This is a genomic window from Alistipes muris (assembly GCF_943193205.1).
Taxonomy (GTDB): domain Bacteria; phylum Bacteroidota; class Bacteroidia; order Bacteroidales; family Rikenellaceae; genus Alistipes; species Alistipes muris.
On record NZ_CALPDD010000002.1, the window covers coordinates 57,529 to 172,350 of the forward strand.

The following is a 114,822-nucleotide window of genomic DNA, read 5'->3' on the forward strand; positions in this document are numbered from 1 at the left end:
GCCGGCAGCGACGAATCCGAGACCTGCGGATAAAATTTTCGTCCGAAAATTTGGAGTTCGCAAAAATTGAATTACCTTTGCAGTCCCAAGCCATTTTTAGGGGAGCTTAGCTCAGCTGGTTCAGAGCGTCTGCCTTACAAGCAGAGGGTCGGGGGTTCGAATCCCTCAGCTCCCACAGAGAAACGAAACATCAAGACAAAGCCACTCTTTCGAGTGGCTTTTGTTGTTATCGGCATGGACGCAATTAGTTGCAGAAGATGCCGATCCGACAAAAGAGCCCGTACGCAATCCGGCTTTGTCTTCGGGGGGGGGCTTCTTTTAGGCGCCACGGGGAAAACAAGCGCAGCGAGTTAATTCCCCGCGGGTTCCTACAACTTCAGCAGCATGTTCGGCGCAATGGCGTCGATTACTTTCTGCGACACCCCGCAATCCGCGGCAATCGCAGGCCAGCGGGAAGCGGCATCGCAGATTCCGTCTATGATTTGCGGCGCATTCTTGATGTTGTTCCGCGCCGCACATTCCAGCAAATCCCGGCGCGTAATATCGTCGAATTTCCCGTTGACCGACATCTGGTGCGTGCTCGTCCAAACACCGTCGGGATTGTAGGCATAGCCCATATCATACGCGGGCGACAGGCGCCACACACCGTCCTCGCCCATGAGAAACGATATGTTCTTCGTGTGGTCGTCCTGGTTGCGGACCACCACGTTGAAAACCATCCGGCGGAACATTTCCTGCGCATCCGAATAAGGCAGCCGCAGGACCCGCATGACGTTGAACGCCTGCTCGTAGGAATAGGCGCGGTGAATCCCGTAGTCGTAGTGCGCAATGCCGCACAAGGTCTGCATGTGCACCTTTTTCCCGCCGACCCGGTCGAAACGCTTAGTCAGAAAATGGGCCCGGCCGCTCTCCTCGATAAGCGAGCATTCCGACATCCCGATGCCGCACTCGCGGACCAGCCGGGAAAACGAATATTCGAGCCGGCCGTAGTTGCCTGTTTCCCGGAATCCGGCTTCTGCCGACACGCCGTCCAGCTTGATCAAGTAGTAGTCGAATCCCTCCGGAGCCTCGATCTGCCCCGAACGCACTTCGCCCGTCGTCTTGTTGTAGGCAATGATCGCCTTGGCCCGCTGCCCTCCGGCCGAAGTGCCGAGCCGCAGGATTTCCGCAATCGCCGCCCGCTTGTCGGCTTTCAGATTGGCCCCGAATTCCGCCTTTTCGGTCAGCGCGTCCCGCGCCACGTCGACCAGCGTGTCGAGTTCGATTTTCAGATTCGGGTCGTGAACCATATCCGCCGCCGGCTCGAATTCCAGCGCGCCCATGCACCGCTTGCCTAGGAAGCAGAGCGTCTCGACAGCGTTCCCGCTCGTCCGCCCCGTCAGCGCAAGCCATCGGTCGAACAGCGCACGGCCGTAGGTATCGGGCAGCGAATCCGCCAGCAGCCCGGGCAGCCCCTTGAAAGTCGGCCGGCTGAGTTCGCCGAACGAATAGACACGCCCCGGCCGCACGGGCATCATCAGCGGCGAGGGCTCCATCCCCCTGCCCGCGAAATCCCGGTCGTACTCGAACTGCGCCACCTCATGCCGGGTATCCCACCGGAACGTCCCCACATGGGTGCCGTACAGATTCACTCTCGCAACGTCTACCATTCCGATTCCTCTTTGTTCGTCTTCTCAAGGCGGCTCGTCGCGCGTTGCCGCGTCTTCTTGCGCGCCGAATTCACGAGTTCGTAATATTCGCCGGGGCTCAGTTCTTCCTCCTCGACCAGCGGCTGGAAAACATCCAGTTTCCCCAGCGTCCGCAGTAGCCGCAGCAGCGAATCGAACGACCCGATTTCGCCGCCCTCTATCTTTTTTACGGTCGAGAGCGACACTCCGGCCGATTCCGCCAGACTGCTCTGCGTAATGTTCTGCCGCAGTCGAAGATTTTTGATTTTGTTGCCGATACGCTGTAAAATCATCGTATCGGAAAGCGCATAGAGGTCGCCCATAACAGCCGCGAATTAAACCATTACACCGCAAATATAGCAATAAAATCCGAATTTACAACCATTAACACCGGAATCGCGAACCGCTTTCCCGCATGAACTATTCGGCTGCCTTGCCCCGCTCCCGCATGATGGCCTCGAAATTTTCGACCGCCCAATCGCACAAAGCCGACAGACAGGGATACAGCGATTCGGCCCTTTCGGTCAGCCGATACTCCACCCTCGGCGGCACCTCCGCATAAACCGTGCGCTTTACGTATCCGTCTTCTTCCAGCGTCCGCAGGGTGACCGTGAGCATCTTCTGCGAAATGTCCGGAATCCGGCGCTGAAGCTCCTTGAAACGCAGGGGAGCTTCCCCGCTGCAATGCAGCGTATGCAACACCAGCAACGACCACTTGTCGCAAAAACGCGACAGAATATTGCGGATAGGGCAGCCGGGATATAGGACGGCATCGGTATCGGTTCTTTTCATGGCTTTTTATTGTACGGTATACAAAAGTAAGCAAATAAATTTTCCACAGCAAACATTTTTTTTCGCATTGCCAACATCCTCGCACCCAGCTTTAGTTACCTGACAGTAACCGACTTACCACGAAGTGCCTACTTGACAAAGCCAAAAACCGACCCTAATTTTGCGGCGTACAACAAACACAAACAACCATGAAAAATCTCGCGCAACTCTTTGCCGGGCGCAACTGCACGGCAATCGACGCTGGCCGTTTCGACCGCTTGGGCGAATACGTCCTCGACCTCGGCCCCGAAATCCGAATCCCCGGCAAGGTTTTCTGCGGGCAGGCCCTGCATGCAACCGGAGCCGAACTTTCGTTCCAGTCGTTCGCTCCCGGGACGGAGACAGGATTCCTGCACTCCCACGAGACCCACGAGGAGCTCTATGTATTCCTCTCGGGCCACGGCGAATTCCAGGTCGACGGCTCCGTCTTCGCGGTCGGGCAGGGGTCTGTCGTGCGCGTGGCTCCCGAGGGCAGGCGCTCCGTGCGCAACAACGGCAGCGAACCGCTCGTCATGCTCTGCGTGCAGTATCGCGCCGGCACATTCACCGCCGCCGATGCCGCCGACGGCCATATCCTGCCCGGCCCGGTCGAGTGGTAACCACCCCTCCGCCAACACGAATGCCCGCTTTCACAGCGGGCATTTCTTATAAGGTATGTGCCGAAACGTTTACAGCCGCTTGACGGAAGCGCTGATGACGAACTGCGCCGGCAGCTCGATGGACGCATTGGCATCGGACTGGCCGTTGATTTTCCCCATCAGAATCTTGATGGCCAGCGTGCCCATGTTGTTGATGGGCTGGCTGACATGGGTAATCGCCGGGTCGAGCAGGTCGAAGTACGACGAATTGTCGAACGACACCAGCGAAATGTCCTCGGGCACGTGCAGCCCCGATTCCCGCACCGCCTTGATGGTTCCGAGCAGAATCGTGTTGCTCATGGCGAAAATCGCCGTCGGGCGCACGCCCGAACTGAGGGCGAGTTTGGTTTCGAGATAGCCGTTGTCCACCGAGAAGCTCGCGCCCCGCACCATCGCCCGGTCGGCAAGTCCCGCGTCCTGCAACACATCCAGGTAGCCTTTCACCCGGGCTTTCACGGGCGAGGATTGCAGGTTGCCGCGGATGCAAAGAATATCACGGTGGCCGCACGCGACCAGATAGCGCACCGCCTCGACGCTCCCTTGGTAGTTGTCGGTGCAAACATACGACAGCTCCGAATTATCGTAGTGACGGTCTATCAGCACCACGGGCGTCGCAGCGTTCACGCTCTCAAGCAGCGAGGGGTCGTTGCCGCACGGCACCACGATGATTCCGTCGACCTTGTGCGACAGCAGCGACCGGATGCCCGCCTGTTCGTCGGCTTCGCTTTCGACCGAATCGACGATGATGATGGTGTAGCCCAGGCGCTTGGCTTCGGCCGTCACGACCGACGCAATCATGGCGAAGTAGGGGTTGCCGATACACGGCACCACCAGTCCGATGGTGTGCGTGCGGTTGGTCCGCAGCCCCTTGGCCAGCAGGCTCGGCGTATAGCCGCAGCGTTTGGCTTCCGATTCGATCAGCGCAATGGTTTTGGCACTGATGCGGTAGTCGGCGGCCTGTCCGCTCAGCACCCGCGACACGGTCGACACCGAAAAGCCCGTCCGCTGCGAAAGACTGATGATCGTCTCCTTCTTCATACGCCCCTGATTTTTAGTATTCCACCACAAAATTAGCAATTTTTCCATCAAAAACCGCGGCTTTTCGTTGCACTTCTGAAAATTATGAATATATTTGCACAAACGTTTGTGCTAAACAGCAACCCAACCCAAACCCCAATACCAACCCAAAAACCTGCGCAAATGAACAAAATAGTCGTTTTAGGCAGTTCCAACACCGATCTCGTGGTCCGCACCGGCCGCATGCCGCTGCCCGGCGAAACCCTGCTCGGCGAGCAGTTTATGATGACGGCCGGAGGCAAGGGCGCCAATCAGGCCGTGGCGGTCGCCCGCCTGGGCGACGGCGTGACCTTCATCGCCAAAGTCGGCCGCGACATGTTCGGCGACAGCTCCGTGGCGGGCTACGAAAAGGAGGGCATCGACACCCGCACCGTCCTGCGCGACGACACCGCCCCCTCGGGCATCGCCGTGATTACGGTCGACGCCCAGGCCGAGAACAGCATCGTCGTCGTTCCGGGCGCCAACAACAACCTCTCGAAAGCCGACGTCGACGCGCTCCGCCGCGACATCGAATCGGCGCAGTTCCTCCTCATGCAGCTCGAAACGCCCGTCGAAGTGGTGGCGCACGCCGCCGCCATGGCCCGCAAGGCCGGGGTCAAGGTGATTCTCAACCCCGCACCCGCTGCCGAGCTGCCCGCCGAGCTGCTCGACGGACTATATATCATAACCCCCAACCGCACCGAAGGGCAGATGCTCACCGGCATCGAAATCAGCGATTGGGAGAGCGCCGAGCGGGCCGCGCAATCGTTGGTCGGCAAGGGGGTGCAGAACGTCGTCATCACCCTCGGTTCGCAGGGTGCGCTGGTCTGCGACGGCAAGAACTTCGAGCGCATCCCGGCCCGGAAAGTCAAGGCCGTCGACACCACCGCCGCAGGCGACACCTTCAACGGCGCCATGTGCGTGGCCCTCTCCGAGGGGGCGACCCTTTCCGACGCCGTGCGGTTCGCTTCGCGCGCTTCGGCCATCGCCGTCACCCGCCTGGGCGCTCAGGCGTCGATTCCCTACCGCAAAGAGCTGGACGGCAAGGAGTAACTTTTCGGCAGACCGGGTAAGCCGCATCCAATGCACCTTTCCGCCAAGCCGGATGCAGAGCCGAACTCGTCCAAGCCCTACCGAAACCGAAAAAGCAACATACCAACAAACTACATAAACCTACCAACCTCATGACGCACTTTTTACACCGAGTTCTCGCCGCAGGCATCGCGCTGCTGACCGCGCTGCCGCTGGCGGCACAAAACCGCACGGTGACGGGTACGGTCACCGACGCCCGCAGCGGCGAACCCCTCGTGGGTGTTACGGTCACCATCCAGGGCACCACGCTCGGCGCCACAACCGGGCTCGACGGCGTTTATACGCTGCAGTTCCCCGCCGATTTAGCGGGGGGGGGAATCCTGCACTTCAATTATTTAGGGTATAACCCCGTCCAGGAAACCATCGGCTCGCGCACGGCCGTCGACGTACAGTTGGCCGAGGAAGCGCGTTCGCTCGACGCCGTGGTGGTCATCGGCTACGGCACGGCCACCAAAAAGGAGCTGACCGGTTCGGTCGCCAGCCTCGGCAGCGACGACATGAACACCGGTTCGTTCACCTCCGCCGCAGGGCTCCTGCAAGGCAAGGTCGCCGGTCTCACGGTCACCAATCCCAGCGGCGGCGACCCGGCCGCTTCGTTCGAGATCATGCTGCGCGGCACCAACACCCTCGCCGCCGGGCAGGGTCCGCTGGTCATCATCGACGGCGTCGTAGGCGCCGACATCCGCAACATCAACTTCCAGGAGGTCGAGAACATCGACGTGCTCAAGGACGGTTCGGCCGCCGCCATCTACGGCACGCGGGGTACCAACGGCGTGGTCATCATCACGACCAAGCGCGCCAGCAAGGGTTCCACTTCGCTGGAATACGACGGACAAGTGAGCGTCCAGACCGTGCTGAACCGCGCCAAGCCCATGTCGGCCCGGGAGTTCGAGCACACCATCAACAACTACGCCCCCTCCAACGCCGGGTCGCTCTACGGCTACGACACCGACTGGTTCGACGAAATCACCCGCACCCCCATCAGCCACAAGCACAGCGTCGCTCTCTCGGGCGGTTCCGAGAAGTTCTCCCACCGCACCATTCTCAATGTCGAGCAGAACCAGGGCTTGCAGCGCCGCAACACGGCCAACAAGTACATGTTCAAGACCAACATCCGCCAGTCGGTGCTCGACGGATGGCTCGACCTCGACTACAACGCCTTCTACACCCGGCGCGACGCCCAGCCCGCCAATTACGACGCGTTCCGGCAGGCGTTCTTCCACAACCCCACCGAACCTGTCTACGACCCCGCCAACAAGGAGGCGGGCGGTTACAGCCGCATCGTCGGCATGGACTACTTCAACCCCGTGGCCATGGTCAACGAGCGGACCGAGAACAACACCTCCGACGACTTCGGCGCAAACGTTCGCGCTTCGCTCAACATCCGCCCCGTCAAGGGACTCAAGTGGGACAATTTCTTCGCCTACAACATGCAGCGCTACGAGTCGCGGAGCTATTCGACCCGTTACTACCCCTCGCTCATCGGCACCGACGGGCGCGCTTCGATCTACAATTCCTACAGCAACGACATCCAGTGGGAGAGCACCCTCAACTACATCCGCACGTTCGGCAAGCATAATTTGCAGGCGCTCCTCGGCTACACCTACCAGTGGGGCATGAACCAGTATGCCGAAATGGCCAACGAGGGCTTCGACAACGACCTCTTCGGCACCAACAACATCGGCGCGGGTTCGGCCCTCCAGCAGGGCACCGCCAGCATGGGATCGCACAAGGAGGCCAACAAGTACATCGCTTTCTTCGGACGCGTCATGTACAATTACGACGACCGCTACTTAGTGTCGGCTTCGCTCCGTCGCGACGGTTCCTCGCGCTTCGGCACCGACCACAAGTGGGGTTGGTTCCCCGCCGTGTCGGTCGGGTGGCGCCTGTCGAACGAATCGTTCCTGCGCGACGCCGAGTGGCTCGACGAGCTCAAAATCCGCGCAGGCTACGGCGTCACGGGCAACCAGGACTTCGACAACTACCGTTCGCTGCTTCTCATGCGCGCCAAGGGCTACTTCTACAACAACGGCAAGTGGCAGAGCACCTATTCGCCCAAGAGCAACGCCAACCCCGGACTGGGCTGGGAGAAAAAGGCCGAATGGAACGTCGGCATCGACTTTTCGTTCTTCAGGGGGCGTCTGTCGGGCGCCGTCGACTACTATTCGCGCCGCACGACCGACCTGCTCTACGAGTACGACGTGCCCGTCCCGCCCTACGACTACAACGTCTACTTCACCAACGTCGGCGAGGTCCGGAACCAGGGCGTCGAAGTCACCCTGTCGGGCATTCCCGTCGTCACCCGCAATTTCCGCTGGACCACCACGCTGACCCTGGCCCACAACACCAACAAGCTGGTGAAGTTCACCAACGAGGAGTTCAAGAACCAGGAGTACAAAATCGGCTGGCTCAACACCCCCGTAGGCGTCTACTGCCAGCGGCTCATCGAGGGGCAGAGCCTCGGCGCTTTCTACGGTCCGGTGTGGGAGGGCGTCGACCCCGAAACGGGCAAGGACCTGCTCAAGAATTCCATCGCCGGGTCGGTGGCCGAAAGCAAGTGGGAATACCTCGGTTCGGCCTATCCCGACGTCACGCTGGGCTGGAGCAACAATTTCACCTACCGCAACTGGGAGCTGGGCTTCACCCTGCGCGCTTCGGTCGGCGGCAAGGTCTTCAACAACATGCGGGCCGAGTTCGAGAACATCAACGGCATCGGTCTGCGCAACATCATGGCTTCGTGGCTCGACGACCCGACTTTCACCGGGCAGGTCACCTACTCGTCGAAATACCTCGAAGACGCTTCCTACCTCAAGCTCGACAACATTTCGCTCGGCTATTCCATCCCGTTCAAGCCCACGAGTAAAATCAAGCGGCTCAAGCTCTACTTCGCGGCGCAGAACCTCTTCTGCCTGACGGGCTATTCGGGCGTCGACCCCGAAGTCTCGCTCATGGGGCTCACCCCCGGCATCGAAAGCCCGCGCTATTACCCGCGCACCCGCGAATTCACTTTCGGCATGAACCTCAAATTCTGACGCAACGCCATGAAAACATCCATAAAAGCCCTATTCCTGTCGGCAGGTCTCCTCTTCGCGGCCTGCACCGACCTGAGCGAGGAGGTCTACTCCGACATCCAGAAAAAGGATTTCTTCACCTCCGAGGAGAGCCTGCGCATCTACGCCGCCCGGGCCTACAACATGTTGCAGGCCTACGGTTCGGAGCAGAGTCTCTGGACGCTCAACATCCAGGCGGGCGACGAGCTGGCCGCCCCCAAGAACTGCGTCAACGACTGGGTCGACCCGCGTTACGCCGAGTTGCAGCGGCACACCTACACCCCCTCCAACAAGCTCGTGCGCATGGGTTGGGACTATTGTTTCGACGGCATCGCCGCCTGCAACGACGTGCTCCACGAAATAGAGAACAATTCGCTCGAATTCGACGGCAAGGCCAAGATTCTGGCCGAGGTGCGTATCCTGCGCGACTATTTCTACATGTTGGCCATCGACGGCTGGGGCAACGTCCCCTTCTCGGTCGACGCGGCCGACAAGAACTATCCCGAGCAGAAAGACCGCAAGTTCGTCTTCAGCTTCATCGAGCGCGAAATCCTCGACAACATCGGCTTCCTCGAAGAGGTTCCCTCGCCAGCCAACTACGGCCACGTCACGCAGGGCATGGCCTACACGCTGCTGGCCAAAATGTACCTCAACGCCGAAAAGTGGGTCGGGGAGCCCATGTGGGACAAGGCCGAAAAGGCGTGCCTGGCCGTCATGAACCCGGGGCACTACCGCATCGAGGCCAATTACTCGGCCAACTTCGCCGTCAAGAACGAGGCGTCGCGCGAAAACATCTTCGTCATCCCTTACAGCACGGTCTACACCCAGTCGGACCACAACGATTTCGTCATCTTCATCCTCACGCTCAACCAGCAGCTGTGCAAGCTCTACAACATCCCCGCCGCCGGGTGGGACGGCTTCATCGCGCAGCCCGATTTCTTCGCGTCCTACGATGAAGCCGACACGCGCCGCGCCAAAACATGGCTCTACGGCGAGTTCAGCGGCGCCGACGGCACCTTCACCATCAGCCCCGAGGTTCCCGAGGAGGCCTACGCCAACGGCCGTTCGCTCCACATGGGCGCTCCCGTGGGCAAATGGGAGTACCAGACCGACGGGCTGCTCAAGAGCGACCAGACCAGCATGGACAACGATTTCGCCGTCTTCCGCTATGCCGACGTCGTGCTGATGTACGCCGAGGCCTGCCTGCGGCAGGGCAAGGCCGCCGAAGCGGTCGCCCACGCCGATTTGCAGGCTGTCCGCAACCGCGCCGGGCTCGCACCCTTCACCGCCGCCACCCTCACCGAGGAGAGCCTGCTGGCCGAGCGCGGCCACGAGCTCGCCGTCGAGGGCTGGCGCCGCCAGGACCTCATCCGCTTCGGCAAGTACAACGGCACCTGGTGGTGCAAGCCCTCCGCGTCGCCCGCCTACACCGAGCTCTACCCCATCCCGCGCGAGCGGCTCGGCGCCAACCCCAACCTCAGGCAGAATCCCGGTTACACCAAATAAACCCCACCCATGACCCAACTCAAATACATCGTCACCGCCCTGCTGCTCCTGCTCGCAGGCAGCACCGCAGCCCGCAGCCGTTCCATCTCCATGGAGGAGCTGCGCGACAAAATCGCAGGCGCCTGGATCGGCCAGATGGTCGGCAACATCTACGGCCTGCCTTTCGAGAACAAGTTCGTCGGCGAGCCCGGCAGCGAAGCCGACTTCCCCTACGGCTACTCGAAGAACCTGGCCAAGCTCGCCCAGTACGACGGCGCTTTCTCCGACGACGACACCGACATCGAGTATCTCTACCTCACCCTGATGGAGAAATACGGTCCGGAGCCCACCTACGCCCAGATGCGCGAGGGGTGGATGTACCACATCCGCGACCGCGTGTGGCTCGCCAACCGGGCCGCGCTGGGGCTCATGCACTACGGGTTCACGCCCCCGTTCACGGGCAGCGCGCAGTACAACCCCCACTGGTACCAGATCGACCCGCAGCTCATCAACGAAATATGGGCCTACACCGCCCCCGGCATGACGGCCTACGCCGCCGCCAAATCCGAATGGGCCGCCCGCATCACCAGCGACGGCTGGGCCACGTCGCCCACGGTCCACTACGGGGCCATGTACGCCGAAGCGTTCTTCTGCCGCGACGTCCGCAAGCTGGTCGAAACAGCGCTGAAGTACCTGCCCGCAGGCGACCGCTACGCCGCCACCGTGCGCGAGGTGCTCGCCCTCTACGACGCCCACCCCTCGTCGTGGCAGACGGCCCGCGCCGAGCTCGCCCGCAAATACTACCACGAGGAGGAGGCCATGACCAAAACCATCTGGAACGCCAATCTCAACGGTGCGATGGGCATCCTCGCCCTGCTCTACGGCGGCGGCGACCTCCAGCGCACCATGGACATCGGGTGCGCCGCAGGTTTCGACTGCGACAACCAGACGGCCACCATCGGCGGGCTCCTGGGCGTCATGTACGGCGCCAAGGCCATCCCCGACGCCCTTTCCAAGCCGCTCAAGGGGTGGACCAAGCCGTTCAACGACCGCTATATCAACATCACACGCTACGACATGCCCGACGCCTCCATCGACGACATGATCGACCGCACCGTGGCTCAGGCCGTTGCGCTGGCCTGCTCCAAGGGCGGACGCGTTGTCAAGACCGCCAAGGGCGAACGGCTCTCGGTCGACACCCGGGCCCGTTTCGTCGCGCCGCTCGAATTCTGCGTCGGTCCTCAGCCCCGCATCGAGGCCGGCACGCCGGTCGACCATTCGTTCGCATGCGTCACCAACGCCGGCTGCGACTGGCAGCTGGCCAAAGGCACCCTGCCCGAGGGGCTCGCTTTCAGCAACGGCCGGCTCTCCGGCACCGCCGCCCGTCCGGGCAAGTACCCCGTCACCCTCTCGCTCTCCAACGGCACGCAGCGCATCGAAAAGGAATTCACCCTCGTCGTGCGCGGCCGCAACATCGCCCCGCAGGCCGATTCGGTGCTGGCCAACGTGCGCAATGTCAACAAGGAGCATCTCTACAACTGCTGGATCACTTTCGGCCATCCCATGTACGCCGACCACGTCGGGGTCATCAACGACGGCGTACGTTACGGCGCCGGGTCGGTCTTCTACACGCTGGCGGCCGAGGCCTGCATCCCCAAGGTCGACTACTTGGGCTACGAGTTCGCCGCTCCGCGCAAAATCGGCATGGTCGCCCTCGACATGGGCTGCATGGAGGAGTTCGGCGGCTGGTTCTCGTCCATCGCCGTCCAGTACCGCGACGGGCAGGGCCATTGGCACGAGGTGAGCGGCTGCTCCGTCTCCCCCGGCCTGCCCGCATCGGACGAGGTCTTCATCCAGCCCCATTTCGTCGAATACCTCTTCGAGTTCGAGCCCGTCGAGACCACCGCCGTCCGCATCATCGCCGACACCAAGGTGCAGCCCCATTGGAACAAGGCCACCAAAAACACCTCGGCGTTCCTTTCCGTCACCGAACTGAGCGTCTATGAAGCCGAATAAAATGAAAATCTTCCGCCATACCCTGCTGCTCGCCCTCGCATGGGCCGCAGCCTGCACCCAGCGGCCCGCCGCCGAAGCCGAGCTCTCCACCGCCGCCCTGCGCGACAAAATCATGGGCGGCTGGGCCGGACAGACCATCGGCGTGGTCTACGGCGCCCCCACCGAGTTCAAGTTCACCGGAACGACCATCCAGGACTACCACCCCATCGCGTGGAACGACCACTTCGTGAAATACTGGTGGGACAAGAAGCCCGGTCTGTTCGACGACATCTACAACGACCTTACGTTCGTCGAATCGTTCCAGCAGCTGGGGCTCGACGCCACCCCCGAGCAGCTCGCCCGCCGCTTCGCCGACGCCGAGTACCACCTCGCCCACGCCAACCAGGCCGGGCGCTACAACATCCGCAACGGCCTGATGCCGCCCGCTTCGGGCCATTGGCTCAACAACCCCCACGCCGACGACCTCGATTTCCAGATCGAAGCCGACTTCATCGGGCTCATGGCTCCGGGTCTGCTGCCCGAGGCACTCGACATCGCTTCGCGCGTGGGCCACATCATGAACAGCGGCGACGGGTTCTACGGCGGCGCTTTCGTGGCCGGGCTCTACTCCGCGGCTTTCGTCTGCGACGACCCCGTGCGGATTCTCGACATGGCGCTGGAGCCTATCCCGGCCGAAAGCCAGTTCTACCGATGCGTCGACGAGGTGCGCCGCTGCTACCGCCGCAACCCCGACGACTGGGAGGCCTGCTGGTTCGAGCTCCACAAGAAGTGGAACCGCGACGTGGGCTGCCCCAAAGGGGTCTTCCTCAGCTTCAACATCGACGCCAAAATCAATGCGGCCTACGTGGCCGTCGGGCTGCTCTACGGCAAGGGCGACTTCGCCCGCTCCATCGAAATCGCCACCCGCTGCGGACAGGATTCCGACTGCAATCCCGCTACGGTGGGCGGCGTCCTGGGCGTCATGCTCGGCTACTCCGGCATCCCGGCCAAGTGGCTCGACCCGCTGAAGGAAATCGAGCAGCTCGACTTCGAGGGCACCGACGTTTCGCTCGCCAAGGCCTACGACATGAGCTGCGCCCACGCGCTGGAGATGATAGACCGCGCAGGCGGCAGCGTCACGGCCGACAAGGTGACCATCCCGCAGCGGCGGCCCGAGGTGCTGCCCCTCGAACAGAACTTCACCGACACCTACCCCACCTCGCGCAGCCGCATGGACTGCTTCCTGCGCGACCGGCTGACGTTCGATTTCGACGGCAACGGATTCATCATCTGGGGCAACCTGGTCTGCCTGCGCAGCGTCACCGAAGACTACGTGCACCGCGTGTCGATGCGCCACATCGGTTCGGAGGTCTTCGGCCTCGCCGAGTTGGACGACCCCTACGTGGCCGAGCTCGAAATATGGATCGACGGCCGGCTCGACCAGCGCGTGCGCATGCCCATGAAGAACACCGACCGGCGGCTCGAACCCGCCTGGCGCTACCTGCTGCCCGAGGGACACCACACCGTCGAACTGCGCTGGCTCAATCCGCAGCGGGACTATCTGATTCGCTTAAACGATTTAGCAACCTATTCGTCCATCGACCCGATGAAGAACTGACAACATGAAAAAGCTACTATTCACCGTACTTTGCGCCGCGGCGCTGGCAGGCTGCAACAGCCGCACGGCCATCCCCTACGGCGGGACCGTCACCCTGAGCGAAGAGGTGCTGCGCGACAAAATCAAGGGCGGCTGGGCCGGGCAGACCATCGGCTGCACCTTCGGCGGCCCCACCGAATTCAAGTACAAGGGCGGCATCATCCACGACGAGGTGCAGTTCGTGTGGTACGACGACTACGCCTGGGACACCTTCATGGAGGACCCGGGGCTTTACGACGACGTCTACATGGACCTCACGTTCGTCGAGGTGATGGCCCGCGACGGCATCGACGCTCCGGCCGAGAACTACGCGCTGGCTTTCGCCAATGCCGACTACAAGCTCTGGCACGCCAACCAGGCGGCGCGCTACAACATCCTCCACGGCATCATGCCCCCCGCCTCGGGCCACTGGAAGAACAATCCCCACGCCGACGACATCGACTTCCAGATCGAAGCCGACTTCATCGGAATGCTCACGCCGGGCATGCCCTCCAGCGGCACGGCCCTGTGCGACCGCATCGGCCACATCATGAACTGCGGCGACGGCTACTACGGCGGGGTCTACATCGGGGCCCTCTACTCGCTGGCGTTCGTCTGCGACGACATCGAAACGCTGGTCACCGAAGCGCTCCGCACCATCCCGGCCGAGAGCCGCTACCACCGCTGCATCGCCGACGTCATCGGCCTGTGGCGCACCTACCCCGACGACTGGCACCGCTGCTGGTTAGAGACCGAAAAACGCTACGGATTTGAAAAAGGGTGCCCCGAAGGCATTTTCAACGGATTCAACATCGACGCCGTCATCAACTCGGCCTATGTGGTCATCGGCCTGCTCTACGGCGAGGGCGATTTCTTCCGCACGATGGACATCGCCACACGCTGCGGGCAGGATTCGGACTGCAACCCCGCTTCGGCGGCGGGCATTCTGGGCGTCATGCAGGGCTACGAGGCGATTCCCGACAAGTGGAAACCCGCCATCGAGAAGTGCGAGAATATCGACTTCCCCTACACCTCCATTTCGCTCAGGCGCATCTACGACCTCAATCTTCAGCTGCTGACCGAGTTCGTCCTGCGCGACGGCGGTTCGGTCGCCGACGGGCAGTACACCATCCGGCTGCAGGAGCCGCAGACCGTGCCCTACGAAGAATCGTTCGAGGGCATCCGGCCCGTCGAGCGCCGCGTGCTCAAGCGTCAGTTCAACGATTCGCTGACGCTCCGTTTCACGGGCAACAGCGTGGTGGTCATGGGACAGATTACGCGCGTCAACCTCACCGACCAGCCCTATACGGCCCGCATCGAATGTTCCATCGACGGCCGGGTGGTCGAGACGACCGAAATGCCCTACGACTACATCAAGCGCAAGTACGACATCTTCTACACCTACTGCCTGCCCGAGAACGGGGAGCACGAGCTGACGCTGCGGGTGCTCAACCCCAGCCCGGACTACGTGGTGGAGGCCAAGGAAATGGTCGTCTATGAACAAGAACAAGCATAAACCCATGCGTATGAATCTGCTGGCCATCCTCGCCCTCGGCCTGGCCCTCGCGGGCGGCTGCGGCGAGAAGGAGCGCGCACTGCCCCCGGCGCCCGACAAGTTCGTCCGCTACGCCTGCGAAATCGGCGTGCGGAGCGAAATCCTCGGGCAGAACGTCCAGACAGCCGTGCTGCTGCCCCGGGACTACCTGTCCAACCCCGAGCGCCGCTACGGCGTGGTCTACCTGCTCCACGGGCTGGGCGACACGCACAAGTCGTGGAACGACCAATGGCTGCGCATCGAGAACACCGTGGCCCAATGCGAAGCCGCCGGGCTCGGCGACATGATCTACGTCATGCCCTCCGGCTTCCGCTCCTACTACGTGAACCGTCTCGACGGCAATTTCGACTACATGCAAATGTTCGCCGAGGAGCTGGTGCCCTATGTCGACAGGACCTACCGGACCCTCGCCGACCGCGGCCACCGCGCCGTGGTGGGCTATTCGATGGGCGGCTTCGGAGCGATGATTCTGCCCTCGTGCCACCCCGAATTGTTCTCGGTGTCGGTGCCGCTGAGCATGTCGTTCCGCACCGACGAGCAGTACATGTCCGAACCCGCTTCGGGCTGGGATTCGCAGTGGGGCGCCATCTTCGGCGGCAAGGGGCTGGCCGGAGAGGCGCGCCTGACCGACTACTACAAGGCCCACTGCCCGTTCTACATGTTCACCCGCGAAAACGCCGCACAATATGCCGATGTGGCCTATTACTTGGACTGCGGCGACGACGAGGAACAGCTTCTGGTCGCCAACGACCGGCTGCACGGCCAGCTGCGCGACATCGGCTTCGCCCACGAATACCGCGTCCGCAACGGCGCCCACACGGGCGACTACTGGCACGGGGCGATGCCCGAGGTGCTGCGCTTCATCGACTGCCGTTTCAACGGCCGTGCGTTCGAGGCCCCGGCGCGTAACACCTACACGCCCCACAAGGCGACCCGCCGCACGGCCGAACTGGCCGGGGTGCAGGCCGAGGTCTTCACTCCCTCGGACTACGATCCGCAGCGCAGCTACACGGCGCTCTATCTGCTGCACGACGGCACGCTGCCGCTCACGCCCGACGAGTGCTTAAACGTTTTAGCAACCACTCAGAACGCCAAGCCGTTCGTGCTGGTCGCAGCCGACGCATCGGCCGCCGGCTTCCCGCTGGAGGAGTTCATCGCCGCGGCCGAAGAAGCGTTCGCCCTCGGTGCGGACAGCGAACACCGCCTGTGCATCGCCGCGGGAGAAGCGGGACGGACGGCCTATGCCGCCACGGCTGCGAAGTCGCCGTTCAACGCGCTGTTCCTGCTCGATGCAGCCTCGGACCCCGAGACGGCCCCGTCGCCCGAAGTCTTCTACTTCATCGCGCTGACCGACGAGGGACGCAACTACGGCCCGGCGAACCGGCTCTATGAAACCTGCCACGCGCAGGGAATCGGCTTCGAGTACCGCGTCGCAGACGGCACCCCGGCCGATGCGGGAGCGGCGGAACGCTGCCTGGAAGCCATGCGCCCGACCCTCGGCGAGAAAATCCGAATCCAATAAAAAACCACCTAAAAAATCTATCGGCTATGTTTATCGTTGAAAGCTATTCCCTGGCCATCGTGTTCTGCTTCGTCACGATGCTGTGCTGGGGCTCGTGGGGCAACACCCAGAAGCTGGCCCAGAAAAGCTGGCGCTACGAACTCTTCTATTGGGACTATGTCATCGGCATGGTGCTGGCGGCCCTGCTGCTGGGTCTGACGATGGGCAGCACGGGCGACGCAGGACGCAGTTTCCTGGCCGACCTCGGGCAGGCGTCGGGCCGAAGCATCGGCTGGGTCGTGCTGGGCGGCGTGATATTCAACGCCTCGAACATCCTGCTCTCGGCATCAACCGCGCTGGCGGGCATGTCGGTAGCCTTCCCGCTGGGCGTAGGGCTGGCGCTGGTGCTGGGCGTCGTCATCAACTACGCAGGCCAGCCCTCGGGCAACCCGGTGCTGCTTTTTGCGGGCGTGGCGCTGGTCGTGGCGGCCATCATCTGCAACGGCATCGCCTCGGGCATGCACCAGCGCAACAGCGGTACGGCGGCCAAGACCAACACCCGCGGACTGCTGCTGGCGGCCGCGGCGGGTATCCTGATGTCGTTCTTCTTCCGCTGCGTGGTCAAGGGCATGGCCGTCGACAACTTCGCAGCCCCGACCCCGGGCATGATGACCCCCTATTCGGCCATCTTCGTCTTCTCGCTGGGCGTGCTGGCGAGCAACCTGCTCTTCAACACGCTGGTCATGCGCTATCCGTTTGCGGGCGAACGCGTCCGCTACGCGGAATATTTCGGCGGCACGGCCAAGACCCACGGCGTAGGCATGCTGGGCGGCGCCATCTGGTGCCTGGGTTCGCTGGCAAGCTACATCGCCTCGGGCCCGGCCGGAACGGCCGTCTCCTACGGACTGGGGCAGGGCGCCACGATGGTGGCGGCGTTCTGGGGCGTCTTCATCTGGCGCGAATTCCGGGGCGGCACGCGCCGTGTGAACCTGCTCATCGCGCTGATGTTCGTGCTGTTCCTGACGGGGCTGGGGCTGATTATCCTGGCCGGCAACTAACGACCACGACACTTCATTCACTAACCTAATAAAACAAAAAGCCATGAAAAAACTCTTTTCGGCATTCGCCGCCCTGCTGATGGGTGCGGCCGCCATGGTCTCGTGCAACGACAGCAACGATAACGGAGGGGGGGGGAACGGGCCCCAAGGACCTCAATACCGGGTTAAAACCTACTCGCTGGTAGGCGACGGCTGGGCCGACGTTTACCAATACACCTACGACAGCGAGGGCCGTGTGACCCACATCTACCGCGAAGAAGGCAAGGACTACACCCTTGTCTACGACGGCAGCAAAATCACGATGACCAACTCGGGCAACCGCTACGCCGAAATGGAACTCGGCGCGAACGGCTATGTGGCCAAGATGACCGACGAATGGGACGACGTCCGCGAATACGCCTACGACGCCAAGGGCCACATGACCCAAATCAAGAAGAACGGCGAGGTCGTGTCGGAAATCGCCTGGGAGCAGGAATGTCTCGTAACGTGGACCCGCACCCGCGACGGCGAACTCCAGACCAAGAACCACACCTACACGGGCACGCCCAACACCAACCGCATCTTCAACATCCACAGCGAAGCCTCCGACCCGAGCCGCTGGCTCTACGAGACAGGACTGTTCGGCAAACCGTCGGTCTACCTGTGCGAATCGAGCAAGTGGGCCCACTCCGACGTATCGGCCGTCTACACCTACGACACGGACGACAACGGCTGCGTAGTGAAAGAAAACAAGAACTACGGCGGCGAAATGGAGTACTTCGAGTACACGTGGGAGAAGATCGAGTAAAACGATTTAGCAACCCCCATGAAGCACCGGCCGCCCCTTGCAGGGCGGCCGGAATTTTTGCGGAGGGGCCTTTAGCAGGGTGGGTGGGCCCGGCTGCGGATTTTTTCGGCGGCGGCCTTTGGGGCGGAGCGGGATTTGCACTACCTTTGGGCCATGGAGACGCTGACGCAGATATTGGTCGACTGGGGCTACGGAGGACTTTTCGTGGCGGCGGCGATTGCAGGCAGCGTCGTGCCGTTCAGCTCGGAAGCGGTGCTGGCAGTGCTGCTGGGCATGGGCGCCGACCCACTGGGGTGCCTGGCTGCGGCATCGGCGGGCAACACGCTGGGCGGCATGACGTGCTACTGGATCGGCACGCTGGGCCGCACGGAATGGATTGCGAAGTTAGGAGTGAGCACCCGCCAACTGGCCCGGGCCCGGAAATTCATGGCGGGCCGCGGCGCCATGATGGGCTTCTTCGGCTTTCTGCCCGTCATAGGCGAAGCGATCGCCGTGATGCTGGGGCTCATGCGCGCGAACCCGTGGACAACGGGCGGCGCGATGCTGGCGGGCAAGACACTGCGCTATCTGGCCGTCGTACTCTCGTACAAAGGAATCGTCTTGCTTTTCTGACCCTATGGAAACCCGGATACTGAAAACCGACACCCCGCCGTGGGAACTGCTTCTGCTGGGCGACGAATCGCCCGAATCGGTGGCCGACTACATCGACCGCGGCGACTGCTACGTAGCCACGGCCGAGGGGCGGACCGTAGGAGTGTGCATGCTGATACGCACCCACCCGTTCACGGCCGAAATCGTCAACCTGGCGGTCGACCCGGCCTACCAACGCCGCGGCATCGGCACCGACCTGATATTCCATGCGCTGCGGGTGACGCGGGAAGCGGGCTGCCGCCGCATCGAAATCGCGACGGGCAGCGTCGAAAACGGCCCGCTGCGCCTCTACCGCTCGTTCGGATTCGAGCCCGTGGAAACCGAACGCGACTACTTCCCGAAATACTACCCGTCCCCCATCGTCGAAGCGGGCGAAGAATGCCGCGACCTGGTGCGCCTGCGGATGGAACTCTGAACCTATGGCCGCAGCGTGGAACCCGTGGCACGGATGCCGCAAGGCGAGCGAAGGCTGCCGCAACTGCTATGTCTACCGGCAGGATGCGCAACACGCCCTCGACAGCAGCGAAGCCCGCAAGACGGCGGCTTTCAACCTGCCGGTACGCCGCAGCCGCGACGGCCGCTTCAAAATCGCGGCGGGCGAACGGGTCTACACGTGCTTCACGTCGGACTTCCTGCTGGAAGAAGCCGACGCCTGGCGCCCCGAAGCGTGGACAATGATGCGCCTGCGCCATGACCTGCGGTTCATGTTCTTCACGAAACGAATCGAACGGCTGCGCGAAACGCTGCCGCCGGACTGGGGCGAGGGCTACGAAAACGTGACGGTCGGCTGCACGGTGGAGAACCAGGAGATGGCCGAACGACGGCTTCCCTGCTTTCTTGAAACACCGATCCGCCACCGGGTAATCGTTTGTGCACCCCTGCTGGGGCCGCTGGACCTCAAGCCGTGGCTGACGCCCGCCATCGAAGAAGTGTCGGTCGGCGGCGAATCGGGGCCCGAAGCACGAATCTGCGACTACGACTGGGTGCTTGCCGTCCGCCAGCAATGCGTCGAAGCGGAAATACCGTTCTGGTACCATCAGACGGGCGCACGGCTTCTGAAAGAGGGCCGTCTGTACCGCATCCGCCGCGAATACCAACACGCACAGGCCCGCAAGGCAGGGATAGACTACAAGATAACGGACAGAGAATAATGACGGTTGGCTCCGGAACACTCTGCCTTTCCGGATTCCCGACCCAGGGAATCCCGAACCCTCGGCATCCCCCCCCCAAAAAAACAAAAAGGCGAAAAGTGCCTGCGCACCTTTCGCCTATGACCTTTCAACGGGCCGGGGCTTAATCTTCGGCCGAAGCGAGCGGCGAGGGCACCGAATAAACCCGTGCGGCCAACTCCTTGTCGAGCATATACAAGCCGAACTTGTTGCCCTCGACGGCCTCGAACGACTGAATCATGCCGCGGGCGTTCTCCTCCTCCTCGATCTGCTCGTCGATGAACCAAACGAGCTTATTGGACGAAGCGAAATCGCGGTCCTCGGCAGCGATGGCCGCCAGGTTGTGAATCATGGCGGTGACCTTTTTCTCGTGCTCCAACGTGTCCTTGAACATGTCGAGGGGCGACGCCCACGAAGTACGCACCTCGGCGATAGGCGACAACTTAACCTCGGCGTCGCGAGAGAGGAGGTAGTTCATGAAGATACGGGCATGGTCCTGCTCCTCGCGGAACTGGATGTAGAACCAATTGGCGACCCCCTTGAAACCCTTGTTCTCGGCGTCGAGCGACATGGAGAGATAGAGGTAGGCCGACCACAGCTCGGCATTGATCTGCGCATTGAGCGCGTCGTGCAACTTCTTGCTTAACATAATGGTATGGTTTGGAATTGTCCGGAATATTATGTTCGGCAAAGATACGACAGAATACGCGATGTTGGCACGAAAAACCAATCATATTAACCGATGCGGCCATAAGAAACGCCTATAACGCCCTGCGCCCGCCATTCCGGGAGGGAAAGCGGGCGCGAGAAAAAACGGCGGACGGCTAATCGTCGATGTCGACCAGATTGAACTGCCGGTCGAACTTCAGATCGAGCCCGTTGCTGAGGCCGACCTCGAAACCGCGCCGGTCGCGGTCGATGCTCTCGATAAGGACGCCGGGAAACTGCTTCCCGACCTGCTCGCGGATGACCGGGGGCACGATGGCGGCGGGCACGACACCGCGCCGGGTCCCGACCTCCTTCCACTCGCCGTTGCTGGCGAACTCGACCGAAACGCCGTCGGCGAAGACGACCTTATAGTCGTTGTTGAACAAATCGTCGTCGACCTTGGCATACAACACGTCGGACCCGGCGAAATGGGTCCGGATAAACTTCCGGGCGGCGTCGGGCAGCTCCTCGACGGAAACGGGCCTGTCGGCGAAAGCCGCAGCGGAAACGAAACCGACGGAACACAAAGCGACCGCCGCAAGAACGAAATACTTTTTCATAGACTGCATTTTAGAAACAAAGGTCTGCGGGCAAATACCCGACCAAAGGCAAAAATAAAAACAATCCGGCTATTTCCAACCCTGCCGGACGACAAAAAAACGAACACCGCCCAAAAACCGACCGAAACGGATATTTTGCGGCGGATTCCCCGCGGCCTGCCGCGCACCGGGCGCAACGGGGCTGCTAAAACGTTTTAACACATCTGATCAAGTGCGGGAAATTTCCCGACGGGGAACGCGGACACAAAAAAAACGGGGTGCAAGGCTACGGCCCCGCACCCCGCTCCCTTCGGTCCGTTTATTACATTGGTTAGATGGCTAAGTCCGGCAATGCAATAAAAGACCCACAAGGGATATGTCTGAAAAACAGGTGCGGGAAGATCCGGGATGCAACGCAACAGAAAACCTTCGGGGCAATATCTCCCCGCACCCGATAATCGGCAACTCGGGCCCACACCTCGCAAAACAAAAAAAGGGCGCGGTGTCAGCCCCTAACAGCAGGTCTTGGGAACCATTGCACGGAAGCTGTCCTGCGCCCCAGTCAAGCCCTGCTTGCAAAAAGCAAGCAGGACACAACCGGGACTGACAACTATTATACCGTGCTAAACAACCTCCTTCGGAGGGTCCCAAGTTCACTGTTAGGTATAAAGAGTTGTTTACCCTTTATAAATGTCCGTCCGGTCTAAGCCGAACTATCCGACTGCCCGGAAAAACCGGGAAGACTACTGCTTGTCGGTCTTGACCTGGCAAGCCTTCGAGCCGTCGTAAGCCCACTTGACGTAGATAGCGCCCCACGTATACCCGCCGCCGAACGCGGAGAGGATGAGGTTGTCGCCGGGCCGGAGCTCCTTCTCGTAATCGTAGAGACAAGTAGGAATCGTAGCGGCGGTAGTATTGCCGTTGCGGTCGATATTGATCATGCACTTGTCGGCCGTGATGCCCATACGCCGTGCGGTGGCGTCGATGATGCGCAAATTGGCCTGGTGGGGCACGAGGTAACGGATGTCGTCGCCCGTGAGGTTATGCCGCTCCATCATCTCGACCGACACGTCGGCCATCTTGGAAACAGCGGCCTTGAAGACGGCCTGCCCGTCCCAGGTGATGGTATGCCAATTGTTGGCCACGGTCTCGGCCGAAGCGGGGAAACGCGAACCGCCCGCCTTCATGTAGAGCTGCAACTCGCCGGAACCGTCGGACCGCAGCATGGAGTCGATGACGCCCAACCCCTCGGTATTGGGCTCGAGCAACACGGCCGCGGCACCGTCGCCGAACAACGGACAAGTGGAACGGTCGGTATAGTCGATGATGGACGACATCTTGTCGGCGCCGACGACGATGACCTTCTTACCGCGCCCCGACTCGATGAACGAAGCACCCGTAGTGAGGGCGAAGAGGAAACCCGAACAAGCGGCCGAAACGTCGTAGGCGAAAGCATTCTTGCACCCGGCCTGGTCGGCGATGAGGTTGCCCGTCGAGGGGAAGAACATGTCGGGGGTGATGGTGGCGCAGATGACGGCGTCGATCTCCATGGGGTCGATGCCGGTCTTGTCGAGGAGGTTCATGACGGCGCGGGCCCCCATGTAAGAAGTACCGATACCCTCGCCCTTGAGGATATGACGCGTCTTGATACCCGTATGCGAAGTGATCCACTCGTCGTTGGTGTCGACCATCGTACTCAACTCGTCGTTGGTCAGAAGGTAATCCGGCAGATACTGCCCGACACCCGTAATCGCTGCTGTTATCTTTCCCATTTGTTGTTAGCTTGAATGATTAGTTGTTGAATGCACGCTGCAACTTGGCCGTCACCTCGGTGCGGATGCAGCGCTCGGTGGTCAGAATCATGTTCTTGATGGCCAAGGGCGACGAACACCCGTGCCCGATGACGACGGGCGCGTTGACGCCCAAAACAGGCGTACCGCCCACGTTCTCGTAATTCATGGCGTCCCAGAACGCGTTGCCGCCGCCGAGCGCCTTGTTGATACGATAGAGCCCCTCGGCCATCTTGAGGACCGTATTGCCGACGAAACCGTCGCAGACGATGACGTCGGCGACCTTGCCGGAGAAGATGTGCGACCCCTCGACGTTACCGACGAAATTGATGCGCTTCTCGTCGCGCAACAACTCGTGGGCGGCCTTGACCTGCGCGTTGCCCTTGGTCTCCTCCTCGCCGATATTGAGGACGGCGACGCGCGGCGACGCGATACCGAGGACCGACTCGGCGAAAATCGACCCGATGAGGCCGTACTGCGCGAGCACCTCGGGCTTGCAATCGACGTTCAGCCCCACGTCCAACAACAAGGCCGGACGTCCGGCAGCCGTAGGCACGAGGGACGAAATCGTAGGCCGGATGACCCCCTCGATGGGCTTGACGGCGTACATGGAACCGACCATCATGGCCCCGGTGGAACCGGCGCTGGCGAAACCGTGGACGGCCCCTTTGGCGAGGTAACCGAACCCGACGGCAATCGACGAATCGGCCTTGGCCTGGAAAGCCTTGGCGGGGTGGTCGCCCATCTCGATGACCTCGGTCGTGGGAACGATGTCGAACCGCTCGGCGGGGCAACCCTCCGCGGCGAGCACGGCCCGGATCTGCTCCTCGCTGCCGAAGAGGACGATACGGCTCTCGGCACCGACGGCCTCCAACGCCATGACAGCGCCCTTGACCGCGGCCTCGGGAGCGAAATCACCGCCCATGGCGTCTACACCTATCTTTAACATAAGTTGTACGATTAGGTTTTACATAATGGTCTGCCGCCCCGCGACAACGGGAACCGGCTCCGCACGCGACGGACCGCAACGACAGAAACCGAAAAAGAGCCGCCACCCCCGAAAACGGGACGCGCTCTTTCCGGAAATCCGCCCTATTCGGCAGCCTTCTTCTCGATGGCGAGCTTGCCGCGGTAGAAACCGCACTCGGGGCAAACCCGGTGGTAAAGCGTGGCAGCGCCGCAATTGGAACAAGTAACGACCGTGGGAACCGCCGCCTTGTAATTGGTTCTTCTCTTGTCACGCCGCGTCGACGAGACTTTGTGTTTAGGATGTGCCATGGTACAAAAAAATTATTTAGTTCAACATATTCTCTACTTACTGCCGGAGTGCTCCTCGCTCTCCAACTGCTCCCGGAGCGCCGCGAGCTTCTCCCAATCACCGCCCTTAGGCGCCTCCTGCCCGCTGCGGGCCTCTATCCGGGCGAACTCCTCGCCGGAGACGATGCGGAAACGCCGGAGCATCTCGGGGTCGCAGCCGCCCTCGGGATGGACCCGCTGGTAAGGCAACGACAAAACGATACTTTCGTAAATGTATTGTGCCAGATCGACCTCGTCCTCGCCGGGCGCCAACCACAAAACCTCGCCGTCGTACTCCTGCGGCTCGTTGGAAAAGCGGACCAACAAACGCCCCTCGAAATCGACGGGGATGCGGCAATCCTCCAAACAACGGTCGCAAGCGACGACCACGCCGCCGTGGATGGAAACGTCGAGGGAAAGCTGTGTCTCGGACTTGACGAGGGCCACGGAAACGCCGCACTCGCCGTCCTTGATGTCCACGCTGCCGAAAGCCCCGAAAAAAGCACCGCCGACCTTGAAAGAAAAGTCGTGGGAACCGTTTTTCAACCCTTTGTAAGCAATGGAATATCCTTTCGCTGCATCCATCTGAACACAAATAGTGCGCAAAGCTACGAAAAAATAAGACATCTGCAAAGAAAACGGCGCGATGTTTTCTATAATTAAAGGACACGAACGGCGCAGAACCCACTTGCTTTTACTCGCGGCTTGCGCTATCTTTACAGAACATAGGCTACGTCTCGGCCCGGCTAAGAGCCGGGTTTTATGAACCGAGACACCAACAAGAAACTTGCTTTTACTCGCGGCTTGCGCTATCTTTACAGAACATAGGCTACGTCTCGGCTGTCCGCAAATAAATTTGCGACAGCTCTCGACTTGCGCTATCTTTACAGAACATAGGCGGCGCCTCGGCAAAATGCAAACAAGTTTGCTTTTGCCCTCGTCTTGCCATATCTTTGCAATATGGCAACGACGACGAAAAAAGGATTTACCGTCAAAGTGACGAGCGACTACGCGGGCTGGTGGCGCTACAATGTAGCGCTGATGGCCGGATGCTTTGACGCGGAAGACCAACAGACGGAATTCGCGACGGCGGGCTCGCATGCAGCCGATGTAGGCGCGGAACTGAAAGAACCGCCTGCGGGAATCGCCCCGGGCCGCAAGATAACGCTTACGACGGCGCCGTGCGACCACTTGCTGCTCTACCTCTACATAATCCCGCACACGCTGCCGCCGACCAACGAAATCGACGAAACGCAGCCGTTCGACGTAGAACTGACTATCGCCTACGGGGGCCGGAGGGTGAGCAAAACCACCCGCCGAATCAACCAATGGTCGGGCGCGTCGGTCGAAATGCGGGTGGAGAAAGAAGACGCCCGCTAACCCGAAGCGGTCACAGAGCCCAATCAAGAATTTTAATTAAACGATCGCTGCCCCCTCAGCAAACAAAAAGTCCGGCACTCTTGCGAGCGCCGGACTTTTCCGTATGATCGGCAGACGACTACTTGTTGTTGTAAGCGGCCATCTTCTCGATGAGCATGAGGACCTTGTTGGAGTAACCCCACTCGTTGTCGTACCACGAAACGACCTTGACGAAAGTATCGGTCAGAGCGATACCGGCGGCCTTGTCGAAGATGGACGTACGAGCGTCGCCCAGGAAGTCGGACGAAACGACAGCCTCCTCGGTGTAACCCAGGATACCCTTCAACTCACCCTCCGAAGCAGCCTTCATAGCGGCGCAAATCTCGTCGTACTTGGCGGGCTTGGCGAGGTTGACGGTGAGGTCGACAACCGACACGTCGAGGGTCGGAACGCGCATCGACATACCGGTGAGCTTGCCGTTGAGCTCGGGAATCACCTTACCCACGGCCTTGGCAGCGCCGGTCGACGAGGGGATGATGTTGCCCGAAGCGGCACGGCCGCCGCGCCAATCCTTCATCGAAGGACCGTCGACGGTCTTCTGCGTAGCGGTGGTCGAGTGAACGGTGGTCATCAGACCGTCGGTGATGCCGAACTTGTCGTGGAGCACCTTGGCGATGGGAGCCAGGCAGTTGGTGGTGCAGGAAGCGTTCGACACGATCTTCTGACCGGCGTAGGTGTCGGTGTTGACGCCGCAAACGAACATCGGCGTATCGTCCTTCGAGGGAGCCGACATAACGACGTACTTGGCACCGGCGGCGATGTGGGCCTCGGCCTTCTCCTTGGTGAGGAACAGACCCGTCGACTCAACGACGTACTCGGCACCTACCTCGTTCCACTTGAGGTTGGCGGGGTCCTTCTCGGCAGTCACGCGGATAGCCTTGCCGTTGACGATGAGCTGGCTCTTCTCGACGTTGAAATCCACCGTACCGTCGAAACGGCCGTGCATGGTGTCGTACTTGAGCATGTAAGCCATGTAATCCACGGGCACGAGGTCGTTGATACCCACAACCTCGATGTTGCTGTTCGTGCAAGCGGCACGGAACACCAGACGGCCGATACGACCGAAGCCGTTGATACCGATTTTGATAGTTGCCATAAATCTACTTATTATTAGGTTGAAAATTTACCGTTATTTTTTTCACAGCGCAAAAGTATACACTTTATATATTATACGCAAGTAAAAAATAAGTTTTTTTAATAAAACATCCCTCAACGCTTTCGGGAAGTTTCCGGAGAGGGCGCCGGAAATTCCATACGCGGAACAGCCGCCTGCCGCTAATAACCGGGGAGCACCCGCCCGACAGATTCTTCGCTACCACTCAGAAAGACACAATCACTTTTCACCTTTCACCTCAACGTGCTGCCGCCTTGGCCCGCTTGGCCATGGCCGACGCGAAGACGAAAGCGTTCAACTCGGGGTTATCGGCATGGAGAATATCGTCCTTGGTACCCTCCCACCACTTGTGCCCCTCGTGGATATATACAATCTTCTCGCCGATTTCCATGACGGAATTCATGTCGTGGGTATTGATGATGGTGGTGATGTTGTACTCGCAGGTAATCTCGTGAATGAGGTTGTCGATGACGATGGAAGTCTGCGGGTCGAGCCCCGAATTGGGCTCGTCGCAAAAGAGGTACTTGGGATTGAGCACGATGGCCCGGGCGATGGCGACGCGCTTGATCATACCGCCCGAAAGCTCGGCGGGATAGAGGTGGTTGGCGTTTTCGAGCCGCACGCGCTGGAGACAGAAATTGACCCGTTCGAGCTTCTCGGCCTCGGACTGCTCGGTGAAAAGGTCGAGGGGCAGCTTGACATTCTCCTCGACGGACGAAGAATCGAGCAGGGCCCCGCCCTGGAAAATCATGCCGATGTCCTTGCGGATGGCCTTGCGCTCGCGGAACCCGAGCCCAGTGAAATTGATGTCGTCGTACCACACGTCGCCCGAATCGATCTCGTGGAGCCCGACCAGACTTTTGAGCAACACGGTTTTGCCCGAACCGCTCTTGCCGATGATAAGGTTGGTCTTGCCGGTATCGAACTCGACGGAGATGTCGTCGAGCACCGTGCGGCCGTCGAACGACTTGACGATATGTTGGGCGCGTATCATATCAGAAGAATCTGCGTGAGCATGAGGTTGAAAATCATGATGACCACCGAACCGACCACCACGGCACGCGTCGAAGCGGCGCCGACCTCCAGCGAATTGCCCTTGGCATAGTAACCGAAAAAGGCGGAAATGGAGGTAATCAGATAGGCGAAGACCGCCATTTTGATGAGCGAATAAGTGATCGAATAAGGCTTGAAATCCATCAGCAGCCCGTCGACGTAGTCGGCCGGAAGCATGATGTCCGTCAGATAGGAGATGGCCCAACCGCCCGTGATGCCGATGAGAATCGACAGAACGGTGAGGAACGGAAAGAAGAAGACCGCGGCGACGATTTTGGGCAGGATGAGATACGAAGCGGAATTGACGCCCATGATTTCGAGCGCGTCGATCTGCTCGGTGATGCGCATGGTGCCGATTTCGGAAGCGATGCTCGACCCGACCTTACCGGCCAGAATCAACGCCACGACCGTGGAGGAGAACTCCAGAATCATGGTTTCGCGCGTAGCGTAACCGACCAGCGACCGCGGGATGAAGGGCGATTCGAGGTTGATGCACATCTGAAGCGTGATGACCGCACCGATGAAGACCGAGATGATGGCCGTCAGACCGATGGAATCGACGCCCAAGGCCTCCATTTCGTAGACGATGCGCCTCCGGTAGATGGAAATCTTCTCCGGGCGGGAAAAAACCTTGCCCATCAACATGAAATAACGGCCTATGGTGGCGAAAAGTCGGAACATGGCTATTCTTCTTTGGTCTCCTCGAAATCGACGTAATCGCCCACGTCGCTGGCGACCCGCTTTTCGGGCGCACCGGAGGTCTTGCGGACCTGCACGTCGCCTTCGCGGCCGCGGCGCTGCCGCCGGGCGAACGGGTCGCCGGCCGCATAGGCGGAACCGTCGGCGCGGAACCCGCGGCCGAACTGCTTCTCCATGTCGCGCTGGACGCGCCAGATACGCCAGCGAAGCAACAGCGCCAGCAACCCGACGAGCAACACGAATCCGAAGAAGACATACACAATGAAAGCCGCGACACCCCGCAGCAAAGCCGGAGCGACGAGCGCCAGCACGATGACGCACAACACGAACAACGGATTGCGCTGGACGAACGCGGCGAGGGCGTCGAGTATGGCAGCGATGAATCTCATGACACTTCTGCGATTACAGCCTTGCAAAGGTAAGAAAATTATGCGTAATTCAATTTATTGTCTTAAATTTGACGCCGGAACGAACAAAACCAAGCCCGATATGCTGAACGCTCTGACCGCCATTTCGCCCGTCGACGGGCGCTACCGCAACAAAACGGAAAAACTGGCCGATTATTTTTCGGAACAGGCCCTGATCCGCTACCGCATCCGTGTGGAAGTGGAGTACTTCATTGCGCTGTGCGAGCTGCCCCTGCCGCAGCTGGCGGGCGTCGACCGCTCGCAGTTCGCAGCCCTGCGCTCGCTCTACCTCGATTTCACGGCGGCCGACGCCGAACGCGTCAAGGAAATCGAAGCGGTGACCAACCACGATGTCAAGGCCATCGAATACATCATCAAGGAGAAGATGGACACCCTCGGGCTGGCCGACTACAAAGAATTCGTCCACTTCGGGCTGACCTCGCAGGACATCAACAACACGTCGATTCCGCTGTCGCTCAAAGAAGCGCTCAACGCCGTATATTATCCGGCCGTCGAGGAGGTGCGCGACAAGCTCTCCGCCTTTGCCGACGAATGGCGCGCCGTGCCGATGCTGGCCCGCACGCACGGACAGCCCGCCTCGCCGACGACCTTAGGCAAGGAAATGATGGTCTATGTGGAGCGGCTCGAAAAACAGCTGGCCATGCTCCACGACATAGCCGTTCCGGCCAAGTTCGGCGGAGCGACGGGCAACTTCAACGCCCACCGCGCGGCCTATCCGGCCGTCGACTGGGTGGCTTTCGCCAACCGCTTCGCAAGCGAAACACTGGGGCTCGAACGCTCGCAGTACACCACGCAAATCGAACACTATGACAACCTGGCGGCGATTTTCGACAACCTCAAGCGCATCGACACCATCCTCATAGACCTGGCGCGCGACATGTGGATGTACATTTCGGAGGAGTACTTCAAACAACAAATCAAGGCGGGCGAAGTGGGTTCGAGCGCCATGCCGCACAAAGTGAATCCCATCGACTTCGAGAACGCCGAAGGCAACCTGGGCATCGCCAGCGCCATCTATGAACACCTGGCGGCCAAACTGCCCGTATCGCGGCTCCAACGCGACCTGACCGACTCGACCGTCCTGCGCAACATAGGGGTGCCGATGGCCCACTCGGTCATCGCGCTGCAATCGCTGCTGAAAGGACTGAACAAACTGATACTGAACCGCGAAGCGCTCGACCGCGACCTGGAACAGAACTGGGCCGTGGTGGCCGAGGGCATCCAGACCATCCTGCGCCGGGAGGGCTATCCCAAACCCTACGAAGCACTCAAGGCGCTGACCCGCACCAACAGCCACATCACGGCCGAAGCCATTGCGGCGTTCATCGAAACGCTCGGCGTGGCCGAAAGCGTCAAGGCCGAACTGCGCGCCCTGTCGCCGCAGACCTATACGGGAGTTTTTCAATGATTTACCGTCTTGCCACAACGACGTCGACCAACGACGAAGCCCGCGACGCGCGATACCGTCACGGCGACGTGGTATGGGCCGAACGGCAGACGGCGGGCCGGGGCCAGCGCGGCCACGTGTGGCATAGCCCCGAGGGCGAAAACCTGACGTTCTCGCTGCTCCTCGAACCGCAGTTCCTGCCCATAGGCGAACAATTCCTGCTCTCGGAAGCCGTGGCGCTGGCCCTGACCGACATGTTCGCGCACTACGGCATCGCGACCCGCATCAAGTGGACGAACGACATCTACGCCGGAAACCGCAAGATAGTGGGGATGCTGATCGAGCACAACTGCTCGGGCCCGACCCTGGCGCGGAGTATCGTGGGCATAGGAATCAACGTCAACCAGGCCGCATTCGACCCGGCGCTGCCCAACCCGGTGTCGATGGCGCAGCTGACCGGACGCACGTTCGACCGCGAAGAAGTCCTGCGAACGTTCCTCGAACGCTTCGCCCTCCGCTACAAACAACTCCGCCAAGGCGACCGGGAAACCCTGCAAACCGACTACCGCACCCGCATGTACCGGCTGGGCGAACGGCACGCCTACCGCCTGCCAGGGCAGGGCGAGACCGAGGGCATCATCGAAGGAGTACGCCCCACCGGGGAACTGCTCGTCCGCCACACCGACGGAACGCTCGGCGAATACCTGTTCGGAGAGATCGAATTCGTGTTAAAAAAATAACAGAAACCCTTGCTGTTATCAAAATAACACCTATATTTGCATAACGAATCCTTAAAAACAGAAAGAAAGATGAACGTACCTGCCAACCTGAAATACTCCAGCGACCACGAATGGTGCCGCATGGAAGGCGACACGGCCGTAGTGGGCATCACGGACTTCGCGCAAAGCCAACTGGGCGACATCGTATTCGTAGACGTACCGACCGCGGGCGAGACCCTGGCGGCGGGCGACGTATTCGGCTCGATAGAAGCGGTGAAGACGGTGAGCGACGCATTCTTGCCTGTGGGCGGCGAAATCGTGGAATTCAACCCTGCGGTGGACGCCGACCCGTCGGTTGTGAACAAAGACCCCTACGGCGAGGGCTGGCTGGTGAAGGTGAAGGTTTCGGACCCGGCCGACTACGAAGCGCTGCTGACGCCGGAGAAATACGCCGAACTGATCGGATAGGACGAAACGACAAGCGGCCGACCGGAACGTCCGGCCTTTCAGCCGCGAATGCGCAAACTTAAATAAACAGATATGTCTAAAGTTACCGTTGTAGGTGCGGGCGCCGTGGGCGCGACCTGCGCGAATGTGATGGCCTGCCGCGAAGTGGCGAGCGAAGTAGTGCTGATCGACATCAAGGAAGGCCTGTCGGAAGGCAAGATGCTGGACATGTACCAGACCTCGACGCTGATGGACTTCGACACGAAACTGGTCGGCGCGACCAACGACTACAAAAAGACCGCCAACTCGGACGTGGTGGTCATCACCTCGGGCATCCCCCGCAAACCGGGCATGACGCGCGAAGAACTCATCGGCACGAACGCCAACATCATGAAAGGCGTCGTCGAACAAATCGTGAAATACTCGCCGCGGGCCATCGTCATCGTGGTGGCCAACCCGATGGACACGCTGACCTACCTGGCGCTGAAGAGCTCGGGACTGCCCAAGAACCGCATCATCGGCATGGGCGGCGCGCTCGACTCGTCGCGCTTCAAATGCTACCTGGCCAAAGCCACGGGAGCCAACATCAACAACGTCGACGGCATGGTCATCGGCGGCCATGGCGACACGACGATGATTCCGCTGCTGTCGAAAGCGACGGTCAACGGAGTTCCCGTGACGCAATTCGCCTCGAAGAAGAAACTGCAGGAAGCCGTGCAGGCCACGATGGTGGGCGGCGCGACGCTGACCAAACTTATCGGCACCTCGGCGTGGTACGCTCCGGGCGCAGCGGCCGCGATGATGGTCGAAGCGATTCTGAACGACCAGAAGAAGATGATTCCCTGCTCGTGCTACTTGGAGGGCGAATACGGCCAGGACGACATCTGCATCGGCGTACCGGCCATCATCGGCCGCAAGGGCATCGAGAAAATCGTGAAAATCGACTTCACGAAAGAAGAAGCGGCGAAATTCGCCGAATCGGCCGCCGCGGTCCGCAAGACCAACGAGGTACTGCGCGAAATCAAGGCGCTGTAACGGCACGCCGACGCTCCATACGATTCGCCCCGGGGAAGTTCCCCGGGGCGAATGTTTTTTTGTTCGTTGACGCTCGGAATGCCCAAAAGAGAGGACTTTAGAAATTCAACTTGACGCCGACGAACCAGCTGCGGGGCAGAGACGGCCCGTAGACATAACCGGAATCGCGGTCGGCACCCTGGTCGAAATCCTTCTGATAGGCGTTGAACAGGTTCTGCACGCCGCCGTAGAACTGCATGGTGAGCTCCTTGTAAATCCGCAGGTCGTAGCTCAGCCGGGCGTTCATGTCGAAGAACCGGGGCGTGATGACCGCCACGTCGTGCTCGGTGCCCGACCCGGCCATGTGCTGAACGAGCATCTCTCCGGTGCAGTTGCCCGTGAGGTCGACGGCGAGCGTCCGCCACGGCTTGAACGACGCGGTGAAATAACCGTAGAGGTCGGGCGTGCGGAACATCCGCCGCACGGGAGCCACCGTCTCGTCCTCGCTCCAGAATTCGGGCTCGGCGTAACGGCTCTGCTGCCACGTCATCCCGGCCTGCAACTCGAACCAACGCGTGAAGATGGCGCGTCCCTCGATGTTGATGCCCGCCACCGTGGCGCCCGAACCGTTGTAACGCTCACGGATGACGCTGCCGTCCTCGGTCGGAACCGGAAGATCGCGCAGGGTGAAGACATCGTTGAGGACGGTATAGAAGCCCTCGACCAACAGATTGGTCTGCACGCTGCCGAACTGGCGGTAGAGGTCGGCCGAGAGGCTGACGCTGTGCGAACGCTCCTCGCGGAGGTTGTCGGCCAGGCGGATGCGCACCCGCTCGCCGCCCACGACAGCGATGTGCATGTCCTCGTCGAACGCCTGCGGAGCGCGGTAACCGCCTGCGTAGCTTGCCCGCAGGTTGACCGATTCGGTGGGATTGAACCGCACGTTGACGCGCGGGCTGAAGATAGGGTTGTCGACCAGATTGTGCTTGTCGAGCCGCCCGCCGAGGAGCAGCGACCACTTTTTGGTCTTCCACTCGTTCTGGAAATAAGCCCCGACGATATGCACCGTCTGGTCGGTGGCCATGTCGTAGCCGAGCGAACGGTCGGAAAGGTCGTCGAAGCTGTATTCGGCGCCGACGGTCAGCTCGGCGGGCATGAACCACAGCCGCCCGAACGCATGGATATACTGCGCCCCGGCCGCCACGGTGATGTCGTGCGTCTTGCCGTAGGCGTCGGGGTCCTGCTTCGAGCCGTAATAGCTGCGGCGCGCCGTATTCTGGAACGACGCGTAGGCGTTCACGCGGTCGCTGCGGTCGGGGGTCGAGAAGTCGAACGAGAGACTGCCGCCGTCGATGGAATGGTCGGTCTGCTCGGCGACCCAGGCTTCGTGGGGCGGAAGGTCGAGCAGGTCGCCGCCGCGCCGGTACTCGCTCAGATGATGATACTGGGCCGTAATGCGCGAATAAGCCCCGGTGCGGAAGAAAGAACGCATGCCGACCGACTGCGACCGGATGACGGGCAGCTCGGTGAAGCCGTCGCCGTCGTGGTCGTAGCCCGAACGGTGGCGGTTCTGCCCGAAGACGCAAAGCCCGGCGCGGCGGTTGTCGGTAACGTAGGAGGCATTGAGCATGGTATTGTTATCGTAGGTGCCGCCGCAGCCGATGGAGGTGAGGGTGTGGGCAAGCGACGCCGAACTGCGCGAGGGCTCGCGCGTGATGACGTTGATGGTACCGCCGATGGCCGACGAACCGTAGAGCGCCGACCCGCCGCCGCGCAGCACCTCGACCCGCTCGATCATGTTAGCGGGAATCTGCTCGAGCCCGTAGACCCCCGTCAAGGCGGAAAACACGGGGTGCGAGTCGATGAGAATCTGCGAATAGTGGCCGTCGAGCCCGTTGATGCGCACCTGCGTGAAGCCGCAGTTCTGGCAATCGTCCTCGACCCGCACGCCGGGCTGGAACGAAAGGCCCCCGGCGAGCGACGCGGCGTTGATTTTGTCGAACAGCTCGGCGCTGAGCACGCCGACCAGCGCCGGAGCCTCGCGCCGCAAAGTGGCGGTCCGGCTGGCCGAGACAACGACCTCGTCCATCGAAATGCCGCTCTGCTCGATGTCGAAATTGACCTCCAGCGTCTCGCCCGAACGCAGCACGACCTGCTTCTGCAAGGGCGCGTAACCCAGCTCCCGCACTTCGAGCGTGCAGGGGCCCTCGGGCAGATTCTTCAGATAATAATGGCCCGACGCATCGGTAGTGGTGCCGTAGGTCGTACCCTGCACGGCGACCGTAGCGTAAGGAACATGTTCGCGGGTCTGCCTGTCGACAACGTGACCCACCAGATTGGCATCGGTATGTTCGGGCGAAGCTCCGGCATCGGACGCCCGGCACGCAAGCACCGTCCCGACGCACAGCAGCGCCAAGAAAAGATTTTTCATGGAAAATAAGTTGGGTGAAACAAAAGTCCGCCTGCACGCGGCCTGATAACCAAGGAACACGAAAGGCGCTGTTCTCGCCTTTCGAGCTGACGCGGAACGTCAGCGCACGGCGGGCGGAGCACGGAGCAGCGACGCTCCGAAAGGCAGACAGCAACGGCAGCGCGTCACCCCGGGCCTCAGAACGGCCAGCAGCGCGAAACCGGCCGTGAAGAAATAGGCCGTCTGCTCCACGGCGGGGAAGAAGCAGAAATCGTCGACCGTACAAAGGTCGGCCACACGCGCCGCAGCCCCGTTATCGGGCACCAGGTCGCCGGCGAATGCGGGGAAATGGGCGTGGTCCTCGGTATAGATATGCACCTTCTGACCTGCATGGGCCGCCACCATAACCGACAGCAGCAGGCAGGCATAGCATTTTTTCAGCAAGGTACGCATCGTCATTCGGAGTGCCAAGGTAACCGCGCCGGGAGCAACACCGGACGAGACCGGAGTTTGCCGGGGCGAAACTTATCGGGGGCAAAGGTAATAATAAAAAAAGGCCGCGCAACGGCGGCCCTGCAAAATACCTGTAAAAAGGGAGGGAACTTCCCGGCTCAGTCGAGCTCCAGCCTTTCGACCCAACCTCGGAGCGCCGCGGCGGATTCGCGGCCGCCGAACCGCCGTCCCGGCTTCCACACGGCCGCGGTCGTCAGCGTGAAAGAAGAGAACATGACGATAAAGAACATATTGAAATTCATGGCACACTATTGCAGATTTTCGCGGAAAAACGACTCCATCCTGTCGAACGGGATGACGGCCGAATTGTCGTAAAGGTCGGTATGACTGGCACCGGGAACAATCATCAGCTCCTTGTTGCTGCCCATCAGCCTTTTGAACGCATCTTCGCTGAAATAGCGCGAATGGGCCTTTTCGCCGTGAATCAGCAGCACGGCGCTGCGGATTTCGTCGCTGTAAGCCAGAATCGGCATGTTGACGAACGACAAGGCCGAAGTCTTGTTCCAACCGTCGTTGGAATTGAGCGAACGCTCATGATAACCGCGCGGGGTCTTGTAATAGGCGTGGTAATCCCGGACGAACTGCGGCGCATCCTCGGGCAAAGGGTCGGCGACCCCTCCGGCCCGGGCGCAGGAACCGCTGCGGGCGTCGGCCGTGCGCTGGGCGCTGAGCTCCCTGCGCAACCGGTAACGAGCCTCGGAATCCATCGTGTCGAAATACCCGTTGGCGGTGACCCGGCTCATATCGTACATCGTTGAAGCAACGGTCGCCCGGATGCGGGTGTCGATGGCGGCGGCATTGAGGGCGAAACCGCCCCAGCCGCAGATGCCGACAATGCCTATCCGCCCGGGATCGGCATCCTCGCGCGTCGAAAGGTAATCGACGGCGGCAAGGGCGGCAGTCCACAAAAAATTACGCATGATTCGGCTATTGAAATCCGATGCAAAAATAGGCGCTTCCGACAAACGGGCGGATACCTGTTTTACGGGAAGAAATACCCCGATTCCGGAACTTGGAAACGACACCGGAACAGCGCAAAAAAAGCAGGACCGTGCGGGCGGTCCTGCCAGGAAAAATCCGGGCGGCACGCGGCCGCAACGGTCAGATATTGATGTCGAGAATCTCGAACCGGATGGTTCCGGCGGGGACCTCGACCTCGACGCAATCGCCCTTCTTGTGGCCGAGCAGCGCCTTGGCGATGGGGGTGCCGATGGCGAGCTTGCCCTCGCGCAGGTTGGCCTCGTGCTCGGCGACGATGGTATAGACCATCTGCTTCTGGGTGTTGTGGTTCAGCAGGGTGACCTTACTGAGAATCTGCACCTTGCTTTTGTCGATCTTGGTCTCGTCGATGATACGCGCGTTGGAGAGCGTGTCCTCCATCTTGGCGATCCGCATCTCCAGCAGACCCTGCGCCTCGCGCGCCGCATCGTACTCCGCATTCTCCGAAAGGTCGCCTTTGTCGCGCGCCTCGGCGATGGCCGCCGAAATGGCCGGACGCTCGACGGAACGCATATGGTCGAGTTCCTCCTTCAGCTTTCTGTAACCCTCCGCCGTCAGATAAATAATCTCTTTTGCCATGATATATATAACTTAAAATTAATCGTTTACACCAACAACCGACCCCGAGGGACCGACTGCGAAAAACGCAAAAAACAAGAATCCTGACCCGGAAGGCCAGAACCCCTTTTGCTCAATAAGACAAAGGTAACGAGTAAAATCCGAATTTCCAAATATTTTTCGGATACGCATGGCACGAACTATGCCCGGGCGGCGGAATATGTCTGTCCTGCTGGCGATCCATCTGCTGTGGAGCTGCTGCGCGCTGCCGTTGGTGACGCGCCAGCACCGCATACCCTCGTCGGCAGCCGCGTGGGCGGCCATCATCCTGCTGCTCCCGGTGGCGGGGACGCTGCTCTATCTGCTGGCCGGGTACCAGCGCCGCACACCTGTGCCCCGACGCTCCGACCCGCCCGCCGACCCGGTAGGCAAACTGGTGTTCCACGGCTGCGGCACCCGCCCCACGCTCTGCAACCGGGTCGAACCGCTCCACAACGGCAACAACGCCTTCTCGGCGCTGATAGCCTCGCTGCAACACGCCACCCGCACCATCCACATGGAATACTACATCTTCCGCGACGACCGCATAGGCCGCACGATAGCCGAAATCCTCATCCGCAAATCGCGCGCCGGAGTGGAAGTGCGGGTCATCTACGATGCGGTGGGCTCATGGCGGCTGAGCCGCAGGATGCTGCGCCGGATGCACGAAGCGGGCATCCGCACGGCCGCTTACGCCCCGCTGCGGTTCCCGTGGTTCCGGCCGGGCACCACGCGACGCAACCATCGCAAAATAGTAGTCACGGACGGCAAGGTAGCCTACATAGGCGGCATCAACATAGCCAAATATTACTTGGACGGCGACGACAGCGGCAAATGGCGCGACGAACACTTGCGGGTCGAGGGCGACATCGTGGCCGACCTGCAACGGCTCTTCCTTGCGGACTGGGCCGCGGCGCGGGGCGAACGGCTCGACCCGGCGGACTACATCACCCCGCACACCGTCCGGGAACGCACCTCCCTCCAACTGGCGTGGTCCGAAGAAGGCCCCTCGCGCCACACGATAGCCGAAGCGTTCGCCCTGCTGATTGCCCGGGCCCGCCGCCGGGTGCGCATCTGCTCGCCCTACTTCCTGCCGCCGACGCTGCTGCTCGACGCCCTGCGGATGGCGGCCCGCAGCGGCGTGAGGGTCGAAATCATGATTCCGACGAGCAGCGATTCGCACCTGACCGACCTGATTTCGGACACCTACGTCGACGACCTGCTCAACGCCGGAGCGGAGGTGTACCGCTACGAAAACGGATTTCTCCACGCCAAGGTACTGATAGTCGACGACGAAACGGTCTCGATAGGGACGGCCAACATGGACTACCGCAGTCTGACGGCCAACATGGAAGTGACGGTGCTGATTCGCGACCGCGAAGTGGCCCGGAACATGGCCGCGACCTTCGACGCCGACCGCCGGAACTGCACGAGAATCGACGGCCGCACATGGCGCCTCTCCCCGCTGCGCCGGACTGCGGGCAACCTGCTGCGGCTGCTCTCGCCCCTGCTCTGACCGCCCCGCAATTCCGCCCGTCCGCACGGCAATAATATTTTTTGCTTTTCGTTAGGATAACGATACGGTCGGCCCCGTGTCGCCCGGAAAAAAACGCCCTGCCGGAACGAACGGGAAGACGGCCGGAACAAGCCCCTCCCTCGGGAGGGGTTCGGGGTGGGGTCAGACCTGAATACGCCGCGGAAGCGGCGGGAAAGACCCCGAGAAGCAAGAAACGGCCCGAACAACAGACGCCGATTATTTTTTGCTTTTCGTTAATTTATACGTAACTTTGCGCGATAAAGCGCCGTAAAAGATTCATGCGATGAAGCAAACCCTCCTACATGCCCTCTGCGCCGCGGCCATCGCGGTCTCGCTCAGCGGATGCGGCGGCATGAACGCCGTACTGAAAAGCGGCCAGCCCGACCGGATCTACGCCATGGCGCTGGAATACTACGGCAAAGAGAAATGGCAGCGGGCCTCGACCCTTTTCGAGGGTGCGCAGCACTACTACATCGGCACGCCGCGCGAAGATTCGATTTCGTTCTTCAACGCCCGCTGCAAGTACAAGAACCGCGACTACGAAGCCGCGGCACAGCTGCTGGACGACTTCCGCCGCAAATTCGGCCGCAGCGGCTTCATCGAAGATGCCGAGGGGATGTACGCCATGTGCTTCTACTACCTTTCGCCGGGTCCCACGCGCGACCAGACGATGACCGGGCAGACGCTGATGGCCATCAACGAATTCGTGTCGCGCTATCCGGAGAGCGAACAGGTCGACAACTTTCTGAACATCCACAAGGAACTCACGGGACGGCTCGAAGAAAAAGCCTATCTGAACGCCTACACCTATTATAAGATAGGCCGCTACAAATCGGCCATCACGGCGCTGAAAAACGCGCTGAAGGAGTATCCCGACTCGAAACACCGCGAGGAAATCATGTTTCTGATCGTCGACGCGAGCTACCGTTTCGCCAGCAACTCCATCGCCTCGAAGCAGACCGACCGCTACCTGGCCATGATCGACAGTTTCCTGTCGTTCAAGGAAGCCTACCCCGAATCGGACCGCATGAAGGAGGCGGAGCGCATGGCCAAGCACGCCCGCGACTACCTGGACAGCAACAACAAAGACAACAACATATAAGATGGAAATCAAGAAGAACATTCCCAACAACACCGTCACGCGCAAACTGGTCGACCTGGACAAGGAGACGGGCAACATCTACGAAACAGTCAACATCATCGCCCGCCGCGCCAACCAGATTTCGACCGAGCTGAAGACCGAGCTCAACCGCAAGCTGGCCGATTTCTCGTCGCCGACGGACACGATGGAGGAGACCTTCGAGAACCGCGAGCAGATCGAAATCTCGCGCTACTACGAACGGCTGCCCAAACCGGTCATCATCGCCACGGAAGAGTTCCTCGACGACGAACTTTTCTACAAGGAAAACAAACCCGAAACGGAGGCGTAACCCCCGACCGACCATGCAGTCCGGGCAAGTAGCGTACCGAGCGCTGGAGGGACGGCGCATCCTGCTGGGCGTCACGGGGAGCATCGCGGCCTACAAGGCTGCCGCGCTCTGCCGGCTGCTCAAAACGGCAGGCGCCGAGGTGCGTGTGGTGATGACCCCGCTGGCCAAGCAGTTCATCACGCCGCTGACGATGGCCACGCTGTCGAAGAACCCGATTCTGGTGGAGTTCTTCGACCCCGAAAACGGCGCGTGGAACTCGCACGTCTCGCTCGGCGAATGGGCCGACTGCTACGTGATAGCCCCAGCCACGGCCAACACGTTGGCCAAGATGCGCACGGGCGTGGCGGACAACCTGCTGCTGACGACCTACCTTTCGGCCCGCTGTCCGGTGGCGGTCGCCCCGGCCATGGACCTCGACATGTATGCCCACCCGGCCACGCAGGAGAACCTGCGCGAACTGGCCGCACGGGGAGTGAAAATCGTGGAGCCGGGCGAGGGCGAGCTGGCGAGCGGACTGACGGGCAAGGGCCGCATGGCCGAACCGGAAGAAATCGCCGCCTCGCTCAACGCGCTTTTCGCCGCACGGACCGACAGCCCGCTGCGGGGCAAACGGTTCGTCGTGACGGCAGGTGCGACCATCGAAGCCATCGACCCGGTGCGCTTCATCTCAAACCACTCGACCGGGAAGATGGGCTACGCCATCGCCGGAGAACTGGCCCGCCGCGGCGCCGAAGTGGTGCTGGTGAGCGGCCGGACCTCGTTGCCGACCCCTGCGGGAGTAAAGCGGCGCGATGTGCTGTCGGCCGACGAGATGTTCCGCGCGACGGTCGAAGCGTTCGCCGATGCCGACGGAGCCGTCATGTGCGCCGCGGTGGCGGACTACACGCCTGCCGAAGTCGCGACGACGAAAATCAAGAAAAACGACGGCGAACTGACCCTCGCCCTGCGCCGCACGCGCGACATCGCAGCCCACCTGGGTACGCAGAAAGGCCGCCGCGTATTGGTAGGCTTTGCGCTCGAAACCGACCACGAAGCGGACAACGCCGAAGCCAAGCTGACCAAGAAAAATTTCGATTTCGTGGTGCTCAACTCGCTGCGCGACCCCGGTGCGGGATTCGGCGGCGACACCAACAAAGTGACCTTCATCGACCGCCGCGGCCGCGAAGAACTGCCACTGCTGAGCAAGACGGAAGTCGCCGCACGCATCGCCGGCCGAATCGAATCGCTGCTGACCAAGAACTGACCGGATTTTCCGGCCCCTTGCGGAAACGACCCCGATTTTCAATCAAGATAACAGCCGCCCGCTTTTCACCTTTCACTTTTCACCTTTCACTTTCCGAAAATGCTACGCCGTCTCACGGTCGAAAACTACGCGCTGATCGACACGCTCGTTCTGGAGCCCGACGCCCGGCTGAACATCATCACGGGCGAGACGGGCGCCGGAAAATCCATCCTGCTGGGTGCGTTGGGGCTGCTGCTGGGCGCCCGCAGCGACCTTTCGGCCGTCAAGGATACGACGCGCAACTGCGTGGTAGAGGGCACTTTCGACCTCGACGGGCTCGGGCTGGAACCCTTTTTCGAGGAAAACGACCTCGACTACGCGCCGCAGACCATCCTCACGCGCATACTGACCCCGGCGGGCAAAAGCCGTTCGTTCGTCAACGACCTGCCCGTGCAGCTGACGCAGCTGCGCGAACTGGGCACACGGCTCATCGACATCCATTCGCAGCACCAGAATCTGATTCTTTCGTCCGAGGATTTCCGGATTTCGGCCCTCGACACCGTGGCCGGAAACGGCGGACTGCTCGAACAATACCGCGCCGAATACGCGAAGATGACGGAGCTGAAACGGCAGCTCGCCGCCCTGCGCGAAGCCGCCGAAGAAGGGCGCCGCAACGAAGAATGGCTGCGCTTTCAGACCGAAGAACTGACGGCCGCCGACCTCCGCGCAGGCGAACAGGCAGAAACGGAGGAGGAGCTGGCCGTGCTGGAGAACGCCGACCGCATCGGCGAAGCGCTGGCGGGGCTGCGCAACGCCTTAGACACCGACGAAACGGGGGTGCTCTCGCAGCTCAAGACGGCAGAGACCGAGCTGGCGCACATCGGCGAACACTATCCCGCGGCGGGCGAATACGCAGCCCGCATCCGCTCGGTCATCGAAGAACTCAAGGACATCGGCAGCTCGGCGGCGGCCGACAGCGAACGCATCGACGCCGACCCGGCCCGGCTGGCCAAACTCTCGGCCCGGCTGGACACCCTGCTGGCCCTGCAACAGAAACACCGCGCGGCCGACGAATCGGAACTGATTGCTTTGCGCGACCGCTGCACGGCGCAGCTGGCGGCCCTCGACCACGGCAGCGAAGCCCTCGAAGCGGCGGAAACGACGCTTCAGCAAGCCCAAGCCAAGGTCGGCACGCTGGCCGAACGGCTCCGCAAGGGACGCGCCAAGGCCGCTCCGGCTTTCGCCGAATCGGTCTGCGCGACGCTGGCCCGGCTGGGGATGCCCGAAACGCAGTTCGAGGCGCGTCTGACCCCGACCGAACCCGGCCGCACGGGTGCCGATGCGGTGGAATTCCTCTTTACGGCCAACCGCAGCGCGGCGCCGCGGCCCATCGAAAAAATCGCTTCGGGCGGCGAACTCTCGCGCGTCATGCTGGCCATCAAAGCCCTGCTGGCCAGCCGGATGCAGCTGCCGACCATCATTTTCGACGAAATCGACACGGGCGTCTCGGGCCGCATAGCCGACGCGATGGGCGACATCATCGCGCAGCTCTCGGCGACGATGCAGGTCATCGACATCACCCACCTGCCGCAGGTGGCCTCGAAAGGCGCGGCCCACTTCGTGGTCTCGAAGCACGACGGCCGCACCGCCATCGCCCGGCTGACGGACGACGAACGCATCGCCGAAATCGCCAAGATGCTGTCGGGCAACACCGTGACCGACGCCGCGCTGGCGCAGGCCCGGATTCTGCTGGGAAAATAACCTTACTTCATATGGACCCTGTCCTCCAACTCGCGGCTGCGAACCGGCAGCGCGCGCAAGCCATCGTCGGCGAACTGCAAATAGAAGAAATCTGGCGCTCCGCAGGCGCCGAACCGCGGCTCGTAGGGTCGCTGCGCATGGGACTGCTGGTGCGCCACCGCGACATCGACTACCACATCTATTCGCCCCAACTGCGCCTTTCGGAGAGCTTCGCCGCCATGGCCCGGCTGGCCGAAAACCCGCGCATCCGCCGCATCGAATTCGCCAACCTGCTCGACGCGCCGGACCGATGCCTGGAATGGCACGCGTGGTACGAAGACGACGAACGGCAGCTGTGGCAAATCGACATGATCCACATGCAGGCAGGCTCGCCGTGGGACGGCTGGTTCGAGCGCATGGCCGACCGGATAACGGCCGCGCTGACCGACGAGACCCGCACAGCCATCCTGCGGCTGAAATACGACACGCCCGACGAACGGAAGATTCCGGGCATCGCCTACTACATGGCCGTCCTGCGCGACGGCGTGCGGACATGGCCGCAGCTGGAAGAATGGCTGGCGGCACACCCGCTCGACGGCATCGTCGAATGGATGCCGGAAGAATCCCGGCACAGCGGAGAAATGACATGTCCGCGCGAATAAACGCACGAATCCCGGTCTGCAAACGCTGCAAACCGGGATTTTCCATAAAGGCCGACATCTTCGGGGAGTCTTTCTATGGCCGTCGCCACCGCCCCATAAGCGTCTCGCCCTTGAAATAGATGACCAGCGAACCGACAATCACGAACATCCCCGCCACCGTACTGAAATGGGGATATTCGCCGGGCAGCATGGCCCAGCTCAACACGGCGCCCAACACGGGATTAATCAGACGGCACATATTGATGTCGCTGACCTTCGCACCCTCGCTGCGCAAAGCCATGAACCAGAAACTGAACGCGAAGACCGAGATGAAGACCAGCACCCCGAGACAAAGATAGAATCCCGCAGGCTTCGCCCAGAACGGCTGGAAACCCTCCGCAACGACGCCCACGCCGTAAATCAGCAGACCGCCGAAAAACATCTGCACGGCATTCAGAAAAATCGGGTCGACGCGCCTTTTCTCCTCCGAAACCGAAATCGCCGAATAACCTTGGAACAGAATGGAAGCCAGCAGCAGCACGATACCTCCGATGCCGCGCCAGCCGAGCGGCGCCCCGTCGCTCCCCGTCCCGACAATGAGCAGCAGCCCCGCAAGGCTGACCAGCAGACTGACCGCCTTGCAGCGGTTGAGACGGTCGTTGCTGGCCACAAGGTGGGCGAGCAGCACGTTGACAAGCGGGGTGAGCCCCATGACGATGGAACCGATGGCTCCGCTGACGAAGTCGACCCCGAAGTAGAAAGCCGTATAGCCCAAGAACATGTTGATGAGAATCAGGTTGCCGAAAAGCCTGCAGTTCCGCACGATTTCGCGCCCCATGCCGCTATGCCACGTATAGGCGAAGAGAATGATACCGACGGTGACGAACCGCAGTCCGGCAAAATTCATCGGCGTGAACCCGTAGCTCAGCCCCTGCTTGATAAACGGATTGACAACCGCCCACAGCACCGACGCCAACACGGCGTAAAGAATTCCTTTTTTCATGATTGGCCCAAAATTCCGCCGCAAAGGTAACAAAAGCGAACGCAAAACGGAGCTTGCCGAACAAAAAAGAGCGAGACGGATGCGCCGTAGCAAATACGCACGCTCCGTCCCGCTCGGGGAAAAATGCGGAAATATCCGCCTATGAACCGACGGCTCCTACATCATGCCGCCCATACCGCCTGCGGGCATCGGGGGCATGGCGGGCTGCTCGGACTTCTTCTCGGCCAGCACGCACTCGGTCGTCAGGAACATCGACGCGATGGACGCGGCGTTCTCCAAAGCCACGCGCGACACCTTGGTGGGGTCGATGATACCGGCCTTGAGCATGTCCTCGTACTTGTCGTCGCGGGCGTTGTAGCCGAACGCATCCTTGCCCTCGCGGACCTTGTTGACCACGACCGAACCCTCGCCGCCAGCGTTGGCAACGATTTGACGCAGGGGCTCCTCGATGGCACGCTTGACGATCTGAATACCCGTCGTCTGGTCGTCGTTGGCACCCTTCATACCCTCCAGAGCGGCCGTAGCGCGGATGTAAGCCACGCCGCCGCCCGGAACGATACCTTCTTCGACGGCGGCACGCGTAGCGGCCAGCGCATCGTCGACGCGGTCTTTCTTCTCCTTCATCTCGACCTCGGTAGCGGCACCGACGTAGAGCACGGCCACACCGCCAGCCAACTTGGCCAGACGCTCCTGCAGCTTCTCCTTGTCGTAGTCGGAAGTGGACTTCTCGATGGAAGCGCGAATCTGAGCCACACGGGCAGCGATTTCCTCCTTCTTGCCAGCTCCGTCGACAACGGTGGTGTTCTCCTTGTTGAGCGTCACCTTATCGGCCGTGCCGAGCATTTCGAGCGTCGCATCCTCGATTTTCATCCCCTTGTCGGTCGAAATGACGGTGGCACCCGTCAGCACGGCGAGGTCCTCCAACATCTCCTTGCGACGATCACCGAAACCGGGAGCCTTGCAGGCAGCGATTTTCAAAGTACCTCGCAACTTATTGACAACCAAAGCAGAGAGAGCCTCGCCGTCGACGTCCTCAGCGACGATCAACAGCGAACGTCCGCTCTGAGCCACGGGCTCCAACACGCCCATGAGCTCCTTCATGGTCGAAATCTTCTTGTCGGTGATGAGGATATAGGGCTTTTCGAGCTGGGCCTCCATCTTCTCGGGGTCGGTGATGAAGTAAGCCGAAACATACCCGCGGTCGAACTGCATACCCTCGACCACCTCGACGTGGGTCTCGGTACCCTTGGCCTCCTCGACGGTGATGACACCCTCCTTGTTGACCTTGGACATGGCCTCGGCGATGAGCTTGCCGATGTTCTCGTCGTTGTTGGCCGAAATGGTAGCGACCTGCTCGATTTTGGCGAAGTCGGAACCCACCTCCTGGCTCTGCTTGCGCAGCGACTCGACGACAGCGGCCACGGCCTTGTCGATACCGCGTTTGAGGTCCATGGGGTTGGCACCCGCGGTGACGTTCTTCAGCCCGACGCCGATGATGGCCTGGGCGAGAACGGTAGCGGTGGTGGTACCGTCGCCGGCGTCGTCGTTGGTCTTCGAGGCGACCTCCTTGACCATCTGGGCGCCCATGTTGGCGAACGGGTCCTCCAACTCGACCTCCTTGGCGACGCTGACACCGTCCTTGGTGACCTGCGGAGCCCCGAACTTCTTGTCGATGATGACGTTGCGGCCCTTGGGACCGAGCGTGACCTTCACGGCGTTCGACAAAGCGTCGACACCCTCCTTGAGGAGCTCGCGCGCCTCGACGTTATATTTGATTTCCTTTGCCATAGCTCTTTAAGATTAGATGATTGCCAAAATATCGTTCTGCTTCATGATGAGGTAATCGGTGCCGTCGATCTGAATCTCCTGCCCGGCATACTTGCCGTAGAGGACCTGATCGCCCGCCTTGACCTCCATTTTGACCTCCGAAGTACCGGGGCCGACGGCGATGACCTTGCCTGCAAGGGGTTTTTCCTTGGCCGTGTCGGGAATGATGAGGCCCCCGGCCGTTTTCTCCTCCGCGGGATTCGGCAGAATCAGCACGCGGTCCGATAAAGGTTTTACGTTCATAATCTTTGCTGTTTATTTGGTTTTTAGATGTCTTGTACGTGCACAGGCAACTCCCTATCCATCAATCGGTGTGCCAACCCCTTTTTGGCAGGCGCGACGTGACAAAGCTACAGCCCGGACTGCCATTTTGTCACCCACGGGCGGCGACCGACGATTTTTCGGCGCTTTTATTTGGCGAAAGCGAAAAAACGTATTACATTTGCATCCCGATACGGCATCGCGCCGTAGAGATGGTGGATGTAGCTCAGTCGGTTAGAGCGTCGGATTGTGGTTCCGAAGGTCGAGGGTTCGAGCCCCTTCTTCCACCCCATTTTTCAAGAACAAGGCGTCCAATTTTGTTGGACGCCTTTGCTATGTCGGGATGCGGTCAAGCCAAGTCCGGACTTCCTTGTCGCATCCCGACAAAAACGCTTCCTGCGGAAGCCGTTCTTTTTTCCGAAGCACCTCTCACGGATAGGGGTTGCGGGGCGAAAAGATTTCCATTTCAATGGCCGCCCCGCGACTGCTGCGCAGTTCGAGCCCCCTCTTCCACCCCCATTTTTCAAGAACAAGGCGTCCAACAAAATTGGACGCCTTTGTTTTGTCGGGTAAATCGCGGATCAACCGATGACCTGCCTGCGAATCATGGCCGGACCAACCCCATCCGCTGCCGGGCGAAAGGCATGACCCACGCCGGAGGTTGGTTCCGGCCGAGCAGTCCGCGCATGTAATCCATATAAGGCTCGGCGTGGCGAAAGTATTGCAACAGCCCCTCGCACAACGAATTCTTGCGGCAGCCGTCCGCTCCGGTCTCGAACCGATGCTTGGGACACTCGCCGCGACATGCGAAATAATAGTTGCAGCGCAGGCACTCGGCGGGCAGCGCGTTGCGCTTGGCCAGCCCGAAGTCGCGGCGCTTCCGGGACCGATAGATTTCGGAAAGCGGCGTGTCGCGGATATTGCCCAACCGATATTCGGGGTAGACGAAGTGGTCGCAGGAATAGACGTCGCCGTTGTGTTCGACCACCAGCGCGTCGCCGCAGGTCTCGCCCATCGAACAGACGCCCGGCGGAACGCCGCACCACTGCGCCAGCGTGGCCTCGAACAGCTGCACGTAACATTGCCCCACGTCGCTCACCACCCACCGGTCGAAAACGTCGCACAGAAAATCGCCGTAGCCTTTCGCCGTGACGGACCATTCGGCCAGCCGCGCCCCCTCGTGCTCCGGCGAAACGATTGCCGGGCGGCACATCCCGGGACGGTCGACGACATGCTCCACAGCAGGCAGGAACTGCATGTAACGGCTGCCGACCGTATCGCGAAAAAAACGGTATATTTCGGCGCCGCGCCCCTCGCACATCCGGTTCACGACGCTCAACGTATTGTATTCCACCCCGAAGTCGCGCAGCAGCCCGACGGCCCGCATCACCTGCCCGAACGTCGGCGCACCGCCCTTGGTCGTGCGGAACGCATCGTGAATCTCTTCGGGCCCGTCGAGCGAAACGCCCACCAGAAAAGCGTTGGCCGCAAAAAATTCGGCCCATGCCTCGTCGATCAGCACCCCGTTGGTCTGCAACGTGTTTTCGATATGCTTGCCGTCGGCATACCGCCGCTGCAAAGCAACCGCCCTGCGGTAGAAATCGAGCCCCAGCAACAGCGGCTCCCCGCCATGCCAGCAAAACTGCACGGTCGGCACTTCGTTGGCCTGGATGTACTGGCGGACATAGAGTTCCAGCAGTTCGTCGCTCATGACGGCCTGGCGGCCGCCGTACTGCACCACCTTGTCGAGATAATAACAATAGCGGCAATCGAGGTTGCAGGCCGAACCCGCAGGCTTGAGCATCGTGGTGAACGCAACGGGCCCCGCCTGCTTCTCCGCATCGCGAAAGGTGAAAATATCCTTCATCGTCGTAAAAATACGACATCGGTTCGGGATTTCAAAACGCCGCCCCGGCAAAACCGACTGCGGCCAAGGTTGCGGCAAAAAAAATCCGCACTTATACTCTGTCCGTCTCCTGCGGCTCTTGGAGCCGCGCGGGCCGCAGCCTCCCCCGGCGGAGGCCCGCAAGCGTGCCCCGCAGGCTGCGTCCGAAAACCCTGCCTGCCCAGCGGCCATGTTACAGACAAAAAAAATTCCGGCAGCCTATTGCAGACTGCCGGAACCGGTTATTGAAGTGCGAAACTTACTTGCGGTACACCTTGGTATAGCCGTAAATCGCTTCGTCGCCCAGCTCCTCTTCGATGCGGAGCAGCTGGTTGTACTTGGCCATACGGTCCGAACGCGACATCGAACCGGTCTTGATCTGACCCGAGTTGGTAGCCACGGCGATGTCGGCGATGGTCGAATCCTCGGTCTCGCCCGAGCGGTGCGACGTTACCGACGTGTAGCCTGCACGGTGTGCCATTTCGATGGCGTCGAGCGTCTCGGTCAGCGAACCGATCTGGTTCACCTTGATGAGAATCGAGTTGCCGCAGCCCATTTCGATGCCCTTCTTCAGGAAGTCGACGTTCGTCACGAACAAGTCGTCGCCGACCAGCTGGCACTTGTCGCCGATGGTGGCGGTCAGCAGCTGCCAGCCCTCCCAGTCGTTCTCCGACATGCCGTCCTCGATCGAATCGATGGGGTATTTCTCCACAAGGCCCTTGAGGTACTCGACCTGCTCCTTCGACGAACGCTTGGCACCCTTGTCACCCTCGAAGATGGTGTAGTCGTAGATGCCGTCCTTGTAGAACTCCGACGAAGCGCAGTCCATGCCGATCATCACGTCCTTGCCGGGAACATAGCCCGCCTTTTCGATGGCCTTGATGATGGAATCGAGAGCGTCCTCCGTACCGTTCAGCGCGGGAGCGAAACCGCCCTCGTCGCCCACAGCCGTCGACAGGCCGCGCTCGTGCAGCACCTTCTTGAGGTTGTGGAACACCTCGGCGCCCATGCGCAGACCCTCCTTGAGCGACGGAGCGCCCACGGGACGAATCATGAACTCCTGGAACGCGATGGGAGCGTCGGAGTGCGAACCGCCGTTGATGATGTTCATCATCGGCACGGGCAGCGTCTTGGCGTTGGCACCGCCGATATAGCGGTAGAGGGGCATCCCGAAGTAGTCGGCGGCAGCGCGTGCCACGGCCAGCGATACGCCCAGAATGGCGTTGGCGCCCAGGTTCGACTTGGTTTTCGTGCCGTCGAGGGCAATCATCGTCTTGTCGATGCCCACCTGGTCGGCTACGTTCATGCCGATGATGGCCGGAGCGATTTTCTCGTTCACGTTCTTCACAGCGTTCAGCACGCCCTTGCCCAGGTAGCGGCCCTTGTCGCCGTCGCGCAACTCCAGCGCCTCGTTTTCGCCCGTCGACGCACCGCTCGGCACGGCAGCACGACCGAAAGCACCCGATACGGTGCGCACTTCGACCTCGACGGTCGGATTTCCTCGCGAATCGAGGATCTCTCTTGCATGAATCTCTACAATCTGCATAGTCTTATGAATTTGATTGGTTACTGAATCTTTCGCACAAATCTGCCGCTCCGGACCTCAGTCCCCGGCTTCCGGCCGCGGAGACCCGCCATGGGTGCGTGCCGTCCGCAACGTTCCGCCCGAAAAACCGGCAGTGCCGCAAAGGTATAAAATTATTGCGAATCGGCGTTGTCCGTTGTTATTTTTTTCACGCTTCGCCTGCCGCAGCCCGGCAAAAGCGCCCTACCGCATCAGCAGCGAAGAATCGCCGTAGCTCAAGAAACGGAAATCGTGCGCGAGAGCGTAGTCGTAGATGCGCCGCCAGTCGTCGCCGACATAAGCCGCGACCAGCAGCAGCAGCGTGGACGAGGGCTGGTGGAAATTGGTGACGATGCGGCTGACGATACGGAATTCGTAGCCCAGCGGCGTAATCATGATTTGCGTGGCGGCTTTCAGCCGGTCGAGCCCCTGCGCATCCATATAGGCCAGCAGTTCCGCCAACGCATCGCGGCCCGAAAATTCGTGGGGAACGTCGTACAACTCCCATTGTCCGATGACCCGCCCGGCGTCGGGAGTTCCGGCCGTGCGGATTCGCCACGCAAGAGCCGTCAGCGATTCGAGCGTACGCACCGAAGTGGTTCCCACGGCCGTGATGTGGCCCCATTTTTCGAGCAGCCGCGCCACCGTCGAACGCCGCACCTCGAAATGCTCGGTGTGCATCGGGTGCCGCGCGGCGTCCTCCTCCTTGACGGGCAGGAACGTTCCCGCACCCACATGGAGCGTCACCTCCTCGAACCCGAAACCGCGCTGCTCCATTTCGCCGATCAGTTCGGGCGTGAAGTGCAGCCCGGCCGTCGGCGCCGCGACCGAACCCTCGAATTTCGAGTAGACGGTCTGATAGCGCGTATTGTCGATTTCCTGGCTTTCACGATTGAGGTAGGGCGGAATCGGAATCCGGCCCAGGCATTCGAGCAGCTGGCCGAACGTCAGCGGCGCCGACCACTCGAAGCGCACGAGCCGCTCGCGCCCCTCCTCTCCGACCAGCCACGCCCGCAGATACTCGGGACGCCCCTCGTGCTCGAAGTTGATTTCGACATAGCCCTCTTTCCATTTCTTGACGTTGCCCACGATGCACGACCACTCGCAGCTGCCCGTCACGGCGAACGCCCGTTCGTAGTCGGCCGGAGCGTGGGGTTCGAGACAGAACACCTCGATGCGGGCGCCCGAGGGCTTGTGCATGATGACCCGGGCCCGGATGACTTTCGTGTTGTTGAACACCAGCAGCTCCCCGGCAGGCAGCGCGTCGCCTATCTGCACGAAACGCCGTTCACCGATTTCGCCGCCCTGCCACACCAGCAGCTTGGAATCGCTGCGCCGCGCCAGCGGAAATTTGGCGATCCGCTCCTCGGGCAGGTCGTAGCAGTAGTCGCCGATAGCTATGTGTCGTTCCATCTTCGTCTTGTTTGGGTGCGCAAAGTTAAGAAAAAACAGCGATTCTCCGCTCCGGGCCCGCCCCGATACGATACCGCCGGGCCCGGTTCCGAACGGCCTTTCGCTTTCGGGTTTTCAACTTTCGCCTTATTTTCGTATCTTCGCGACGCATTATTAAAAGGTATCAACCCGATGAAAACCGACTTTCTGGTGATCGGCTCCGGCGCCGCGGGTCTCACGTTCGCGCTCAAGGCCGCCGCCCACGGCCATGTCACCATCGTGACGAAAGGCGAGATGAAGGAGTGCAACACCAACTATGCCCAGGGCGGCATCTGTTCGGTGACCTACGCCCCCGACACGTTCGAGAAGCACATCGAGGACACGCTGGTCTGCGGCGCGGGCAAGTGCCGGCAGGAGGCGGTCGAGCTGGTGGTGCGCCATGCGCCCGATTCCATCCGCGACCTCATCGGCTGGGGCACGCGCTTCGACAAGACGCCCGACGGCCGCTTCGAGCTCAACCGCGAGGGGGGCCACACCGAGCACCGCATCCTCCACCATGAAGACCTCACGGGCGCCGAAATCGAACGGGCCCTTATCCAATCGGTCCGCAGCCACCCCGACATCACCGTGCTGGAACACCATTTCGCCGTCGACCTGCTGACGCAGCACCACCTGGGCGAATTCGTCACGCGCCACACCCGCGGGCTCGCCTGCTTCGGGGCCTACGTCCTCAACGAGCGGACCAACGAAATCGAGACCATGCTGGCCAAAGTCACCGTCGTCGCGACGGGCGGCTGCGGCAACATCTACTCCACGACCTCCAATCCCGTCGTAGCTACAGGCGACGGCATCGCCATGTGCCACCGCGCCAAGGCGCTGACCGAGAACATGGAGTTCATCCAGTTCCACCCCACGACGCTCTACAACCCGGGCGAGAAGCCCAATTTCCTCATTACGGAGGCGATGCGCGGCTTCGGCGCCATCCTGCGTCTGCAGTCGGGCGAGGAGTTCATGGACAAGTACCACCCCATGAAATCGCTGGCCCCGCGCGACGTGGTGGCCCGCGCCATCTACCGCGAAATGACCCGCCGGGGCGAAGATTTCGTCTATCTGGACGTCACCCACAAGGACCCCGAAGCGGTCCGCAGCCACTTCCCCAACATCTACGAGAAGTGCCGTTCGATAGGCATCGACATCACGCGCGACCTGATTCCGGTGACCCCGGCGGCCCACTACTGCTGCGGCGGCGTCAAGGTCGACACCGACGGGCAGACCTCCGTCAAACGGCTCTACGCCTTGGGCGAAACCTCCTGCACGGGGCTCCACGGCGCCAACCGGCTGGCCTCCAATTCGCTCATCGAAGCGGTGGTCTACGCCGACCGGGCTGCGGCCCACGCTGCGGCAGAGCTCGGCAAAACGGATTTCCAGGAAGGCATTCCCGACTGGGATTTCGAGGGCACGCAGCACACTGAGGAGATGCTGATGATCATCCAGTCCAAGCGCGAGATGCAGACCATCATGTCCAACTACGTGGGCATCGTCCGCTCGAACCTCTCGCTCAAGCGCGCCATGCGCCGCCTGTCGACCCTCTACGAGGAGACCGAGGAGCTCTACGGCAAGACCAAGCCCAACCGCGAGCTGTGCGAACTGCGCAACATGATTGCCGTGGCCTACCTCGTCATCAAGCAGGGCCGCGAAATCAAGGAATCGGTGGGCTGCCACTATAATATAGACTATCCCAAAGAGAATTAAAAATGAAAAATTAAGAATTAAAAATCATTTTTCCGGAAGTTGGCCTTGCAGCAGAACAGGACACCGCTCGGTTCCCGACCTCCGCAATTTTTAATTTTTCATTCTTAATTTTTAATTACCGACTATGGCTTTACACGACGAAATAGCGCGCCGCCGCACCTTTGCGGTCATCGCGCACCCCGACGCGGGCAAGACGACCCTGACCGAAAAACTGCTCCTGTTCGGCGGCGCCATCCATGTGGCCGGAGCCGTCAAGAGCAACAAAATCAAGAAAGGCGCCACCTCCGACTTCATGGAAATCGAGCGCCAGCGCGGTATTTCGGTCGCCACGGCCGTCATGGGATTCGAGTATGCCGGCTGCAAAATCAACATCCTCGACACCCCCGGCCACGAGGATTTCGCCGAGGACACCTACCGCACCCTCACAGCCGTCGATTCGGTCATCATCGTCATCGACGGCGCCAAGGGCGTCGAGGCCCAGACGCGCAAGCTGATGGAGGTATGCCGCATGCGCAAAACCCCCGTCATCGTCTTTATCAACAAGCTCGACCGCCCCTCCAAGGAACCGTTCGACCTGCTGGACGAGGTGGAAAAGGAGCTGCACATCCGCGTGCGGCCGCTGGCATTCCCCATCTCCAACGGCCCGACGTTCAAGGGGGTCTACAACCTCTACGAAAAGAGCCTTTCGCTCTTCACCTCGGACGAGAAGCAGACGGCCGACGCTTCGACGGTCGAAATCCGCGACCTGCAAGCTCCCGCGCTGGCAGAGCACATCGGCGCCAAGTTCGCCGAGCAACTGCGGCAGGACGTCGAGCTGGTGGAGGGCGTCTACGACGCATTCGACCGCGAGGCCTACCTGCGCGGCGAGCTGGCACCCGTATTCTTCGGCTCGGCGGTCAACAACTTCGGCGTGCGCGAACTGCTCGAATGCTTCGTGCGCATCGCCCCCGCACCGCGTCCGGCACCTACCGAAACACGCACCGTAGAGCCGCAGGAAGGCAAAATGACGGGCTTCGTCTTCAAGATACACGCCAACATGGACCCCAACCACCGCGACCGCATCGCCTTTCTGAAAATCTGTTCGGGGACTTTCGAGCGCAACAAGAACTACCTCCACGTGCGCAGCGGCAAGCAGATGAAATTCTCGTCGCCCACGGCGTTCATGGCCGAAAAGAAATCGGTCATCGACACCGCCTACCCCGGCGACATCGTGGGTCTGCACGACACGGGCAACTTCAAGATAGGCGACACCTTCACCGAGGGCGAACCTCTCAAGTTCACGGGCATCCCGTCGTTCGCGCCCGAGCAGTTCCGCTACATCGAGAACGCCGACCCGATGAAGTTCAAGCAGCTGGCCAAGGGCATCGACCAGCTCATGGACGAGGGTGTGGCGCAGCTTTTCACCAGCTCCCTCAACGGCCGCAAAATCATCGGCACGGTGGGCGCGCTCCAGTTCGAGGTCATCCAATACCGCCTGGAGCACGAATACAACGCTTCGTGCCGCTGGGAGCCGATTTCGATTTACAAGGCCTGCTGGATCGAGAGCGACAACGCCTCGCAGCTCGCCGACTTCAAGAAACGCAAGCACACCAACATGGCCGTCGACAAGCACGGCCGCGATGTCTTCCTTGCCGACACGAGTTATGCGCTCGCGCTGGCACAGGAAAATTTCAAGGACATCCGGTTCTCGTTCGCCAGCGAGTTCTGACAAGGCAAAACGTCTCAATCAAGTGGAGGGTTCGTGCACGAACCCTCTTTCTTTGTCTTCCTCAAACCCACTGCTACCCAAAAACTCGCGATTGTCTTTCTTTTTTGTAATTTTGCATTCCGAAAAAACAGACCTTCAGGTCAGAAATCATGAAAGAAAAAATCGTTTCGTTTTGCTGGCAGCATCTGCTGTTGCTTTTGTCGCTGTTCGTCATGACCATAGGCGTCGCCGTCTGCTTGCGTTCGATGCTGGGTTCGAGCGTCATCAGCGTACTGCCCTACGTCTTCGCAAGTGCGGGCGGGCACGCCCTGGTGCCCGCGCTGACCATCGGACAATACACCTACATCATGAACTTCGTGCTCGTCCTCGGCCAGATTCTGGTGCTGCGGCGCCGCTTCGAATGGGTGCAGTTGTTCCAGCTGGTCATCGGCTTCCTCTTCGGCATGCTCATCGACGTGAACATGCGGCTTACCTCGTGGCTCATGCCCGTCGGTCTCTGGCAGCAGGCATTGGCCCAGGCGGTCGGATGCACCCTGCTCGGCATCGGCATCGCGCTCGAAGTACGCTGCGGCAGCGTGACCATGCCCGGCGAGGGATTTCCCGTCGCTGTCAGCCGAACGACGGGCATCGACTTCCCCAAGGTGAAAATCGCCGTCGACATCCTGCTCGTGGGCCTCGGCATAGCGGCCTGCTATCTCTTTTTCGGGGCGTGGCAATGGCACATCGTAGGCATCGGCACGCTCTTCGCCATGTTCTACGTAGGTATCGTAGTACGCCTGACCGGCCGACACCTCGGATGGTTCGACCGTCTGCTGGCCTATCGTCCGGGCTTCCGGCGCTACATCTACGGCCTGGCCCGGTTCATCTACAACGGCAAACCGGCAAAATAAAACAAGACCCGGAGCATCTTCTCCGGGTCTTGCGTTGACAGATACCGGTTTTCCCGCCTGACGACTACCAGAGTTTTTCGGGATACTCTCCGGCGTCGACCAGCGCCCGGATTTTGTCGACCACGCCCTGCCGGTCCTCGGCATAGGTCACGCCGAACCACCGGGCCGTGGTGTCGAGCACTTCGACCGTCGCCTTACCGCTCACAATCAATTCGTTGACCACGAACGGAATATAAAATTCAGCCTTGGGCCGGTCGATATTTTCGGCCAAAAAAGTCTTGAACAGCTCCTCCGAATAACGGAAATAGTCGGGCGTGAAGCCCCACATGTTCATCGACACCGGCGTCGTCTCGGACGTCGTCTCGGGCCGCCCGTCATCGCCCGTAAAGGTAATCTCGCCATTCACGCGCGCAATGTCGGTCCGTTCGGTCACGCCGGTCAGATAGCCCTCGGCATCGGTCCGGCAGACGCCCCGCGACACGGTGCCACTCTCCGACAGGGTGTTGCCCACGCGGTAGCCCACCATGCAATAACGGTTCTCGCCCTCGGCCTGCGAAAGCCATTCGGCCAGCACGCGGAAACCGTCGCGGCCGTAGAAATCGTCGGCATTGATGACGGCGAACGGCTCACGGATGGCGTCCTTGCCCATCAGCACGGCGTGGTTGGTTCCCCACGGTTTGGTCCGCTCCGCCGGGCAGGCGAAGCCCTCGGGCAGCGCGTCGACCGACTGGAAAACCACCTCCACAGGAACGTGGTTCGCGTATTTCGCAAGCACCTTTTCGCGGAAATCCTGCTCGAAATCCCTGCGGATGACGAAGACCACCTTGCCGAAGCCGCTGCGCACGGCGTCGAAAATCGAGTAATCCATAATCGTTTCGCCGTGGGGTCCCACCCCGTCCAGCTGTTTCAGACCGCCGTAGCGCGACCCCATGCCGGCCGCCAGCACAAAAAGCGTAGGTTTCATTATCATTGTATTAAATTTCTGTCGACATTGCCAGCCACCGATTCTCTATTCCATTCCTCTAAGGTGCTTTTCCCAAGCCCAGGCCGTGCGCAACGTCTCTTCGAGCGGACGTTCGGCCTGCCAGCCCAGCTCCTTGGCCGCCAGCTCCGTATCGGCCCACACGGCAGGCACATCTCCGGCTCGCCGCGGTGCAAACTTGTGCGGCACCTCCACGCTGTTGGCCTTTTCAAACCCCTCGACCAGCTCCAACACCGAAACGGGCCGACCTGTTCCGATGTTGAAAACCTCGTAGGAACTCTTCATGCGCCCCTGCACCATACGCTCCACGGCCGCCACATGCGCCCGGGCCAGGTCGACCACATCAATATAGTCGCGCAGACATGTGCCATCGGGCGTATCGTAGTCGTTACCGAAAATCGAAAGACAAGGGCGGACGCCTGCGGCCGTCTGCGTGATGTAAGGCACCAGATTCTGCGGTACCCCGCGCGGCAACTCGCCGATCAGGGCCGACGGATGGGCCCCGATGGGGTTGAAATAGCGCAGCGCGATGCCCCGCATGCCGGCGTAGGCCGCACAACAGTCGTGCAGGATATCCTCGGCCACCTGCTTGGTTTTGCCGTAGGGCGAAGTCGCGGGCATGCGCGGCGACCGTTCGGTCACCGGCAGCACATCAGCCTCGCCGTAAACCGTGGCCGACGACGAAAATAAAATGTCGGGCCGTCCGAACTCGCGCATCAAGGAGCACAGGTTCATAAACGACGTCAAGTTGTTGCGGTAGTATTTGAGCGGATCGTCCACCGACTCGCCCACGGCTTTGAACGCCGCGAAGTGGATCGCCGCATCGAACGGGTATCTTTCAAAGAGACCGCGCAAGGCCTTTTCGTCGCAGGCATCGACCTGCTCGAACGGCACATCGACACCCGTGATGCGCCGCACCCCTTCGACGGCGGAGGCCTCCGAATTGGAAAGGCTGTCGGCAATCACCGCTCCGTATCCCGCGCCGACCAGCTCGACGACCGTATGCGTGCCGATATAACCGGCGCCGCCAAAAACAAGCACACTCCCTTTCTTCATAGACTTCTCAAAAACGCCATATAGCTATCGGCCCGGCTTGACGAACAACGTAGCACTCGGTGTGAATCAAAGCAATTTTTTCAACAGCAGCCTTGGTTTCCATGGCATTCATCAATCGGTTCCGACGTGCGGCAAGCATCGCCGGCACGAATAATCAAGCAAATATACGTTTTTTTTCGCTCCGTTACCACACATGCCGCACAAAACCCGCATACCGGCAATCGCATTGCGCTCCTTTTTATTTTGAAATATGCCGTCGTTTGACTACTTTTGCACGCATAAAATCACCCCTACATGTCTCGTAAAATCGCGGCGGCAATCGGTTCGGTCCTCCTGCTCTCGGGAGGCTGGCTTTCGCTTTCGGGGCTCACGCTGCCTGTGGCGCTCGTGCCGCTGCTGTGGATAAGTTCGACTTACGACGCATCGCGCCGCTCGTGGTGGCGCATGCTGGGGTGGGCGGCGCTCGCTTTCGCGCTGTGGAACATCGCCACCATCTGGTGGATATGGAACGCCACGCCCGTGGGGCCCGTTGCAGCCACGCTCGCGTCCACGACGCTGAACCTCGTGGCTTTCATGCTCTACCACAGCGTCTCCAAAAAAGGTCCCAAGGCGCTGGCCTACACGGTGCTGGTCGCCGCATGGCTCGCCACCGAATACTGGTACACCGTGGGCGAATTCTCGTGGCCGTGGCTCATCCTCGGCAACGGTTTCTCGCACGACGTGTGGGCCGTGCAGTGGTACGAATATACGGGTGTCTTCGGCGGTTCGCTGTGGGTGCTGCTCTGCAACATTCTCTTTTTCGAGGCTTGGCAGGCGCGGCGCAGCGTACGGCGCTGGGTGGCGGCCGCGTGCATGCTGCTTCTGCCCATGCTTCTCTCGCTCGGCATCTGGCTGAGCTGGGAGCAGCCCGACGAGGGCACGGCCCGCGTGACCATCGTTCAGCCCAACGTCGACTGCTACGACAAGTTCCACACCGACGCCGCGCGGCAGGAACGCAACCTCATCGACCTGCTGGCCCGTGTTCCGGCCGATGCGCAGTTCATCCTCCTGCCCGAAACGGCCCTGCCGGGCTACTACCGCGAACCCGCCGTCGCAGGCCAATTTCCCAACGAACTTCTCGACACGCTCCGCCGCCACGCTCCCGGCGCCCTGCTCGTCACCGGAGCCAACACCCTGCGCCGCTACCCCGCGGGAGCACGGACCCGCACGGCCCGCCGCTATGCCGACGGCACCTACTACGACATTTTCAATTCCGCCCTCGGGCTCGACACCGCAGGCCGCCGCCAAATCCACCACAAGGGCCGGCTGGTCATCGGCGTGGAGAAAACCCCCATGCCGTGGCTTTTCGAGTGGCTGGAATTCCTGGTCATCGACCTCGGCGGCACGCTCGGGCAAATCGGCGTGGGCCCGCACGGCACAGCGTTCACGCACAACGGTGTTTCCGTCGGCCCGGCCATCTGCTACGAGGGGCTCTACGGCGACTTCTACGGCGGTTTCGTCCGCCGCGGCGCGCAGTTCATGGCCATCGTCTCCAACGACGGCTGGTGGGGCGACACGCCGGGCTACCGCCACCTGTTCACCATTTCGCGCCTGCGGGCCATCGAACACCGCCGCGCCGTCGCCCGCTCGGCCAACACGGGGCGCTCGGGCTTCATTTCGGCCCGCGGCGACACGGGCGCGGCCCTCGGCTGGGAAGAACGCGGCATCCTCACGGCCGACGTGCCGCTCAACTCCCGACAGACTTTCTACACCCGCTACGGCGACTACCTGGGCCGCATCGCCGAATACGTCCTGCTGCTCTCGCTGCTCTACTACCTCGCCTACCGGGTCCGCAAACGCAATCACCTCGTACAATAGCACAACTTCGGTATGAACTACACCCAGACCCTCGAATTCCTCTTTCAGGCCCTGCCCGCCTACGAAACCAAAGGCGCCACGGCCTACAAACCGGGATTGGAGCGTATCGCCGCATTCTGCCGCCACATGGGCAACCCGCAGCGCAACTTCTTCACCGTCCACGTGGCCGGCACCAACGGCAAAGGCAGCGTCTCGCACATCATCGCCTCGGTGCTCCAGCAGGCGGGCTACCGCACGGGGCTCTTCACGTCGCCCCATCTGGCGGATTTCCGCGAGCGCATCCGGGTCGACGGCGAGATGATTCCCAAGCAGAAGGTGGTGAACTTCGTCGACAAGCACCACGACAAGATGGTCGAACTGGGGCTTTCGTTCTTCGAGATGACCGCGGCCATGGCGTTCGACTTCTTCGCGCAGAGCGACGTCGAAGTGGCCGTCATCGAGACCGGGCTGGGCGGACGGCTCGACGCCACGAACATCATCGTGCCTATCGTCAGCGTCATTACCAACGTGGGGCTGGAGCATACCGACCTGCTGGGCGACACCTTGCCGAAGATTGCCGCCGAAAAGGCAGGAATCATCAAGAAAAGCATTCCGGTGGTCGTCGGCGAAAGCGATGTCCGCTACAACCCCGCCATCGAGCAGGCGGCCATGGCCAACAAATCGAAGGTCGTCTATGCCGAAGAAGTCTTCGCCTGCGAAGAACAGCACCCCAAGGAGAACGGTCAGCAGTTCCGGCTGCGCCGCACGCGCGACAACCGCCCTTACGAGATAGAACTCGACCTGGCGGGCAACTACCAGCGCCGCAACATCATCACGGCGGCGGCGACCATCGACTTCCTGCACGAAGAAACCCCGCTCACCATTTCGCGCCGCGCCTTTGTGGAGGGGACCCGCCATGCGGCGGCCAACACTTCGCTGCTCGGCCGCTGGCAGCGCATCGCCGACGCGCCGCTGACCGTCTGCGACACGGGCCACAACGCCCACGGCATTGCCTACGTAGCCGAACAGCTCCAGGCCACGCCGCACGAAAAACTCTATTGTGTGGTAGGATTCGTCCGCGACAAGGATTTGGCGCACATCCTGCCGCTGCTGCCCCGCGATGCGCACTACATTTTCACGGCCGCCCAAAGCCACCGCGCCCTGCCGGCCGCCGAACTCGCCGCCAAGGCCGCCATCTACGGATTGCAGGGCGAAACGGCGGACACCGTACCCGAAGCGCTGGCCCGCGCCCGCGAACTCGCCGCGCCCGAAGACATGATTTTCATCGGCGGAAGCACCTATGTCGTGGCGGAAGCGATGGAGTAATTAAAAATGAAAAATTAAGAATTAAAAATCATTTTTCCGGGAACGGACAGCCATGAGGGGGGGGGCATTCAGCAAAGGCCGCAAACTCCGAGCGCTCCGACCCGGCCGGAAGTCCGTACAGAATATGAATCCGGTCCGCATCTGTTCGGCTCCGACAAATTTAATTTTTCATTCTTAATTTTCAATTACCGAAACGGGAGCCTTTCGAGGCTCCCGTTTCGCTTTTACGCTTCCCCCATCTTGGGTCCGGCGTCGGACGGCTGCTGGGGCGAGGGGATTTCGATTTTGCCGACGCTGCTTTCGTAGCGCACGATATTCTCCTGCAACGACCGCAGCAGGCGCTTGGCATGCTCGGGCGTCAGAATGATGCGGCTCTTGACCCGGGCCTTCTGCACGCCCGGCAACACGGTCGCGAAGTCGACGATGAACTCCGACGTAGAGTGGGATATGATTGCCAGATTGGAATAGTGGCCCTGGGCCACCTGCTCGTCCAGCTCCACATCGAGCCCGAACTGTTTCATCTCTGCCATAGCGTTCCAAGATTGTTGACGGGTACAAAAATACCCTTTTCCGAGGCCCGTTATGCAGGAACCGGGCCGAAGTTTTCGATATTTTATCAACATATCCGACCTTTCGGAGAGCCTGCGGCCCCTTTTTTGAACGTTGCTTGTGCGAATGTCGCAGCTTTTTCGTATCTTCGCATGTTAAACCCGGACTATGTCACTCGAAATTCCCGAACTCCTCTTCCGCGGCATCTGCGTGGGCATCGCGGCGTCGATTACCGTCGGCCCCGTGGCGGTGCTCTGCATCCAGCGCACGCTCTCCAAGAACCGGCGTTCGGGCATCGTCTCGGGCATCGGGGTCGCCTGCGCCGACACCTTCATGGCCATGGCGGCGTTCTTCTTCTACTCGATGCTTCAGAGCCAGATCGAGCAGTACAACACTGTCCTGCGCATCGTCGGCGGGCTGCTGGTCATCGGGGTCGGCATCTACATCTTCTCGCAGAACCCCGTGCCGCAAATCCGGCGCAACCGCGCGGGCAGGAGCTCCCTGTGGCAAGATTTCGTTTCGATCTTCGGGCTGACGATCGCCAACTTCATCATGGTCATCCCCTATATCCTCGCGTTCTTCGCCGTCTTCAACATTTCCAGCGGCGACGTGCAGGGGCAGGGGTTCAGCGGATTCCTGCGGGCCGTGCTGGTCATCGCCGGATTCTTCGGCGGAGCCGCCGCGTGGTGGACCTTCCTGGCGTTCTTCATCAACCTTTTCCGGCGACGGTTCCGGCCGCGCCACATGCTGACTATCAACCACGTAGCAGGAGCCGTCATCGGCATCCTGGGCTTGTACACCATATTATCCACCTTTTTTGACATCTTCCCCAATGTCGGCCACTGATAAGAAAATCATCATCGCCGTCGACGGTTTTTCGTCGTGCGGCAAAAGCACCTTCGCCAAGGCCATCGCGGCCCGCTTAGGCTACATCTTCATCGACACGGGCGCCATGTACCGCGCCGTGACGCTCTACGCTCTGGAGCACGGCGCCATCCGCTCGGGCATCGTCGACGAAGAAGCCGTCTGCCGCCTCCTGGACCAAATCGCCATCACGTTCCGGTTCAATCCCGCGCGCGGCGCCAGCGACATCTATGTCAACGGCGACTTGGTCGAGGGCAAGATACGCACCATCGAGGTGAGCAACTGCGTCAGCCAGGTGAGCGCCATCCCCGCCGTGCGCAAAAAGCTGGTCGCCATGCAGCAGGAAATGGGCCGGCGCCGCGGGGTGGTGATGGACGGCCGCGACATCGGCACGGTGGTATTCCCCGACGCCGAACTGAAGCTCTTCATGACGGCCGACCCGGCCGTGCGGGCCCGGCGCCGCTACGACGAACTGACGGCCAAAGGCCAGCAGGTGACCCTCGAAGAAATCGAGCGCAACGTCCGCGAACGCGACAAGGCCGACATGAGCCGCGCCATATCGCCGCTCCGGCAGGCCGACGACGCCATCGTGCTGGACAACAGCCGCATGACCGTCGACGAACAGATGGAGTGGTTCGTCCGGCTGTTCGACGAAACAACGAAGGGTTGACGCCATTCATCGGCCATGCAGATCGAAATCGACGACAAATCGGGGTTCTGCTTCGGCGTGGTCCGGGCTATCGACGAGGCCGAAGCGGCGCTCGCCCAAGGGGGTGCGGTCTTTTCGCTGGGCGACATCGTCCACAACCGCATCGAGGTGCAGCGGCTCGAACAGCTGGGGCTGCACACGCTCACGCGCGACGGAATGGCCCAGGCGGCAGGCGGGCGGATGCTGATTCGCGCCCACGGCGAACCGCCGACGACCTACGCCGAAGCCCGGCGGCTGGGCATCGGCATCATCGACGCCACGTGTCCCGTCGTGGCGCGTCTGCAAGCCCGGGTCGTGCAGGCGCACGCCGAAATGCAGCCCGTCGGCGGGCAGGTGGTCATCCTCGGCAAACGGGGCCACGCCGAAGTGGTGGGGCTCACGGGGCAGGTCGGCGAACCGACCATCGTCGTGGAGAGCGAAGAAGACCTGGCGCAAATCGACTTCGCCCGGCCGATTCACTTTCTGTCGCAGACCACCCAAAGTATCGCGCTCTTCGAGCGGCTGGGCACCGAAATGCGCCGCCGGGCCGCAGACCCGGCCGCCGTGCGCATCGACGACACGATTTGCCGGCAGGTATCGGGCCGCGAACAACATCTGACCCGGTTCGCCGGGCGGTTCGACGTGGTGATTTTCGTATGCGGCCGCAAGTCGTCCAACGGCAAGGTGCTGTTCGAGGTGTGCCGCCGGGCCAATCCCCGCACCTACAACATCGAGGAAGCCGCCGAATTGCAGGCCGGATGGTTCGAGGACGCCGCATCAGTCGGCATCTGCGGCGCCACGTCGACCCCCAAATGGCTGATGCAGCAGGTCGCGGAAGCAATCCGGAACGAAGAGCTGCCGCCGTCCGCTTTCGGGAAAACCTGTTTGGAATAGACAACCTTTCACTTTTCACTTTTCACCTTTCACCTTTTACCTGATATGAACTATTTTCTTCGCTCGCTGAAATACTTCGCCGCCTTGTGCATCCTGTGCTTCGCTCTGATGGCCTTGATGCTCGTGACGGGCACTTCGGCCCTTTCGGCCCGGGAGACGTTCTACGTCATGTTCCACACGACCCGCTACCTGACCCTGCTGGGCGCCATCGTCGTGCTGGCGGCGTTCTACCCGCGTTTCGGCTTCGTGGTCCGCAGGGTCGAGGGCGACACGGCGCGCCACCGCCAGCAAATCGTCAACGCGTTCAAGTCGGCAGGGTTTTCGCTGGTGAGCGAGGCCGACGGTACGATGACTTTCCGCGCCGACGGGTTCTTCCATCGGCTGATGCTGCTTTTCGAGGACCGGATCGAAGTTTCGCAGGAGGGAACGCACATCCGGCTCGACGGCATCCGCCGCGGAGTGGCACGGGTCGAATACCGGCTGGATTCCTACATACGAATGACCGGATACCATGAATAGAAAATACCGTTATCTGCTCACGGCCGCCGCAGCGCTCGCCGCCGCAGGTCTGCTGACCTACGGCAGCCGCAACGACTTCGGACTGGGCCGCAACATGGAAATCGCCGTCAACATGATGCGCGAGCTGTCGGTGGGTTATGTCGACCCCGTCGACCCCGACAAGCTGATGCTCGGCGCGGCGCAGGGGATGGTCCGCGACCTGGACCCCTACACCGAGTTCATCCCTGCGGACGAAATGCCGGACTTCGAGCTGATGACCACCGGCAAGTACGGCGGCGTCGGTTCGCTCATCCGCAAAAAGGGCGAGTGGGTCATCATCGCCCAGCCCTACAAGGATTCGCCGGCCGACCGCGCCGGGCTGCGGATCGGCGACCGGATTCTGGCCATCGACGGCAAGGAGGCCAAAGGATTCACCACCGAGCAGGTCTCGGCGGCGCTCAAGGGCGACCCCGGCACCAAGGTCAAGGTGACGGTCGAGCACCTCGACGGTTCGCACCGCACCGTCACCCTCACGCGCGAACGCATCGCCATCCCCAGCATACCCTACGCCGGACGGGTCGCCGACAGCATCGGCTACCTGCGCCACAGCGATTTCACCGAGGGTTCCTACGAGGAGATGCGCGCCGCCATCGAGCGGCTGCGGCAGGAGGGGCCCCTGAAAGGGTTGATTCTCGACTACCGGTCCAACGGCGGCGGCATCTTGCAGGAGGCGGTCAAGATTCTTTCGATGTTCGTGCCCAAGGGCACGGAGGTCGTGAGCACCAAAGGACGCACCGACCAGTCGAAGCAGACCTACCGCACCGCTTCCGAGCCCGCGTTCCCCGACCTGCCCTTGGTCGTGCTGGTCAACGGCAGCACCGCTTCGGCCGCCGAAATCGTCGCCGGAGCGTTGCAGGACCTCGACCGCGCCGTGCTTATCGGACAGCGCAGCTTCGGCAAGGGGCTGGTCCAGAGCACCCGTCCCTTGGGTTATAACGCCATGCTCAAGCTCACCACCGCCAAATATTACATTCCCTCGGGCCGCTGCATCCAGGCCATCGACTACTCGCACTCGCAGGACGGAGCCGTCAGCGCCGTGCCCGATTCGCTCATCGGCGAATTCGCCACCCGCGGGGGCCGCAAGGTCTACGACGGCGGCGGCATCATGCCCGACCTCCCCACCGAGCCCGAATACATCAGCCGTTTCGCCGCCACGCTCTATGCGCTGGGATTCATCGACGACTTCGGCGACGAATACATGCGCCGCCACCCCGAGAAGCCCGCCGACCTCACGGCGTTCGCCATCAGCGATGCCGACTACGCCGACTTCCGCGCATTCATGGAGGACAAGCACGTGCCCTACGAATCCGATTCGCGCCGCACGCTCCGGCAGCTCCGCGAGGCGGCCAGGGCCGACCGTTTCGACGAAATCGAGCGGCAGATAGCGACCATCGAGGAGAACCTGCACGACGACACGCAGGCCAACATCGAGACCTACCGCAAGGAAATCGAGCGGTCCATCAACAACGACATCGTCCTGCGCCACGGCTACGCCCAAGGGGTCGTTGCCCGTTCGCTTCCCGATGACAAGGAAGTGCAGCAGGCCGCCGCTCTGCTGCAAGACCCACAGGAGTACCGGCGCATCCTCACCGAGCAGGATACGCGCCGCAAATAACCCCCGGAAGCCATGAATTTCCGTCGCATGCTCTCGTTCCGCAACCGCGTGGTGGTCATCGTCGTCGGGGTGCTCTTAGGCGCGCTGTCGCTCCTCTACACCAACAACATGGCCACGCGCCTGCGCGAAAAGGAGCAGCACGACGTGGCCTTGTGGGCCCACGCCATGGAGCGGGTGAACCGCGATGCGATGGGCGGTGCCATGGCCGACCCGCTCGTGGCCGACATCATGTCGACCAACAACAACATCCCGTTCATCATCACCAACGAGAATCTGGAGGTCATCACCTCGCACCTGATTCCCGACCGCATCATCGACCACCCCGACCTGCTGCGCCGCCGCATCGACGACTTCACCGAGGAGAATCCGCCGCGGCCCGTGCGGTTCTGGTGGCCCGACGAACACTACCACATCATTTTCTACGGCAAGTCCCGACTGCTCAAGTCGCTCTATTGGTTCCCCTACGTGCAGATTCTCGTCGTCACGGTCTTCATCCTGCTGGGCTTCATCGCTTTCCGGTCGACCAAGCACGACGAGCAGAACCGCGTGTGGATCGGGCTGGCCAAGGAGACCGCCCACCAGCTGGGCACCCCCACCTCGTCGCTCTTAGGCTGGATCGAGTACCTCCGCTCGCAGCCCGTCGACCAATCGGCCGTCGACGAGATGAACAAGGACCTCACCCACCTGATGAAGATTGTCGACCGCTTCTCGAAAATCGGCTCCGAAACGCCCCTCACCCCGGCCAACATCAACGAAACGGTCGGCGAATCGGTCATGTACTTCCGCAAGCGCATCCCCCGCAACGTCACGCTCGGCTACAACGGCCTGGCCATCGCTCCCGTGCAGGCCAACATCAACACGGCGCTTTTCGAGTGGGTGGTCGAGAACCTGATGAAGAATTCGCTCGACGCCTTGCAAGGCCACGGTTCCATCGACGTGCACATTTCGGCCGACGAGCACCACGTCATGATCGACGTCCGCGACACGGGCAAGGGCATCCCCAAAGGCAACTGGAAGCGGATTTTCGAGCCCGGGTTCACCACCAAGACCCGAGGCTGGGGGCTGGGGCTTTCGCTCTCGCGCCGCATCGTCGAGGAGTACCACCAGGGGCGCATCGCCGTCGTCGACTCCGAACCGGGTAAGGGCACCACCATCCGCATCACGCTCAAACGCATCTTCGAGGCATGATTTCAGCACAGACCCAGACCGATACCTCACTGACCCCGCAGCCCGCCCGCACAGCCTTGTCCGGCCCGTCGAACCGTCCGGAGATCGATTCGCTGCCGGGTCCGTCCAACGATTCGCCGGCACACACCCTCGTCCGCGATTCGCTCGGCCAGCCGGATGCCGATTCCTTGGCTTCGATCCCTTTCGGCGCCGATTCGCTGCTGTCCGCCGATTCGCTTTTCATGGCCGGAACCGCTGTGCCGGATTCGCTGGCCGCCGAACCCGCCCCGCTCTATCGGCCCGCCACAGCCAAGGAAGTCTTCGGGAGCTACTCCATTGCCGCCGCTCCCGCGCCGGCATTCCACAGCGAACCCGTCCGGCCGCTCACCGGAAACCCCGTCTTCGAGGGGCTTGTGCTGCTGCTCGCCGCCGCCTATGCCATGCTCCTCTACCGCCACATCGGCGACATCCGGCTGCTGCTCTACCGCGTCTCGCACGACCGCGCTTCGAGCGAACGGCTCATGGAAGACCCCGGCGGCAACACCCTCACGCGGTTTCTCAAGATCTCGGGAATCATCGGACTGCTGTTCATCGGCATAGCCGCGGCCCGCTACGCCGAGACGTTCATCGCCCCGGCGATGCTTCCGCCGCTGCCCCCGCCGGCCGTGGCAGGCGTCAGCCTGCTGTTCGCCGCACTCTGGGCCCTTGTCGCCACCTACCAGTCGGTCGTGCTGCGGACCGTCACGACCGTCACGCTGAGCCGCCCGTTCATGAGCCAGCTGTGGCTGCTCAAACGCACCTACTTCGCGCTGGCGACCGTCGTCGCCACCCCGCCCCTGCTGCTTTTCGCCCTCTGTCCGCCGCAGAGCGGACGGCTGTGGCTGGCCCTCACGCTCGTCGAATCGGCCGTTACGGCAGTCTTATACGTCAGAGAGACCCTCCACCTGTTTATTTCAAAAAAAATTCCGATTTTGCATTGGTTTTTGTACCTTTGCGCCGTGGAAATCTTCCCTTTCAGCCTGTTGGCGCTGATCGCGGTACGATAGTCCCCGAAGCACAACCGTAAAAAGAAGGTCCCCAGTTGAAAATCAGCAGCGTATTGGTTTCGCAGCCGAAACCGGCCATCCTCGAGAAATCGCCTTTCCACGAACTCTCCCGCAAGTATGGAATCGCAGTCGGTTACCAACCGTTCATCCGCGTCGTAGGCGTTTCGCTGAAGGAGTTCCGCGCCCAGCGGGTCGAGATACTCACCCATACGGCCGTCATCTTCACGTCGCGCACCACCGTCGACAGCTTCTTCCACATCTGCGAGGAGGCCCGCATCACGGTGCCCGAGACCATGAAATACATCTGTCAGACCGAGGCCGTGGCGCTCTATCTGCAGAAATACATCGTCTACCGCAAGCGCAAGATTTCGTTTGCCGACGGTTCGTTCACTTCGCTCATCGAGTTGATTATCAAGCATAAGGAGGAGAAATTCCTGCTGGCTCTGAGCGAGCCCCACAAGCCCGAGCTGCCCGACGCGCTGTCGAAGCTCAAGCTGGCCGTCGACCCGGTGATTCTGGCCCGGACCGTCGCCGCCGACCTCGATGCCCTCCGGCCGGAAGAGTACGGGCTGCTGGCGCTCTATTCCCCTTCGGACGTCACGACGCTCGTCGAGAAGTTCGGTACCGAGGAGGTGCCCCCTGTGGCGGTCTTCGGCGAGGGAACGCTGCGCGCGGCCGTCGACGCCGGACTGCGAGTCGTAGCCAGCGCGCCGACCCCCGAAGCCCCGTCGATGGTCAAGGCCGTCGACCTGCTGCTCTCCAAGCTCGGACGCGGCGAGGAGGCCGAACCCGTCGACCTGCCCACCGACACCCACAAGGAGGAGTTCCTGCGCACCCAGCAGCACAAGCTCGCCAAGAGCCGCACCCGCCGCACCCCGGCCGAAAGCCGCAAATAACCCCGCACCCCATGCCCGACCGTTCGCTACCCCGCACTGAGCGGCTCCGTTCGCTCGGAGCCGTGCGGCGTCTGTTCGAGAGCGGCCACGGCGGATTCGTCTTTCCGTTCCGCTACGTGTGGTATGCCGAAGCCGATGCGGCCGACACCACGGAAGTGCTCTTTTCCGTGCCCAAGAAGTTCCACAAACGGGCCAACAAACGCAACCTCCTGCGCCGCCGGACCAAGGAAGCCTATCGCCTGCAAAAGGAGATTCTCGCCCGGAGCGGCCGCGGCACGAATCTCGACATCGCACTTATCTACTCGTCCAAGGAGGTCCTGCCCTACAAACACATCGAACATGCCGTCCGACGGATTCTGGAAGCGGTTGCCGGGCGCCTGTAAGCGGTTGCTTGCGTGGCCGCTCATCGGGCTGGTGAGGTTCTACCAACTCTGCATTTCGCCGCTCACCCCTCCGTCGTGCCGCTTCGTCCCCACCTGCTCGCAATACGCGCTGGAAGCCCTGCGCAAGTACGGACCTCTCAAAGGGGGCTGGCTCACCCTGCGGCGGCTCGCCCGCTGCCACCCGTGGGGCGGAAGCGGCTACGACCCGGTACCGTAAGCATATTTATCGGAAGCGCGTTCGCCCGCAGACTTTTCGGGACGGTCATTCGCAGCGGCCGCTGCAATGTTCGGAGACGGTCTCGCATTCGAGCGTGGCGTGGACGACCCCCGCTTCGGCAAGCAGTTCCTTGAGCTTGGGTTTCACGCACACCATCATGCAGGGGTCCGACAGCACGACATGGGCCGTCAGCGCCGCTTCGGTCGTGCTGATGGCCCAAACATGGATATGATGGACCGCCAGCACCCCTTCGACGCCCTTCATGCACCGCTCCAGCCCCGCCACGTCGATGCCCGCAGGCACGCCGTCGAGCGCAAGGCGCAGGCTGTCGCGCAGCAGCGACCAGACCGAACCGATGATGGCAGCCGCCACGACCAAACCCACAATAGGGTCGACGATGGTCCACCCGGTATGCAGAATCACCACGCCGGAAACCACAACCCCCACCGACACCAGTGCGTCGGCAATCATGTGCAGATAGGCCCCCTTGACGTTCAGGTCGCGCTTGCGGTCTTTCATGAAAAGCCACGCCGTGAAGCCGTTCACCAGCACGCCGATACCCGCCGTCCAGGCGATGACCCCGCCGGGGATAGGCGTGGGGTGAATCATCCGGTTGATGCTCTCGGCGATGATGACCCCCACGGCGATCAGCAGAATCAGCGAATTGAACAGCGAAATCAGCACCGTGCTTTTCTTGTATCCGTAAGTATAGCGCGGTTTGGGCCCGACCTGCGCCAGCCGGAACGCCAACATGGCCAGCAGCAGGCTCGCCACGTCCGAAAGATTGTGTCCCGCATCGGACAACAGCCCCATCGACCCGTACCACAGCCCCGCGCAGAACTCCACGGCCACGAACAGCACGTTCAGTCCGATGCCTATCAGAAAGGCGCGGTTGAGCGACGAGACAGGATGGTGCCGATGCTTCATGCGGAGGTATCGCTAATGGAATCCTTGATTTCGGAGAGTTCGACCAGTTTGTTGACAATGGCGTAGATCGTGAGACCCGCCGCCGAATGGATCTGCAATTTCGATGCAATATTGCGCCGGTGGGTGATGACCGTGTGGGTCGAAATGCAGAGGCAGTCGGCTATCTCCTTGTTGGTAAGCCCCTTGACCACGCAGACGATGATTTCGCGTTCGCGGGCGCTCAGCGGTTCCTGCCGCGCTTCGCCGGGGCCGTCAGCCGCAAGCCGTTCGACGGCCGGGATGAAAAGTTCGTTTTCGACGGCGTTGTGCGACGCCAGTTCCTCCTCGCAGGTGAAAATGTCGTAGAGCACGCCGTTCAGTTCGTTCGTACCGCCCGAGGGGTAGTATTTGATGATGATGTTCTTGAGTTCGTGCAGCCGCGCTTCGACCTGGTCGTGCTGACGGCGGAATACGTCTATCGAGTAATCGGCCTTTTTCTCCCCCGCGAGCAGCGCTTCGACATAGGGAAACACCGACTTCTCCTCGTAGGCCATGTGGCGGTCGACCTCGGCGGCATATTCGTCGAAATAGCGCATGATGGCGAACGACACGTCGCTCAGACTGCAATCGACCGCGCCTATCAACTTGCGCCGGATGGCGGGCAACCGGAAGCCGAGGAAATAGCTGTGTGAATTGTGCAGATAGCTGAGCAGCGACCGCACCGCCACCGCGCCCGAGAGCTCCACGCCGCCGCTGCGGTTGACCGACATGCCCACCACCGCCAGAAAGGTTTCGGTGTCGACCTTGTTTTCGGCGCACACCTCGGCGATGGTCTTGTCGCCGAAGCCCAGCGCAATGCCGAAACGGCTCATCACCTGCAACACCGGATAGCGGTCGCACACCAGGTCGCACATCCGCATGTCCGAAGAATAGCCCGAACTGTACATAAGCATCTATTTTTCTGCGGGTTCAAAGTTAGCGATTCCCCCGCGGCCCGGCAATACCTAAAAAAGGGGATGCGGCTTCACAAGGGCGGCCCTCCGGGCGTCAGCGGCGGCCGATGTCGACGTAGGTGGTTTGGAGCAGGGTCCGCCCCGTCTCCTCCAGCCGTGGGTCCGACCCCGGAGCCGCCTGCCCCGTCGCAGCGTCGTAGAGCGCCCGGCCCGAAGCGTCGACCACGCCGAAACCATCGTTGAACGTGTAGTAGGCGAACTTCGGAAGCGCCGGGTCGAAAATATCCTTGCTGTAATCGAAATCGTCGTGCGGCACCCCCAACTGCCCCAGCAGCGTGGCGCAGAGGTCTATCTGCGACGCGTATTCCTCCACCGTGCGGGGAGGGGTCGCAAGCGCCCCGCCGGTCCATATCATCGGTATCCGGTGACGCAAGGGTTCGTTGTAGGCCAGCGACGGCGGATAGGCCACGCTGTGGTCGGCCACCAACACCACCAGCAGATCGTCCCACGCGGGCGAGGCTTTCCAGCGTTCGATCATCCGCCCCACGCACTCGTCCGCAAAAGCCGTCGCATTGAACATCCGGTCGCCGAACTTCGCATAGGGCACGTCGAACGGCGGGTGACTGCTCAGCGTCAGCAGCCCGGCCAGGAAAGGTTCCCCCTCGGCGCTCCAGCGGACGACCTGCTCGCCGAACCATTCGCACATGACCCGGTCGTCGTAGCCCCAGTCGGCCGGGGGCGTGTCGAAGTCGAAATCTTTCTGCCAGAAAAGCTGCTGCCAGCCCGTTGCATACATGTACGACGCCTGGTCGGTGAAATTGAGGTCGCCGCCATAGACGAAGCGCGTGCGGTAGCCCTCGCGTCCGAGCGAGCGGGCCATCGAGGGCAGGCTGCGGCTTTTGCCGGGCAGTTTCATGACAGAAATGCGCGTCTGCGCCGGAAATCCGCTCAATATGGCCACTTCGCCGCGGTCGGTCCGGAACGAGTTGGCGAAAAAGTTCTCGAACCAAATACCCTGCTCCTTGAGCCGCTGCATGCAAGGCATGACCGGTTCGCCCTCAGTCTCGGCATCCATGACGGTCCGGCCGAAACTTTCGAGGATAATCACCGCCACATTGGGCCGCGCGGTCCGCAGCAGCCGCTCCGCAGGCTGCGTGCCGGGGCGGTTTCCGCGGACGGCATCGAATTTCTGCGCCCGGGTGCGTTCGTCGAAAAAGGGATATTCCGCGGCATAGTCGGTCTGTTCGCCCAGCGTCGAGAGGAACGAGAAAACCGGATTGATCGCCGCATGGTTGAGCAGCATTTCGGAGCTGAAACAGACTTTCGAGACGTTGGCCACCGAAGCGCCCAGCCCGCCGCGAATCGCCAGGAAATCCAGCCCTGCCAGCAGCAGCACGCCCGCACTCCACGGCAAAGCCGCCCGCCACCGGAGCGGTTCCCCGTCGAAAAGCCGGACTACCCGCGAGTAGGCCCACCCCATCGCCGCCGCATAGAGCGCAAACAGCAGGGTCTGCCGCACGCCGAGCCAGAAATCGACGCTGGCCATCGCTTCGCGGGGGTCGGCAAGGTAGATAAGAATCGTGCCGTCGACCCGGAATCCCCAATGTTCATAGAGCGCCAGGTCCACGGCGAAGATAGCCGCCACAACGACCGAAACCGCAATGAAATAGCCCGTCAGCAGCCAGCGCATCGGCCGCTCCGGCAGCCGGACCCACAGCGACAGCAGCACGACAAGCACGGGCAGCGCCGTCACATAGCCTGCCACGGTCATATCGAGCGCAAGGCCATGCCGCACCACCTGCCACCAGTCGGCGGCCGTGAATCCCCGCCCCACGGCATACCACGCCAGGAACACGGGCTTCTGCACGGCCAGCAGCAGCACCGTCGCCGCGAAAACGGCCAGAAGAAAGGCCAGCTTATGTTTCATTTAGATTTTCTCCCCGTAGGCCAGGTCGCCCGCGTCGCCGATGCCGGGCACGATGTACGAACGCGAGGTCAGCTCCTCGTCGACCGCCGCCACCCACACGGTGGTCGTCTGCCGGGGCATGTTCTTCATCACGTAGTCCACACCCTGCTCGCTGGCTATGACCGACGCCACATGCGTATGGGCCGGAGTGCCGCCCCGCTCGCACAGCGCGTTGTAGGCCAGCACGAGCGACGAACCCGTAGCCAGCATGGGGTCGACCAGCAGCAGCGTTTTGCCCTCCAGGTCGCCGCACGAAATGTATTCGACCTTCACCGTGAACTTCCCGTCCTTGGTGCTCTTGCGGTAGGCCGAGACGAACGCGTTCTGCGCGTCGTCGAAATAATTGAGGAAACCCTGGTGGAACGGCAGCCCGGCACGCAGGATGGTGGCGATGACAATCCGGTCGTCGATCTGCTGCACGACGGCTTCGCCCAGCGGCGTTTCGACCGTCCGGGGCGTGTAGTTCAGTTCCTTCGAGAGTTCGTAGGCCGTGATTTCGCCGATGCGCTCCATGTTGCGGCGGAAACGCATCGAATCGGTCTGCACCTCTCTGTCGCGAATCTGGGCGATGAACTTGTTGAGCACGGTGTTCTGCTGGCTGAGGATATGCAACTCCATGATAGCTTGAGGTTTGGTTGTCAATAGAGGAAATTGTTGAACGGATAGCGTCCGGCGTGGATTTCGCGCACCATGCCGTAGAGGTCGGTGCGGAACTTCTCGAGGTTGGTCTTCGCGAGCGCCGACAGGAAGATGCAGGGCGATTCGGTCTGCGCCATCCAGCTGCGGCGCAGGTCGTCGAGCGAGAGGTTTTCGCGCGTCGCGGGGGTCAGGTCGTCCTCCTCTTTCTTAATATAGGTGTAGGCGTCGATTTTGTTGAAGACCATGTAGACCGGCTTGTCGCCCGCGCCTATCTCCTGCAAGGTCTGCTTCACTACGGCTATCTGCTCCTCGAACTGCGGATGCGAAATGTCGACCACATGGACCAGCAGGTCGGCCTCGCGCACCTCGTCGAGGGTCGACTTGAACGATTCGATCAGCTCGGTCGGCAGCTTGCGGATGAATCCCACCGTATCCGAAAGCAGGAACGGCAGGTTGTCGAACACCACCTTGCGCACCGTCGTGTCGAGGGTGGCGAACAACTTGTTTTCGGCGAAGACCTCGCTTTTGGCGATGAGGTTCATCAGCGTCGATTTGCCCACGTTCGTATAGCCCACCAGCGCCACCCGCACCAGCTGCCCGCGGTTCGAGCGCTGCACGGCCATCTGACGGTCTATTTTCTTCAGGTCTTCCTTCAGCTTGGCGATGCGGCTGCGGATGATTCGGCGGTCGGTCTCGATTTCGCGTTCGCCCGCACCGCCGCGCGTACCCGTGCCGCCGCGCTGGCGTTCGAGGTGGGTCCACAGACCCGACAGCCGGGGCAGCATGTATTCGTAGTTGGCCAGCTGCACCTGCGTCTTGGCATAGGCCGTCTGGGCCCGCGACATGAAGATGTCCAGAATCAGACGCGTGCGGTCGAGGATGCGGCAGGGCATCGCCTTTTCGATGTTGCGGGTCTGCGACGGCGTGAGTTCGTCGTCGAAAATCGCCACGTCGATTTCGTTCTCCCGGCAATAGTCGGCTATCTCCTCCAGCTTGCCCGGCCCCACATAGATGCGCGACGAGGGCTGCGGCAGCCGCTGCGTGAAGCGGCGCACCGAACGGATGTCGGCCGTTTCGGCCAGGAATTCCAGCTCGTCGAGGAATTCCTCGGCCTGGCGGGGTTCCTGGTTATCACGGACCACAGCCACCAGCACGGCGCGTTCGCACTCGTGCGGCGCGGGAGCGGATAGGGTATTTCTGTTCTCTTCCAAGTTTTTTTCGTCAAATAGTTTTTCCGGCCATGCCGACAGATTTTTCTCCGGCCGGGCCGATGCGCGGTTCAGCAGGCAAACTCCGTGCTATCTCCGGACGCGGCAGGGCTTCTCCTCCAATCGGCCGAAGCAGCCCGGGCCTCCTCCGCCCCGTCCCGGCAACCCATCATAAACAAGGGTATCCGCCCGGAAGCAAGATACCCTCGATATATCGGATGCCGCGTCTTAGTTCTGCATGCGGAAGTCGACCGGCAGGGTGTACTTGATGCGCACCACCTGGTTGCGCTGTTTGCCGGGGCTCCACTTGGGCGACTTGCTCAGCACGCGGATGGCCTCCTCCGAAAGCGAACGGTCGGGGGTCATCAGCACCTGGATGTTGGTCAGACGGCCGTCCTTCTCGATGACGAACGACAGCACCACGCGGCCCGAAATGCCGTTCTCCAACGCAATCTGCGGGAAGCGCACATTGTCCTGCACCCACTTGCGGAACGTATTGAGGTCGCCGCCCTGGAACGAAGGCATCGTCTCGGCCGTGAGGAACGGCTGGTCGTCTTCGATGATCTCCTCCTTGACTTCCACCTGCTGCAGCACCTCGGTGTCCTCGTCGAACTCCGCGAAGTTGATGTCCGTGGCAATCTTGGTCTCGTTGGTCACCACCTGCAGCAAGTCGGCGATCACCTTCACCTCCACCTTCTTGGGAGGTTCGGGCGGCTTCTGATCCTGGCGCGTGATTTCGACGATCTGCTCGTCGACGGGACCGTAGTTCAGATCGACTTGCTCGATACGGTGTTCTTTCGGCGTATAGGCGAAAGCCGCGATGACCAGCGCCAGCGCGACGATCAGACCGATTTCGAGCAGAAGACCCCGCTTGTTCTGGAGGTCTGCCTTGGGCGATTTCTTGATTTCCATCTATTGATTCTTTTTAATCGTTTCAGGTCGGCGGCACGCGCGGGGCGTACACTTGCACCACAAATATATACATAAAATTCCGAAATCGTGCGGCCCGGGGCAAAAAATCTTCAACTTTTGCCTATTTTTGTCTGCGGAAAACCCTCTTACGAGCCGCACCATGGCAGACACCGAACCCCTCTACGGGCGCACGCCCGACGAACTGGCCGCGCTGTGCCGCGAGTTGGGCATGCCGCGATTCGCCGCCGGGCAGCTGGCGCGGTGGCTCTACGTGCGGCATACCGAAGACCCGCTGTCCATGAGCGACATAGCCGCCGCACACCGGGCCGCGCTGGCCGAACGGTTCCGGCCCGTGCTCAGCGCTCCGGTCCGGGTCAGCGAATCGGCCGACGGAACCAAGAAATACCTGTTCCGGACCCTCCGGAACAGCTTCATCGAATCGGCCTATATCCCCGACGGCGACCGGGCCACGCTGTGCGTCTCCTCGCAGGCAGGCTGCCGCATGGGCTGCCGCTTCTGCGCCACCGGGCGGCAGGGGCTGCAACATTCGCTCTCCGCGCCCGAAATCCTCAACCAAATCGTCTCGCTGCCCGAACGCGAACGGCTGACCAACCTGGTCTTCATGGGGATGGGCGAACCGCTCGACAACACCGGCAATGTCCTGCGGGCGCTCGAAATCATCACGGCGCCGTGGGGTTTCGGCTGGTCGCCGACCCGCGTCACGGTCTCCACGGCGGGCGTCGTACCCGAGCTGCGCCGGTTCCTCGACAGCACCAAGGTCCACCTTGCCGTGAGCCTGCACAACCCTTTCGCCGAAGAACGTACAGCTATCATGCCGGTCGAGCGGGCGTGGCCCATCGCCGAGGTGGCGGCCATCCTGCGCGACTACGACTTCACCCACCAGCGGCGGGTCTCGTTCGAGTATATCGTCATGGAGGGGCTCAACGATTCGCCGCGCCACATCCGCGAGTTGTGCCGCCTGCTGGACGGCATCAAGTGCCGCATCAACCTCATCCGCTTCCACAAGATACCCGGCTCGCCCTACTTCTCGCCCGACGACGCGGGGATGGTCCGCTTCCGCGACGCCCTGACCGCCCGCGGCATCCAGACCACTATCCGTGCTTCGCGCGGCGAAGACATCCAGGCCGCCTGCGGCCTGCTGAGCACTTCGGAGAAAGTGAAAAGTGAGAAGTGAAAGGTGAAAAGTCAAGCCCTCAAAAGAGAGATTAAGCATATAGGTAAAACGTTTTAGCAGCTACTTTTCACCTTGCAACTTTAACCTTTCACTTTATAAATTGGGTTCGGAATTTGCAGCCGAAGCCGCCAAACAACCGACAACATGAAAAAATGGATTCTACTTTTGGCTGTGACGCTCGCAGCGGGCGCCGCGCAGGCACAGGTCCGGTTCGAGACCGCATCGACCGACGCCGTTCGTGAAATGGCCGTCAAGCAGGGCAAACTGGTCTTCATCGACCTTTACGCCTCGTGGTGTCCGCCCTGCCGGATGATGGAACGGCACGTATTTTCGCGCAAGGACGTGGGCGACTTCATGAGCCAGCGCTTCGTCGCGGCGAAATACGACACCGACAAACCGACGGGCAAGGAGCTGCTGAAACGCTACGGCAACGGCGCCATTCCGCTTTACCTGATTTTCGACACGAAAGGCGAACTGCTGGGCCGCATCCAGGGCGCGTCGTCGCCCGAAGAATTCATGGACAGCGTGCGGAAAATTTTGAAAAGGTGAACTTTGCGAGTATGCGAGGGCAGAGACTGCTTGCAGGCTATGCCGAGCAAGAGCAAAGTCAAGGCCCCGCAGGGGAATTAAAAGTGCTTGCTAAAACGTTTTAATCAGCAACACACCTTGCACTTTTAACTTATCACTTTTCACCTATCTTGAAGTGTAGACCACCTTTTTGGTCTCGAAGAACTCCTCGTCGAAGAACTGCGGGATGTCGTAGAGGGTCCACCGCCTGCCGGTGAGAGCCAGCTCCTCGGCCAACTCCCCGCCTTTGAGGTAGAGAATTCCATTGGGCAGCGTACCGCGCTGCCCTTTTTCGATTTTGTTCCACACCCACCCGACGAACTCGGGCATGGCGGTGACGGCCCGCGAAACGACGTAATCGAACCGCTCGGCCAGCGTCTCGACCCGCGCGCAACGGGGCGTCAGGTTCTTCAGCCCCAACCCGTCGGCGACGCCCTCGACGACCGTAATCTTCTTGCGGATGGAATCGGCCGCCGTGAAGTGCACGTCGGGAAAAAGAATCGCCAGCGGCACCGACGGAAAACCGCCGCCGCATCCGACGTCGAGCACCCGGGCGCCCGGCGCGAATACGCACACCTTGGCGATGGCCAGCGAATGGAGCACGTGGCGCAGATAAAGCTGATCGAAGTCCTTGCGCGAGACGACGTTGATTTTCGCGTTCCAGTCGGCGTAGAGGTCCCACAGCGCAGCGAACTGCTGTCGCTGCCCGTCGGTAAGGTCGGGGAAATATTTAAGGATAAGGTCCATAGTCGAAAAGGTGAGAGGTGAGAGGTGAGAGGTGAGAGGTGAGAGGTGAGAGGTGAGAGGTGAAAAATCAAGCCCTCGAAGAGGGATTAAAAGTGAGAGGTGAAAAACACGCAGTTAAAACGTTTTAACAAACACTTTCGCCTTGCATTTTCAATTTTCACTCTGTTTATAGCTGTCCCACTTGGCGAGCAGGGCGCGGAAATCGGCGGGCAAATCGCTCTCGAACTTCAGCTCGCGGTGCGTGGCGGGGTGCTCGAACCCGAGCGACTGGGCATGGAGCGCATGGCGCGGCATCAAGGCGAAACAATTCTCGACGAACTGCCTGTACTTGGCGAACGTGGTGCCCTTGAGGATGCGGTCGCCGCCGTAGCGCTCGTCGTTGAACAGCGGATGACCCTGCCACGCCATGTGGACGCGAATCTGGTGGGTACGGCCCGTTTCGAGACGGCATTCGACGAGCGTGACGTAGTTATAACGTTTCAGCACGCGCCAATGGGTCACGGCATGCTTGCCGTCGGAACCGTCCTCGAAGACGTACATTTTCTGCCGCTCGCGCGGACTGCGGCCGATGTTGCCCGTGATAGTCCCCTCGTCCTCGGCGAAATCGCCCCACACGAGGGCGACATAGCGGCGATAAATCGTGTGGTCGAAAAACTGCTTGGCCAACCGTGCGTGGGCCTGCTCGTTCTTGGCGATGACCAACAGTCCCGAAGTGTTCTTGTCGATGCGGTGGACCAACCCGGCGCGCATCTCGCCGCTGTCGGCGATGGCGGTGCCGCGCAGATGCCACGCCAAAGCGTTGACGAGCGTACCCGACCAATTGCCCACGCCGGGATGGACGACCATGCCGGCCGGCTTGTCGACCAACAGCAAGTCGTCGTCCTCGTAGGGAATTTCGAGCGGAATCTCCTCGGGGTGGATTTCGTTGTCGCGCCGCGGATAAGGCAGCACGATCTGCACGCGGTCCGAAGGCTTGACCTTGTAGCTCGACTTGGCCGGCTTGCCGTTGACCAGGATGTTGCCGCTGTCGGCCGCCGCCTGGATGCGGTTGCGCGAACAATGCTCCATACGCGCCACGAGGAACTTGTCGAGCCGCAGGAGGGTCTGCCCCTTGTCGGCCACGACCGCGAAATGCTCGTAGAGCCCCTGCTGCTCGCTGTCGTCCTCGCAGAGCGAGGGGTCGTCGAGCAACTCGTCGTCGATGTAGGAAGCGTCGGCCATCAGTCGAAAAATCCGTTGCTGTCGCGGGCGGCGGAGGGCTGCCCGGCATTCCCGCGCTCGGCCGCCGCCTTCTCCTCGGCGATGCGCTGGCGCTCCATGAACGCCTCGGCGGCCTGCTCCTCGGCATCGCGGAGCCGCGCGGTGACTTTCTGCCCGTCGAGCGTCAGCTGCAAGTCGACCTTGGCCCCGAGCACCACGTGGCGCTCGGCCTTGGGACTCTGCATGTAGACGTGGGCGTCCTTCTGGTTGAGCAGATTGATGCCGTCGTCGAAAGCGACCTTGCCGACGTTGAGCCCCAACTCCCACAAACGGCTTTTGGCATCGCGGAGCGAAAGGCCGATGATCTGCGGCACGACGGTGACGTTATGCCCCGGCTGGACGCCGACGTAGAGCGTCACGCCCGAACCCATTTCGGCCTCGACACGCGTGGTCTCGGTGATGCGCTGGCGCCCGAAATACTCGTCGAGGACGTAATTGGTCGCCATGTCGGGACGATAGATGAGCTGCGCGATTTCGAGCCCGGCGATTTCGAGCATGTTCTTGGCCTGCCGCAACGAACGGTCGGCCACGAAAGGCACGGGCACCATCTTCTGACGGAACGAATTGATCGTGATGTAGACCGTGCGGCCGGGCTTGACCTCGACACCCCCCTTGGGAAGCTGATCGAGGACGATGCCCCCCTCGTAGGCGGGCACGAACAACGAATCGTTGATTTGCAGCTTGAGGTCGTGGCGGCGGGCCAGGCGCTGCGCTTCGAGCAGCTGGACGCCCGAGAAATCGGGCACCGTGCGGCGCGAACCGTGGCGCGTGCCGATCTGCATGACGACATGGGCAATGACAGCCATGGCGAGGATGATGGCCGCGATGAGCAACAAATTGTAGGCCAGCGGAAAGTTGCGCTGGAAACGGCGGCGGAACGAAGCGGAATTCTCCATGGATTCGGGACTATTTCGGGGCCTTCCTGTAAAGGTAGACCGCAATGAACAGATAGATGATGTTGGGCAGCCAGACGGCGAGCCACGGCGGCAGCGAACCGCTCTTGGCGAACTCTTCGAAGAAACGGTTGAAGAGGATGTACGAAAAACAAAGCCCGGTGCCGATGCCGATGTGGAGCCCGGTGCCGCCGCGGACCTTGCGCGAGGAGAGGGAAACACCGATGAGGGTGAGGATGAACGTCGACAACGGATAAGCGTAGCGGGCGTGGCGCTCGACCTCGATGATGTTGATTTCGTCGGAACCCTTGGCCCGCTGCTGGGCGAGGAAGCGGTTGAGCTCGGTAATGTTCATGGTCTGGATAAGGTCGCTGACGCGGCCCAGCTCGGTGACCTCCAAATTGATGAGAGTGTCGAGGTTGCGGTACTGCCCGAACGTCTCGACGCCTGAGGAATCGAACTCGCGGCGGGTATAACGCGGAGCGGTCCAACGCTTGGTCTCGGGATCGAACTTGGTGTCGGAAGCCTCGAGCGAACGGACGATGGACCCGTCCTTGTAATGCTCCAACGCGAAGAAAGACGCCTGGTGCGCGGCGTCGCGGTAACCACGTATATAAGCGAACGTACCGGGCTCGATCTGCCTGTAGATATGGAGGTCGTACTGGGTATGCTGCTTGCGCTTGATATACTGCGCCTCGAAAGCGACGATCTTGCGCTGCGAAAGGGGAATCAACCACAGATTGAGCAGGAGCGACAGCCCGCCGATAATCAACGCCCCGAGGAAATAAGGCCACATGAGCCGCCGGAACGACATGCCGCCCGAAAGCATGGCGACGATTTCGGTCTGGTAAGCCATCTTGGAAGTGAAGAAGATGCAGGCGATGAAAGTGAACAGACCGGAGAACTGGTTGATGAAAAAGGGGATGAAGTTGAGGTAATAATCGAAGATGACCTTGCGCAGCGGCGCGTGGAGCTCGGTGAAGTCGTCGACCTTCTCGACATAATCGAAGAGCACCACGACGACGATAATCATGGCGATGGCGAAGAAATAAGTAGCGAGGAACTTCCCCAATATGTAACGGTCGAGAATCCGGTAACCCGGGAAACGGAACTTCATAACCTTTACAGTCTGCGTTGGAGTTTGGGAACCATAGCCTCTTTCCACTCGCGGAAATCCCCGGCGATGATATGCTGGCGGGCCATGCCGACGAGCCGGAGGTAGAAGGCGATGTTGTGCAGCGACGCGATTTCGGCCGCGAGCATCTCGCCGCAGACGCAGAGGTGGTGGAGGTAGGCCTTGGAATAAAGCGTATCGACGAAAGCCGTGCCCTCGGGGTCGACGGGCGAAAAATCGGCCTCCCACTTCTTGTTGCGGATGTTGATGATACCCTCGGCGGTGAACAACTGGCCGTTGCGGCCGTTGCGCGTAGGCATGACGCAATCGAACATGTCGACGCCGCGGGCGATGCCCTCGAGGATGTTGACGGGAGTGCCGACGCCCATGAGGTAACGCGGCCGGTCCTGCGGAAGGATGGCATTGACGACCTCGATCATCTCGTACATGGTCTCGGTAGGCTCGCCGACGGCCAACCCGCCGATGGCGTACCCGTCGGCGTTGTACTGCCTGACATTCTCGGCGGCCCGGGCCCGGAGGTCGGGATAGGTACACCCCTGCACGATGGGGAAAAGCGCCTGGTAATGCCCGTACTTGGGGGCGGTCTGCGCGTAACGGTCGAAGCAACGGTCGAGCCACCGCTCGGTGAGGTCGAGCGAACGGGCGGCATACTCGCGGGGAGCGTCGCCGGGCGGGCACTCGTCGAACGCCATCATGATGTCGGCGCCGATGGAACGCTCGGTGTCGATGACGCTCTCGGGAGTGAACAGATGCCGGGACCCGTCGATATGCGACCGGAAGTGGCACCCCTCCTCCTTGAGCTTACGGCATGCGGCGAGCGAAAAGACCTGGAACCCGCCGCTGTCGGTGAGCATGGGTCCCTCCCAGGTGGAGAAACGGTGGACGCCCCCGGCCTGCTCGATGATGGGCATGCCGGGCCGGAGGTAAAGATGGTAGGTATTGGCGAGAATGATCTGCGCCTTGGCCTCGTCGCGGACGTCGCGGTGGAAAAGCCCCTTGACCGTGGCGGCCGTGCCGACGGGCATGAAGATGGGCGTGCGGATGACCCCGTGGTCGGTGCGCAGCACCCCGGCGCGGGCCTGCGAAGCAGGGTCCCTGTATTCGAGCGTGAAATCCATGTTCATAGTACCGTGCAAAAATAGAGAAAATAATTGTGAATTATGAATTTTTGAATTCTGAATTGTTTTGTACCTTTGCGCATATTTCGGTCCTATGCAATTTTTGGAATCCTTGGCACATACGTTCCTGGCCTCCTACGGCTGGGAAGGCACGGCGCTGGCGGGCATCCTGCTGGTGCTGCTGGGCGTACAGCTCCACTACTATATTTTCGTCTACGGACGCATCCCCAACTACAAGAACAACCGCCGCGAAGAAGTGCTCGACGCCGACCCCCCGGTATCGGTCATCCTGCCGCTCTTCTCGGAAGACTACGGATTCGTGGAGGAACGCCTGCCGCTGATACTGGCCCAGAGCTACTCGAAATTCGAGGTGGTGATCATCTACGTAGGCGCCGACACGGACTTCTACGAAGACCTCACGCGGCTGAAACAATCGTTCCCGCAAATCACGACGACGAAAATCCATCTGAACCCTCGCTTCCCCATCTCGCGCAAGATGGCGCTGAACGTAGGCATCAAATCGGCCCACTATGAACACCTGATTTTCACCTCGACCGACACGTGCCCGCAGACCGACCGCTGGCTGTCGCTGATGGCCAAGGGCTTCACGCGCGGCGAAATCGTGGTGGGCTACTGCGGCGTGGAACACACCAAGGGACTGAAGAACTACCTGATGCGCACGTGGCGCATGATGCACGCCACGGAATGGCTGGCCCGGGCCGTGCGGCGCCGCCCCTACCGGGGGATGCTCCAGAACTTCGGGTTCACCAAGACGCTCTATTTCGACAACAACGGCTTCAACCACCTCAACATGAACATCGGCGAAGACGACCTGTTCCTGCAACAAGTCATGACGCGCGACAATGTGAGCGTCATCCTGTCGCCGCGGGCCACGCTGCGCGAAAGGATGTGGGGCGGACTGGGCTGGGGACTGAGCCAGCTGCGCTACTTCGGCTCGGCGTTCCGCTTCTACCCGCGGGGCGCACGCAACTATGTCCAATGGGAGATAGGCTCGCGCCTGCTGTTCTTCGCGGCGGCGGCGTGCGCGATAGCAGTGATGCCCATCGAATACAAGATAGCGGCGGCGGCGCTGGTGCTGCTGCGCTACATAACGGTGGTGCTGGAAGTACGCCGCATAGCCAACCGGCTGGGCGAAACGGGAATCGCCTGGCTCTACTTCCTCTATGACGTGCTGAGCATACCGGGCGCGATACTGCTGAGCCTGCTGACCATGCGCAAGGACAAACGCGTATGGAGATAGCCGACTATATCGTAGCCGACGACCGCCGGCTGGTGGCGCTGGTACTCGACGGCGACGATGCGGCATTTGAATACCTTTTCGACCGCTACCACGAATCGATCCGCCGCCTGTTCGTCCAACGCATGGGCGGAGCCAACGACGTGGACGACCTGCTGCAAGAGACCTTCATCAAGGTATTCATCAACCTGCACCGCTACAGCGACAACTACACCTTCGGACAATGGGTCTACACCATAGCCCGCAACACCTTCATCGACTACATGCGCCGCCGGCAGGACGACCTGCCCATAGACGAACGCTTCGCGGCCCCGGCGTCGAACGCCCCGACCCCCGAAGAGAGCGTCATCAACCTACAGCAGCGCACCCAAATCGAACACTATCTGAACCGGCTGGCACCCCGCTATCGCGGACTGATCGTCATGCGCTTCTTCGAGGAATACTCCTACGAAGAAATCGCGGCCAAGCTGAAACTGCCGCTTGGAACGGTCAAGACCCAGATACACCGCGCCCGCGAACAGATGTGCCGCCTGATAACCAACGGAGAAGAATAGGATGTTTCTGCCGACGACCATCAAGGAGATGCGCGCCCGAGGCTGGGACCAGGCGGATGTCATCCTTTTCACGGGCGACGCGTACATCGACCACCCGGCCTTCGGAGCGGCGGTAATCGGACGCCTGCTGGAAGCGGAGGGCTGCCGGGTAGCCATCGTCCCGCAGCCCAACTGGCGCGACGACCTGCGCGACTTCACGAAACTGGGCGCGCCGCGGCTCTTTTTCGGCGTGACGGCGGGAGCGATGGACTCGATGGTCAACCACTACACGGCCAACCTGCGCCTGCGCCACGACGACGCCTACACGCCGGGCGGCAAGGCGGGATTCCGGCCGGACTACGCGGTGACGGTCTACACGCGGATACTCAAGCGACTGTACCCCCATGTACCGGTGGTGGCGGGCGGCATCGAAGCGTCGCTGCGGCGGCTGACCCACTACGACTACTGGACCGACGCGCTGAAACCCTCGGTGCTGGCCGAGTCGGGCGCCGACCTGCTGATATACGGGATGGGCGAGGGGGTCGTCCAACAAGTGGCCAAGGCGATGCGCAACGGCTACAACGCCAAGCTGCTGCGCAAAATCCGGCAGGTGGCGTTCCTGGCCGACGAAAACTACGTATCGCGGCTCGACCCGGCGACGACGATACGGCTGCACAGCTACGAAGACTGCCTGCGCGACAAACGGGCGTTCGGCGAAAACTTCACGGTCGAAGAAACCCAAAGCAACCTGCTGGAACCGGACGCGACGCTGGTGGAACGCGTGGGCGACCGCTATGTAGTGGTGACGCCGCCCAACGCGACGCTGACGACCGAAGAACTCGACCGCTCGTTCGACCTGCCCTACGAACGCGCACCCCACCCGCGCTACGACGGCAAAGGAGCGATTCCGGCGTGGGAGATGATCAAATACTCGGTCAACATCCACCGCGGCTGCTTCGGGGGCTGCTCGTTCTGCACGATTTCGGCCCACCAAGGCAAATTCATCCACTCGCGGAGCGAACGCTCGATACTGGCGGAAGTGGAACGCATTGCGAAGATGCCGGGCTTCAAAGGCTATCTGTCCGACGTAGGCGCCCCCTCGGCCAACATGTACCGCATGGGCGGCCGCGACCGGGAACTGTGCCGCAAATGCCGCCGGGCGTCGTGCCTGCACCCGACGAAATGCCCCAACCTGGACAACGACCACACGCCGCTGCTGGAACTATATGCCAAGATACGCGCGGTGAAGGGAATCAAGAAAGCCTTTATCGGGAGCGGCATCCGCTACGACCTGTTCGACGGCTCGCCCTATTTGGAAACGGTGCTGAAACACCACACCTCGGGCCGGCTGAAAGTAGCGCCCGAACACACGGAAGACGCGGTGCTGAAGCTGATGCGCAAACCGCCGTTCGCGATGTTCGAGCGGCTGAACGCCGACTTCCGGCGCATCTGCCGCGACGAACGGCTGCCCTACCAGCTGATTCCCTACTTCATCTCGTCGCACCCGGGCTGCACCGAACGCGACATGCGCTCGCTGGCGCAAAAGGTGCTGGGCAGCCTGCACTTCACGCTGGAACAGGTGCAGGACCTGACGCCGACGCCGATGACCCTTTCGTCGGTGATGTTCTACACGGGAGAGAACCCCTACACGCACGAAAAAGTCTACGTCGCCCGCTCGCAGGAGGAGAAACGCAGACAGAAAAGCTACTTCTTCAAGGGGAAAGGTTAAAAAATTCCGGTGAACAACACCGTAGCGACGTGGCGGCCGGAAATGTCGTAAAAACGGCCGTAATCCTCGTAGGTATAATTGAACTGGCACCGCAGATATTTGACCGGCGACCAAAGAAGCCCGGCCGTATAATTGTTCTGCCGGGTGGAGGAACGCCGGGCGCAGTCGAGGACGAAAGAATCGAACCGCGCGGTGAGGGTCAGATTGCGCGGCGCCCGCCAACCGGCCATGGCATACCAACCGCCGCTGTCGAACGGACCCTCGGAAGAACCGGTCGTGCCGCCGAACCACTCGCCCCGGACGACGAAAGGGCCCCGGTCGTAACACACCCCGGCGCCGTAACGCTCGCGCAGGAAATGCGAGGACCCGTACTCGCCCCGATAATAAGAACCCGACACCACGAACCCGGCCAAAGGCTGAACAATCAACCGCGCGACGAAATCCTTGGACTTGTTGCGGTCGCGGGTATTGATACCCTCGCCGTTGAACACGGCCAAATCGTAACGGACGACGCTGTAACCGTTGCGCTGAAAAAATCCGCCGGAACACGCAGCCCCGATGTCGCGGCCCGAAGCGGCAAGCCCGCAGACCTCGTCGAAAGCCATCAGCCTGCTCAGAGCGAGCGGGTAGTCGATGAACTCGAACGCGGAGACGCCGTACTCGGTATTTTCGAGCGAAAAGGGAATCTTGAACTGCCCGGCCCGGAGCCCGAACTGCGGAAACGGCCTGTACTGCAAATAAGCGTCGACCAGACGCGGCTTGGCGAACTCGAACTGAATCTTGTAGTCGAACTTGGGAACGATGTCGCCTGTGAGGCTGAGCCGCGCCCGCTTGACGAAGAACTCCGAAGAAGTGTCGGAATACTGGTAACCCGCCTGCAAGAAACCCGAAATCTTGGGCAGATGCGCGCGAATCTTATCCCATGTCGCAGGGGTTTCGACGGCATCGGACTGCGCGGCAGGCAGCTCCCGGGAAGGCCCGTTGGCCGATAAACCGCCGCACAACAGCAGACAGAAAAAGGTCAGCAAAGGTTTCTTCATCGCACGAAAGGGTTGAGGAACCGCAACGGCAAAGCCGCGACGGAGGAACAAGATACGAAAAAACGCGGCAAAACCCAACCCGGAGCCCTAAAAAACCTCGCGCAGAATCCGCACCGACTGGACGGCGCTGACGGCGTCGAGGTGGTAACCGAAATAAACCAGCATGGCGTTGAGGAACTCGACGCGCTGGGTGCGGTTGAGCCCGATAGCGTCCAACTCACGCACGTCGCACGCCATCAAATCGCGGAGGATACGGGCGCACTCGCGGGTCATGCACTCGGTATGGGCGGGCTGCACGGGGGTGAAAAGCCCCTCGCGGATGTCGAACCACGCCCCGGGCATATACTCGTTGCCGGGGCAGAAGCCGAGGAAACGGCTCAGCCCGGCCAAAAACCAAAGGTGGAAATTGGCGACCCCCTCCTGCATGGCGTCGAGCGCCCCGACCGACCCCCACACGAAATCGAACAGCGCCTCGTTGGGCTCGCTCTCGCGGACGAGCCGGTAGAGAACCTCGGCCATGAAGAGCGCCATGGTCGACTTGCGCACCTCGAACGGCAGGCTCTGCAACGAAAACGCGGTCCGCACCTCGCGGAAACGGTGCATCTGCTGGCGCGACGATTCGAGCCCCTCGAACTCGACGGGGAACATGGGCTGGAAAAGGGCCAGCTTGGACCCGCGGCCGGAACGGCTGCGGACCCCCTGCACCATGTAGCTGCGCCGCCCGCCGACGTCGGTCAAAAGGTAGGCGACCATCGACGAATCGCCGTATTTGAGCGTGTGGAGAACGACCCCGCGCCCCTTGTAAGTTTTCACTTGCGCACGTGGACCATCATCCACCCGTCGCGCGAAGCCGAAGCGACGAACGCCAACCCCTCGGCCTGCGCAGCCTCGACGACCGCGGGCACGTCGGCTTCGAGAAAACCGCTCATGAGAAGGTCGCCGCCGGGAAGAAGCGCAGCGGCATAGGCGTGCATGTCGCGCAACAAGATATTGCGGTTGATATTGGCGAGGATGAAACCGTAGGTACGCCCTGCGATATGTGCGACGTCGCCCAACATAGGCTCAACACAGGCTTCGACGCCATTGGCAGCGATATTCTCGCGGCAATTGGCATCGGCCCACTCGTCGATGTCGACGGCGTCGACATGCACCGCACCGCACTTGGCGGCGACGATGGAAAGGACCCCGGTACCGCTGCCCATGTCGAGCCCGCGACGCCCGGCGACGCCCAAATCGAGAACTCCGCGGGCCATCAGCCAAGTAGTGGCATGCTGCCCGGTGCCGAACGACATTTTAGGCATGACGATGATTTCGGGCTCGCCCTCGGGGGCGGGCTCGTGGAAAGGCGCGCGGATGCGCAGGCGCCCCTCGATGTCGGAAGCGGGGAAATTCTGCTCCCAAAGGGCGTTCCAATTCTGCGCCTCGATGGAGATGTAACGCCCGGGAACGCCGTAACGGGCGAGCAAAGCGTCGACCTCGGTCTTGCAATCGGCCAACCGCTCCTGCGGGATGTAAGCCTTCAAGACGTCGGAACCGCTCTCGAAACTCTCGAACGGGAACTCGGCCAACTCGGCGACGAGAATCTCGGCCTGCGCCCCGTCGGCGACGGGAATATTCAATGCGACGAAATCCATAGGAAGTATATTCGGTTTTCTATAAGTTCCGGAACGGACTAACGGAGCGACCGGATCTTCTCTTTCAAGGCGTCGCGCTGAACCGGCGAGGTGCCATACTCAACCTGTGCGACGATGCCCTCCTTGTCGATGACGACGGTGAGGGGATAACCGTTCGGCCCGACGAACTTGCGGAACTGCGTGTCGCCGACGAGAGCGATCCAATTGAACCCCTGCTCTTCGAGCACGGGCCGGGCGCGTCCGGCGTCCTCGTAAGTCGACGAAAAGAACATCACGTCGGGCATCTCGTCCTTCCAACGGGACAACTCCGGCATCTCGGCCCGGCAAGGTCCGCAGCCGGTGAACCACAAATTGAGCACCATGACCTTCCCGGCGACGTCGGCGCCGGTCCAGGTTCGGCCGTCGATGTCGGTGGCGGAGAAGTCGGGAAACCGGCTCCCCTCCTCCAACAAGGTTTTGCGGACGAAAGAGAGCGAAGCACCCTTGCCCTGGGCTTTCGCCTCGTCGTACTGCGCCAAAAGCAATCGGCCCTCGGGAATCTGCCCGGCCGGGACCGCATACTGCAAGGCGGCGTCGGGCAACGGCTCGGAGAGCTCGAAACCCACGGCCGACGTTCCGGAAGGAGTGGTCAGCATGTACATTTTGGTTATCTTATCTGCCGCGACAGGCATCTCGTGAAAGAAACGACCCTCGACGACGATGATTTTCCGGGGCCGGGAAGCCGGCTGGGCATTCACGGAAGCGACAGACAACAAGAACGCGCAAAGGGCAAAGAAAAAGCGAACGGAAGTCATGGCTGCTGAATATAATGATTGGACACGGTAAAGATAGGGATTTTTGCTCAAACGGCCGCGATTTTCCTTACGAATCGGACGCAACGGCCCCGGGCCGCGGCCGCATGAATGGATCGTGCGAACCTAAAAAATACGACAGAGGAAATATCACATTATGTAAAATTTCGTAACTTCGCCGGAAGCAACCCATCGGGCAAACCCCGAAAACCGCACAGCGATGGCCGAAAACACGAAAAAATGGGAGGAAGCGGGACGCCGCTACCGCACCTACATCAAACTGGAAAAACGCCTTGCGGCGAACACCGTAGAATCGTACATGAGCGACCTGCGCCACTTCGCCCACTACATCCTGCGCCAATGGGACGTGGGACCGCGCAAGGTGGAACGCGAAATGATCGAACGCTACCTGGGCCTGCTCTACGAACGCGGAAGCCGCAAGACGTCGCAGGCCCGCAGCCTGAGCGGCATCCGGAGCTTCTTCAACTTCCTGCTGCTGGAAGAAAAAATCGAGACCTCGCCGGCGGAATTCATCACGACGCCCAAATTCGGCCGCCAACTGCCGGACGTACTGACGACCGAAGAAATCGACCGCATCATAGCGGCCATCGACCCGACGACCCCCAAGGGCCGCCGCGACGGCGCGATGCTGGAAGTGCTCTACTCGTGCGGCCTGCGCGCCTCGGAACTGACGGCCCTGCGCATGTCGGACCTCTTTTTCGGCGAAGGCTACATCCGTGTAATCGGCAAAGGAGACAAACAGCGGCTGGTACCGGTGAGCGCGACGGCCCGCCAGAAAATCCGCCGCTGGCTGGAAGACCGCGGCGACCTCTACGACAAAAACAAGCAAGAAGACGCCGTATTTCTGAACAACCGGGGCGGGAAGCTGACGCGCGTGATGGTCTTCACGATCATCAAACAAGCGGCCCGGCGGGCGGGCATCGACAAACGCATAAGCCCCCACACCTTCCGCCACTCGTTTGCGACGCATCTGCTGGAAGGGGGCGCGAGTATCCGCCAGGTGCAGGAGATGCTGGGCCACGAAAGCATTCTGACGACGGAGATATACACCCATCTGGACCGTGAACACCTGCGCCGCACCGTAGAAGAACATCTGCCGAACTTCAACGGCGGGGAAAGCGAGAAATCATAAGCGCTCGATACGAGTAAAGGCTGTCGGCTGCAAAGAATCGTAATCCAATCCGGAAATCAAGACCAAAACCCCGCGGCCGGGCGTGACGACGGAGGGCAGCCACTCGTCGAGCGGACGGGCAGGCTCGACGCAGAACCGCTCGAAGACGGCGCGGAAATCCACGGGGAAATCGGGGACGAGGACCCCGGCCCGGAACTCGACGAACGCCAACCGGTCGGGCTCGGGACACGACGCGACGGAACGGACGGAACCGTCGCCCGCCAACCCGACGAGCGGATGACGGACCCACCCCTGCGGCGTCCAAAGCAGATTAGAGGCTATCTTTCGGAGCTGCGGCACGGAAAAACTCGTCGGCGAAGATACGGATGCCCAACTGCTGCTCGTAGAGCTGTCCGACGGCGACGCGCACGGGGGGCGTATGGGTGACGCGGAAATCGCGCGCGGTGAACGACGGCCGCAACGGCTTGTTGGGGAAAGTCAACAAATGGATGCACAGCCGCCTATGGGCGGAATCGACCGTGAACTTACGCGACAGGGTCGCCTCGCTGAGCCGCCGCAAACTGACGGTATAGGTCTGGACGCGGCTGCTGTCGGACCTTTCGAGCCACATCTGACTACGAAGCCCCCTTGTATTGAGGTCGAGCGAATCGACGAGGTACTTCAACCGCACCTCGTACTCGCCGGGAACGACGTCGAACGAAAAACTGACCCGCGCGGTATCGGCGAGCGACCGCACGCGAAGCAGCGAATCGGCCCGGAGCGTCCGACGGGCCGAACGCAGGGCGATGTTGTCGATGGTATCGAGCACCGCGACCTCGCGGCTGAAGAACTTGCCCTCGGATTCGAGCAGGTCGATGGCCTGCTCGACGACATCGCCCAGGCGGGCGCTCTTGCGCTTGGAAAAATTACCGATGGTATAATGGACGTCCTGCGTGGTATAACCGTAACGGGCGAAGATGGGCTCGTAGACGTTGAGCGAATCGTGCGCGAGGTTGCGGGGCCCGAGGTAGGCATTGGCGAGGAACGCATCGTGGAAAATCAAGGCCAACTCATCGTCGGGAATGATTTTATGATGGGAACACGAGACGCTGCCGACGGCACACGCCACACAAAGGAAGAAACGGAAGAAGAATTTCATACTCACGAAGTCTTAACGATCATACTGCGGACGGTGATATTGCACAACAAAAACGCCACGGCGGAAAACGAAGCCGCGACGGCCAACAAATCGGCGAAACGGAACTCGACGGGGTAACTTTTGGTGAGGAAACTGTCGGCGGGAATCTCGATGAAACCGAAATGCTGCTGGAGCAACGTCAGCCCGACACCGACCGACAAGCCGCACAAAGCCCCGGCCCCGCAGATGAAGAACCCCTCGGCCCGGAAAATCCGCCGTATTGCCGCGCGGTCGGCCCCGAGAGCGGCGAGGGTACGGATGTCGCTGCGCTTGTCGACGATGAGCATGGCCAACGCCCCGACGACGGAAAACGACGCGACGACGAGAACCAACAAAGCGATGAAGAAGACGCCCCACTTCTCGTAAGTCATGATACGGTAGAACGAAGCCCGCATCTGAAAACGGGTTCGCACCTGGAACCGCTCGCCGACGGCCCGGGCGACGGCGGCCCGGGTTCTGTCGGCATCGGCCCCGGACGCCAACCGCACGGCGAGGGCCGAAACGCGCCCGGGATGCGAAAAAAGCTCCTGAGCGAACGGCAGCGAAGCGAGGACGTAAGAACGCTCGCTATCGAGGTCGACGGTGAAGACCCCACCGACGGGAAGGGTCCGCCGAGTGAAATTCTGCACGGGGAGCAACGACGAAAAAGAACCCCGCCGGACGGCGTACAAACCGACGTCGGCATCGGCCAACGACCGGATACCGAGCATGTAAGCCATCGACTGCCCGACGACGAGCCGCTGAAGGTCGCCGAGGCGCACCTCGGGCGCCCCGACGGTGACGGCGTCGCGCAAAGGCAAGACCAGACCGTAACGGTCGTCGACGCCGCGGACGAGGGCCGTAGCCTGCCGCCCGTCACGCTCCAACAAAACGCTCTGCTCCAAAAAAAACGACCACGCCCCGACGCCGGGAACGCGGGCGAGCGCCGCAGTGTCGAGGTCGGAGACGGCGAACGTCTGACCCTCGGAAGGCGTGAGGGTGAGATCGGCGTCGAAAGCCGAACAATTCTGCCGGACGAGCCGCTCGAACCCGTTGAAGACGGACAAGAGGATGACCATCGCGGCGACGGGAACGGCGACCGCGACGACGCTCAAGGAAGAAATCAACCGGACGACCGACTGCGAAGCGGGCGCGAAGAAATAACGGCGGGCGAAGAAAAAGGGAAACATGCCGGAACGAAAAATTGAAAACCGCCGCACCGTCCACGCTGGGCCGATTCGACAAGCCTGCGGGCAGGGAACTGCGCGATTTCCGATTTTCAACTATTTTTTCAACGCCTGGTCGATGTGCTCGATGTACTCGAGCGAATCGTCGAGGAAGAACTGGATTTCGGGAACGCTCTTGAGCTGGTTGCGGATGCGCTGCCCGAGGGCGCGGCGGATGAACCAACCGTTCTGCTCCAACGCCCCCATGAGCTCCTGGCTACGGTCGAAAGGGAAGACGCTGATATAAATTTTGGCATAACCGAAATCGGGCGAGACGCGCACGGCGGTGACGGTGACCAAAAGCCCCCGGACGATGGCGGCACCCTCCTTCTGGAAGATGTCAGCGACGTCCTTCTGAATCTGCTTGGCGATTTTCTGCTGACGGGTATTTTCCATGATTCGATGATTACAGACCGTATTTGAACACTTCGCGGTTCTTTTCGCGCTTGGGCCGGGGCTTCCACGCGCGGAAACCCTCCTTGTTGAACCGGTAACTCAGACCGACGCTGATATGGAGGTCGTCGAGCGGCGACCGCAGGGGAGTGGCCCAAAAGGGATTCTCGGAACCGTCGGTGGCGTTGTCGGCATACCGGGTGCGATTGCGCACGATGTCGGAGAAACCGAAATAATAACGCACGCGGAAATTGAGCTCGAACCGCCTGATGAGCACCGCGACACCGCCGCCGCCCGCGAGCCCGTAGCCCCACCGGTTGTCGCGCGCGGTATGGAACCGGTAGGAACCGCGCCAATCGTCGGCACCCCGCTCACGGGCCCACTCGTTCTCGTAGGAAGAAGAGAAGTTGTAGGAAAAAGTGGCGGCCGCTTCGAGGTAGACGCGCAGGCGGTTGCGCAACATGTAGAAATGGGGCTGCCAGACGACAGGCAACATCACGGAATTGATGCGTCGCGTATAATAAAGGTAATCGGCCTTGTCGTCGACCGCCGATGCGTTGGGCGCAAAGGAAAAACCCTGCTGGATGAACTCCAGGTCGACACCGAACCCGCCGACGAAACGCTGCGTCCCGTAATAACGCCACGTGAGGCCGCCGCTGTACATGCCCCAAAGGACGCGCGACTCCTGCTTGGGCTCGAACCGCCCGTTGGCCATGCCGTAACCGGCGACGAACCCGAGCGTATGCTGCGCGGCGGCACCCTGCCACCCGACAAGCGCAGCCGCGAGACCCAAAAACGCAAGGATATGTTTACTTCTTCTCATACGCACCGCTATCTCATACCTTGAAACATACCGGCGTTCCGACCGCCGAAACCACCCATACTGCCCATACCGCCCTGGAAAGCGCCGCTCTGCGACCCGGAGACGTCGTTCCGCTGAGGACCCTCCTTGGCGCGCTTCTCCTCCTCGCGGCGCAGGCGCTGCAACTCGCGCTCGTCCAAGAGCCGCGAGAGCGACTGCATGGTGACGGGAGCAAAAATACGGGGCATGTCCATCGTGAACTCGATGTCCCAGTTGGCCTTGGTAGCGAAAGTCTCCCCGCCCTGCTCGTCGACGAACATTTCGGCCCGCTCGGGCTGCCGGCGCGCCACGACGTCGCCCGAATCCCACTTGCCGTTGCCGTTCAAATCCTCGATGACACGGAACTTGATTTCGCCGGGCGAGACGTAATTGAACCGCACGGGCCCGGAAACGACCCCGCGCCTTTCCTGCTTGAGCGACCCGCTGCCGTCGAGCAACTGGACGATATACTGCATCCCCTCGCGGCCGCGGACGTCGATTTTGACGGTGGCGAACTTCTCGGGGTCGAGGACGGTATATTTACCCACGATGGAATCGTTGGTGAACCCGGCGACGTCGGTGATGGCTCCGGCGGGAATGGTGAGGGTGTACTGCCCCTCGGGCTTCCAGGGAGCCCGCACGTACCACCGCCGCAGGAGCGCCGTATCGCGGACGAACCGCACGGGAACGTCCTCGACGGACTTGTCGGCCTTGAGGAGGGTCAACAACATGGCGGCCGAATCGAGCCGGGCGAGGGGATAATCGAAATCGACGGTGAGGTGGTTTTCGGGATTGATTTCGCCGTTGAGCGGGAGCTTGAAAGCAAAGGGACTGGGCTTCCTGGGCTCGGTCCACTCCTCGCCTGCCTCCTCGGCCCTGCGCCGCTCGCGTTCGAGCTTCTCGCGCTCGCGCTGCTGCTCCTTGGTCTCGATGAACCGCCACGAGAGCTTCAACGGCTCGGTGACCCGCCGGAGCACGTTGACGGAATCGTGCTTGAAATAAGTGACCGACCCACGGAGGGTATCGGGCAACTGGGCCGAAGGCACGGTGAACCAAAGAGCGAGCGTATCGCGCCCGACGGTCTGCGGGTCGACGATGAACCCGCCCTCGGGGATGCTGTCGAACCGGATGCTGTCGATCTGCGGATGAGGAGCCGAGAAGTAAAGCAGCGCCTTGTGCTGGAACGGCCGCTCGGACTGCGCGAGCACCTGGCGGCGGAAAGCCCGGTCGGTGAACATGCGCAGATACAACTGAGGCTCGGCGGAGACGTAATGACGCAACGAATCGTACCACATGGCGAAGTCGGGCAACGCGGCAGGATTGTAAGTCCCGTCGAGGAAACCGACCTGGTCGGAACCGGGCTCATAGAGTTGATTGTCGTTCTTGTCCTGCACGGCGTAGACCCTGTAAGGAACAGGCTTGAGGTTCTGAGCGATGAAGATGCCGTTGTTCTCAGCGCGCGCGATGACGGCAGGCTTGTACTTGAAAATAGTGGAATCGTACTCGGCGATGTCCTCGACCGAATCGGCCGGGAAGAACCAGATGAAAGTCTTCGAGACGGAATCGGCCTTGTAGGCGTCGGCCGTATAACCGGAGAGAATCATGGAATCGATCTCGGGCCCGGTGGAGAAGACGTAACGCATGGAATGGAGCGGGTTGCCCTCGTTGTTGTCGCGCAGGGCACTGCCGAAATTAAGGGCATAGGTGGTATTGGGCAGGAGCGTATCGCGCAACTGGATGACGATGCCGCGGCCCCGCAAGGTGACGGTGGGCTTCTTCTTCATCTGCGGCGACGTGAAGAACTCCTTCTGCTGGTCCTTGAGCTGCACGAACTCGTCGAACTCGATGTAAATCTTACCATGCCCGACGAGCGGACGGTCGGTGGAGAAGTTGTCGGGCGTCATGTTGACGATGACGGGGGGCAGCGTATCGCGGGGCCCGCCCGTGGGGATCATCATGCTGGCGCACCGGCTGAAGAAAGCCGACGCGAAGAAAAGCACCACGACGGCGCGCAGAACGGACAACGTATGCGGGAAAGCGGACTTCATCGGAGGGAGGTATCGGGGTTCTGCTCCTCCTGGGGAGCGTAAAGGTCGCAGACGAAACACCACCCGTCGACCTCGGCGATCCACTGCTTGGTCCACGGCCGGAACAGAAGCGAGAAAGTGGGACTTGCCCCTGCGAGGTCGACCTCGGCCTTGGTATAGGCGTAGGTGCGGTGGGTACGGTCGACGACGACGATCATGACGGGCGACGCGGTGACCTCCATACTGTAAAGCGTGGAACCGGAGACGGGATAAGCCGGGAAATCGGGCGAAGTGCGGGTCTGACCGGATGTCTTGGAAGTGAGAATGCCGTTGACGGCATCGTCGTAGGAAGCGATGCGCCAGGCGGTGGTGTCGGCGGCGTAAGCGTAGATTTTGGGCTGGGAAAGCGGCTCGGGCTGCGCCCCCTCGGCCGACTGCGCCTGGGCGTCGACGAAACACTCGACCCGGGTGGGGTCGACGTAGAAATCGTTGAAGAAAAGCCAATTGCCCCACTTATAGGAACGCCCGGAACGCCAAGGCTGAAAAATCAACGAGACGGTGAGCACGGGGAGGTTCTCGCCGATGCGCTGCTGCGTATAGGCGTAGAGCCTGTCGACGGGATCGACGGCGACGACCATCTGCCACTCGCGGTCGAGGGGCAGGCTGATCCACCCGCCGTCGCCGTAAGGCTGCGACGAAGCGCAGGGCGCGGACTGCTTCACGGCGGGGTCGGCACGCGAAGTGATGACCCCGGCGAGGGCATCATCGTAGGAAGCGACGGTCCACGCGGCCGTATCGGCGTCGAACGCGAACGCGACGGCCCCGGCGACGGGCTCCCGCACGCGGTCGTCGGAAGTGACCTCGCGCAAGGGCTTGAGGACGTAATCGGTGCGGAAAGCGACCTTCTTGAAACAAGAGACCGCCGACAACGCGAGGGCGAAAAAGAATATGCAACTTACTTTCCGCATGGCTGTTCGGATGATTGTGCACGCAGGGCATCGAGCATCTGGGCGACGGTGAGCCCCAAAACGGGATGCCTGCGTCCGCGCATGATTTCGCAGAGGGGCACGAGCGCGAACTCCCGCTCGGCGAGCCGGGGATGGGGCACCGTGAGCCGCTCGCTGCGGATGACGGCGTCGTCGTAAAAGAGGATGTCGATGTCGATGGGCCGCGACACGTAGGCAGCCCCGGTACGCGCCTTTTCGAGGGTCTCGGCGGCGCGGTTGCGCCCCAACTCGCACTCGATGCGCTGCACGGCGTCGAGCACCTCCTCGGGCGCGAGGTCGGTGGAAACCTCGAGCGCCTGATTGGAAAAACGGTTGCCGGAGAACCCCCACGGCTCGCTCTCGTAACGATGCGAACACCGCAGGACGGCCCCGACGCGGTCGTTGACGAGCTGCTGCGCCGACTGAAGGGTACGCTTGACGTCCCCGGTATTGCCGCCTGCAAGAAGAACCACACGTGCCATAAACTACAAATGCTTGATGAGTTTGCTCACCGCGAGGGCGAAATGGGTGAAGACGATGGTCGGGTTGCCGTTCTGCGACAACTGCGCCGAAGCGCTCTCGATCTGGGCGATGAGCGGCTCGATGTTGCGCGAATCGACGAACGGCGCGAACTTGGAACAGAACGCCAGCTCCTCGCCCCAAAGGTAACCGACCTCGGGAATGGCGGCGTGGAGCATGAAACTTTCGCGCAGGAGCCGTGCGGCGTCGAGCAGGAAAGCCCGCTGCTGCTCGCGCGAGAACTGGGCGGCCTCCTCGGCCCAGGCGACGAGTTCGAGGTGCTTGTCGTTGTAACTCAAACGCATCAGCGAACAGAAAAGCCCGAAATTCTCGTGACGCAGAGCGTCGTTCTCCCCGGCGGCCAAGTGCTGCAACTCCAACAGACTGCCCCCGGCGAGCCGGGCCATACTGCGCGCCTGGACGGGGTCGGTGACGCCGCTGTCGAAGGCGGCGCGCTCCAAAACCGCGGGCGCGATACGCGGCACAGCGACCTCCTGCGTACGCGAGAGGATGGTGGGCAGCAAACGGTCGGGCCGCTCGGAAACAAGGATGAAGAGCGTGCGCTCCCAAGGCTCTTCGAGAATCTTGAGAATCTTGTTGGCGGCCTCCTCGTTCATAGCCTCGGGCAACCACACGAGCATGACCTTATAATCGGCCTCGAAACTCTTGAAAGAGAGCTTGCGGATGATTTCGTCGGCCTCGCGGGCGGAAATCATCCCCTTGAGCGTCTTGCCGAGGTCGAGCCTGTCGTACCAATCCTGCGGCGAAACGTACCCGCGGCGCTCGGCGAACAACTCGCGGAAACGGGGCAGAAACTCGTCGCTCAACATGACCTCGCCGGACTTCTTGCCCTGCTTGTTGACGGGAAAAACCAGATGGAAGTCGGGGTGGGCCAAAGCGGCGATCTGCCTGCAATCGGGACACTCGCCGCACGAATCGCCGTCGTGGCGATGGCGGCAGCAAAGATACTGCACGTAAGCGACGGCCAACGCCAACGACCCGGCCCCGGCGGCCCCCGTAAACAACTGGGCATGGCTGACCCGCCCGGTATCGACCGAACGCGCCAAATGCCGCTTGAGCTCCTCCTGCCCTATGATGTCGGCGAAACGCACCTTTCTGTTCTACTTTTTTCTGAGCGCGGCCCGCACCAACGCCCCGACGTCGATATGCTCGCGCCGGACGAGGTAGGCCGAATAGCCCGCAAACAACACTATATTGAACGCATAACCCGCAAACATATTGCCGATGCGGGCCGCGAACGATTCGGCGACGAAGAAGACGCCCAAAGCGACGACGACGAACTCGCCGATACGCCCCCACTCGTAAGGAGTGGGAAAGAAACGCCTGTTGAGCCACCAACTGACGGCGACCATGACCGACTCGCTGGCGAGCCGGGCCCAGGCGGCCCCGAAATAACCCCACAAGGGGATGAACCAAAAACCGAACAGGAGCATGGCGGCCAAACCGGACCCGGTGACGACGATGGCGAGCGGAGTACGCTCCTCGCGCTTGTACCAGAACGAAAGGTTGAGCCACACCCCCGTGAGAACGTTGGCGCCGAGCACGACGGGCAGGATATGGATGCCCTCGCGGAAATCGCGCCCGACAATCAAGGCGAAGAAATCGCGGAACAAGGCGATGCCCAGAAAGATGAGCATCGACGCCATGACGTAGTACTTGAGCGCCGCGGCGTTCATCCGCACGAAATCGGACTTCCGGAAATTGGAGAGGAAGAACGGCTCGGCGGCGAGGCGGTACATCTGGTAAAAGAGCATCATGACGACGGCGATTTTGGTGATGGCGCCGTAGACCCCCAGCTGGGCCATCGCCCCGGCGGGAACCAGATATTTGATCAACTGACGGTCGATGAACTCGTTGGCCGTACCTGCGAGCCCGCCTATCAAGAGCGGCAGGGAATAGGCGAAGATGACGGCCAGCAACGCCCAATCGACGCGCGGCACGGTCCGGTCGACGGTGGAGAGGATGACGCACCATGTGGCGACGCTGGCGGCGAGGTTGGCGACGAAGACCCACCCGACCCCGAACTCGGACGCAAAGAGCCCGGCGGCCCCGAACGCAAACGCGAGAGCGACATTCAACACGACGTTCAACGCCTTGATGCCGACGAACGTAAGCGACCGCCCCTGCTCGCGGAGCCGCGAAAAGGGAATGCAGGCCCACACGTCGAAAAGGATGATGGCCCCGACCCAGACGACATACTCGGGATGGGCGGCGTAGGCCTCGCCCATGACGCGGGAAAGGGAACCGCGGAACCCGACGACGAACACGAAAAAGACGAGCGCGGCGAGCGACGTGATGCCCCATGTGGTGGCGAACAAACGCCGTTTGGCCGCGATGACATCGCTCCCGGCCTGGTCGGCCTTGGCGGAGAAACGGAAATAGCTGGACTCCATCCCCATGGTCAGCAGCGTGAGCGCCAGGGGGATGAGGGCATAGACATCGGTGACGATACCGTAGGTCTCCTGCCCGAAAATACGGGTATAGTAAGGCGTGAGCAGATAGCTCAGAAACCGCACCACGATGGTGCTGATGCCGTAGACGGCCGTCTGTTTCGCCAGTTTTTCGAGCATGGAAAAAGGTTAACTTGGCAAAGATACGAATAAGCGAGAGCAAAAGCAAGTTCACTTGCATTTTGCCGAGCATGAGTATCTTCGGCGAAGCCAAAGTGCGCAAGTCGAACGCAATGCCAAATTTATTTGAGCATTGCTGAGACGAAGCCTATCTTCTGTAAAGATACGAATAAGCCGAATACAAAACCAAACTTGTTTGGATTTTGTTGAGGCGAAGTATCTTCAGGTGGCAACGACTTGTCATGTTGAGCGATAGCGCAACATCTGTGCAGTCAAACGATATGGATTCTTCGCTGTACTCAGAATGACAAAGGAAAACGCACGAAACGGCAAAAACCTTTCGCTTTTCTCTTTTCACCCTTCACTTTGACTTACAGCCACTTCTTGTAACGGAAATACCAGATGGTAAGTCCCGAACAAAAGATCATGAGCCCGATGGCGAAGAGGTAACCCACGGGAACGACCCACCCGTTAGGCAGCGTGAGGTGCCAGTCGAGCTCGGGCATGTACTTGAAATTCATGCCGTAAATCGAAGCGATGAGCGTAGCGGGCAGGAAGATGACGGCGGCCACGGAGAAAATCTTGACGATTTCGTTCTGCTCGATGTTGATGAGACCCAACGCGGCGTCCTGGATGTAGTCGAGACGCTGGAACGAAAAATCGGCGTGGTTGATAAGCGAATTGACGTCCTTGATCATCAACTGCAACCGGGGATAGATGTCGTTGGGGAAACGCTCGGAACGCAGGATGCCCGAGAGGACGCGCTGACGGTCGAAGATATTCTCGCGCAACGACATGGTACTCTCCTGCAAGGCGCTGATGCGGTGCAGCACCTCCTTGTCGATGGTATCCTCGGAATTGATGGCCTTGGAAAGCGAAGCGACCTGCTTGGAAACGAGCTCGACCATGTCGGCGTCGAAGTCGATGCGCACCTCCAGCAACGAAATGAAGAGGTGGTAACCCGTCGGATAACTCCGGTAATTCATCTGCAAACGCTTCTCGGTCTCGCGGAACGTGCGCGACTCGGCCCCGCGGACAGAGACGAGGACCCCCTCGTTGGAGATGATGAACGAAACGGGCTCAACGACGAACGAATCGCCCGTAGGCACGAAGAAATTGGAGTTGGAGACGATGGCGTTCTCGCTCTCGGAATACTTGGAAGTCGATTCGATCTCCTCGACCTGCTGCTTGGTCTGGAGACTGATCTCCATGAAGTTCTCGACGGCCTTCTGCTCCTTGATGGTGGGAAGCAACATGTCGATCCACAGGATGTCGTCGTAGCCGAGCTCGTCGAAGAGCCGGGTGTCGGCATTGCGGATGATTTTGTTATACTGCTTGAGGTAGATGGTAATCATGAAAAGGGCTCTCTGAAAGGTTGTGGAATCCGTGGGCGAAGAGAGGCGGGCATCCGGCCCGCAAAGCTCTTCAGCCGGGATTGGCCCTCGGAGCCACCTTCAGCCCCCGGTCCCAGCACGCGAGAAGCGCCTGCCGCCGCTGCCGTCCGAACAACGTGTCCCGACGCTGCGGCGCGCAAGAACCCGGCCGCGCGAACGGAAGCGCGGAAAAACAACGGACGAAAAGGAGGGGGAGGGACAACGGTCGGGCGGCACGCAGGCTACCTGCATGCTGTGCGCCGCAAAGCGCCGGCATTGTGCCGGAACACGACGCAAAGGCTATACGCGGAACTATGACCATCGTCCATAAGGGATAAACAGCGTTGGTTAATGCGACAAAGTTATACAAAAATCGGTAGCTTTTTATACAAAACCGTCAAAAAAACCGCCCGAAAACTTGACAAAGGGGGTATCGCCGTTATATATTTGCACCGCGGTTCCGACACAGCCCCGGGCCCGGGGACGAATTATCCACACACACGAAAGATTGGTTCTCAATCCGTTGGCCGCAATCATCAACACTTATTGACATTCTGTCGCCAGGTTATCGACACACGCTGCCTGCCGTTGCCGCTTCTCCGGACCGCCATGCCGGACCTGCAAATTCCTGCTCTTTTCTGCTCTTTCGCAATGCAGCCGGTGCGCAAATCGGCGACCCTACTTGCAGCCATTCGGCGGCGCGTCTGAGGTTCTTGTCTGCAATCTTGTATCTGCGGTCTTATAGTCGGTCTTGTCCACAACCTTATTTGCGACCCTGCCGCGCCCTGTCTGTGTCCGACAAAAGACAGAACGGGACGCTTCGTACCCCTGAATTCGCCGAAAAAGTCCTGCTAAGGCATAATCGAACCTGTTCTTAAACCAAGCATTGCGCCACAAAGCGGCAGACCAGCCGCATTCCCAAACGGCAAAAGCGCCGCCCTTTTTTCACCTTGAACCCCTTTTCGAGGGCTTGACATGTCGGCGCGATGAACGCGGAGCCCGGCTCGCACTTGGAGCGCGACCGCCCCAGCCGGGCCTGCGAGTGGTTGCGGCGGCATATGTCATTCTGAACGAAGTGAACCGACGAACGAAGCATGTGCAGAGACTGCTTGCAGGCTATGCCATGCAAGGAGGAGGTCAACAAGCGCAGCGCAAGTTAAGAATCTATTTTATAGAAAAGCAGATTCTTCGTCAAGGCTTCGCCTTTCCTCAGAATGACAAGGCGACTACAGTTGACCTTCTCACCTTTCACTTTCTACTTTTCACTTTTCACCTTAAAACATGCTATCCTTCACCACCCAACCCGCAGACTGCGTGCCTGCGGGACAACGAGCCGAATACCGTCTTACGTGCGACCCGGCGCAGACGGCCGACATCCGGATAACGGATTCGCAGACGGACGAGCTGCTGGGCACCAAACGTTTCGTCGACGTAGCGGAAGCCGTGTTCGATGCCGCGCCCATAGTCCGGCGGCACATCGCGTTCGCCCCCGAATCCGGCACCGCCACGGGGTTCATCGCGAACACCGACCGGATACGCAGCGTAAAGGTCGCCGCCGCACCGACCGACGCCCCCGCCCAAGCGGTCGTCTCCTCCGCCAGCGTGTACTACGCCGCCACCGAAGCTGCACCGATTCCGTCGCTGCTGACTGCCATGCCGCTCCAGCGGCTGCTCGCGCCCGGCGAACAAGACGAAATCACGCTGCTGAAATACGGTCTGCTGCGGATGACCGTCATGGCCAAGGGACCCGCCGGAGAACGGACGCAGAACTACACCAGCACCTCCACGCCCATCCACCTGTTCCGGCTCTGCGCCGACGATTTCCCCGACGCTGAACAGCTCACCCTCGATTTCGCCGGGATCGGAACGATAGTCTACACGACAGCGCCGAAACCCCACGATGCCTGCCGCCTTGCCTGGCGAAGCCGCGTCGGGTCGCTGGAACACTACACCTTCCCCACCGAAGTCTGCGCCACGGTCGAAGCGTCGAAAACCCGGATATGCGGTCCCGACGGATATTCGACGACGGCCAGCACGGAAAAACGCCGCACCCGTCTCCGCTCGGCCTACGAAACGCGCACCGCGGCCGAAGCGCTGGCGGAAATCGTCGCTTCACCGCAGGTGTGGCGGGTGGCGGGCGGGCGCTACGAACCCGTCGACGTAGTGACCGACACGGCCGTGCTCCAGCGCCAGGGGGTGCTGAACATGCTGGAAATCGAAATCCGCCCCTGCAAAACCGACCGGCCATGGAGATGACGGTGCAACTCCGCATAGACGGTCGGCCCTGCGACCTCGGGCCGGGACCCTGCGCCGTACCGGGCTATTCGGCCGCCCGGACGAGCGACCCGGACGCCTGCCGCGAAGGCCGCAGGATGCAGCTCGCCATTCCGCCCACCCCGCGCAACCGCACCCTGCTGGGCGACCCTCGCGACCCGCACACGGGGAGCCGCTTCAATGCCGCCCTGCACACGGCGACGATAACGGCCGAAGACGCCGTGCTGCTGGAAGGCACGGTCCGCCTGCTGGCGGCATCGGACGAAGCGTTCACCCTCGAAATCCGCGACGGCGGAGCGGGCTGGGCGGAACGGGCGGCGCGGCGGATGTTCAACACGCTGGGAATCGACTACCTCAACCCGCTTTCGGCCGAGACGGTCCGCCGAAGCTGGACCGACGACGCGCCCGTCAAGTTCTTTCCCATCCACCGCGACGAATACCCGCAGCTCAACAACCCGCAGGACCTGCTCCCGGCCGAACGGCTGCTGACGGTCGACGACTACCACCCGTTTCTCCACGTCGTCACCCTCGTGGAGCGGATGTTCGAGGAAGCGGGCTACCGGATCGAAAGCGCCTTTTTCGCCACGCCGTTCTTCCGGTCGCTCTACATGAGCGGCGCCTACCCCTCGCGCGACACCTCCGCCGCCACGGCCCGGATGGGTTTCTTCGCCCGGCGGCTGGCCCCGGCGACCGCCACGGCGAGCCCGGCCGGAATGGTCTACGCCGACCCCAAGGCGTCGGTCAACACGGTGGGCAACATCGTCGACACGGCCACGCCCCAGACGACCGACGCCGACGGCGAAGCGATTCCCGAACTCTGCAACAACGGCGGCTCGTTCGGCCTGACGAACGGAATGATCCGCTTCACCCCGCCGACGCAGGTGAGCGCCGGGTTCGAGTACTACCTCAAGTACACCACCGACCACCGGATAGCAAGCCGCACGCAGCTCCGGGGATTCGACACGGTGTACCTGGGGCCGGGGTCGCGGCTGAACTTCACGCTGGCCAACCGCTACGAAGACCGCCGCCCGGCGATGCGGGCCAATTACGCCTACCGCATCGTAGTCTTCGGCCACACCGCGGGCAGCCAATACCGGCTGACCTGCACCCTCGACGGCGTCGCCGGAGCGGCATGGACCACCTTTTCGGGCCGCTCGGCACGGGTTGCGAGCCCGGTATCGGGGAATCCGGCGAACCCCGTTCTGTGGGTCATGCGCGACGGGCTGTGGACCCGCTACGCGGAAGACTGGGCGCTTTACGACGGCAACGTGGAGGAGACGGGGCAGACGACCGTCGAACTGCGGGTCCGCACAGCCGCGGAACTCGTCTCGCCTGCATCGCCCAAGTATTTCTACGCCATCAACTTCTCGGGCGCCGAGGCGGGCATGGCACTGACCCTCCACAAGGAATGCTCGCTGCGGCCCTGCTTCCTTTCGAGCCCGGGCTACGGGTCGGTGCTGCGCTTCGCCGACGTCGCCCAGCACCGCATCCGCCAATCGGAACTGCTCGAAGCGCTGGCCCACCTGTTCAACCTGCGGTTCTACACCGAGGAAGCCACCCGGCGGGTCTTCATCGAACCTGCCGACGGCTTCTACGGAAGCGGTCCCGAAGCCGACTGGCGCACCAAAACCGATTTCTCGCAGCCCGTGGTACTCGAAGAAATCGCGCCGCAGATCCACGAAGTGCGCACGTGGTGCTACCAGGAGGGCGACGGAGCCGTGAAACGCTACGAAAGCGACGCCGACACCGCATTCGGAGCGTGGAGCGTCCGCACCGACAGCTGCGCGGCCAAGCAGGGCGAACGGACCGAACGCAACCCGCTGTTCGGCCCCACGCTCAACAGCACGGGACACTACCGCAACGCCCCGGCGGCGCAGCTGATGCAGGTGGGCGACCGCGACGATGCCGCGCAGGACGGCACCAACTTCACGCCCCGCATCGTGCGCTACATGGGGATGCACCCGCTGCCCGACGGCCAGCGGTGGGGCTACCCGCTCCACGCGGCGGAATATCCGCTGGCAGCGTTCCACTTTGCGGGCGACGCCACCGGCGAACCATTCACACTCTGCTTCGAGGACCGAGACGGCGCGCAGGGACTGCACCGCTACTACGACCGCCAGACGACGCAGGAAGCGACCCGCCAACGGATCAGCCTCTCGCTGCGGCTGGCGCCCGACGAATTCGCGGCGCTCCTGGCTCCGGGAACGGGCGCACCGGACATCCGGTCGGTCTTCCTGCTCGACACGGGCGGCGACACGGTCCGGGCGACGCTCCACGCCGTCGGCGACTACGACCCCGCCGCAGGCTCGGTCCGCTGTACGTTCACCCGCCTGCCGGAAGACTGAAAACAAACCCTTTACAAAACCTCAAAAAAAATGGACTTTCAAATTCGCAACGCCTCCGATGCCTGCCACATCGACATCGAGGGGACGATCGGAGTGCCCGAAGAATGGCAGTTCGACCAACCGCAGCAGCGTGTGGCCACCTACGAAAAATTCCGCGACGCCGTGCAGCGCATCGCCGAAATCGACGCCCCGGAAGTGGTGGTCAACATCCGCTCGACGGGCGGCGACGTCAACGACGCACTGCTGATTCATGACGCTTTGCGCCAACTCCCGGGCCGCGTCACGACCCGCTGCTACGGCTACACCGCCTCGGCCGCCACCATCATCGCGCAGGCCGCCAGCGAGGGCCGCCGCGAAATTTCGGCCAACGCCCTCTACCTGATCCACACCTCCATCTGCGCCACCGAGGGCAATGCGGCGGAACTGAGCGGCAAACTTGACCTGCTTCGCCAGACCGACCGCCGGCTGGCCGAAATCTATGCCGCCCGCTCGGGACGCACCGCAGAGGAGTTCGAGACGCTGATGGCCGAGAACAACGGCAGCGGCCGCTGGCTCTCGCCCGAAGAGACGGTTGCGGCGGGGCTGGCCGACACGATTGTGGGCGCAGAAGAAAAACCGGCCGAACAAAAGCCCAAGAACGCTGTGCGCGGCTGGGAAAAACTCCTCACCCACTTAGGAATCCGCACCCCCGCCCCGCCGCAGCTGCCCAAGGACCGCAATGTCCTGCATTTCGACGACGACCACGCCGCCGCCCAACGCCGCTCGGAAGTCGCAGCCGAAGAAGCGTTCCTCCATGCCGGACCCACCCGGGTCCTGCCCTGCGACGACCCCGGCTATGCCGAAGCCGTCCGGTCGGCCAACCAACGGGCCTACGACGCCGACGCACGCCAGTTCCGGAAATAGCGACGAAAATTCACAATTCACAATTCACAATTCACAATTCACAATTCACAATTCACAATTCACAATTCACAATTCACAATTCACAAAAAAAGTCATGTTGAACGCAATTAAACATCTGTAAAACAGATTCTTCACTTCGTTCAGAATGACAATTTTTAATTCCTAATTTTTCATTTTTAATTACAACAAGCCATGAGTTTCTTGGAAAACGCCAAACAGTACACCGGTGCCGACCTCGACACCATCTTCTTCCGACCCTTTCTGACCGGGCCCTCGGCCCAGGAACTGGGCGTGCGGGTGCTCTACAACATGCCCGTCCCCACCACCGTCCAACTTTGGGACGGACGGCTCAACATCCTTCAGAAACACACCGGAAAAGGCTGGACCGGGGGCGCCGCCGCCACCAAATACCAGAAGACCATCTCCCTGAACCGCGTCAAGGCCGAACTGGGCTTCTCGGCCTCCGACTACTTCTCGCTGGTCTACGAGAAAATCGCCACGGGCCCCGACGTCAACATGGACGACCTGACGGGCACCCAACTCGAACAGGCCGAGACCGAATTGTTCCGGCAAGCCGTCGCCGAGAGCATCCGCGCCACGATGTGGGTGGGCGACATCGAAGCGACGAAAGGCTACAACACTTTCGATGGATTCCTCAAGACCGTCAACGACTGCATGGTTGCCGAATCGTTCTACACCCTGCCCTACCAGCAGGCGAGCCTCAACGCACCCGACGGCGTCATCGAGATTTTCGACGCCCTGTGGAAGAACGCCGACACACGCCTGCAAGACGGCAAAGCCGAGGGGCAACTTGCGTTCTTCGTCACCTCGGACCTCTATTTCCTCTACGAGAAGTATCTCGACACCAAAGGCACCGACGCGGCCTACATCGACTCGATGAACGGGCGCCAGACCCTCGCCTACCACGGCATCCCGGTTGTCGACGTGCGGCTGGGCAACTACCTCCCGGAGACCTCGTTCCACCAGTCGTTCTGCCTGCTGACCGACCGCCGCAACCTGGTGCTGGCGGTCAACACGGCCGACTTCCCGGGCAACGAAGTCCGCATGTGGTACAACCCCGACGAAATGGAAAACCGCCAGCGCGCCCTCTTCATGGCCGGCTGCGACGTGCTCGACGAAACCCTGCTCGCCTATGCCTACCGCGAATAAACGCCGCGCCCGCAGAGACCGTAAAGCGCTTCTGCGGGCGCTTTCTCCCCAAAACACCCCTGCCATGGAACGCAAAAACCCCAAAATCGCCCTCGGCGTCACTGCCCGCACCGACCCCTACGCCACGCTTGGCGCCGCGACGGTCCGCAGCGACAAGTTCTGGCGCTGGGGCGACGACAATCTTTTCCCCAGCGCGCTGGCGCTGATGGCCCGCCGCTCGAACACCCACCGCCGCATCATCAACGACAAGGCCGACTACATTTCGGGCAAAGGCTTCGTCTGCGACGAGACGGCACAGCCCCGGCTCCGGGCGTTCGCCGACCGTGTCAATCCGCTGGGCGAAAGCCTGCGGCAGGTGCTCAACAAACTGGCTTTCGACAAGGCGCTTTTCGGCAACGCCTTTCTGGAAATGGTGACCGACGCGCAGCACTCCTTTCTGGCGCTCTACCACCAGGACGCCACCCGCTGCCGCATCGCCCGCGACGAACGGCACATCCTCCTGCACCACGACTGGGCGGCCTTCAAACCCGGCGAAGCGCAGACGCTGCCCCTCTACCCCGCATTCGAGGAGCAGGCCGACGGCACCGTGCGATCGCTGATCCACTACAAGGACTACGAACCCATGTACACCCACTACGGCGTACCGCCCTACATAGCCGGATTCGGAGCCTCGGCCATCGCCTACAAGACCGACCGCTGGAACATTTCGCGCCTGGACAACTCGTTCCAGCTCTCGGGCGTCCTGCTGCTCGATTCGGCGGTCGACAACGAAGCCGAAGCCGAACGCATCACGCGGCTGGCCGAGGAGAAGTTCGCCGGCAACCCCGGGCAGGTCATGTTCGTCATCCGCGACGGCGGCGACGAAAAGGACCATTCGCAGTTCATCCCCATCTCCTCGCAGAACGAGGGCGACTGGCAGGCGCTCCACGCACAGGCCGTCGGCGACATCGTGGTGGCCCACTCGTGGTTCCGGACCCTGAGCGGGCTCGACTACGCCGGAGGCTTCAGCGCCGAACGCATCCTCCACGAATACGAAGTGGCGCTCAACACGGTGATTCTCGGCGAGCAGGCCGAACTGATGGAACCCATCCGCGAAGCGCTCCGCACCGTGGCGGGGCTCGACGCCTCGTCGCTGCAAATCGTCAACCGCCCGCCCACGCGCTCCAAACCCATCTACATGAAGGTCTGGGAAGCGCGCAAGGCCGACGGCCTGGACTACGACCCCGACGACGAGCGCCAGCAGGCCTTTCTGTCGGAAATCACGAAGTACAACATCCGAAGCATCGAATAATGAAGACACTGATAACTCCGGCGCAGGTGCTCGCAACGGCGTTCGGCGACGGCGAAACCCTCCCGCCCTCGACCGTCGCCGCTGCCGACATCGCCGCCGCCGAAGCCCGCTGGATCGTCCCGGCCATCGGCCGCAGGCTCCACGAAAAACTGCTGATCGGGGGCTACTCCGACTTCCGCAACGAGTATCTCGCAGCCCCCACGGCTTTCTACACCCGCGCCCTGCTGCAACCCCGGCTCGACGTGAGAACCGACCGCAACGGCACAATGACCCCCGAATCCGCCTACGGAAAACCTGCCGACGAAGAAGCCCGGCGCAAACTGCGGCGGCATCTGCTCCTGCAAGCCCGCACCCTGCTCGACCGTGCCGTCGCCTACCTCGACGAACGCCCGGCCCTCTTTCCCGAATACGAACCCGGCGCCAACCCAGCCGCCCGCGGCTCCGTCTGCGGCGGCATCGTACTGCTCCGCTAAAAAACAATCTTAACTTATGGCAAGAGGTCTGAACAACCGCAATCCCGGCAACATCCGCCAGTCGAAAGGCCGCTACAAAGGCGAGGTCCGACCCTCGCGCGACCCGGCGTTCAAACAATTCGAGACCATGGCATGGGGCTACCGGGCGATTTTCGTGCTGCTCCACACCTACCGCACACGCCACGGACTGCGTACCATCGCCGCAATGATCGCCCGCTGGGCCCCGCCCTCGGAAAACAAAACCGAACTTTACATCCGCACCGTCTCCTGCCGAAGCGGAATCCCTGCCGACCGGCCGCTCGACACCCGCGACCGTCGCACCATGATTCCCATTGCGGCAGCCATTTCGTTCGTCGAGAACGGCACGGCCGCCGACATGCACGACGTCGAAAAAGGGTGGGAGCTGTTTGCCGATTCATAATTCATAATTCATAATTCATAATTCACAATTCATAGTTAGCGGAACCAACCGGACACAGCTAACAAAAAGAATTTCCGCACACGAACAACTACAATCCGCCTAAGTTGAGACCCTCAAAATAACCACTCTACAAGGATTCGCCAATTATGAATTGTGAATTTTGAATTATGAATATTTTCTTCGTATCTTTGCCCCGCAAACAGGCGGAAATGGGATGCGGTCCGCGAGGCCGCGTTGAGAACCGCCGGTGGTAACATCAAAACATTCAAAAACCAATGAAAACCATTGCTGTAAAAGCTGCGAAGCGTGCCGATTTCGGCAAGAAGGCCGCCAAGGCGGTGCGTCGCGAGGGGCTGATTCCCTGCGTATTGTGCGGTAACGGCGAGACCGTGTCGTTCTCGGTCGACCCCCGCGACATCAAACCCCTGATCTACACCCCCAACTCCTACATCGTCGAATTCGACTTCGACGGCAAGACCGAAAAGGCCGTGCTGCGCGAGGCTCAGTTCCACCCCGTCCGCGAGGAGATTCTGCACCTCGATTTCTACCGCATCGCCGACGGCAAGCCCGTGTCGATCGCCATTCCGGTGCGTCTGACCGGTAACGCCGAAGGCGTGAAGGTCGGCGGTAAGCTGGCCCTCTCGGCCCGCAAGTTGACCGTGAGCGCTCTGGTGGAGAACCTGCCCGACGAGATCGTAGTGGACGTAACGCCGCTGGGCGTCGGCAAGACCATCTTCGTGGGCGACCTGAAGATGGAGAACATCAAGTTCGTGACCCCCGCCACGACGGCCGTATGCGCCGTGCGCGTAACCCGTGCTTCGCGCGGTGCCGCGGCTGCCGAAGGCAAATAACCGCGCTGAGGCATGAAATACCTTATTGTTGGGCTGGGCAACATCGGCGCCGAATATGCCGACACCCGCCACAACATCGGTTTCAAAGTGTTGGACGCTCTCGCCGGAGCGTCCAACACGCTTTTTACCACGGCCCGCTACGGCGACGTGGCCGAACTGAAGCACAAGGGCCGCACCCTGGTGCTGCTCAAGCCCTCGACCTACATGAATCTGTCGGGCAAGGCAGTGCGCTACTGGCTCGACGCCGAGAAGATTCCGCGCGAAAACCTGCTGATCATCTCGGACGACATCGCCCTGCCGTTCGGGACGCTGCGCATCCGGCAGCGGGGAAGCGCCGGCGGCCACAACGGGCTGAAAAACATCGCCGAGCTGCTGGGCAGCGAGGATTTCGCACGGATGCGGTTCGGCGTGGGCGGCGACTTCCCGCGCGGCCATCAGGTCGACTACGTGCTGGGCGAATGGACGGCCGAGGAACGCGAAGCGCTGCCCGAACGGCTCAAGGTCTTCGGCGACGCCGTTCTTTCGTTCGCCACGATCGGTGTAGAACGGACCATGAACTTCTTCAACAAGAAGTAGGCGAGCGGCAACAAGCCCCTGCGGTACCGTACCGGCGGGAATCCTCCATCTACTGAAAACCCGCTGCATGACGCAAACACTCATGCAGCGGGTTTTTCCATACGTGCCGCTCAAAGAAAATTCCGTTCTCAACTTCTCCGCCGCCAATAGGCCCCGAGCGCCAGCAGGGTGAGCCCCTCCGACAAAGGCATGGCCAACCAAATACCCGCGACCCCGAACCACCGGGGCAGCAACACGAAACACGGCACAAGAAACACGCATCCGCGCAAAAGAGCGAAAAACGTTGCCGGACGCACCCGTTCGAGACTCTGGTAATAACCGATGACCGCGAGGTTGACGACGAAGCAGACGAATCCGGCGGCGAAGAGCGGAAACCCCTCGACGGCGAGCCGGGCCGCCGCCGTCTCCAACGGCAGAAACAGCCCGACCAGCAGCTGCGGACACCCCACGAAAGCCAGCGCGACCGCCCCGCCGCAAAAAACAGCCGTGGCAAGGGCGACACGCTGTACCGCGGCAACCCGGTCGAGACGGGCGGCTCCGAAGTTGAAGCTGACGATCGGCTGGGCCGACTGGGCCACAGCATTGCCTATCATGAAAACGAACGGCGCATAGTAGCAGGCTATGCCGAACGCCCCCACACCGTCGTCGCCCAAGTAGTGCATGAAGACCAGATTGCCGGTGAACATCAGCACGGCCATCGTCGCCTCGCCCAACATGGCCGACGCCCCGATGCGGCACTGGTAACCAATGTTACGCAAGGTGAGACGCAGGCTTTTGCGGCTGGCTTTGAGAGGATAAAACCGCAATGTCCGAGCCCGACGGAAAAGATAGACCCCGACGATTATGCCTCCTATGGCTACGGCCAGGGTCGACGCGAGCGCCGCTCCGAAGACGCCCCACCCCAACGGAAAGACGAAGAACCAGTCGAGCACGACGTTGACCAATGCCGAAACGACGCTGCACCACATGGCCAGACGGGGTGCGCCGTCCAGACGCAACGACCGAACAGCCGGCTCCGACCATCAGTCCGAAGCCTGTGAAGATCATCAGCAGCGGAATGCAGATGTTGATGGCGGCGATGCCGTCGCTGCCGACCCCATGGCCGACAAAAATGCCGTCGGCGACCGTGACGGCCGAGATACTGAGCATACCCAGCAATGTGGGAACGAAAAATTTGCGGAACAGGCGGCCTACATGTTCCGTCCCGAGGTCCAATGCGTTCTTTCCATAAACCGAAATTGCTGTTATTCACCGGCGGACACAAAAAAGGCCGGACAAGCGTCGTGGTTTTACCCAGTCATCTTATCCGGCCTTATAGCGACCCTCCGATGAGGATTACAAAACTCCTTTATATTTCAGCGCAAAGATAGCAAATATTTCCTGCCTGGCCAAACGCTACTCCTCCTCGTCCACGAATATCCCGTCCATGAGCGAATCGAGCTCCCGGCGCTCCTTTTTGGTGGGGCGTCCGGTGCCGCGGTCGCGGAAGACGAAGATGGTTTCGCGGGGCACGTTGAGTTTGTCCAGCTCCTCCTGC

General features: G+C 61.3%; 108 protein-coding genes, 2 tRNA genes and 2 pseudogenes (1 of these 112 only partly in view). 56 read left to right on the top strand and 56 right to left on the bottom strand.

Features of this window, described 5'->3' with window-relative positions:
- Positions 1-100: 100 nt before the first annotated feature.
- Positions 101-175, top strand: a tRNA-Val gene (locus NFR47_RS01695).
- A 193-nt stretch (positions 176-368) separates the two neighbouring features.
- Here NFR47_RS01695 and NFR47_RS01700 read toward each other — a convergent pair.
- From NFR47_RS01700 to NFR47_RS01710, 3 genes are all read right to left on the bottom strand, one after another.
- Positions 369-1,649, bottom strand: coding sequence for a type II toxin-antitoxin system HipA family toxin (locus tag NFR47_RS01700; protein ID WP_251213854.1), 1,281 nt, complete (start codon positions 1,647-1,649; stop codon positions 369-371).
- Entirely contained in the window at positions 1,643-1,990 is a 348-nt protein-coding gene (locus NFR47_RS01705) for a helix-turn-helix domain-containing protein (RefSeq protein WP_251213855.1), read from the bottom strand. Before NFR47_RS01705 ends, NFR47_RS01700 begins: the two co-directional genes overlap by 7 nt.
- A 97-nt stretch (positions 1,991-2,087) precedes the next feature.
- On the bottom strand, positions 2,088-2,459 hold the full coding sequence (locus tag NFR47_RS01710; RefSeq protein ID WP_251213856.1) for a winged helix-turn-helix transcriptional regulator: 372 nt from the start codon (positions 2,457-2,459) through the stop codon (positions 2,088-2,090).
- A gap of 188 nt (positions 2,460-2,647) precedes the next feature.
- Between NFR47_RS01710 and NFR47_RS01715 the strand changes: the two genes are divergently transcribed.
- On the top strand, positions 2,648-3,097 hold the full coding sequence (locus NFR47_RS01715) for a cupin domain-containing protein (RefSeq protein ID WP_251213857.1): 450 nt from the start codon (positions 2,648-2,650) through the stop codon (positions 3,095-3,097).
- 69 nt (positions 3,098-3,166) lie between these two features.
- Here NFR47_RS01715 and NFR47_RS01720 read toward each other — a convergent pair whose 3' ends face one another.
- Positions 3,167-4,174 (bottom strand): LacI family DNA-binding transcriptional regulator, encoded by a 1,008-nt coding sequence (locus NFR47_RS01720; protein WP_251213858.1) that lies wholly within the window; start codon positions 4,172-4,174, stop codon positions 3,167-3,169.
- A 162-nt stretch (positions 4,175-4,336) separates the two neighbouring features.
- Between NFR47_RS01720 and rbsK the strand changes: the two genes are divergently transcribed.
- The 12 genes from rbsK to NFR47_RS01780 all read left to right on the top strand — a co-directional run bounded on the left by rbsK (position 4,337) and on the right by NFR47_RS01780 (position 20,153).
- Positions 4,337-5,245, top strand: a complete 909-nt coding sequence (gene rbsK, locus NFR47_RS01725; protein WP_251213859.1) for a ribokinase — start codon at positions 4,337-4,339, stop codon at positions 5,243-5,245.
- A gap of 131 nt (positions 5,246-5,376) precedes the next feature.
- Entirely contained in the window at positions 5,377-8,316 is a 2,940-nt protein-coding gene (locus tag NFR47_RS01730; RefSeq protein WP_251213860.1) for a SusC/RagA family TonB-linked outer membrane protein, read from the top strand.
- Positions 8,317-8,325: 9 nt separating this feature from the next.
- A complete protein-coding gene (locus NFR47_RS01735) occupies positions 8,326-9,840 on the top strand; it encodes a RagB/SusD family nutrient uptake outer membrane protein (protein ID WP_251213861.1) in 1,515 nt (504 codons plus the stop codon).
- A 9-nt stretch (positions 9,841-9,849) separates the two neighbouring features.
- A complete protein-coding gene (locus NFR47_RS01740) occupies positions 9,850-11,835 on the top strand; it encodes an ADP-ribosylglycohydrolase family protein (RefSeq protein ID WP_251213862.1) in 1,986 nt (661 codons plus the stop codon).
- Complete coding sequence (locus NFR47_RS01745; RefSeq protein WP_251213863.1) at positions 11,822-13,432, top strand: ADP-ribosylglycohydrolase family protein; 1,611 nt, start codon at positions 11,822-11,824, stop codon at positions 13,430-13,432. Before NFR47_RS01740 ends, NFR47_RS01745 begins: the two co-directional genes overlap by 14 nt.
- A 4-nt stretch (positions 13,433-13,436) precedes the next feature.
- Positions 13,437-14,966 (top strand): ADP-ribosylglycohydrolase family protein, encoded by a 1,530-nt coding sequence (locus tag NFR47_RS01750; RefSeq protein WP_251213864.1) that lies wholly within the window; start codon positions 13,437-13,439, stop codon positions 14,964-14,966.
- Positions 14,947-16,527, top strand: coding sequence for an alpha/beta hydrolase (locus tag NFR47_RS01755; RefSeq protein ID WP_251213865.1), 1,581 nt, complete (start codon positions 14,947-14,949; stop codon positions 16,525-16,527). The genes NFR47_RS01750 and NFR47_RS01755 overlap by 20 nt, the downstream gene beginning before the upstream one ends.
- A gap of 26 nt (positions 16,528-16,553) precedes the next feature.
- Positions 16,554-17,564 carry a multidrug DMT transporter permease gene (locus tag NFR47_RS01760; RefSeq protein ID WP_251213866.1) on the top strand — a complete coding sequence of 337 codons (1,011 nt, stop codon included), beginning with the start codon at positions 16,554-16,556 and terminating at the stop codon, positions 17,562-17,564.
- A gap of 43 nt (positions 17,565-17,607) precedes the next feature.
- A complete protein-coding gene (locus NFR47_RS01765; RefSeq protein WP_251213867.1) occupies positions 17,608-18,351 on the top strand; it encodes a DUF4595 domain-containing protein in 744 nt (247 codons plus the stop codon).
- 153 nt (positions 18,352-18,504) lie between these two features.
- A complete protein-coding gene (locus NFR47_RS01770; protein ID WP_251213868.1) occupies positions 18,505-18,963 on the top strand; it encodes a YqaA family protein in 459 nt (152 codons plus the stop codon).
- A gap of 4 nt (positions 18,964-18,967) precedes the next feature.
- A complete protein-coding gene (locus NFR47_RS01775) occupies positions 18,968-19,417 on the top strand; it encodes a GNAT family N-acetyltransferase (RefSeq protein WP_251213869.1) in 450 nt (149 codons plus the stop codon).
- 4 nt (positions 19,418-19,421) lie between these two features.
- Positions 19,422-20,153 carry a DUF5131 family protein gene (locus NFR47_RS01780; protein WP_251213870.1) on the top strand — a complete coding sequence of 244 codons (732 nt, stop codon included), beginning with the start codon at positions 19,422-19,424 and terminating at the stop codon, positions 20,151-20,153.
- A gap of 142 nt (positions 20,154-20,295) precedes the next feature.
- Here NFR47_RS01780 and NFR47_RS01785 read toward each other — a convergent pair whose 3' ends face one another.
- The 6 genes from NFR47_RS01785 to NFR47_RS01810 all read right to left on the bottom strand — a co-directional run bounded on the left by NFR47_RS01785 (position 20,296) and on the right by NFR47_RS01810 (position 25,089).
- Positions 20,296-20,820, bottom strand: a complete 525-nt coding sequence (locus NFR47_RS01785; RefSeq protein WP_251213871.1) for a ferritin — start codon at positions 20,818-20,820, stop codon at positions 20,296-20,298.
- Between the two features lie 175 nt (positions 20,821-20,995).
- Complete coding sequence (locus NFR47_RS01790; protein WP_251213872.1) at positions 20,996-21,439, bottom strand: PepSY-like domain-containing protein; 444 nt, start codon at positions 21,437-21,439, stop codon at positions 20,996-20,998.
- A 722-nt stretch (positions 21,440-22,161) separates the two neighbouring features.
- Positions 22,162-23,190 carry a beta-ketoacyl-ACP synthase III gene (locus NFR47_RS01795; protein ID WP_251213873.1) on the bottom strand — a complete coding sequence of 343 codons (1,029 nt, stop codon included), beginning with the start codon at positions 23,188-23,190 and terminating at the stop codon, positions 22,162-22,164.
- A gap of 19 nt (positions 23,191-23,209) precedes the next feature.
- The gene (plsX, locus tag NFR47_RS01800) at positions 23,210-24,157 is read right to left on the bottom strand and encodes a phosphate acyltransferase PlsX (RefSeq protein WP_275556993.1); all 948 of its coding nucleotides are present in this window, start codon (positions 24,155-24,157) and stop codon (positions 23,210-23,212) included.
- 143 nt (positions 24,158-24,300) lie between these two features.
- Positions 24,301-24,486 (bottom strand): 50S ribosomal protein L32, encoded by a 186-nt coding sequence (gene rpmF / locus NFR47_RS01805; protein ID WP_251213874.1) that lies wholly within the window; start codon positions 24,484-24,486, stop codon positions 24,301-24,303.
- Positions 24,487-24,519: 33 nt separating this feature from the next.
- Positions 24,520-25,089 (bottom strand): YceD family protein, encoded by a 570-nt coding sequence (locus NFR47_RS01810; RefSeq protein WP_251213875.1) that lies wholly within the window; start codon positions 25,087-25,089, stop codon positions 24,520-24,522.
- A 375-nt stretch (positions 25,090-25,464) separates the two neighbouring features.
- Here NFR47_RS01810 and NFR47_RS01815 point away from each other — a divergent pair, with 375 nt between their 5' ends.
- Positions 25,465-25,884 carry a hypothetical protein gene (locus NFR47_RS01815; protein WP_251213876.1) on the top strand — a complete coding sequence of 140 codons (420 nt, stop codon included), beginning with the start codon at positions 25,465-25,467 and terminating at the stop codon, positions 25,882-25,884.
- 118 nt (positions 25,885-26,002) lie between these two features.
- On the opposite strand, the gene gap is transcribed toward NFR47_RS01815, so the two are convergent.
- The 4 genes from gap to NFR47_RS01835 all read right to left on the bottom strand — a co-directional run bounded on the left by gap (position 26,003) and on the right by NFR47_RS01835 (position 29,178).
- On the bottom strand, positions 26,003-27,019 hold the full coding sequence (gene gap, locus NFR47_RS01820) for a type I glyceraldehyde-3-phosphate dehydrogenase (RefSeq protein WP_251213877.1): 1,017 nt from the start codon (positions 27,017-27,019) through the stop codon (positions 26,003-26,005).
- Positions 27,020-27,275: 256 nt separating this feature from the next.
- Entirely contained in the window at positions 27,276-28,031 is a 756-nt protein-coding gene (locus tag NFR47_RS01825; RefSeq protein ID WP_251213878.1) for an ABC transporter ATP-binding protein, read from the bottom strand.
- On the bottom strand, positions 28,028-28,771 hold the full coding sequence (locus NFR47_RS01830; RefSeq protein ID WP_251213879.1) for an MlaE family ABC transporter permease: 744 nt from the start codon (positions 28,769-28,771) through the stop codon (positions 28,028-28,030). Before NFR47_RS01830 ends, NFR47_RS01825 begins: the two co-directional genes overlap by 4 nt.
- Positions 28,772-28,773: 2 nt before the next feature.
- The gene (locus NFR47_RS01835) at positions 28,774-29,178 is read right to left on the bottom strand and encodes a DUF4834 family protein (protein WP_251213880.1); all 405 of its coding nucleotides are present in this window, start codon (positions 29,176-29,178) and stop codon (positions 28,774-28,776) included.
- Positions 29,179-29,278: 100 nt separating this feature from the next.
- Here NFR47_RS01835 and purB point away from each other — a divergent pair, with 100 nt between their 5' ends.
- The 4 genes from purB (at position 29,279) to mdh (ending at position 32,805) form a co-directional block, all read left to right on the top strand.
- Positions 29,279-30,625 carry an adenylosuccinate lyase gene (gene purB / locus NFR47_RS01840; protein WP_251213881.1) on the top strand — a complete coding sequence of 449 codons (1,347 nt, stop codon included), beginning with the start codon at positions 29,279-29,281 and terminating at the stop codon, positions 30,623-30,625.
- Positions 30,622-31,344: a biotin--[acetyl-CoA-carboxylase] ligase gene (locus NFR47_RS01845; protein WP_251213882.1), complete on the top strand. Its 723-nt coding sequence runs from the start codon at positions 30,622-30,624 to the stop codon at positions 31,342-31,344. Before purB ends, NFR47_RS01845 begins: the two co-directional genes overlap by 4 nt.
- A gap of 69 nt (positions 31,345-31,413) precedes the next feature.
- Positions 31,414-31,791, top strand: a complete 378-nt coding sequence (gene gcvH / locus NFR47_RS01850) for a glycine cleavage system protein GcvH (RefSeq protein ID WP_251213883.1) — start codon at positions 31,414-31,416, stop codon at positions 31,789-31,791.
- A gap of 72 nt (positions 31,792-31,863) precedes the next feature.
- On the top strand, positions 31,864-32,805 hold the full coding sequence (gene mdh / locus NFR47_RS01855) for a malate dehydrogenase (protein ID WP_251213884.1): 942 nt from the start codon (positions 31,864-31,866) through the stop codon (positions 32,803-32,805).
- 97 nt (positions 32,806-32,902) lie between these two features.
- On the opposite strand, the gene NFR47_RS01860 is transcribed toward mdh, so the two are convergent.
- The 5 genes and pseudogenes from NFR47_RS01860 to greA all read right to left on the bottom strand — a co-directional run bounded on the left by NFR47_RS01860 (position 32,903) and on the right by greA (position 37,285).
- Positions 32,903-35,215: a TonB-dependent receptor gene (locus NFR47_RS01860; RefSeq protein ID WP_251213885.1), complete on the bottom strand. Its 2,313-nt coding sequence runs from the start codon at positions 35,213-35,215 to the stop codon at positions 32,903-32,905.
- A 99-nt stretch (positions 35,216-35,314) separates the two neighbouring features.
- On the bottom strand, positions 35,315-35,653 hold the full coding sequence (locus tag NFR47_RS01865; protein ID WP_251213886.1) for a hypothetical protein: 339 nt from the start codon (positions 35,651-35,653) through the stop codon (positions 35,315-35,317).
- Positions 35,654-35,805: 152 nt separating this feature from the next.
- Positions 35,806-35,949 (bottom strand): hypothetical protein, encoded by a 144-nt coding sequence (locus NFR47_RS01870; protein ID WP_251213887.1) that lies wholly within the window; start codon positions 35,947-35,949, stop codon positions 35,806-35,808.
- A 6-nt stretch (positions 35,950-35,955) separates the two neighbouring features.
- Positions 35,956-36,597 (bottom strand): annotated as a pseudogene (locus tag NFR47_RS01875) (alpha/beta hydrolase); the annotation flags it as partial.
- 211 nt (positions 36,598-36,808) lie between these two features.
- A complete protein-coding gene (gene greA / locus NFR47_RS01880) occupies positions 36,809-37,285 on the bottom strand; it encodes a transcription elongation factor GreA (protein ID WP_251213888.1) in 477 nt (158 codons plus the stop codon).
- 169 nt (positions 37,286-37,454) lie between these two features.
- Here greA and cls point away from each other — a divergent pair, with 169 nt between their 5' ends.
- The 6 genes from cls (at position 37,455) to NFR47_RS01910 (ending at position 43,894) form a co-directional block, all read left to right on the top strand.
- On the top strand, positions 37,455-38,819 hold the full coding sequence (cls, locus tag NFR47_RS01885; protein ID WP_251213889.1) for a cardiolipin synthase: 1,365 nt from the start codon (positions 37,455-37,457) through the stop codon (positions 38,817-38,819).
- Positions 38,820-39,123: 304 nt separating this feature from the next.
- Positions 39,124-39,942 (top strand): outer membrane protein assembly factor BamD, encoded by an 819-nt coding sequence (locus NFR47_RS01890; protein ID WP_251213890.1) that lies wholly within the window; start codon positions 39,124-39,126, stop codon positions 39,940-39,942.
- A 1-nt stretch (position 39,943) separates the two neighbouring features.
- Entirely contained in the window at positions 39,944-40,270 is a 327-nt protein-coding gene (locus NFR47_RS01895; RefSeq protein WP_251213891.1) for a DNA-directed RNA polymerase subunit omega, read from the top strand.
- 13 nt (positions 40,271-40,283) lie between these two features.
- A complete protein-coding gene (coaBC, locus tag NFR47_RS01900; protein ID WP_251213892.1) occupies positions 40,284-41,513 on the top strand; it encodes a bifunctional phosphopantothenoylcysteine decarboxylase/phosphopantothenate--cysteine ligase CoaBC in 1,230 nt (409 codons plus the stop codon).
- A gap of 99 nt (positions 41,514-41,612) precedes the next feature.
- Entirely contained in the window at positions 41,613-43,253 is a 1,641-nt protein-coding gene (gene recN / locus NFR47_RS01905; protein ID WP_251213893.1) for a DNA repair protein RecN, read from the top strand.
- A gap of 11 nt (positions 43,254-43,264) precedes the next feature.
- Positions 43,265-43,894, top strand: coding sequence for a phosphoglycerate mutase family protein (locus NFR47_RS01910; protein ID WP_251213894.1), 630 nt, complete (start codon positions 43,265-43,267; stop codon positions 43,892-43,894).
- Positions 43,895-43,967: 73 nt separating this feature from the next.
- On the opposite strand, the gene NFR47_RS01915 is transcribed toward NFR47_RS01910, so the two are convergent.
- The 3 genes from NFR47_RS01915 to NFR47_RS01925 form a co-directional block, all read right to left on the bottom strand.
- Positions 43,968-44,876 carry a DMT family transporter gene (locus tag NFR47_RS01915; protein ID WP_251213895.1) on the bottom strand — a complete coding sequence of 303 codons (909 nt, stop codon included), beginning with the start codon at positions 44,874-44,876 and terminating at the stop codon, positions 43,968-43,970.
- Between the two features lie 156 nt (positions 44,877-45,032).
- On the bottom strand, positions 45,033-46,664 hold the full coding sequence (gene groL / locus NFR47_RS01920) for a chaperonin GroEL (RefSeq protein WP_251213896.1): 1,632 nt from the start codon (positions 46,662-46,664) through the stop codon (positions 45,033-45,035).
- 12 nt (positions 46,665-46,676) lie between these two features.
- On the bottom strand, positions 46,677-46,946 hold the full coding sequence (locus tag NFR47_RS01925; protein WP_251213897.1) for a co-chaperone GroES: 270 nt from the start codon (positions 46,944-46,946) through the stop codon (positions 46,677-46,679).
- Between the two features lie 233 nt (positions 46,947-47,179).
- Here NFR47_RS01925 and NFR47_RS01930 point away from each other — a divergent pair.
- Positions 47,180-47,256: transfer RNA gene (locus NFR47_RS01930), tRNA-His, on the top strand.
- Positions 47,257-47,568: 312 nt separating this feature from the next.
- Here the strand turns inward: NFR47_RS01930 and NFR47_RS01935 are convergent.
- From NFR47_RS01935 to NFR47_RS01945, 3 genes are all read right to left on the bottom strand, one after another.
- Complete coding sequence (locus NFR47_RS01935; RefSeq protein ID WP_251213898.1) at positions 47,569-48,831, bottom strand: anaerobic sulfatase maturase; 1,263 nt, start codon at positions 48,829-48,831, stop codon at positions 47,569-47,571.
- Positions 48,832-49,108: 277 nt separating this feature from the next.
- The gene (gene eno, locus NFR47_RS01940; protein WP_251213899.1) at positions 49,109-50,395 is read right to left on the bottom strand and encodes a phosphopyruvate hydratase; all 1,287 of its coding nucleotides are present in this window, start codon (positions 50,393-50,395) and stop codon (positions 49,109-49,111) included.
- Positions 50,396-50,617: 222 nt separating this feature from the next.
- On the bottom strand, positions 50,618-51,826 hold the full coding sequence (locus NFR47_RS01945; protein ID WP_251213900.1) for an S-adenosylmethionine:tRNA ribosyltransferase-isomerase: 1,209 nt from the start codon (positions 51,824-51,826) through the stop codon (positions 50,618-50,620).
- Positions 51,827-51,997: 171 nt separating this feature from the next.
- Here NFR47_RS01945 and nadB point away from each other — a divergent pair, with 171 nt between their 5' ends.
- The 3 genes from nadB to NFR47_RS01960 all read left to right on the top strand — a co-directional run bounded on the left by nadB (position 51,998) and on the right by NFR47_RS01960 (position 56,155).
- Positions 51,998-53,557 (top strand): L-aspartate oxidase, encoded by a 1,560-nt coding sequence (gene nadB, locus NFR47_RS01950; RefSeq protein WP_251213901.1) that lies wholly within the window; start codon positions 51,998-52,000, stop codon positions 53,555-53,557.
- Positions 53,558-53,681: 124 nt separating this feature from the next.
- Positions 53,682-55,265: a peptide chain release factor 3 gene (locus NFR47_RS01955; protein WP_251213902.1), complete on the top strand. Its 1,584-nt coding sequence runs from the start codon at positions 53,682-53,684 to the stop codon at positions 55,263-55,265.
- Positions 55,266-55,414: 149 nt separating this feature from the next.
- The gene (locus NFR47_RS01960) at positions 55,415-56,155 is read left to right on the top strand and encodes a YczE/YyaS/YitT family protein (protein WP_251213903.1); all 741 of its coding nucleotides are present in this window, start codon (positions 55,415-55,417) and stop codon (positions 56,153-56,155) included.
- A 64-nt stretch (positions 56,156-56,219) separates the two neighbouring features.
- On the opposite strand, the gene NFR47_RS01965 is transcribed toward NFR47_RS01960, so the two are convergent.
- Entirely contained in the window at positions 56,220-57,119 is a 900-nt protein-coding gene (locus NFR47_RS01965; protein WP_251213904.1) for a nucleotidyltransferase family protein, read from the bottom strand.
- A 45-nt stretch (positions 57,120-57,164) separates the two neighbouring features.
- Positions 57,165-58,193: a UDP-glucose 4-epimerase GalE gene (gene galE, locus NFR47_RS01970; RefSeq protein ID WP_251213905.1), complete on the bottom strand. Its 1,029-nt coding sequence runs from the start codon at positions 58,191-58,193 to the stop codon at positions 57,165-57,167.
- 294 nt (positions 58,194-58,487) lie between these two features.
- Between galE and lnt the strand changes: the two genes are divergently transcribed.
- Positions 58,488-60,050, top strand: a complete 1,563-nt coding sequence (gene lnt, locus NFR47_RS01975) for an apolipoprotein N-acyltransferase (protein ID WP_251213906.1) — start codon at positions 58,488-58,490, stop codon at positions 60,048-60,050.
- Between the two features lie 12 nt (positions 60,051-60,062).
- Complete coding sequence (locus NFR47_RS01980) at positions 60,063-61,355, top strand: bifunctional folylpolyglutamate synthase/dihydrofolate synthase (protein WP_251213907.1); 1,293 nt, start codon at positions 60,063-60,065, stop codon at positions 61,353-61,355.
- Positions 61,356-61,579: 224 nt separating this feature from the next.
- Here the strand turns inward: NFR47_RS01980 and NFR47_RS01985 are convergent, their stop codons facing one another.
- The gene (locus NFR47_RS01985; protein ID WP_251213908.1) at positions 61,580-61,885 is read right to left on the bottom strand and encodes a DUF3467 domain-containing protein; all 306 of its coding nucleotides are present in this window, start codon (positions 61,883-61,885) and stop codon (positions 61,580-61,582) included.
- A gap of 187 nt (positions 61,886-62,072) precedes the next feature.
- On the opposite strand from NFR47_RS01985, the gene NFR47_RS01990 reads away from it, so the two are divergent.
- The 10 genes from NFR47_RS01990 to yidD are packed head-to-tail and all read left to right on the top strand — an operon-like array spanning position 62,073 to position 70,232.
- On the top strand, positions 62,073-62,750 hold the full coding sequence (locus NFR47_RS01990; RefSeq protein WP_251213909.1) for a LysE family translocator: 678 nt from the start codon (positions 62,073-62,075) through the stop codon (positions 62,748-62,750).
- Entirely contained in the window at positions 62,737-63,438 is a 702-nt protein-coding gene (cmk, locus tag NFR47_RS01995) for a (d)CMP kinase (protein WP_251213910.1), read from the top strand. The genes NFR47_RS01990 and cmk overlap by 14 nt, the downstream gene beginning before the upstream one ends.
- A 15-nt stretch (positions 63,439-63,453) precedes the next feature.
- Positions 63,454-64,350 carry a 4-hydroxy-3-methylbut-2-enyl diphosphate reductase gene (locus NFR47_RS02000; RefSeq protein ID WP_251213911.1) on the top strand — a complete coding sequence of 299 codons (897 nt, stop codon included), beginning with the start codon at positions 63,454-63,456 and terminating at the stop codon, positions 64,348-64,350.
- Positions 64,351-64,395: 45 nt separating this feature from the next.
- A complete protein-coding gene (locus NFR47_RS02005) occupies positions 64,396-64,869 on the top strand; it encodes a hypothetical protein (protein ID WP_251213912.1) in 474 nt (157 codons plus the stop codon).
- Positions 64,862-66,523 carry a S41 family peptidase gene (locus NFR47_RS02010; RefSeq protein ID WP_251213913.1) on the top strand — a complete coding sequence of 554 codons (1,662 nt, stop codon included), beginning with the start codon at positions 64,862-64,864 and terminating at the stop codon, positions 66,521-66,523. Before NFR47_RS02005 ends, NFR47_RS02010 begins: the two co-directional genes overlap by 8 nt.
- A gap of 12 nt (positions 66,524-66,535) precedes the next feature.
- Positions 66,536-67,711 carry a sensor histidine kinase gene (locus NFR47_RS02015; RefSeq protein WP_251213914.1) on the top strand — a complete coding sequence of 392 codons (1,176 nt, stop codon included), beginning with the start codon at positions 66,536-66,538 and terminating at the stop codon, positions 67,709-67,711.
- Positions 67,708-68,736, top strand: a complete 1,029-nt coding sequence (locus NFR47_RS02020; protein ID WP_251213915.1) for a DUF4271 domain-containing protein — start codon at positions 67,708-67,710, stop codon at positions 68,734-68,736. The genes NFR47_RS02015 and NFR47_RS02020 overlap by 4 nt, the downstream gene beginning before the upstream one ends.
- A 35-nt stretch (positions 68,737-68,771) precedes the next feature.
- A complete protein-coding gene (locus NFR47_RS02025; RefSeq protein ID WP_251213916.1) occupies positions 68,772-69,632 on the top strand; it encodes a uroporphyrinogen-III synthase in 861 nt (286 codons plus the stop codon).
- An 11-nt stretch (positions 69,633-69,643) separates the two neighbouring features.
- Positions 69,644-70,015 (top strand): ribonuclease P protein component, encoded by a 372-nt coding sequence (locus tag NFR47_RS02030; protein WP_251213917.1) that lies wholly within the window; start codon positions 69,644-69,646, stop codon positions 70,013-70,015.
- Positions 69,972-70,232 carry a membrane protein insertion efficiency factor YidD gene (gene yidD / locus NFR47_RS02035; protein WP_251213918.1) on the top strand — a complete coding sequence of 87 codons (261 nt, stop codon included), beginning with the start codon at positions 69,972-69,974 and terminating at the stop codon, positions 70,230-70,232. The genes NFR47_RS02030 and yidD overlap by 44 nt, the downstream gene beginning before the upstream one ends.
- Before the next feature lie 45 nt (positions 70,233-70,277).
- Here yidD and NFR47_RS02040 read toward each other — a convergent pair whose 3' ends face one another.
- From NFR47_RS02040 to NFR47_RS02065, 6 genes are all read right to left on the bottom strand, one after another.
- Positions 70,278-71,159: a cation diffusion facilitator family transporter gene (locus NFR47_RS02040; RefSeq protein WP_251213919.1), complete on the bottom strand. Its 882-nt coding sequence runs from the start codon at positions 71,157-71,159 to the stop codon at positions 70,278-70,280.
- On the bottom strand, positions 71,156-72,085 hold the full coding sequence (locus tag NFR47_RS02045) for a helix-turn-helix transcriptional regulator (RefSeq protein ID WP_251213920.1): 930 nt from the start codon (positions 72,083-72,085) through the stop codon (positions 71,156-71,158). The genes NFR47_RS02040 and NFR47_RS02045 overlap by 4 nt, the downstream gene beginning before the upstream one ends.
- A gap of 100 nt (positions 72,086-72,185) precedes the next feature.
- On the bottom strand, positions 72,186-74,018 hold the full coding sequence (locus NFR47_RS02050; protein ID WP_251213921.1) for an LTA synthase family protein: 1,833 nt from the start codon (positions 74,016-74,018) through the stop codon (positions 72,186-72,188).
- A complete protein-coding gene (gene upp / locus NFR47_RS02055) occupies positions 74,019-74,675 on the bottom strand; it encodes a uracil phosphoribosyltransferase (protein ID WP_251213922.1) in 657 nt (218 codons plus the stop codon). It lies immediately after the preceding gene.
- A gap of 20 nt (positions 74,676-74,695) precedes the next feature.
- Positions 74,696-75,907, bottom strand: coding sequence for a GTPase HflX (gene hflX, locus NFR47_RS02060; RefSeq protein WP_251213923.1), 1,212 nt, complete (start codon positions 75,905-75,907; stop codon positions 74,696-74,698).
- A gap of 225 nt (positions 75,908-76,132) precedes the next feature.
- Positions 76,133-76,816 (bottom strand): energy transducer TonB, encoded by a 684-nt coding sequence (locus NFR47_RS02065; protein ID WP_251213924.1) that lies wholly within the window; start codon positions 76,814-76,816, stop codon positions 76,133-76,135.
- 160 nt (positions 76,817-76,976) lie between these two features.
- On the opposite strand from NFR47_RS02065, the gene rlmN reads away from it, so the two are divergent.
- Together rlmN and NFR47_RS02075 are read left to right on the top strand one after the other, a co-directional pair.
- Positions 76,977-78,011: a dual-specificity RNA methyltransferase RlmN gene (rlmN, locus tag NFR47_RS02070; RefSeq protein ID WP_251213925.1), complete on the top strand. Its 1,035-nt coding sequence runs from the start codon at positions 76,977-76,979 to the stop codon at positions 78,009-78,011.
- A gap of 144 nt (positions 78,012-78,155) precedes the next feature.
- Positions 78,156-78,560: a thioredoxin family protein gene (locus NFR47_RS02075; RefSeq protein ID WP_251213926.1), complete on the top strand. Its 405-nt coding sequence runs from the start codon at positions 78,156-78,158 to the stop codon at positions 78,558-78,560.
- A 144-nt stretch (positions 78,561-78,704) separates the two neighbouring features.
- Here the strand turns inward: NFR47_RS02075 and rsmG are convergent, their stop codons facing one another.
- The 5 genes from rsmG to tgt form a co-directional block, all read right to left on the bottom strand.
- On the bottom strand, positions 78,705-79,325 hold the full coding sequence (rsmG, locus tag NFR47_RS02080) for a 16S rRNA (guanine(527)-N(7))-methyltransferase RsmG (RefSeq protein ID WP_251213927.1): 621 nt from the start codon (positions 79,323-79,325) through the stop codon (positions 78,705-78,707).
- 150 nt (positions 79,326-79,475) lie between these two features.
- Positions 79,476-80,546: an RluA family pseudouridine synthase gene (locus NFR47_RS02085; protein ID WP_251213928.1), complete on the bottom strand. Its 1,071-nt coding sequence runs from the start codon at positions 80,544-80,546 to the stop codon at positions 79,476-79,478.
- Entirely contained in the window at positions 80,546-81,481 is a 936-nt protein-coding gene (locus NFR47_RS02090; protein WP_251213929.1) for a PASTA domain-containing protein, read from the bottom strand. Before NFR47_RS02090 ends, NFR47_RS02085 begins: the two co-directional genes overlap by 1 nt.
- A gap of 10 nt (positions 81,482-81,491) precedes the next feature.
- The gene (locus NFR47_RS02095; protein ID WP_251213930.1) at positions 81,492-82,595 is read right to left on the bottom strand and encodes an LptF/LptG family permease; all 1,104 of its coding nucleotides are present in this window, start codon (positions 82,593-82,595) and stop codon (positions 81,492-81,494) included.
- Positions 82,596-82,600: 5 nt separating this feature from the next.
- Positions 82,601-83,731: a tRNA guanosine(34) transglycosylase Tgt gene (gene tgt, locus NFR47_RS02100; protein WP_251213988.1), complete on the bottom strand. Its 1,131-nt coding sequence runs from the start codon at positions 83,729-83,731 to the stop codon at positions 82,601-82,603.
- Between the two features lie 94 nt (positions 83,732-83,825).
- Here tgt and NFR47_RS02105 point away from each other — a divergent pair, with 94 nt between their 5' ends.
- Genes NFR47_RS02105 through NFR47_RS02115 form a run of 3 tightly spaced genes read left to right on the top strand, consistent with a single transcriptional unit; the run spans position 83,826 to position 87,251 of the window.
- On the top strand, positions 83,826-84,992 hold the full coding sequence (locus NFR47_RS02105) for a glycosyltransferase family 2 protein (RefSeq protein WP_251213931.1): 1,167 nt from the start codon (positions 83,826-83,828) through the stop codon (positions 84,990-84,992).
- On the top strand, positions 84,983-85,543 hold the full coding sequence (locus NFR47_RS02110; protein ID WP_251213932.1) for an RNA polymerase sigma factor: 561 nt from the start codon (positions 84,983-84,985) through the stop codon (positions 85,541-85,543). Before NFR47_RS02105 ends, NFR47_RS02110 begins: the two co-directional genes overlap by 10 nt.
- Position 85,544: 1 nt before the next feature.
- Entirely contained in the window at positions 85,545-87,251 is a 1,707-nt protein-coding gene (locus NFR47_RS02115; protein WP_251213933.1) for a YgiQ family radical SAM protein, read from the top strand.
- Here NFR47_RS02115 and NFR47_RS02120 read toward each other — a convergent pair.
- The 4 genes from NFR47_RS02120 to NFR47_RS02135 all read right to left on the bottom strand — a co-directional run bounded on the left by NFR47_RS02120 (position 87,248) and on the right by NFR47_RS02135 (position 90,560).
- Complete coding sequence (locus NFR47_RS02120; protein ID WP_251213934.1) at positions 87,248-88,291, bottom strand: porin; 1,044 nt, start codon at positions 88,289-88,291, stop codon at positions 87,248-87,250. The genes NFR47_RS02115 and NFR47_RS02120 overlap by 4 nt on opposite strands.
- An 87-nt stretch (positions 88,292-88,378) precedes the next feature.
- Positions 88,379-89,104 (bottom strand): DNA repair protein RecO, encoded by a 726-nt coding sequence (gene recO / locus NFR47_RS02125; protein ID WP_251213935.1) that lies wholly within the window; start codon positions 89,102-89,104, stop codon positions 88,379-88,381.
- Positions 89,101-89,925 carry a 50S ribosomal protein L11 methyltransferase gene (gene prmA / locus NFR47_RS02130; protein ID WP_251213936.1) on the bottom strand — a complete coding sequence of 275 codons (825 nt, stop codon included), beginning with the start codon at positions 89,923-89,925 and terminating at the stop codon, positions 89,101-89,103. Before prmA ends, recO begins: the two co-directional genes overlap by 4 nt.
- Before the next feature lie 38 nt (positions 89,926-89,963).
- The gene (locus NFR47_RS02135; protein ID WP_251213937.1) at positions 89,964-90,560 is read right to left on the bottom strand and encodes a TlpA family protein disulfide reductase; all 597 of its coding nucleotides are present in this window, start codon (positions 90,558-90,560) and stop codon (positions 89,964-89,966) included.
- 376 nt (positions 90,561-90,936) lie between these two features.
- Here NFR47_RS02135 and xerD point away from each other — a divergent pair, with 376 nt between their 5' ends.
- Positions 90,937-91,869, top strand: coding sequence for a site-specific tyrosine recombinase XerD (xerD, locus tag NFR47_RS02140; RefSeq protein ID WP_251213938.1), 933 nt, complete (start codon positions 90,937-90,939; stop codon positions 91,867-91,869).
- Here the strand turns inward: xerD and NFR47_RS02145 are convergent.
- From NFR47_RS02145 to NFR47_RS02195, 11 genes are all read right to left on the bottom strand, one after another.
- Positions 91,864-92,208, bottom strand: coding sequence for a cytosine deaminase (locus NFR47_RS02145; protein ID WP_251213939.1), 345 nt, complete (start codon positions 92,206-92,208; stop codon positions 91,864-91,866). The two genes, xerD and NFR47_RS02145, sit on opposite strands and share 6 nt — an antisense overlap.
- Positions 92,180-93,007 (bottom strand): DUF4296 domain-containing protein, encoded by an 828-nt coding sequence (locus tag NFR47_RS02150; RefSeq protein WP_251213940.1) that lies wholly within the window; start codon positions 93,005-93,007, stop codon positions 92,180-92,182. The genes NFR47_RS02145 and NFR47_RS02150 overlap by 29 nt, the downstream gene beginning before the upstream one ends.
- A gap of 2 nt (positions 93,008-93,009) precedes the next feature.
- Complete coding sequence (locus tag NFR47_RS02155; protein ID WP_251213941.1) at positions 93,010-94,215, bottom strand: ABC transporter permease; 1,206 nt, start codon at positions 94,213-94,215, stop codon at positions 93,010-93,012.
- A 93-nt stretch (positions 94,216-94,308) separates the two neighbouring features.
- Positions 94,309-94,647, bottom strand: a complete 339-nt coding sequence (rbfA, locus tag NFR47_RS02160; RefSeq protein ID WP_251213942.1) for a 30S ribosome-binding factor RbfA — start codon at positions 94,645-94,647, stop codon at positions 94,309-94,311.
- Between the two features lie 10 nt (positions 94,648-94,657).
- Entirely contained in the window at positions 94,658-95,467 is an 810-nt protein-coding gene (locus NFR47_RS02165) for an outer membrane beta-barrel protein (RefSeq protein ID WP_251213943.1), read from the bottom strand.
- Positions 95,468-95,475: 8 nt separating this feature from the next.
- The gene (locus NFR47_RS02170; RefSeq protein WP_251213944.1) at positions 95,476-97,533 is read right to left on the bottom strand and encodes an Ig-like domain-containing domain; all 2,058 of its coding nucleotides are present in this window, start codon (positions 97,531-97,533) and stop codon (positions 95,476-95,478) included.
- Positions 97,530-98,480 (bottom strand): hypothetical protein, encoded by a 951-nt coding sequence (locus NFR47_RS02175; RefSeq protein WP_251213945.1) that lies wholly within the window; start codon positions 98,478-98,480, stop codon positions 97,530-97,532. Before NFR47_RS02175 ends, NFR47_RS02170 begins: the two co-directional genes overlap by 4 nt.
- Positions 98,468-98,980: a 2-amino-4-hydroxy-6-hydroxymethyldihydropteridine diphosphokinase gene (folK, locus tag NFR47_RS02180; RefSeq protein WP_251213946.1), complete on the bottom strand. Its 513-nt coding sequence runs from the start codon at positions 98,978-98,980 to the stop codon at positions 98,468-98,470. Before folK ends, NFR47_RS02175 begins: the two co-directional genes overlap by 13 nt.
- A gap of 3 nt (positions 98,981-98,983) precedes the next feature.
- Positions 98,984-100,129, bottom strand: coding sequence for a DNA polymerase III subunit (locus NFR47_RS02185; RefSeq protein WP_251213947.1), 1,146 nt, complete (start codon positions 100,127-100,129; stop codon positions 98,984-98,986).
- 9 nt (positions 100,130-100,138) lie between these two features.
- Positions 100,139-101,608 carry a lipopolysaccharide biosynthesis protein gene (locus tag NFR47_RS02190; RefSeq protein ID WP_251213948.1) on the bottom strand — a complete coding sequence of 490 codons (1,470 nt, stop codon included), beginning with the start codon at positions 101,606-101,608 and terminating at the stop codon, positions 100,139-100,141.
- Between the two features lie 371 nt (positions 101,609-101,979).
- Positions 101,980-102,963, bottom strand: coding sequence for a magnesium transporter CorA family protein (locus NFR47_RS02195; RefSeq protein WP_251213949.1), 984 nt, complete (start codon positions 102,961-102,963; stop codon positions 101,980-101,982).
- Positions 102,964-104,262: 1,299 nt separating this feature from the next.
- Here NFR47_RS02195 and NFR47_RS02200 point away from each other — a divergent pair.
- The 9 genes from NFR47_RS02200 (at position 104,263) to pth (ending at position 113,285) form a co-directional block, all read left to right on the top strand.
- Positions 104,263-105,237: a hypothetical protein gene (locus NFR47_RS02200; protein ID WP_251213950.1), complete on the top strand. Its 975-nt coding sequence runs from the start codon at positions 104,263-104,265 to the stop codon at positions 105,235-105,237.
- Positions 105,228-107,600 carry a hypothetical protein gene (locus NFR47_RS02205; RefSeq protein WP_251213951.1) on the top strand — a complete coding sequence of 791 codons (2,373 nt, stop codon included), beginning with the start codon at positions 105,228-105,230 and terminating at the stop codon, positions 107,598-107,600. The genes NFR47_RS02200 and NFR47_RS02205 overlap by 10 nt, the downstream gene beginning before the upstream one ends.
- A 30-nt stretch (positions 107,601-107,630) precedes the next feature.
- Positions 107,631-108,503, top strand: coding sequence for a Clp protease ClpP (locus NFR47_RS02210; RefSeq protein WP_251213952.1), 873 nt, complete (start codon positions 107,631-107,633; stop codon positions 108,501-108,503).
- 192 nt (positions 108,504-108,695) lie between these two features.
- Complete coding sequence (locus tag NFR47_RS02215) at positions 108,696-109,673, top strand: hypothetical protein (protein WP_251213953.1); 978 nt, start codon at positions 108,696-108,698, stop codon at positions 109,671-109,673.
- 64 nt (positions 109,674-109,737) lie between these two features.
- Positions 109,738-110,964 (top strand): phage portal protein, encoded by a 1,227-nt coding sequence (locus NFR47_RS02220; protein WP_251213954.1) that lies wholly within the window; start codon positions 109,738-109,740, stop codon positions 110,962-110,964.
- Complete coding sequence (locus tag NFR47_RS02225; protein WP_251213955.1) at positions 110,964-111,437, top strand: DUF6712 family protein; 474 nt, start codon at positions 110,964-110,966, stop codon at positions 111,435-111,437. The genes NFR47_RS02220 and NFR47_RS02225 overlap by 1 nt, the downstream gene beginning before the upstream one ends.
- A 16-nt stretch (positions 111,438-111,453) precedes the next feature.
- On the top strand, positions 111,454-111,858 hold the full coding sequence (locus NFR47_RS02230; RefSeq protein ID WP_251213956.1) for a structural protein P5: 405 nt from the start codon (positions 111,454-111,456) through the stop codon (positions 111,856-111,858).
- A 275-nt stretch (positions 111,859-112,133) separates the two neighbouring features.
- A complete protein-coding gene (locus NFR47_RS02235; RefSeq protein WP_251213957.1) occupies positions 112,134-112,709 on the top strand; it encodes a 50S ribosomal protein L25/general stress protein Ctc in 576 nt (191 codons plus the stop codon).
- Positions 112,710-112,721: 12 nt separating this feature from the next.
- Complete coding sequence (pth, locus tag NFR47_RS02240; RefSeq protein ID WP_251213958.1) at positions 112,722-113,285, top strand: aminoacyl-tRNA hydrolase; 564 nt, start codon at positions 112,722-112,724, stop codon at positions 113,283-113,285.
- 128 nt (positions 113,286-113,413) lie between these two features.
- Here pth and NFR47_RS02245 read toward each other — a convergent pair.
- Positions 113,414-114,524, bottom strand: a pseudogene (locus tag NFR47_RS02245) (MATE family efflux transporter).
- Positions 114,525-114,680: 156 nt separating this feature from the next.
- Positions 114,681-114,822, bottom strand: the end of a protein-coding gene (locus NFR47_RS02250) for an RNA-binding S4 domain-containing protein (protein WP_251213959.1). 254 nt of this gene lie beyond the right edge of the window; only the last 142 of its 396 coding nucleotides appear in the window; its start codon lies beyond the right edge, outside the window; the stop codon is at positions 114,681-114,683.

Coding starts and splice junctions, on each gene's coding strand:
- NFR47_RS02155 (WP_251213941.1), bottom strand. CDS start 94,215: ATGTTTCCCTTTTTCTTCGCCCGCCGTTATTTCTTCGCGCCCGCTTCG.
- NFR47_RS01795 (WP_251213873.1), bottom strand. CDS start 23,190: ATGGGAAAGATAACAGCAGCGATTACGGGTGTCGGGCAGTATCTGCCG.
- NFR47_RS01810 (WP_251213875.1), bottom strand. CDS start 25,089: ATGGATGCAGCGAAAGGATATTCCATTGCTTACAAAGGGTTGAAAAAC.
- NFR47_RS01980 (WP_251213907.1), top strand. CDS start 60,063: ATGAACTACACCCAGACCCTCGAATTCCTCTTTCAGGCCCTGCCCGCC.
- NFR47_RS01705 (WP_251213855.1), bottom strand. CDS start 1,990: ATGGGCGACCTCTATGCGCTTTCCGATACGATGATTTTACAGCGTATC.
- NFR47_RS01740 (WP_251213862.1), top strand. CDS start 9,850: ATGACCCAACTCAAATACATCGTCACCGCCCTGCTGCTCCTGCTCGCA.
- NFR47_RS01895 (WP_251213891.1), top strand. CDS start 39,944: ATGGAAATCAAGAAGAACATTCCCAACAACACCGTCACGCGCAAACTG.
- coaBC (WP_251213892.1), top strand. CDS start 40,284: ATGCAGTCCGGGCAAGTAGCGTACCGAGCGCTGGAGGGACGGCGCATC.
- groL (WP_251213896.1), bottom strand. CDS start 46,664: ATGGCAAAGGAAATCAAATATAACGTCGAGGCGCGCGAGCTCCTCAAG.
- NFR47_RS01910 (WP_251213894.1), top strand. CDS start 43,265: ATGGACCCTGTCCTCCAACTCGCGGCTGCGAACCGGCAGCGCGCGCAA.
- NFR47_RS02045 (WP_251213920.1), bottom strand. CDS start 72,085: ATGTACAGTTCGGGCTATTCTTCGGACATGCGGATGTGCGACCTGGTG.
- yidD (WP_251213918.1), top strand. CDS start 69,972: ATGCCGTCCGACGGATTCTGGAAGCGGTTGCCGGGCGCCTGTAAGCGG.
- NFR47_RS01925 (WP_251213897.1), bottom strand. CDS start 46,946: ATGAACGTAAAACCTTTATCGGACCGCGTGCTGATTCTGCCGAATCCC.
- galE (WP_251213905.1), bottom strand. CDS start 58,193: ATGAAGAAAGGGAGTGTGCTTGTTTTTGGCGGCGCCGGTTATATCGGC.
- nadB (WP_251213901.1), top strand. CDS start 51,998: ATGAAAACCGACTTTCTGGTGATCGGCTCCGGCGCCGCGGGTCTCACG.
- NFR47_RS02215 (WP_251213953.1), top strand. CDS start 108,696: ATGAGTTTCTTGGAAAACGCCAAACAGTACACCGGTGCCGACCTCGAC.
- NFR47_RS01935 (WP_251213898.1), bottom strand. CDS start 48,831: ATGAAGGATATTTTCACCTTTCGCGATGCGGAGAAGCAGGCGGGGCCC.
- recN (WP_251213893.1), top strand. CDS start 41,613: ATGCTACGCCGTCTCACGGTCGAAAACTACGCGCTGATCGACACGCTC.
- NFR47_RS02175 (WP_251213945.1), bottom strand. CDS start 98,480: ATGCGGAAAGTAAGTTGCATATTCTTTTTCGCCCTCGCGTTGTCGGCG.
- NFR47_RS02150 (WP_251213940.1), bottom strand. CDS start 93,007: ATGAAATTCTTCTTCCGTTTCTTCCTTTGTGTGGCGTGTGCCGTCGGC.
- NFR47_RS02000 (WP_251213911.1), top strand. CDS start 63,454: ATGCAGATCGAAATCGACGACAAATCGGGGTTCTGCTTCGGCGTGGTC.
- NFR47_RS02220 (WP_251213954.1), top strand. CDS start 109,738: ATGGAACGCAAAAACCCCAAAATCGCCCTCGGCGTCACTGCCCGCACC.
- NFR47_RS02075 (WP_251213926.1), top strand. CDS start 78,156: ATGAAAAAATGGATTCTACTTTTGGCTGTGACGCTCGCAGCGGGCGCC.
- xerD (WP_251213938.1), top strand. CDS start 90,937: ATGGCCGAAAACACGAAAAAATGGGAGGAAGCGGGACGCCGCTACCGC.
- eno (WP_251213899.1), bottom strand. CDS start 50,395: ATGCAGATTGTAGAGATTCATGCAAGAGAGATCCTCGATTCGCGAGGA.
- cls (WP_251213889.1), top strand. CDS start 37,455: ATGGCACGAACTATGCCCGGGCGGCGGAATATGTCTGTCCTGCTGGCG.
- NFR47_RS02065 (WP_251213924.1), bottom strand. CDS start 76,816: ATGGAAATCAAGAAATCGCCCAAGGCAGACCTCCAGAACAAGCGGGGT.
- NFR47_RS02200 (WP_251213950.1), top strand. CDS start 104,263: ATGCTATCCTTCACCACCCAACCCGCAGACTGCGTGCCTGCGGGACAA.
- NFR47_RS01815 (WP_251213876.1), top strand. CDS start 25,465: ATGGCAACGACGACGAAAAAAGGATTTACCGTCAAAGTGACGAGCGAC.
- NFR47_RS02170 (WP_251213944.1), bottom strand. CDS start 97,533: ATGAAGTCCGCTTTCCCGCATACGTTGTCCGTTCTGCGCGCCGTCGTG.
- NFR47_RS01870 (WP_251213887.1), bottom strand. CDS start 35,949: ATGAATTTCAATATGTTCTTTATCGTCATGTTCTCTTCTTTCACGCTG.
- NFR47_RS01945 (WP_251213900.1), bottom strand. CDS start 51,826: ATGGAACGACACATAGCTATCGGCGACTACTGCTACGACCTGCCCGAG.
- NFR47_RS02015 (WP_251213914.1), top strand. CDS start 66,536: ATGAATTTCCGTCGCATGCTCTCGTTCCGCAACCGCGTGGTGGTCATC.
- NFR47_RS01730 (WP_251213860.1), top strand. CDS start 5,377: ATGACGCACTTTTTACACCGAGTTCTCGCCGCAGGCATCGCGCTGCTG.
- greA (WP_251213888.1), bottom strand. CDS start 37,285: ATGGCAAAAGAGATTATTTATCTGACGGCGGAGGGTTACAGAAAGCTG.
- NFR47_RS02095 (WP_251213930.1), bottom strand. CDS start 82,595: ATGAAGTTCCGTTTCCCGGGTTACCGGATTCTCGACCGTTACATATTG.
- plsX (WP_275556993.1), bottom strand. CDS start 24,157: ATGTTAAAGATAGGTGTAGACGCCATGGGCGGTGATTTCGCTCCCGAG.
- rlmN (WP_251213925.1), top strand. CDS start 76,977: ATGGCAGACACCGAACCCCTCTACGGGCGCACGCCCGACGAACTGGCC.
- gap (WP_251213877.1), bottom strand. CDS start 27,019: ATGGCAACTATCAAAATCGGTATCAACGGCTTCGGTCGTATCGGCCGT.
- NFR47_RS02195 (WP_251213949.1), bottom strand. CDS start 102,963: ATGATTACCATCTACCTCAAGCAGTATAACAAAATCATCCGCAATGCC.
- rbfA (WP_251213942.1), bottom strand. CDS start 94,647: ATGGAAAATACCCGTCAGCAGAAAATCGCCAAGCAGATTCAGAAGGAC.
- NFR47_RS02135 (WP_251213937.1), bottom strand. CDS start 90,560: ATGCTGACCACTCCTTCCGGAACGTCGGCCGTGGGTTTCGAGCTCTCC.
- gcvH (WP_251213883.1), top strand. CDS start 31,414: ATGAACGTACCTGCCAACCTGAAATACTCCAGCGACCACGAATGGTGC.
- NFR47_RS02115 (WP_251213933.1), top strand. CDS start 85,545: ATGTTTCTGCCGACGACCATCAAGGAGATGCGCGCCCGAGGCTGGGAC.
- upp (WP_251213922.1), bottom strand. CDS start 74,675: ATGGAGTTGCATATCCTCAGCCAGCAGAACACCGTGCTCAACAAGTTC.
- NFR47_RS01790 (WP_251213872.1), bottom strand. CDS start 21,439: ATGAAAAAGTATTTCGTTCTTGCGGCGGTCGCTTTGTGTTCCGTCGGT.
- purB (WP_251213881.1), top strand. CDS start 29,279: ATGCTGAACGCTCTGACCGCCATTTCGCCCGTCGACGGGCGCTACCGC.
- NFR47_RS02040 (WP_251213919.1), bottom strand. CDS start 71,159: ATGAAGCATCGGCACCATCCTGTCTCGTCGCTCAACCGCGCCTTTCTG.
- NFR47_RS02090 (WP_251213929.1), bottom strand. CDS start 81,481: ATGGAGAATTCCGCTTCGTTCCGCCGCCGTTTCCAGCGCAACTTTCCG.
- NFR47_RS02225 (WP_251213955.1), top strand. CDS start 110,964: ATGAAGACACTGATAACTCCGGCGCAGGTGCTCGCAACGGCGTTCGGC.
- NFR47_RS02030 (WP_251213917.1), top strand. CDS start 69,644: ATGCCCGACCGTTCGCTACCCCGCACTGAGCGGCTCCGTTCGCTCGGA.
- NFR47_RS01765 (WP_251213867.1), top strand. CDS start 17,608: ATGAAAAAACTCTTTTCGGCATTCGCCGCCCTGCTGATGGGTGCGGCC.
- NFR47_RS02205 (WP_251213951.1), top strand. CDS start 105,228: ATGGAGATGACGGTGCAACTCCGCATAGACGGTCGGCCCTGCGACCTC.
- NFR47_RS02005 (WP_251213912.1), top strand. CDS start 64,396: ATGAACTATTTTCTTCGCTCGCTGAAATACTTCGCCGCCTTGTGCATC.
- NFR47_RS02010 (WP_251213913.1), top strand. CDS start 64,862: ATGAATAGAAAATACCGTTATCTGCTCACGGCCGCCGCAGCGCTCGCC.
- NFR47_RS01830 (WP_251213879.1), bottom strand. CDS start 28,771: ATGTTCCGACTTTTCGCCACCATAGGCCGTTATTTCATGTTGATGGGC.
- NFR47_RS01865 (WP_251213886.1), bottom strand. CDS start 35,653: ATGACGATGCGTACCTTGCTGAAAAAATGCTATGCCTGCCTGCTGCTG.
- NFR47_RS02105 (WP_251213931.1), top strand. CDS start 83,826: ATGCAATTTTTGGAATCCTTGGCACATACGTTCCTGGCCTCCTACGGC.
- rbsK (WP_251213859.1), top strand. CDS start 4,337: ATGAACAAAATAGTCGTTTTAGGCAGTTCCAACACCGATCTCGTGGTC.
- rsmG (WP_251213927.1), bottom strand. CDS start 79,325: ATGGACCTTATCCTTAAATATTTCCCCGACCTTACCGACGGGCAGCGA.
- NFR47_RS02210 (WP_251213952.1), top strand. CDS start 107,631: ATGGACTTTCAAATTCGCAACGCCTCCGATGCCTGCCACATCGACATC.
- NFR47_RS02085 (WP_251213928.1), bottom strand. CDS start 80,546: ATGGCCGACGCTTCCTACATCGACGACGAGTTGCTCGACGACCCCTCG.
- NFR47_RS01915 (WP_251213895.1), bottom strand. CDS start 44,876: ATGAAAAAAGGAATTCTTTACGCCGTGTTGGCGTCGGTGCTGTGGGCG.
- cmk (WP_251213910.1), top strand. CDS start 62,737: ATGTCGGCCACTGATAAGAAAATCATCATCGCCGTCGACGGTTTTTCG.
- NFR47_RS01710 (WP_251213856.1), bottom strand. CDS start 2,459: ATGAAAAGAACCGATACCGATGCCGTCCTATATCCCGGCTGCCCTATC.
- NFR47_RS02235 (WP_251213957.1), top strand. CDS start 112,134: ATGAAAACCATTGCTGTAAAAGCTGCGAAGCGTGCCGATTTCGGCAAG.
- NFR47_RS02190 (WP_251213948.1), bottom strand. CDS start 101,608: ATGCTCGAAAAACTGGCGAAACAGACGGCCGTCTACGGCATCAGCACC.
- NFR47_RS01845 (WP_251213882.1), top strand. CDS start 30,622: ATGATTTACCGTCTTGCCACAACGACGTCGACCAACGACGAAGCCCGC.
- NFR47_RS01785 (WP_251213871.1), bottom strand. CDS start 20,820: ATGTTAAGCAAGAAGTTGCACGACGCGCTCAATGCGCAGATCAATGCC.
- NFR47_RS01985 (WP_251213908.1), bottom strand. CDS start 61,885: ATGGCAGAGATGAAACAGTTCGGGCTCGATGTGGAGCTGGACGAGCAG.
- NFR47_RS01990 (WP_251213909.1), top strand. CDS start 62,073: ATGTCACTCGAAATTCCCGAACTCCTCTTCCGCGGCATCTGCGTGGGC.
- lnt (WP_251213906.1), top strand. CDS start 58,488: ATGTCTCGTAAAATCGCGGCGGCAATCGGTTCGGTCCTCCTGCTCTCG.
- rpmF (WP_251213874.1), bottom strand. CDS start 24,486: ATGGCACATCCTAAACACAAAGTCTCGTCGACGCGGCGTGACAAGAGA.
- folK (WP_251213946.1), bottom strand. CDS start 98,980: ATGGCACGTGTGGTTCTTCTTGCAGGCGGCAATACCGGGGACGTCAAG.
- NFR47_RS01760 (WP_251213866.1), top strand. CDS start 16,554: ATGTTTATCGTTGAAAGCTATTCCCTGGCCATCGTGTTCTGCTTCGTC.
- pth (WP_251213958.1), top strand. CDS start 112,722: ATGAAATACCTTATTGTTGGGCTGGGCAACATCGGCGCCGAATATGCC.
- NFR47_RS01965 (WP_251213904.1), bottom strand. CDS start 57,119: ATGAAACCTACGCTTTTTGTGCTGGCGGCCGGCATGGGGTCGCGCTAC.
- NFR47_RS01735 (WP_251213861.1), top strand. CDS start 8,326: ATGAAAACATCCATAAAAGCCCTATTCCTGTCGGCAGGTCTCCTCTTC.
- NFR47_RS01755 (WP_251213865.1), top strand. CDS start 14,947: ATGAACAAGAACAAGCATAAACCCATGCGTATGAATCTGCTGGCCATC.
- NFR47_RS01720 (WP_251213858.1), bottom strand. CDS start 4,174: ATGAAGAAGGAGACGATCATCAGTCTTTCGCAGCGGACGGGCTTTTCG.
- NFR47_RS01715 (WP_251213857.1), top strand. CDS start 2,648: ATGAAAAATCTCGCGCAACTCTTTGCCGGGCGCAACTGCACGGCAATC.
- NFR47_RS01745 (WP_251213863.1), top strand. CDS start 11,822: ATGAAGCCGAATAAAATGAAAATCTTCCGCCATACCCTGCTGCTCGCC.
- NFR47_RS01700 (WP_251213854.1), bottom strand. CDS start 1,649: ATGGTAGACGTTGCGAGAGTGAATCTGTACGGCACCCATGTGGGGACG.
- NFR47_RS01825 (WP_251213878.1), bottom strand. CDS start 28,031: ATGATACGCGCCCAACATATCGTCAAGTCGTTCGACGGCCGCACGGTG.
- NFR47_RS01955 (WP_251213902.1), top strand. CDS start 53,682: ATGGCTTTACACGACGAAATAGCGCGCCGCCGCACCTTTGCGGTCATC.
- NFR47_RS01860 (WP_251213885.1), bottom strand. CDS start 35,215: ATGAAAAATCTTTTCTTGGCGCTGCTGTGCGTCGGGACGGTGCTTGCG.
- prmA (WP_251213936.1), bottom strand. CDS start 89,925: ATGGATTTCGTCGCATTGAATATTCCCGTCGCCGACGGGGCGCAGGCC.
- NFR47_RS01750 (WP_251213864.1), top strand. CDS start 13,437: ATGAAAAAGCTACTATTCACCGTACTTTGCGCCGCGGCGCTGGCAGGC.
- NFR47_RS02230 (WP_251213956.1), top strand. CDS start 111,454: ATGGCAAGAGGTCTGAACAACCGCAATCCCGGCAACATCCGCCAGTCG.
- NFR47_RS02050 (WP_251213921.1), bottom strand. CDS start 74,018: ATGAAACATAAGCTGGCCTTTCTTCTGGCCGTTTTCGCGGCGACGGTG.
- NFR47_RS01770 (WP_251213868.1), top strand. CDS start 18,505: ATGGAGACGCTGACGCAGATATTGGTCGACTGGGGCTACGGAGGACTT.
- NFR47_RS01890 (WP_251213890.1), top strand. CDS start 39,124: ATGAAGCAAACCCTCCTACATGCCCTCTGCGCCGCGGCCATCGCGGTC.
- NFR47_RS02020 (WP_251213915.1), top strand. CDS start 67,708: ATGATTTCAGCACAGACCCAGACCGATACCTCACTGACCCCGCAGCCC.
- NFR47_RS01775 (WP_251213869.1), top strand. CDS start 18,968: ATGGAAACCCGGATACTGAAAACCGACACCCCGCCGTGGGAACTGCTT.
- NFR47_RS01960 (WP_251213903.1), top strand. CDS start 55,415: ATGAAAGAAAAAATCGTTTCGTTTTGCTGGCAGCATCTGCTGTTGCTT.
- NFR47_RS01835 (WP_251213880.1), bottom strand. CDS start 29,178: ATGAGATTCATCGCTGCCATACTCGACGCCCTCGCCGCGTTCGTCCAG.
- NFR47_RS02110 (WP_251213932.1), top strand. CDS start 84,983: ATGGAGATAGCCGACTATATCGTAGCCGACGACCGCCGGCTGGTGGCG.
- mdh (WP_251213884.1), top strand. CDS start 31,864: ATGTCTAAAGTTACCGTTGTAGGTGCGGGCGCCGTGGGCGCGACCTGC.
- tgt (WP_251213988.1), bottom strand. CDS start 83,731: ATGGATTTCACGCTCGAATACAGGGACCCTGCTTCGCAGGCCCGCGCC.
- NFR47_RS02165 (WP_251213943.1), bottom strand. CDS start 95,467: ATGAGAAGAAGTAAACATATCCTTGCGTTTTTGGGTCTCGCGGCTGCG.
- NFR47_RS01780 (WP_251213870.1), top strand. CDS start 19,422: ATGGCCGCAGCGTGGAACCCGTGGCACGGATGCCGCAAGGCGAGCGAA.
- NFR47_RS02120 (WP_251213934.1), bottom strand. CDS start 88,291: ATGAAGAAACCTTTGCTGACCTTTTTCTGTCTGCTGTTGTGCGGCGGT.